The organism is Aliiglaciecola sp. LCG003, assembly GCF_030316135.1.
Lineage (GTDB): Bacteria > Pseudomonadota > Gammaproteobacteria > Enterobacterales > Alteromonadaceae > Aliiglaciecola.
Genome location: NZ_CP128185.1, coordinates 2,364,530 through 2,479,872, shown reverse-complemented (window position 1 = coordinate 2,479,872; position 115,343 = coordinate 2,364,530). Strand labels below are relative to the sequence as shown.

Below are 115,343 nucleotides of genomic sequence, written 5' to 3'. Positions count from 1 at the left end.
CTCCAAAAAAAAGCTCGCAGAAAATGCGAGCTTTAGATTATTTGACTTCTTCACCAGCGGCTTGTTTATCGGCATGGTAACTGGAGCGTACCATGGGGCCACAGGCTGCGTGGGTAAACCCTATGCTATGTGCATAATCACCCAGCTCATCAAACTCGGTAGGGTGGACATAACGCTTCAACGGGAAGTGATGTTTACTCGGTTGTAGGTATTGCCCAAGGGTGAGCATATCCACATTGTGTGCTCGTAAATCATCCAACACTTTGGATATTTCGTGCTTGTCTTCACCCATGCCCATCATCAAGCCAGACTTAGTGGGGATTTCAGGGTGTTGTTGTTTAAATTTACGCAATAAGTCTAGAGACCATTGATAATTAGCACCAGGGCGACATTCGCGATACAAGCGCGGAATGGTTTCCAAATTGTGATTGAACACATCAGGTACGCCTTGCTTGAAGATTTCTAGGGCTTTGTCCATACGACCACGAAAATCTGGTACTAACACTTCTATTTTTGTGGTTGGGCTGTGCTCGCGAATAGCATTAATACAATCCACAAAGTGCTGCGCTCCGCCGTCTCTTAAATCATCACGGTCAACAGAGGTAATCACCACATACTTGAGGTTCATCTCTGCTATAGTTTTTGCCAATTTAACCGGCTCTTCTGCACTTGGCGGTAAAGGCTTACCATGAGCGACATCACAAAATGGGCAACGACGTGTACAGATATCACCCAAAATCATAAAGGTAGCGGTACCGTGATTAAAGCATTCTGCTAAATTTGGGCAACTGGCTTCTTCACACACCGAAAAAAGATTATTTTTGCGTAAGGTTTTTTTGATGTGTTCAATCTTGTCTGTAGTGCGCGGCAGTTTGATTTTGATCCACTCTGGCTTGCGCAACATCTGTTCTTTTTCAGTGGGGATAATGGTGATAGGTATATGTTTTACTTTCTCATCATCACGAAGTTTAACTCCAGCTTGCGGACGTGCGTTACTCATCAAAACCTTCTTTATATTCTCTATTGTCGATACTTAGCAAGGTGCATAAGTCTTCGACTAATTGTTTGCCTGCTACGGTAACATTAGATGGACCGCCAATACTGGCGCAATTTATCATTTCGAGCCCCGCATAGCCACAAGGATTAATCCGTTGAAAAGGCGATAAATCCATATTCACGTTTAACGCCAGTCCATGGAATGAGCAGCCTTTGCGGATCCGCAGGCCAACCGAACAGACTTTTTTATCGTCTACGTAAACACCAGGTGCATCGGCCTTGGGATAGGCGTTAATGTCATAGCGCCCTAAGGTGTTAACCACACAAGATTCCAACGCGGTTACCAATTGGCGCACGCCGATTTTACGACGTTTAATATTCAACAACACATATAAGGTCTGTTGACCGGGGCCGTGATAGGTTACTTGTCCACCACGGTCGACCTGTACTACTGGAATATCACCGGCGGCTAAAATATGCTCGGCCTTGCCTGCTTGACCTTGGGTGAAAACAGGCTGATGTTCAACCAGCCATATTTCATCTACTACTGACTCGTCTCTCTCGTCCGTAAAGCGTTGCATCTCTTGCCAAACTGGCTCGTATGCTTGTACCCCTAACTGCCGAACTATAAGTGAATTACCTTGCGACAATGTCTTCTACCTGCAAGTGGATTTAGAGTACAACGCGGACCAACTCTAACGAGGACAACTCGGTATATATGGTTTCCATATGTTCTTTACTCACCACCTTGACGCTGATCGAGATGGAGTGATATGTCCCTTTTGAACTGGGTTTTATGGTTGGGTTGTAATCACCTGGAGCATGCTCCTGTAAGCAAGCAACCACGTCATCAGGCAGGCGCTCATGGGCGACGCCCATTACCTTAAAGGTTTGGAATGTTGGAAAATCCAACAATTGGTCAAAATTTGTTTCCATCTCGCTCTCTACCAAGAATAATTGTTAATTAGCTATCAAAACCTAATTGTAGCTTAATATAATCCCAGGCTTGATCAATCAGGCCGCCTTCTTGAACTTCTTGCAAGGTTACCAGTGGATATTCTGCAATATCTTCACCTTCAAGTTGCAAATATAACTTTCCGACCACTTCGCCTTTGGCAATAGGGGCTTCCAATTTTTTATCGAGTTCAAAATTGGCCTTCAGATTCTTCACCTGTCCACGGGGAATAGTAATGGGGGTGTCTTGGTTAATTCCCAAGTCTACCTGCTCTTTATCACCCATAAAAATACGATGAGAGACAAAAGAATGACCGGCTTTGTAAGGTGTTACAGTTTCAAAAAAGCGAAAACCGTATTTTAAAAGCTTTTTATTCTCATTTTTACGTGCCCGTTCGCTGTCAGCGCCCATCACCACAGCAACCAAACGCATATCGCCTTGGGTAGCGGATGTCACTAAGCTATAACCGGCATCAGAAGTATGCCCGGTTTTGATACCGTCAACATTTAGGCTTTTGTCCCACAATAAACTATTACGGTTGTATTGTTTGATGTCGTTATAGGTGAATTCTTTTTCTTTATACAAAGCGTACTCATCTGGTACGTCTGTAATCAAGGCATTGCCTAGAGTCGCCATGTCACGAGGCGTCGTATAATGATCTGCATCGTGCAAACCGTGACTATTCACAAAGTGTGTAGAGCTCATACCAATCTTTTCGGCATGAGCATTCATCATACTAACAAAGGCATCTTCGCTGCCAGCAATGTGTTCTGCTATGGCTACGCAAGCGTCATTACCAGATTGAACTATGATGCCGCGGTTTAGGTCGCCTACAGAGACTTGCTTACCCACTTCGATAAACATTTTTGACGAATCTGGGAAGTTCTTCGCCCAAGCAGTTTCGGATATAGTTACCACGTCACTTTCTTTAATATTTCCGAGCTTAATTTCATTGCCAATAACATAGCTTGTCATCATTTTGGTTAAGCTTGCGGGCGCCATTTGAATATCGGCATTCATCTCGGCTATCACGTGGCCGGTGTTATGGTCGAGCAGGATATAGCCTTTGGCTGCCACCGATGGAGGAGGAGGAATTACCACAGCAGCACTTACACTGACGGTGAAAACTGTTAGTGCTGCACAAGTAAAGATATTTAGAAAACGTGATTTGATTTTGCCCATTGACCTACCGTAAATATTTGGTTTAAAAATGAATTAAATTAACGCCGCGTAATATACCATTTTCGGACACGCGATGCTGTGTAATTATCGTGCGTGACTATCAGACTATCGTATTTGCGATAAGTTTTACTCTATTGCAGAAAAGTTAAGGGGCAGTAAACACACGAAATGCGTTGTTGAAGCCATCAAGTTTAAGCTTTTCGAGTAATTGATTCGCATGGAACTCGTCATCTAATGGGCCCAAATGTAATCTGAACAAGCCATTTTCATTGGGGGTGTTGATTGCGACTTGATACGCATTTTTCAGCCCTAGCGCCATTTTTTCAATTTGAGACTGATCTTGCAGGGCGGCAACTTGCACGAACCAACGTTTTTGCTGGGTAGAAGGGGACTCAAGCAGAGAAGCAGGAGGCGCTGGTTGAATTAAGCCAACGGTTAACTCTCCCGCTTCATCAACATGCATCACCTCAACTTTGACGCGGGCGGTGCCAGTGTCCAAGACATTTAATTTCATTGCCGCTGCGTAGGATAAATCAATAATACGATTTTCGTGAAAGGGTCCGCGATCATTAACTCTTACAATGGCTTGTTTGTCGTTATCAAGGTTGGTCACCAATACGAATGAGGGCAGGGGCAAGGTTTTGTGGGCTGCGCTCATGGCAAACATATCGTAAGTTTCACCATTAGCGGTTAAATGGCCATGAAATTTTTGCCCATACCATGAGGCAATACCAGACTTGGCATAACCTTTACCAGTTTTGAGCGGGATGTAATGTTTACCTAGTACTCGATATGGGCGCATTGAAGCGCGTAAATAGGGTTCATAACGTGGGACAACATCTTTAAAGTCAATGTCAGCGCTAATGCGCTTGGGTTTAGAGTCGGAATGCTGCGAATAACGGCCGCTGCTGGCACAGGAAACCAGTAAAATACAGCATAGAGTAATGCATAGTATTCTCATTTTTCAGCCATAGCCTGTTTTAATTGTTGACTAAACTGGTACACCGCCATGGCATACAAGGGGCTGTGATTGTAGCGCGTAATGACATAAAAATTGGGCAATCCGACCCAATATTCAGCGCCATTATCTAATTCAAACTCCAGTAGCTTGACACTTTGCTGAGGCTCGATAGTAGTCGAAGCATCTATTGCCACGCCGGCGTCGATAAGTTGCTGCCATTGATGTTTATATTTGAGATCTTTGCTGACCAAGCCAGAGATAGCCGGGTTTTTATCTTCGATGCTAGCTTTGTATGCTATAGGCTGATTGGCTTGCCAATGATGTAATTTGAAGTAGTTCGCGACACTGCCAATGGCATCTTCAGGATTGTTAAATAAATCCCGAACGCCGTCGCCATCAAAATCTACTGCATAATGGCGATAACTAGATGAAATGAATTGCCCCCATCCCATAGCACCAGCGTAAGAGCCTTGTAGTTGGGACATATCGAACCCTTCTTCCCGGGCCAGTAGAAAAAATTGTTCTAATTCACTGCTAAAAAAGCTAGCGCGTGGTGGGTAGTGAAATCCAAGAGTATAAAGGGCATCTAATACCGAATATTTGCCTTTATAGTTGCCGTAAAAGGTCTCAACTCCAATAATAGCAACAATAATTTCAGCTGGAACCCCGGATTTCTGTTGCGCTCTTTCCAGCGCATGCCGATGTTGTTGCCAAAATTCCACGCCTTTATTCAGCCGTTTTTGAGTCAAAAATATGGGATGATATTGATACCAGGGTTTAGCCTCCCAAGGCTTAGCAATGGCGTCAAGAATGGTTTGATTTTTGTTGGCTTTGGCCAGTGTTTGCTTGATTGACTGCGCATCGAACTGATGCTTTTGCGCCATCATCTGTGCAAACTCGTCAATTTTTGCTTGTTGTGATACCGCTATGACTGGAAGCAAAGCTAAGCTCAGCCCTGCCATTAATATCGCCTTGGATAGTTTACGCATTATCTCTCCATTGACATTTACGCCTTTGAGTCGCGCACTGCCGATTTATTATTGTCTGGAAAGCAGACGCTTTTGAGTACTGATAGCCATTAGAATGCCAAATCCAGCCAATAATGTCACCATTGATGTGCCACCATAACTAACTAAAGGCAGTGGAACACCCACCACTGGCAACAAGCCAGATACCATGCCGATATTGACAAATACATACACAAAGAAGGTCAGAGTAATACTGCCGGCCAGTAATTTTGCAAATGCGTCTTGCGCGCGCATCGCAATAAGTAACCCAACGACTATGATATAACTATAGATGGCTAGCAGCCCTATAATACCAAATAAGCCAAATTCCTCACTAAATACCGCAAAGATAAAATCTGTATGTCGTTCCGGCAAAAACTCTAGCTGGGATTGAGTGCCGTGCAACCAACCTTTGCCTTCCAAGCCACCAGAGCCAATGGCAATTTTAGATTGAATAATATGATATCCAGATCCTAAGGGGTCACTCTCAGGATTTAAGAAAGTGAGAACCCTTTGCTTTTGGTATTCTTTCATTAAGAAAAACCACATGACAGGGGCAAACCCAGAGGCCAGTGCAGTTACCACTAAAATCAAACTCCAACTCATACCGGCTAAAAACAATACAAATAGGCCAGAGCTGGCAATCAATAATGACGTGCCTAAATCAGGTTGCTTGGCGATTAGCAAAGTAGGTACCGCTACGAATATAAAGCCCCAAAATACATGCCAGATTCTCGGTGGAAGGTTAAATTTACTGATGTACCAGGCAATCATCATTGGCACGGCTAATTTCAAAATTTCAGACGGCTGAAATCGCATAAACCCTAAGTCAAGCCAACGCTGTGCACCTTTTCCACTTACGCCGAAAAATAATACTGCCACCAACATCAGTACACCAACGATATAAAAATAAATCGATATGCGTTGATATGCTAGAACGGGCACTTGGGCTAGGGCGAACATCACCACCATGGCCACACAAAGTCTGGTGACTTGCCGTTGGATCAAATCTAAATCTTGGCCCCCTGCTGAGTAAATGGTAAAAATACCCACGGCCATAAGTACGAGTAAGCCGAGTAGCAGTGCACCGTCTATATGCAGTGTGGCCAAGATGGACTTTTTGTTGGGTTCAAGCTTAGTTCGTAACATTAATGTGCATCTTGTTCTGTGTCATATTCGTCAAGAAAATCGAAAACCGGCGGTTCAAACTCTCTGTCTCTAAAATAGTAGTCCATAATTTGTCGTGCAATAGGCCCGGCTTGACTACTTCCGCCTCCAGCATTTTCAAGCGCCACAGCCACACTAATTTCTGGGTTGTTAAAGGGAGCAAAACTAATAAACATTGCATTGTCACGGTGCTTTTCAGACAGTTTCTCCGCATCATATTTACCATCCTGCGCAATACTGACAACCTGCGCCGTACCACTTTTACCACCGGCTATATATCGACTATTTGCGAATGCACTGCGCGCAGTTCCATGGGGAGAGTGCACCACGCCACGCATCGCTTTTAGTGACAGATTCCAGTTTTTTATATCTTTAATAACTATGGGTTGTAGTTCTTTAATCGGCTCTTGGATAATATTTCCGTCGTGCATTTTACCCCGCAGTACTTGCGGCACTATGCGTTTGCCTTTGTTAACTAAAGTACTCAAAGACCGAGCAAGCTGCAGCGGGGTGGCTGTCCAGTAACTCTGGCCAATGCCAACGGAAATTGTGTCACCAATATACCAAGGCTCGTTATAACGAGCTCGCTTCCAGCCGCGACTGGGCATATTACCATCCGATTCTTCATACAAGTCGATACCGCTGTATTCGCCAAAACCAAACTTTGTCATAGATTCATTAATACGATCAATCCCTAGGTAATAGGCAAGATCGTAAAAATAGAAATCACAGGATACTTCAATTGATTTTTGTGCGTCTACCCAACCATGTCCCCAAGGGATCCAGTCACGCCAAACATGACTAACATTTTTCAGTTGATAGCGACCGTTATCAAACATCCGAGTTTCGGGTGTGACTACGCCTTCTTCTAAACCCGCTAAGGCCAGATGAGGTTTTATGGTTGAAGCCGGCGGATATTGACCTTGAGTCGCGCGGTTAATCAATGGACGGTCGGTAGATTGCAACAAATAAGAATAGCGTTTGCTGCTAATGCCATGCACGAAATAATTGGGATCGTAACTTGGGTTACTGTATAGCGCTAGCACGCCACCATCCCTATTGTCTAACACCACCACTGACGCTCTGGCTTTATCCAATAACCGCTGAACTTCAAGTTGCAATTTAATGTCGATGTTTAAGACTAAATCTTGCCCTGGCACGGGAGGTTGAAAGTTAAGAGTGCGGATCACCCGACCCTTGCTATTAATCTCAACTTCTTGGTAACCGACCTCGCCATGTAGTAAAGCCTCATGGAATTTTTCTATGCCTAATTTACCAATATCATGGGTGGCAGCATAGTTAGCTTCTTGTCCCGCTTCAGATAGATTTTGCAGATCCTTTTTGTTTATGCGAGCCACATAGCCTAATACATGAGTTAGAGCACTACCGTAGGGATAATGTCGTGCGAGTCTGGCTTCGATGGAAACACCTGGGAATTTGTGTTGGTTGGCAGAAAATAATGCAACGTCACGAGCGTTTAAGCGATTGCGCAAAGAAACTGGCTTGAAGCGCCGCTTACGCTGCATATTTTTTTTAAAATCGTCAATTTCATCTTGTTCGATGCTTAACAAATCGGCCAATTCACTCAGGGTTTGTTCTAAATCATCTAACTCCTCAGGAATCACATCTAAGGAGAAAACCGGACGATTTTCAGCTAATAAAATACCATTGCGATCGTAAATTAGTCCACGATTAGGCGCTACTGGCAATACTTTGATGCGATTACCATTAGACCGGGTTCGATAATCATCAAAACGTTCAACTTGCAAATAATAGAGATTACTGATCAGTAATAGCATCATTACCAAAACCAATATCATGGCGATGAAGGTGCGGCGGGTAAAAAGGTTTGCCTCGGCCGAATGATCTTTGATAGTAATCCGTTTAGGCGCCAAGATTATTCTCGATGGTAAGGATGGTTAGCATTCAATGACCATGCGCGGTAAAGACTTTCGGCAACGATAATACGAACTAATGGATGGGGAAGGGTAAGCGCAGACAGCGACCATTTCTGCTCACTGGCCGCGATACAATCTGGGGACAAGCCTTCAGGTCCACCAATCAATAGACTGATGTCTCGCCCGTCCATTTGCCATTTGGCTAAATTTTGTGCTAATTGAGGGGTGGTCAAGGGTTTACCTGTAACTTCAAGGGTGACAATCTTATTCCCTTTGGGTACAGCATCGAGGGTAAGTTCCCCTTCTTTGTGTAAAACTCTTTTAATATCAGCATTTTTGCCGCGTTTCCCAGCGGATATTTCGGTTAAACTAAGGCTGACATCAGCGCCAAATCTGCGCTCATACTCCCGATAGCCCGTTTCTACCCACTGCGGCATTTTGGTGCCTACGGCAATAATTTGAATTCGCATGCAGTAAAAGGTCTAACTCCAAAGCTTCTCTAATTGGTAAAAGTCACGTACTTCGTCTTGCATTACATGGACGATCACGTCACCTAAATCAACCAATACCCATTCACCTTCGGATTGGCCTTCAATACTGAGTGCTGGATGACCTGCTTGCTTGGTTTCATATACAACGTTTTGAGCGATTGAAGCCACATGGCGTTTTGAATTACCGGAGCAGATTAACATGGTATCGGTAACGGTTGATTTTCCCGATACGTCAATTTCTATAATATCTCTGGCCTTTAAATCTTCCATCTTTTCGATGACGAATTGCTTAAATTCTTTACTATCCAATTTGGATCCTCTTGATGAACACTAGTCTATGCTTACAACCATATATTGTACCAGACTTAGGGGTTAACGCGCACGAGTATTGCAAAAATAGTTGCGCCTTCACTAAGCATAAATGAAATGTTTGAGTAGGAAATTTAGCCTCAGAGGGTTATAACGTTAAATTATTGCCAATCTGATTCAGGGGCAACCGCTGGCAAGGTGATGTTTTTTGCGCAAATTGGGGCTTTAATCCATAGGGAGGGATTGCAGATCATAGGGTATAAATAACAAACAAATATGGCACAACTCTACATAGGGTCTTATCACTTGAGTCTGTTTAATCCGTTGGTCAAAAATTTGTAATTTTGCTTGGATAGCGTCTAGCATAGCTTGGTTCAGTCGACGTAACGCTGATATATAGAAACCTTGGCGATTTTTCCAAATTCTGTGTTGGTTCCAGTTGATAGCCTGGCCAGTTTTTTGTGCGGCCATCAAATGATTTAATGTTTGCCATTCCCTTACCAGTGCCCAAGCTACTATGGTGGGTTCAATGCCTTCTGCTTCGAGTCGATATAGCATTTTAACGACTTTGTGGCCGTCACCTTCCAAAATGACATCTATCAATTGAAATACGGTAAAGCGGGATTGGTCTACTACTGCTTTTTCGACAATGCTTTCGTCTATCTGGCCATCAGGGTAGAGCAGCAATAATTTATCTACTTCTTGTTTAGCGGCCAGCAGGTTACCTTCGCAATAGTCACTAAGCAACTTGCTGGCACCAGGGGTGGCGTGAATGCCAGTGTCGCGCATGTAATTCAAAATCCATTGCTGGAGGTTGTTACCTTCCAATGGAAAACAAGGAACATATATCCCTTGTTTGTCTAATGCTTTAAACCACTTGGCATTTTGTACATCTTTGCCAATTTTTTGGCCATGCAAAACAATAATAGTATCTTGGTTGGCATGTTCAGCCAGCGCGGTTAAAATCTTGCTACCTTCTGCACCTGGTTTGCCCGTAGGCAATTCAATTTCAATAAACTGTTTAGACGAAAACAAGGAGAGTGTCTGCGTCGCCTCTACCAAGCTGTTCCAGTTGAACTGATTGTCTACGCTTAGTTGTTGTCGCTCATCAAACCCTAGGGTCAAAGCCTCTCGCCTGATATGCTCAATGGTGAGTAATTTTTGCAATGGCTCATCACCAAAAACCAGATAAAAAGGACTTATTGATTTACTGATGTGGGCGGCGAAGCGATTTGGATAAATCTGCATTAGAGGTTGCTGCTTCCCTGACTGGGTAACATCCGAATAATGCGATCCGCTGCTTGTTGACGCAACTCACTTAATACCAATTCTAACTCCCGCGATTTGGCGAGGATGGCATCAGGGTCATCTTGGTATTCTCTGGTAACATCAAATTCAATAAATTGAGCTTCTTTGCCTGGGAAGATTACTTGGTAGCGAATGGATAATACCAGCTCGTATTCAGCGACCTGTCCGGTGGGATACAAGGACAGCAATCTGCGGTCAAGGGTATCTGGCATTAAGTAAATCGCCACCGTGCTATAAGGGTGGGTTTGTGGTTCGGATAACACAAATGGAATTTCATAGCGGTTTAAATATTCTTCCATCGAGCGTTTCAATGGCGAGAAATCTTGTGTTCCACTAAGGTAAATCTGATTATAGCCTGCCGGTAAGGCTTGGCCTGAACGCAGCTTGAAGCCGCATCCAGTGAGCATTATCGCCGCAATAATCATTAAACTCCAGTTGGTTAGTTTCAAGGTTTTCATCCGCTTAATTGGCAACAATGTTAACTAATTTACCCGCAACATATATCACTTTGCGAATGGTTTTGCCTTCAATGAACTGACTAACATTGTGCTGATCTACGGCAATTTGCTTGATAGTAGCTTCATCGATATCAGCATCCACTGTGATTTTTGCTCGAACTTTGCCGTTAACCTGCACAATGATTAGCTTCTCATCTTCTACCAAAGCTGCTTGATCAACCTTTGGCCAATCTTGGCTGGCAATTTCACTGTCATGGCCTAATTGCTGCCACAGTACATGGCAAATATGCGGTGTGATTGGGTTTAGCATTAGTACCATAGCATGCACAGCTTCAGACATAAGCGCATTGTCTTGAGCCGCTTGTTGTGGGGCTTTTTGCAACGCATTCAATAGTTCCATTATGGCTGCTATAGCGGTGTTAAAGGTTTGTCTGCGACCTAGGTCATCAGTTACTTTATCAATGGTTTTATGCAAAGTGCGGCGCAAATCTTTCTGCGCAGGAGTGAGCTGGCTAAGATCTAGGGCTGTTGTCTCACCTGTAGCCATATGCTCCTGTGCCAGTTTCCAAAAACGTCTTAGGAAACGGTTGGCTCCTTCAACGCCAGAATCTATCCATTCCAATGTTTGCTCTGGTGGCGCAGCAAACATTGTGAAGAGGCGGATGGTATCTGCGCCATAAATATCAATAACCTGCTGCGGATCGATACCGTTATTTTTAGACTTGGACATTTTTGTCATGCCACCAAATTCAACTGGCTGACCATCTGCTGCCAAGGTTGCACTGACTACTCTACCTTTATCATCTTTTTCGGTGGTGACGTCTGCTGGCGAGAACCATTCCTTTTTCCCTTTATCATCTTCTCGGTAAAAAGAATCGGCCAATACCATGCCTTGACATAGCAAGCGCTTATAGGGCTCACTTGATTCTACTAAGCCTTCGTCACGTAATAATTTGTGGAAGAAACGCGAATACAATAAATGCAAAATAGCGTGTTCAATCCCGCCGACATATTGATCAACCGGCAACCAGTAATTAGCCTTTTCGGGGTCCAACATTGCCTGATCATTAGGGGCACAGGTATATCGAGCGTAATACCACGACGATTCCATAAAGGTATCGAAGGTGTCAGTTTCACGCAGAGCAGGCTGACCCTTATATTCGGTTTTAGCCCATTGGGGGTCAGCTTTGATCGGCGATACAACACCATTCATAACAACATCTTCAGGCAACACCACCGGCAGTTGATCCGCAGGCACAGGAACCGACTCTCCGCTTTCCAAGTTAAGCATAGGGATAGGTGTACCCCAGTAACGCTGTCGTGACACCCCCCAATCCCGCAGACGATAATTTACTTTGCGTTTACCCTTACCTTGTACTTCCAAATCCTGAGAAATTTGCTCAAATGCCTGTTCTGAGGTCAAGCCGTCAAATTGACCAGAATTTACTAAGATGCCTTTCTCTGTGAAAGCTTGCTCAGACAAGTCACAGACTTGGTCGCAATCTTCCAAGGGTTTGATAACTTGGGTAATACTCAAATGGTATTTTTTGGCAAACTCGAAGTCACGTTGGTCATGTCCAGGAACAGCCATGACAGCGCCGGAGCCGTAGTTCATTAGCACAAAGTTGGCTGCCCATACGGGCACTTTGATACCAGAGATCGGGTGAATGGCGTAAAGGCCCGTTGCACAGCCTTTTTTCTCCATGGTGGCCATGTCCGCTTCAGCCACTTTGGTGTTTTTACATTCTTCGATGAAGGCGGCTAATTGGGGATTAGTGCGCGCAGCTTCGATGGCCAACGGGTGGCTGGCGGCAATACCTACATAAGTCACACCTAAAAGCGTATCTGGTCGTGTGGTATACACATCAAAACTACCAATATTGGCGATGGCTTGGGCTAATTGAAAGGTAATTTCAACACCCTCGGAGCGACCAATCCAATTCCGCTGCATGGTCCGAACCTGTTCAGGCCAGTCATCTAGTTGATCTAAGTCTTGTAATAATTCTTCCGCATAATCAGTGATTTTAATGAACCACTGGGGGATTTCTTTTTGTTCAACTAGAGCGCCTGAACGCCATCCTCTGCCATCAATTACCTGCTCGTTAGCTAACACTGTGTGATCTACTGGATCCCAATTAACCGTGGCATTCTTTTTATAAACCAAGCCTTTTTCGTACAAACGGGTAAAGAACCATTGTTCCCAGCGGTAATAATCTTGTTTGCAAGTGGCGACCTCACGGTTCCAGTCGTAGCCAAATCCCAAAGTTTTCAATTGGCGCTTCATATATTCAATATTTGAATAGGTCCAATTGGCCGGAGCAGTATTGTTATTTAGTGCGGCATTTTCAGCGGGTAAACCAAAGGCATCCCACCCCATGGGTTGGAGTACGTTTTTACCTTGCATGCGCTGGAAACGGCTAATCACATCACCGATGGTGTAGTTACGCACGTGGCCCATGTGTAGTCGACCGCTAGGATAAGGAAACATTGAAAGACAGTAGAATTTCTCCTTGGAAGGGTCTTCTACTGCGGTGAAAACATTATTTTTTTCCCAATGCGCTTGTACCTGAGATTCAATTTTTTGCGGGTCGTACTGATTTTCGGCCATTAAAACGGACTTCCAAAAGATAAAAAGGTTAATTCATAAAACTGCGCTGAAGCAAATGTACACTTCAATCTGAATTTTAAATTATTATTCGGGGAAGAATACCTTAGCAAGCTATAGGCTAACAATAGCTAATGCGCTTTTAGACTAGGAATTTGACCTTTGTGGATAATATTTAGCCGAATAATATACATCGATGTAGAGTAGCGGTTGACACACATGCGCATAAAGGTTTCACTGTTGCAAAATACACTCCACACTTTAGGTTATGTCTCAATATCTTGCTCTGTCCGCTAAACAATTGACCGCAATTCCCAGTAGACGTTTGATCAATCAAGCGTTGAAGGATGACTCTACCTTACTCGCTACTTTCATCGGTCAAGAGAGAGCACGTGAAGCCTTGACATTCGGTTTGGGGATCCAAGCCAAAGGTTACAACCTTTATGTGATGGGGGAACATGCTACGGGTCGTTATACCTTGGTACATGAGCATATTGCCAAGTCGGTGGATACGGTAGAAACACCAGATGAGTGGTGTTACATCAATAATTTCGAAGAGGAGCGCGAGCCCATCGCGTTACGCTTACGTCCGGGTGAAAGCAAAAAGTTGCACAAGGAGGTCGAAAGCTTAATCGATGAGTTGATGGATACGTTTCCTGCAGCCTATGACAATCCTGGCTATCAGCGCAAACAAGCTGCAATTGCTCGAGAATTCGATCAGCGCTATGACAAAGCGATTGACCAACTTGAGCAAGAAGCCCAAGGACAAAATGTGGCTTTATATGAAGAAACTGGAACGATTAGTTTTGCACCTATAGTTGATGGTAAACCTCTAACCGATGCAGATTTTGCCAAACTCGATGATAGTCAACGTCAACACTACTACCAACTTATAGATAAATTGGAAGACCGACTCAGTGAAGCCTTAATCGAACTGCCACAATGGAAGCGGCATTCCTCTGAACAATTACGCCAACTGAAGCGTGACACCGCAGAGCAGGGGATTAAGCCCCTACTTAAAGGCCTTGAACATAAATATGCCACCGAGTTGGGCGTACTCAAGTTTTTGCGTCAACTGCGACCTCACCTAATTGATACCATTATTGAAATATTGGTACCTGATAACAAAGAAGACAAACAAGACGAATACGACAAACGGGAAATACTAGAAGAGCAATATTTGCCCAATATTTTGGTGTCTTACGGTGTGGGCGATAGTGCACCTGTGGTGTACGAGCCCAATCCAACTCATCAAAACTTATTCGGAAAAGTTGAATACACTAACCTGCAAGGCTCCATGTTTACCAATTATCGGATGATAAGAACTGGCGCTTTACATAAGGCCAATGGCGGTTATCTGCTATTAGATGCTGACAAGATGATCGATCAACCTTTCGTCTGGGATACCTTAAAATTGGCCTTAAAGTTCGGTGAATTAAAAATGGAGCTGCCGCAAACTGATGTGGGTATGGTCAATTCTATGACACTGATCCCCCAGCGTATTCCACTTAATGTCAAAGTCATATTATTAGGCTCCAGAGATTTATATTATCTGCTGCAAGACTATGATGAAGAATTCGATGAGTTGTTTCGCGTTTTGGTCGATTTTGATCATGAAATCAGTCTGAATAAACAGACTTTGTACGATTTTGTCGGCAGAGTTCGCCACCATGTGCAAGATTTAGGCTTGTCTGGCATAAATGCCAAGGCGATGTATCGCTTAGTAGAATACAGTTTGCGTTTGGCCGAACATCAGCAGAACTTATCAGCACGTTTTTCTGATGTAATAGAACTGATTAATGAAGCCCATTACTTTTGTGTAAAAGATCAAAAAGCAGAAATGGACGTTGCTCACATAGAGATAGCGTTAAATGCTAAAACTATTCGCACTGGCAGGGTGAGCCAAGCTTTGTTAGAAGACATTAAGCAAGGGCAAATTTTGATTGCCACCCAGGGTAAAGCCGTGGGCCAAGTTAATGGTTTAACGGTATTAGAGGTTGGTGACAGTGTGTTTGGAACCCCCGCGCGGATTACCTCAACCGTGTACGCAGGTGCAAATGGAGTGGTCGATATTGAACGGGAAGTGGAGTTAGGTCAACCTATCCATTCCAAGGGAGTCATGTTGTTAACGGGGTACCTCGGCCACAAATATGCACAATATTTCCCGCTGACGTTATCCGCTAATATCGCGCTAGAGCAGTCCTACGGGCATATCGATGGCGATAGTGCCTCGTTAGGGGAGTTGGTCGCTTTGATTTCGGGTCTTACCGATGTGCCTGCAAGACAAGACTTAGCGATTACCGGTTCAATAAACCAATATGGTGAGGTTCAAGCAGTCGGCGGTGTAAATGAAAAGATTGAAGGTTTTTTCACCCTTTGCCAACATCGTGGGTTGAGCGGTACTCAAGGGGTGGTGATCCCCCAATCTAATCAGATTAATTTAATGCTCAATCGGGCAGTGATCGACGCGGTGGAAAAAGGCCTGTTCCATATTTATACTGTTGCGACTGTTGATCAAGCGTTAGAATTATTAACCGAAAAAGATGCTGGACAATTAAATAGTAAAGGTCGTTATCCAAAAGGCAGTATGAATTACTTAGCCGTTAATCGGTTGTATAATATCGCCAACATTGTAAATGGCTCAGACGAATAATTAAATTTTTAAAGCTTAGAGAAACATAAAATGACAATTAGCAAAGATAAAGTAGTTCAATTTCATTATCGTATCAATGACCTAGAAAACCATGAATTAGAGAGTAGTTTTAAGCATGATCCAGCAGCCTATCTGCACGGACATAATAATATGATGGTAGGGATTGAGAAAGCCCTGGAAGGGAAACAGCAAGGTGATGAATTTAGCGTTGAGTTACCAGCTGCTGATACCTTTGGTGAATTTAAAGAAAATGCCCAACAGCGAATTTCGATTAAGCACCTGCAAGGCTCTGACAAATGGGCTCCAGGTATGACCGCTGTGTTACAAACTGAAAATGGCGCAATGGAAGTTACCATTGTCAAGGTTGGCAAATTTATGGCTACTGTAGATACCAATCATCCTTTAGCTGGCAGAGCTTTAAAGTTTGATTTGAAGGTTGTCGATGTGCGTAATGCCACTGAAGAAGAAATTGCTCATGGTCATGCCCACGGTGTAGGTGGACATCACCACTAATTATCTAGTTATAATAAATAGGATTTATCCAAAGGGCGTTAAACCACTAGTTGGTTTTAACGCCATTTTTTTGCCGAAGAACTGAAACACTTTATTCCGTCCACAATCTTTCGAATGATACAGAGCCGCGTCAGCCCCGCCAAACAGTTTTTCCAACGAATAGCCACAGGTCTGTGAATCAGACACACCAAAGCTTGCAGTAATTTTGAACTCAAAATTTGTTTCTGATGAATCAATATGTTCAATCGCTTGTCGGCAGATATCAGCGATTTTCAATGCCTCGTCAATGTCACAGGATGGCAGCAATATGGCAAATTCTTCGCCCCCCATACGGCCAATCAAATCGTTATTGCGACAAATGTTCTTGGCTACAGAGACAGCCTTGCATAGCGCCCAATCACCAATTTGATGACCATAATTATCGTTAACTCTTTTAAAGTGGTCGAGGTCAAACAATATGAAACTGACGGGCTGATAATGTCGCTCTGCGTGATGAATTTGTTGGATAGCTTTGTCATTGAAATTATGCCGGTTACTAATACCGGTTAAATCGTCGGTTTCGGCTAAATAGCGTAATTTCACTTGAATTTTGCGACTACGATATAACCAGGCAAATAGTAAAATCAGTAATGCTGAAGACAGCGCCAATGCCATGCGGTTATTTTGTGAATGCTGTTGTGCAAGTTCCGCTTTGGCTACTAGTAGGGCGTTTTGTTTATCCAGCAAGAATATTTTATTGAGCTGTTCACTGTACTCATATTTTGCTTGCTGTATCGCTAAATTCCTAGCTTTAGTTTCGTCCAAATAGGCTTTATCTGATTCATTAAACTCTTTCAAATAAGCAATTGTTTGTATGTAATTGTCTTGTTCTTCAGCTGCTCGGTAAAGTACATCCAATGCTTTAACTAATGCTTTTGTTAACCCAAAATTCTCGATATGGCTTTTAGCTTCTAGAGCATATTCAGTGGCTTTGGCTGGTTGCTCAAGTAATAAATAGTTGTTGGCCATTAAAGCGTAATGCATGCCAATCAGGGGAGGATACTTTGAATCTAAGGTTTTCTGCAGATTATCAGATAATAGCTTCTGTGATTCGATTACTCTATTTTCGTTTGTGAGAGATTCGGCAATGTGGGTCTTGATGATATTGGCAACCAGTAATTCATTGTTGTCCATGCAAAACTCAGCACTTTGATTAGCATAATCATAACTGGACAAAATCACCGACAATTCAAACTCGGATTCTATTTTAATTTGTCGGGCAAAACACTCAATTCGAGGCGAAATATCTCGCGCTAAAAGGCGATTGGCAATATTAAGTCCAAGCTCAAATTGGCGGGCTTGGTTATAAAAAATACTAACCACCAAGAAGCTACTATCGATGATGTCTTTGTCAGTGACTTTTTCACGTTGTTCGAATAAGCGATTGACGGCTTTAGCACCGAGGTAAAAATCTCGTTTGACGGCATAGTTATTTACTAATGAGCCTAGCGCTCTTAGTTTTAAATCTTCAGATGCATCACTTTCTTGCAAAGCGTTGTAAATAGCATTGGCTTCTTCTAATTTGCCTTTAAAGGTATTTTGGTAACCCGTTAAATACTGATAAAAATGCTTCTGTTGGGGAGTTAACGCGCTGCTATTTTGTTGGATCTCCGCCATAATAACTTCGAAGTGAGCGAAGTCAGAACTTCTGACTTGCTCGGCTTCTTCAATTAGTAATTGAACGTCTACTTTGCTGCTTTGTGCATTAATATTAAAAGCAATGATTAAGCACAATACAAGGGTGAATCGCATCATTAGCTATCTGTAGTCTTTGTCGGATTGACTTCAGTAGGTTTATTTTCCTTGTCATCCTCTTCTGGTGCGTCGTCTTCATTTTGGCCACCATCTGGATCTTTCTCTTCTTCCTCATTTGGAAATAGAGCGCACCAAATCTTACCTTGTTCCGCTATACGATTTTCAATCTCCGATTCCGCTCTCGTTGCTAGCTGTTGAGCGTTTTCGTTTTCAGATAAAAGATCAAGCTTAAATGAAGGATTGATAGCGATTTCTTCCAGTAACTGAGTTGTCGACATAGTGAATTCCATTTTTAATAAAAGTACCTGAACATTATTAACCACTTATGAGCTTGGTGAAAAGCGATATCGATTAATTTATCGCTAGTTTGGTGAATTTAGGTCATTTAATTTGGCTAAAGTCGCTAAATCATACTTTTTCTTAACTATCGGCGGTATCACCAAGGTGGAGTGGTGATAGACAGTGGCGTGATTCAAATCAGCTAAATTCACCCACTCAATTCTGCATTTTTGGGTGGGTAGAGTGGGGCATTCGTAAATGGCAACTTGATGCTGCAGCGGAATAGATTCTGCTAAAACATCGATTAGCAACTGGCGATGATGGTGACCGGTTTTATATTGAGAGCGGCTTAGGTCCCCCACGAATCCCAACTGCCACAATATCAAATATGCTGTTGGGTCGAGGTGTCGTTGATACATCATGAATTGACTGGCTTCATAATGTTGTATTCCAAAGGTACCGGGATCGATAGACATATCAGCATACATGCAATCTTCTGCCGAAATACCTGGTTCCATATGGGCATGAAATCCTTGTTGTTTAGCAGTGGCAATGACTTGGTGGGGTGCCCATGCAAACACACCTGGGTGACCATAGAAAGCACCAACAACCTTATGCCCTTTGCGGATCTCATTCATCATCGCATCGACCATTTGTTGATAACTCACTTTGCGGTCTTTGTTTTCGGCATAAAAAGACTGTAGGCTGATGGTATTCCCGTTCATTTGCATGACCCAATTTTCCACCAAAGCATCAGATGCCCCAACGAATACCACATCGGCTTGTTCAATGAAATTTCGGGTAAGTTGGCTGATATGCGCGCCTAAGGTCATCCCTAATCCAACACAAACTATGCTACCTGCGAGGGCTTTGTCATGTAATTCAGTCAAGGTAAACCTCAGGGTTATATGCCAAAAAATCTGCAGATGATATGCTGCAATAGCATTCTATTGGACTGCGAGGGGAAGTGTTAACCTTGAAGTTTAGCCGCTTAGCAATTTTCTCAATAGCGATATTGTGCCTATCAAAATACGCATACGCCTTAGTCAAGCTCATTCGTTGGAAACCAAATGCCAGCATACGGCTAACAGATTCAAATGCAATTCCTTTACCAAAAGCAGCAGGGTCAAGCAGAATTCCAAACTCTCTGTTTGACTCAGGTAGCCCTTTAGTTTCGGGAAGAAACCCCTGCACCCCTAAGAATGAGAGGTCCGACTGGAGATATATTCCCCAAAACGTAATTGGCTTATGACGATATAAACGCTCAAATAGCTTGGCTGCTTGATCAGTTGATAAGCAGGGCATGATTTTACTCATCACAATCTCGTTTCGATATAGTGCGGTAAAATGCTGCTGCATAGTTGGATTGAGGGCGATAAACTTTAATCGCCGTGATTGATAATCTTGTTGCACACTAGACATGCGTAAATATTGTGTCCTTATTATTCAAAGTAAGTTTCTAATTCAGAGGCGTTGTCGTGTATTTCTGTTTTAAGTTTATGAAGATAGAGTACTTTAGCAGCAAATTCAATCAGTCCAAACCGAACAGCATCTCGCGCTAATATACGATTGAATAGTGTCTGGCTTAAAACGATTTGGTCGGGGAAAGGGAGATTGTTACACAATTCTGTGCTCGAATGGAAATCTCAAATGCAGCATAAAGTCCCTCGAAGACTAAGTCTAGACTGCCATCGGCATTAAAGGGTGCGCATTGAAAACGGGTTTGCGCACTAGATACGTCAAGATTTGGCACAGTATGCGAATTTTGGTTGAAAGGGCTGTTTTGAGCAATATAAAGTGGCCCATCCCAAGGAACCTTTAGAGTAGGAAAAACTCTGGGCATACGCAGTTGCAGTCCATCTGTGTGGACACTGAATTTTCCATCTAATACTAAGGCGATGCTGCCTGGATCACCGATTAGGTTTATTATTCTGTCTAACCCATTTAAGGCAATTGAGCGGTTAACTCTCCGCTCGCATAGAGGTTACTCAAAGGGATGACCACAGATTTCATATTATGAAAATACGAGTTAAACCTTGGGGATGCTGATTTTTTTCTCATCACTTTGACGGAACATGACCATTACATGCCCAATGGTTTGTAACTTTTCTGCTTTTGTTTCACGGATAATCGCATCCATGATCAAAGCTTTTTCGTCACGGTCGTCGGTAGGCACTTTCACTTTAATTAACTCGTGATGGGCCAGTGCGTTTTCAATTTCAGCTAACACACCTTCAGTCAAACCATTATTACCGAGTTGCACTACGGGTTTGATAGGGTGGGCGAGTCCTTTAAGGTATTGTTTTTGTTTATTAGATAGCTTCATTTAGATTAATTCTTACAATTTAATTGATATAGGATGGTTGAAAAGCGTTATTCTAACGCCATCTTGCTTTTATACCTAATTAGAAACGCGGCCGATGACAAAAAATCCTTAATCAGTCAGTTCAACATGCTAATTAAAAGGATGGCAAAATGAACTATATGCTGGCGAGGCGAAAAAACAAGGTTGCTGTTTTCGTGGGATAATTAAATTGTGACAGCGCAATCTGGATATCAGCATTTCACAAATGCTTGGCTTTTTAGATGGAGATTTTCGTACTGAGCATCTTGTCACAATAGTTTTAGTATGTGGTAACTGATAGCCGTAGGGCAGTTAAACAACAGTGGTAATAGTTTGTGACACTTTACTTAAGCTAACTAGCATCGCAAAGGATTTGTCGCAAGAATAGTTTAAAAAGACACATAAGGTTACACATTTGTGAGCTTAATAGGTGGAACCATCGTATAGATGAGGTGGTCTTTGGACTAAGCACGTTAAAGGTTTATCGGCGATATAAGCCAGCTACAAACCCTTAAAACTGTGTTCAGAATAAAATGGCTTGTAGTGAAAGTATTGAAAGTTGTAGCCCGACGAATTGTTTAGCTATTTGAGGTAATAGCTAAAAATAGTGAACATTCGTCAACCAGATTCGTTTAGAGCGCTTGTCAGATAAGTTTATCTGGTGGCGACTGGATATAAACTGTAGTACCCTGAGGTCACTACAACGGGGCATATGTCCTTAGTAACAGATTCTTACTTATAGAGGTTAAAAGCGTTGAGCGATATGGCAAAAAATCTAATCTTATGGTTGGTCATCGCAGTAGTGTTGATGTCCGTGTTTAATAGTTTTTCTCCGGGAGAATCGAAAAAGGCACAGACCGACTACACCACTTTCATGCGTAATGTAGATCAAAAGTCAGTGCGAGAAGTCACTATCAACCGCAGTACGGGTGAGATTACTGGTGTAACAACTAATAACGAACCTTTTTCTACCTACATTCCTTATCCTGATGATGAACTGGTAAACGTGCTTCTAAATAATGGTGTTGTGTTAAGAGGCGAGCCCCCTGAACAGCAATCGTTTTTGTCGCAAATTTTCATTTCCTGGTTCCCCATGTTGTTGCTGATTGGTGTGTGGATTTTCTTCATGCGTCAGATGCAAGGTGGCGGTGGTCGTGGAGCCATGTCATTTGGTAAAAGTAAGGCGCGCCTGTTAGGCGAAGACCAAATTAAAACAACCTTTGCTGATGTGGCAGGTTGTGATGAAGCAAAAGAAGATGTTTCTGAATTGGTAGACTTTTTACGAGACCCGACTAAATTTCAAAAGTTAGGTGGTAAGATCCCCAAAGGCGTATTGATGGTTGGTCCTCCTGGGACGGGTAAAACATTGCTTGCTAAGGCTATTGCCGGAGAAGCAAAAGTACCATTCTTCACCATTTCAGGCTCTGATTTCGTTGAAATGTTCGTCGGTGTAGGCGCATCTCGTGTGCGCGACATGTTTGAGCAAGCGAAGAAGTCGGCACCTTGTATTATCTTTATTGATGAAATAGATGCTGTTGGTCGCCAACGTGGCGCTGGTTTAGGTGGTGGTCATGACGAGCGTGAACAGACGTTAAACCAAATGTTGGTTGAAATGGATGGTTTCGAAGGTCATGAAGGTATCATAGTGATCGCAGCGACTAACCGTCCTGACGTGCTTGACCCAGCCTTATTGCGTCCGGGTCGTTTTGACCGTCAAGTTGTTGTTGGTTTGCCGGATATCCGTGGCCGTGAGCAGATCCTTAAAGTACACATGCGTAAAGTGCCAATTTCCGACAACGTTGAGCCATCTCTTATTGCCCGTGGTACACCAGGATTCTCTGGAGCAGATTTAGCTAACTTGGTCAATGAAGCGGCATTGTTTGCTGCCAGATCCGACAAGCGTACTGTGTCGATGGAAGAGTTTGATAAAGCCAAAGATAAAATCATGATGGGTGCTGAGCGCAAATCTATGGTGATGTCTGAAGAAGAAAAAACTAATACGGCGTACCATGAAGCGGGTCACGCTATTGTTGGCCGAATGGTGCCAGAGCACGACCCGGTTTATAAAGTGTCGATCATTCCTAGGGGACGAGCGCTAGGGGTAACCATGTATTTGCCAGAGCAGGATAAATACAGTCATAGTAAACAGCATCTTGAAAGTATGATTTCCAGTTTGTTTGGTGGTCGTATTGCCGAAGCGCTGACTCTAGGTGAAGATGGTGTTACTACAGGCGCATCTAATGACATTGAGCGGGCAACAGACATCGCCCGTAAAATGGTTACCCAGTGGGGCTTGTCGACCAAAATGGGTCCAATGCTATATTCTGAAGAAGAAGGGGAAGTATTTTTAGGCCGCAGTATGTCCAAAGCTAAGAATATGTCAGATGATACCGCTCGGGCGATAGATGCTGAAATTAAAGCTATCATTGACCGTAACTATGAACGTGCTGAACATATTCTAAAAGATAATTTGGATATTTTGGACGCAATGAAAGATGCGTTGATGAAATATGAAACTATTGACGCCAAACAAATTGATGATCTAATGGCTCGTCAGCCTGTTCGTCAGCCAGCAGATTGGGAAACTCGTGATTCAAACTCTAACGATAAACCAACCGGTGGCGCATCAGTTAAAGTTGAACCAGATGAGCCAGTCAGCCCTCCAACAGTTGGCAAGCCAGGCGATTTACCACATTAAATTGTTTCGCCAGTTATATTAGGTCGAGTCAGCATGTCTGACTCGACCTTTTTATTATTCATTGCCAAGTTAATTTGGGTTAGAACTACCAACAGAAGTTATTATGTATTTCAAAGCTAAATTCCTCGATTTGACCTCACCAAAGGTGATGGGCATTTTGAATGTCACTCCGGATTCTTTTTCAGATGGGGGTCAGTTCAATTCTTTTGATAATGCCATGTACCAAGCTGAAAAAATGATCCAGGACGGTGCTGATTTTATTGATGTAGGGGGCGAGTCAACCCGGCCTGGCGCAGCCGCAGTTTCATTGGATTTAGAGCTTGAACGCACTATTCCCATTGTTGAAGCACTCCATCAACGCTTTGATAGCGTTATCTCCATTGATACCAACAAAGCAGCGGTTATGCTCGAAGCGGTCAAAGCCGGCGCAGGACTGATAAACGATGTCTGTGCGCTACAAGAAGAGGGCGCGTTGCATGCTGCTTACATCAGCGGAGCTGCGGTTTGCTTAATGCACATGCAAGGTCAACCGAGAACTATGCAGCAGACGCCTCAATATTCAGATGTGGTCACCGAGGTGAGTTCGTTTTTACAGGTTAGAGCAAAGGCCTGTATAGAGCAGGGCATAGATAAAGATATAATATTGATAGATCCTGGGTTTGGCTTTGGTAAAACCTTGCAGCATAATTATCAATTGCTTGATAAGCTAGAGCAATTGCAGGCTTTAGCATTTCCCATGTTAATCGGTATGTCACGCAAATCGATGATTGGTGACATATTAAATAAAGCTGTTGAAGATAGATTGTCTGGCAGCATAGCTGCAGCAACTATTGCGTTATTAAAAGGTGCACGAATTTTACGTGTACATGATGTTAAAGAAACCGTTGACGCAGTGAAAATTGTTTCAGCACTGAGTGCTTAGAAGGATAAAAAAGTGAGCTCAAGAAAATATTTTGGTACTGACGGCATCCGTGGAAAAGTGGGTGAAAGCGTGATTAATCCCGAATTCGTCACTAAACTCGGTTGGGCTGCAGGCAAGGTACTTGCTGGTCAAGGTACCAATAAAGTGATGATTGGCAAAGATACTCGTATATCAGGCTATATGCTTGAATCTTGCTTGGAAGCTGGGTTGTCGGCTGCCGGTATCAATATTGGTTTACTAGGCCCTATGCCAACACCTGCCATTGCGTATTTAACCAAAACCTTCCGTTCTGAAGCCGGAATCGTGATCAGCGCATCACACAATCCATTCTACGACAACGGAATCAAATTTTTCTCTGCTGATGGTTATAAACTAGATGATGACATCGAATTGGCTATAGAAGCTGAGATGGAAAAACCTATGGTCTGTGTCGCATCCGATAAACTTGGTAAAGCCTACCGAATTGAAGACGCTGCCGGTCGCTATATTGAGTTTTGTAAAGGTACCTTCCCATCAGAGCTATCGCTAAAAAGTCTGAAAATTGTAGTGGATTGTGCTCATGGTGCGACCTACCACATCGCACCTAATGTTTTGTCTGAACTGGGTGCCGAAGTCATTGAAATTGGTACTAAGCCAGACGGTTTGAATATCAACCATCAAGTGGGTGCTACGGCGATGAAAGCCGTCCGTGAGGCTGTTTTAGAGCATCAAGCCGATTTAGGTTTTGCCCTTGATGGTGATGGTGATCGCATCATGATGGTTGATCACAAAGGCAATATTGTCGATGGTGATCAACTGATTTATATCATTGCTCGCGATTCACTCAAATCAGGTCGCCTGAATGGTGGTGTGGTAGGTACACTAATGAGTAATCTTGGTCTTGAAATTGCCTTGAATAAACTCGGTGTGGCCTTTTTACGCAGTAAAGTGGGTGATCGCTATGTAATGGAAATGCTGCTAGAGCGTGGTTGGGCTATCGGTGGCGAAAATTCGGGCCACGTACTGAATCTAAATGTAACGTCTACCGGTGATGGCATAGTGGCTGGTTTGCAAGTTCTTACCGCAATGTTGCGGGCGGATATGTCTTTGTTTGAGCTGTGTCAGGGTATGGACATGTATCCTCAAACATTAATTAATGTGCGCTTTACTGAAGGTGCAGATCCTATAGAGCATCCTGAAGTAAAAGCCGCTGTGGTTGAGGCTGAAAAACAGCTCGGAAAAACAGGTCGAGTGTTGTTACGTAAAAGCGGAACCGAACCCTTGATTAGGGTCATGGTTGAAGCTGAAAATAATGAAGATTCAACTAAATGGGCAGAATATATTGCCGATGTCGTGCGTAAATTAACCAAGTAGGCTATTGATTGCGATAATTTACGTCAAGCCTACTTGTATATTAGTTGCGGGTTAGTTAATATCACGCCCGCTTTTTCACCCAGTTAAGGAAGAACAAAGTGCAGAATAATCGTCGTCCTCTGGTAGCAGGGAATTGGAAGATGAACGGCAGTCTTGAACTGGCCGCAGAACTCCAGCAAACGTTTCAACAAGCGTCACTGCAAAATATTGATGTGTTAGTCTGTCCACCTTTTCCTTATCTACAAGGGTTTGATGTAAGCGTTTCTGCCTTAGGTGGTCAAAACCTTAGTCAGTATAACTCTGGCGCGCATACTGGTGAAGTATCTGCACAGATGCTTAAATCGGTTGGGTGCAGTTATGTGCTAGTTGGACATTCTGAACGCCGTAGTGATAACGCAGAAAGCAATGAGTTAGTCGCTTCTAAAGTTAAAGTAGCACTTGAACAAGGCTTAACCCCTGTTTTATGTGTTGGTGAGGCAGAAGATATTCGAGATAGCGGTGAGTTTTTTGATTTTATCGCGGCGCAACTCGATGCGGTGTTAAACCTAGTTGGAATTGCTGAGTTTGCCCACATAGTAGTAGCTTACGAACCCGTTTGGGCTATAGGTACTGGAAAAACAGCCAGTCCAGAACAAGCACAAGAAGTTCACGCATTTATCCGTGGATATTTAGCTAATTTAGATAGCGAAGTCGCTAGCAAACTCCGTATACTATACGGCGGTAGCGTGAAAGCGGTTAATGCAAAAGAATTATTTTCACAACCTGACGTTGATGGTGGGTTGATAGGTGGAGCCAGTTTGGATCCGCAAGAATTTTTAAATATTTGCTTAGCAGCAAAGGGTTAGAGAAATAACATGACGTATTTTTACGAAATTTTGATAGTAGTTTACCTAGTTGTTGCACTTATGTTGATTGGTATGGTGTTGATCCAGCAAGGTAAGGGTGCTGATATGGGCGCTTCTTTTGGCGGTGGAGGCTCAAATACAGTCTTCGGTTCCACTGGGTCGGGCAACTTTATGACTCGAACTACTGCAGTGCTTGCCACTTTGTTTTTTGTGATCAGTCTGATTTTGGGTAACCAAACAGCGGATAAAGAAAAAGACATCGATGAACTTGAATTGTTAGGCGTGCCAGGAATCGAACAGCCGGTATCTGATATTCCGGCAGCCGATAAGCAACAGCCAAAAAGCGATATCCCTAACTAATCAGATTTAACAAATCACGCGGAAGTGGTGGAATTGGTAGACACGCCATCTTGAGGGGGTGGTGAGCGTAGCTCGTGCGGGTTCAAGTCCCGCTTTCCGCACCATATAAATAAAGGGCTGTAGCGTTTTACGTTACAGCCCTTTTTTTGTGAGTTGTAAAACTGTTGTAAAACTGTTGTAAAACTATACCCATATTTTTATCTTTATTTGCATTGTAAATTTTATCTATTTCTAGATATTTATTTAGTTATTCATTATTTGAGAAAAAATATCCAAATTTTATTGTGTTATCTCATTCTAATTTAAATTATGTTCGCTAACCTGGCGTTTATTAAATTGGTATAAAAAAATTCAGCAAGTAGAGCCTCTAAGCAATGATGTCACCATCATTGCTCGCAATTTGTTATTAATTGAATGCTTGATCCCACAATTAATAAATTCTTGTTGGCTATCAGTCGTTTCGATGTTGAGATTAAATCGCAGCATTGGGTACAAATCGGGACCGCTATAACTCGACAGAAGAAATAGAATAATGTGCAGGAATCGAATCAGTCATATAGCACAGAGGTAAAATAGGTCGGATACATTGGCGATATTCATGCACCAAATTATTAAGATATACCTTTGTTTAATAGGCAGCAGCGTTGCCTATCAGATATCCGTTTTGGGCAAAGCTTATTACAAACAACAATAATCCAAAGGAAAGCTGCACGAAACTATATTCATATCACTCGCTTTTAAATGGATCCGTGTACTATTTCGGGGCTGGAAATGGAGTGGGCATATTACGGTTCGACCTACTTCCAAGCGTAGAAAAGTCGGGGGGCGCCATGAAATTTGCGGTATGGATGGTAAGTGAGGCTGTAACGCTTGCTGTCCACCTCACCTAAAGGTATGTTGTTAGGTGTTGATTACGTGCACTCCAGAGAGCATGTTGAATTTCACACACGTAAAAAATCGTTCGATTTGTCTACACTTAACGCAGAAATCACTTGCTTTTTTGGCCGTCAGGGAAAGGTATTCATCATGCGGATTGGCTATGTAAGAACATCTACAAATAAGCAGCATACAGATAGATAAATGAGCTAAAGACTTGTTGTGACAAGGTGGTAATCGAAAAAGGAAAGTCCGCACGAAGCAAAAATCGCCCAAGCTAAAGGCAAATAACTAAAGAACTAACAAACGGAGAATCGCTCGTTGTATTCGCTTTTGATCGTGCATTCCGCTCTGTTATTGACTGTTAATTTGCACTTAAAACTGATCCACGATTTGCATCTAAAACTGATCCACCCAAGTAGTCTTATATGACCATAATCATGTTTTAGATTCTAGCGCTTTTTATCCTTTGATTTTTTCGTAGATTCTTTAAATCTGTAGCTGTCATTACCCGTTTCGATGATGTGGCAATGATGGGTTAATCTGTCTAGCAAGGCCGTTGTCAGTTTTGCATCACCAAACACGTTTGACCATTCAGTGAAGTTCAGATTGGTGGTGATAAGTACGCTGGTTGTTTCGTAGAGTTTACTTAATAAGTGAAACAGTAAGGTGCCGCCTGCCTGACTAAAGGGCACGTAGCCTAATTCATCCAACACGACTAGATCACAATTAGCTAAAAGATTTGCCATGCGGCCAACGTGGCCCGCTTGTTTCTCTAGCTCAAGCGTATTGACCAGTTCAATGGTGGATAAGAAGCGTACGCGGTATTGATGGTGTTGAATGGCTTGCACACCAAGTGCTGTCGCCAAATGGGTTTTTCCTGTGCCAGGGCCACCAACGAACACCGCATTTTGACAATCTTCAATGAACTCGCAACGATGTAAACCTCTGATGAGGTATTCATCGACTTCACTTTCGCTGAAGTCGAAGCCATAAATTATTCGGTAAACAGGGAATCTGGCCGTCTTCATTTGATAGGCGATGCTGCGCACTTCTCTATCGGCCACCTCTGCTTTTACGAGGGTGTCGAGTATCGGTAAGGCTTGTTTATAGGCGGGTGAATCTTGCGAGGTTAACTCTGCAACACTGCTTGCCATGCCGTGTAGTTTAAGTATCTTAAGGGTGTGTAATAAGGCTTCAGTGTGCATGACGTTTTCCTCTTAATGTGTCGTAGCGTGATGTGTCGCTGGTCGGCTCGGTGACTAATTGCAGGCCGTTAATAATGGGGACTGGCGCAGGGGCTGAAGGGGCAAGTAGCCGACTCAGGCAATTCATAACATGTTGTTTGGAAGGACATCCCACATCTAAGGCCATTTCAACCGCCTTCACGACATCGGCTTCATCGTGATGTAATATCAGCGATAACACCTCAACCATCTCCTTATCTCCACGCTCACGTTGCAATAGAATGGATTGCAGGTGTTTAAAGCTATCGGGCATGGTGTTGAACGGTGCGCCATTGCGAAGTGCGCCCGGTTTACGCTGCGCGACGAGCAAGTAGTGCTGCCAGTCATACACGACTTTACCCGGTATATCATGACTGCTCATGAACACGCGGTTGTGCTCCGCTATTTTCTGGCCCTGTGCAATGAAGGCAAGTCGGCCTGGATAAACTTGCAGGCTGATACGCCGGTTAGCGAAGCTAGCGGGCACAGAGTATTTATTGCGGTCGAAGTTGACTAGGCAGGTGGAAGATACCTTTTTCGTGTGCTCAATGAAGCCATCAAATGGAGCATTCACCTTCATCAGCTGCCGCTACTCCTGATACCACACATCCTCAATGGTGCTATCTCTAAACTGCGGGTGCTTACGTGTTTGCCAGTCTTTTATACACGCATTCTCCAGCCAATCATTAAGCTCAGTGAGTGAACTAACACGAGGCAGGCGTTGCCAGATAACCGAGCGAGCATCACGTACATTCTTTTCTACTTGGCCTTTTTCCCACCCCGCAGCCGGATTGCAGAAGTCAGCTTCAAACAGATAATGACTAACCATGGTCAGGAAGCGGCGATTAACAATGCGCTCTTTCCCCTTTTGCACCTTATCAACCGCTGTTTTCATGTTGTCGTAAATACCACGCTCGGGCACGCCATTGAACACCCTAAACGCATGATTATGGGCATCAAACAGCATTTCATGGCTTTGGGTAAGATAGGCTCGCAGGATAAAGGCTCGGCTGTGACTGAGTTTGAAATGAGCGACTTGCAGCTTGGTTTTACGGCCATCGATGAAGGCATAGTTTTCACCCCAATCGAATTGAAAGGCTTCACCTGCGGCAAACTCTAATGGCACGTAAACCTGATTAGATGCAGCTAGTCGCTGCTCTTCACGCCACTTGCGTGCAAACGCAGCAACCCTGTCATATGAGCCTGAATAGCCAAGCGGCAATAAGTCCTCATAAAGGTTTTTAACGGTTTTGCGCTCTTTCCTGCGCCGCCTGGCTTCACGTTTAAGCCAGCTAATAAGCAGTTCTTCGAACTCGTCGACTTTGCCCAAGGTCTGCCGCTTAGTGTAAACAGGCTCAGCAATGTCCTTTTTGAGATAACGACGTACTGTATTGCGAGACAATCCAGTGCGTTTAGTAATTTCTCGTTGGGACAAACCGTCACGAAAATACCATCGACGCATAACACTTAATAATGACACATCTATCACTCCACATTCTCCTGCTTAGAGGCGGCAGGAGGTATTAAATATGTGGATCAGTTTTAGATGCAAATTAGGGGGTAAAGTGGATCAGTTTTGGATGCAAATTAACAAATTATAAATGCATTACCCAATAACCTACCTGCTGCATACACATTTGACATAAACGTAAATGAGCAAGTGTGGACACTTTATTTTTACCCTAATAATCAGCAACAATACCAAGTCGGTACTGTGTATAAGGTTTTGTTGACTTTAGGCATACTATTGTCCTTAGGAATTGGTTTTATTGCACGTCTGCTGCTTTTGCAAAAAAGTCAATTGAAGAAGCAGGTGAATGAACAGACTAAAGAATTGAATAGTATGATTAGGCGACTTACCATCAATAACCAACAATTGGGCGTTGCGATAAAAGGTGCTGAGTCAAGTGCTGTAGCCAAGCAGCAATTCATGGCAAATATGAGCCATGAAATTCGTACTCCTATTAACGGCATTATTGGCATGACCCAGCTTTGTCTCAAAACTGATTTAAACCCCAAACAAGCTGATTATCTTAGGAAAATTGAATTATCTGCTAATCACTTAGCGACTATTATTAATGATATTTTGGATTACGCTAAGGTCAATTCAGGTTCGCTAACCCTTGAACAGAGACCCTTTTCACTATTAAGTATCATTGACAATTTACGTGCAATGTTGAGCAAAGATGCTCAAGATAAAGGGATAAAATTTGAGCTTAGCTTGGGCAAAGACATACCTGCAGATATTATCGGTGATAAAGTTAGGCTTAGTCAAATATTACTAAATTTATGCTCCAACGCGATAAAATTTACTGAGCATGGGGAAGTGTTGCTCAAGGTTGAAGCCCAGCGAAAATCGTCGCATGGTGTTGTGCCTACTGTTTATCGATTCAAATTCAAAGTGATTGATAGCGGTATTGGGATTGCGTCTGAATATATTCAATTTTTATTTGATAACTTCACCCAAGCCGACACGTCAACTACCCGCCGCTACGGTGGCACCGGACTCGGTTTAACCATCAGTCAGCAGTTATGTCAATTGATGGGTGGTGAAATTAGTGTCACTAGCGAGTTAGGTAAAGGTAGTTCTTTTACTGCTGAGCTCGACCTGCAATTAAACGACGCCATCATCGAGGGTGATACACAGAACCTTACTCTGAGTTACACACCCAACATTCTATTACTAGATGATAATGCTGAAACTTTGCGCTCAGTGGCTGATGAGCTGCGCAATATGGGCGCTCAAGTTAGCTGTTTTCAGAGCGCAGAGGCCGCGCTAGGGTGTTTATTAGTCGCACCCTCCAATTTTGATTTTGTGTTACTGGATTGGTTGTTACCAGAGTGCAATGGCTATGAATTTTTAACTAGAGTAAAGCAGGCTAATTTATCCTTTACACCTAGGATAATCGTCATTACTGCTTATGAACTCGAAAGTGTAAAGCAAGAAAGCAGCAAGTTATCCATAGAAAAAGTTATCACCAAACCTTGTTACCCTATTGATTTATATAATTTACTTGAGCGAAGAAAACAGCTGGTTGAGTTTAATGAACCCCAGCTAGAGCTGCAGGGCTTGAGCATCCTTGTCGCTGAAGATAATGAGATAAATAGAGAGATTATTTATGAAATGTTGGCCCATAACGGGGCTAAAGTGATTCTTAGTGAAGATGGACAAGACTGTATAAATCAACTGCATAAAAATCCGCAAGTTGATTTGATTTTAATGGATATTCAAATGCCAGTGATGGACGGTATCGCTGCATTTAAAGCCATACGACAGGAGTCTGCGTTTAACCATGTACCTATTGTTGCCCTCACCGCTAATGTGCTAGCTGAAGATAAGCAAAAATATAGTGATCTAGGGATGAGTGCCCATTTGGCTAAACCCCTAGATACCCGCAAAATCATAGCCTGCATTTTGCGCCTTACTAAAGGAGCGCCGAATTAACAGTTGCCATTCTCGAGATTCTATATCAAGCCAATTCAAGCCTGATAAATCGTTTATTCATTGCCGATGCAGTTGTCAAACCATCCTATTAGTTTGTTGAAGATGCAATTAATTCTCGGTAAACCTTTAGTTTTGCTATTGCTGGTTTGGCTGCCTTGCGCATCCTGTTCAGTACTTTTAATTTATCCAATTGATAAAACCTTACTTCGCTTACCAATTTTGCAAAGCCATCCAAACGCTGCTTAAGCATCCATTCTTTGAGTCCAGGTTCTTTAGACCAGAAAAACTGATTCATCATATTGCGATAAGTCATCTCAATCCAATCTTCCACAGTGTTTGGTAGCGGCACAACTTTACTCAGTTGATTCTTTTTCTCATTGTCAGGATAGGTTATCTCTAGATGGGCGATAAACGCCGCGCTAAACGTCGGCTGGTAAGCTCTAACCGTTTGCAGTTTTATGTTGTCTCCCTGAAACACTGGCTCGATGGCTAAATTAGTGATCGCACTTGCGGTGCAATCAATATAGAGGCTGTTCGCGATAGGTGTCTCGGTACCTTGGGTACAGATTACTTCGCTCGGAGTGAGCTTGGTTATACGACCTCTGCGGATAATATGTTTGACCCGTTTTATTTGGGCTAATTCAGCTTTAGAGATGGTCGCTCCGTGAAACATTCTCGGCATAATATTGCCGTCAAGGCGCAATAACACTCCAGACTTCTCTAACCTTAAAAACAAATCTTCAATTGATGTAGATTCAGCAAGTGACTCTAGTTGTGCTGCCTGTGCGCCAATAGAATCAGTGAAGAAATCTGCCGTTGGCTGAGTATTTTTACGGTCAAGAAACCATGCATCTCTTGGCATGTACCAACTGATGTTTTCAGGGGCTACTTGATTTTGCAGTAACCATAAACAGGTATCTATGGCTGTTTTTCCACCTCCTAACAAGGTGAAGTGCTTAAATCCGTGGTTAGCTTTGCTAAGGGTACTAGGTAATGTATTTGGCGGTATCATTGTCAATGACGAATCAATTTCAAATTGAGGAGTGTGAGTAGCGGAGATGCTGGTTTTATAATAGGTGCTATCGACTAATTTTTGTTTGTATTGCACACTAAATTCGTGCCCCGTTATCAGGTGTTTCACCCGCCCATTACCTAAATATTCACACAAAGGAAAATACTTTACCCTGCCACTAGGCAGTAAGGTGTCACGCATCACATTGTCATAATAAGCTTGAACTTCCGCACCTGTGGCTAATTCATTTAGCCCCTGATTCAAGCCTGCATCATCGATTCGACCATTACTGAGCTCCTTCGAATTAACGCCATAAAACGAGGATGGCTGATGGAGTGTTACGAATGAGTAACTGTCTACCCAATGTCCGCCAGGCTTGTGTCGATTATCAATAATAATAACGGTGGCATCGGATTCACTTACCAAAGTATCCACAAAAGCTAAGCCGCTAGCGCCAGCTCCGATAACTAGATAATCGGTACAATACTTCTCAGAAAGGTCTGCCTTCATTGTTTATTAGACTATTAAATTCAACAAGTTATAAACCTTAACCGGAAATATATAAAATTGATACTGGGTTCTAGAGTTTTTTCACCATAGTCTTATCAGGGCGCACAGCGGTGTGATTAAATGTTCAGCACAGCTAAGTAAGCAAAGTGTGAATATAATTACTTTAGGCTAGGGGATTGAAAGTGATATATACATTCAACAAATGATTTTAGGAATATCTGCCCATTTTGTGGTGTATTGGGGTGACAAGAATGCACGGCGCATAGCAAACTTTTGCTCAATCCCTTTTGCCGCAACATGGACTGTTGATCGACCGAATCTGGCGTTGATACTATCCATGCATGTCATCAATTTGGGGTTATCCTTCGATGGGTTGAATAAGTCGTACTGGAAAAGTTGTTCTCGATGCAAATCTAGTAATCCCACTCCACAGCGATAATAGCGTACACCCTGTTGAAAAAGTTTTGGAATTGCGGCTTGCGCTGCACTGATGATATTGCACGTGTCATTGGTTGGTACCATGAATCGATGAAAAAACGACTCGCTAAAATAACCGTCATTATCATGGGGCGAGCTAGATGCAAAGATAGTCATTGCACTGGCTAAGCTTTTTTGTTTTCTTAGTTTTGCGGCTACGACTTCAGCGTGTGATGCGATGGCAAATTTCAGTTGCTCAAGCTCTGTAATACGCTGCCCGAAGCTTCGGGTGCTATATATTTCCTTTTTTGCAGCTCTGGCATCATCCCAGCTATGACGAACTTCGCCGTTTAGCTCCCGAACTGTACTTTCCACTAAAATAGAAAAGTCTTTTCTGATCTTTGTTGGATCCTGATTGGCTAGATCCAGCGCAGTATCGATTCCCATTACCTTGAGTCGTCTGCCCAGTCTCTGGCCAATTCCCCAAATATCAGTTACCGCCATTTGGGAAAGGATCAGCTTTCGCTTAGCATCATCATCAATAACCGCTATACCGCTAAAACCATCGATTCTTTTTGAAGCATGATTTGCTGCCTTGGCCAGCGTGGGGGTTTCTCCCATGCCAATACCTATGGGTAATCTGACCTCACGCCACACCGTTTTTCTTATACTTGATGCAAGTTCCTGCCATCCTTGGGGTGGGGCAGATTTGTTTTTGCCGTAATACAGAAAACACTCATCAATTGAATAAACATTAATTTCAGGAGCAAAGCGAGCGCAGGTGTCCATGAGTCGCTTACTTAAATCGGCATAAAGCTCGTAATTGCTAGAGCGTACTATCGCCCCAGCCGCTTTAAGCTCTTTTTTCATTTGAAAATAGGGCACAAACTTTTTGCCAATTCCCAGACTTTTTGCAATACCGCATGCAGCACATATACAACCATCGTTATTGGTTAATACAACTACAGGCTTTTTCCGTATAGATGGGTCAAACACTTTTTCACAGCTGGCATACATGCTGTTCACGTCACATAACGCGTACATCAAAGTCTCTTTTTAAACGGACGGTGCAATCTTACAGAGCGTGTAACGACGCCTTCGATTTGAAACTCATCACCTTCACGTAAAAAATACGGTGCGAAGCCAATACTAGATGACACTAAACACCTTTGTATCTTATCTATTTTTTTGCAGACAAACACACCATTGAGATTAGCGACCACTACATCTTGATCTTTTATAGACTGAGCACGATCGACGATCAGTAAGTCACCTGAAAAAATACCATCACCTTTCATTGATTCACCATCAGCAATACCAATGTAGGTTGCGGATGGATGATCAATAAGGAGTTGGTCTAAATCAAGTCCAAGCTGGGTATATTCAGCTGCAGGAGACTCAAAACCGATGATGCCCGCATGGGCTTTAATAGGAATAAACTTCAACATACACTGTTATTATATACAGTATTATTTTCTAGTCACTAAATATTTAACCATTGCATTGTTATTTCGAGAAGGCAGCACAGGATTCGAAAGCACTATCAAGACATATATGTCTTGGTAATTGTTAGTAATTCTTTAACATAGGTGTCATGGTAATTCACCAAGCTTGAGTAGCGCATGGCTGTACCTCATCTCTTAGATGAGGCTGGAAAAATAAGGCTGTAATTCATAGGATTGAGTTTTGTTTGGAGTCTTTGTGATTTATATAATTGGCAGTAATTAATGCTGACACCATTGTTTGCTGGCAAACCGCTAATGGTCTATTAATAGAAAACAGGTAAGTTATTTAGTCTACAATATATGAAGTGCGGATAATCTGTTATATTTTATCCAACCATTTTTGTATTTTTCGTCATTTACAGGCTTAATAAATTTTGATTTTTATTTTTTTAAATCAACCATTAAAGAACTTTCAAAAATGCTTGCTAAATACTGGGCTATTGCTAATAGCAAGTCTTTTGCTAGGGTGTGAACCTGAATCAACACCCATCTATAAGCCAACCTTTTCGGATATCTCAGTCAGTGCAGATACACAATATGTATTCGGAGTACATCCATTACACAATCCACAACTGCTGTTTGAAGTGTTTTCACCTTTAATGGAATATTTGTCAAAAAATATCGACGGAGTCAATTTTAAGCTTGAGGCTTCGCGCAATTATGAATCTTACAACGAAAAATTATATACGCATAAATTCGATTTCTCATTGCCAAATCCTTACCAAACTATCAATGCAATTGACCGGGGATATAATGTTTTTGCCAAAATGGGTGATGATGAAAACTTTAAAGGTATTATTTTAGTTAGACGAGACAGTGATATTAAAAATATTACTGATCTTAAAGGAAAGTCGATTAGTTATCCTGCCCCTAGTGCCTTGGCGGCCACTATGTTGCCACAATATTTCTTGCAAAAAAATGGTGTTAATGTTTTGACTGAATTGGACAACCGTTACGTTGGTTCACAGGAATCATCAATAATGAGTGTTTTTTTAGGACAAACTAGTGCCGCGGCAACCTGGCCTCCTCCCTGGAAAGCGCTAATCAAAGAACGTCCGGAACTCGCAGACCAATTATTCATTAAATGGCAAACAGAGCCATTGCTAAATAATGCTCTGGTAGTATTGCCTAGTGTACCGGAAGAATTAGTACAAAAAGTTAGGTTCTTATTAATAAACTTGCACAAAACTGAAGAAGGAAAAAATGTTTTAGCGCGAATGGAATTGTCTAGGTTCGAGGGCGCGGATAATGATACTTATCAGTCAATTCGTGACTTTATTAAAATATTTAATAAAGAAGTGAGAACCCAATAAAAATTTTATCTTGGATAAATCAGTTTTTTAGCAAATCAATAACTAGACAATTGATCCTGGGAATCACTCTTGTGCATGCCATTTTAATGACTATCTTTATTTTTGATCTGGTCAATCGGCAAAAACTGTTTTTAACCGAGCAAAATAAACAAGAAGCGATAGCATTAGCAAAAGTGTTCGCTGCCAATGGCAGCTACTGGATACTCTCCAATGATTATATGGGGATGGAAGAACTCATCACCTCTCAAAGTGATTTTCCAAAATTGAAATATGCTCTTTTCCTCGATATGAATAATAAGGTACTAGGCTATACTCAGCGAGACAAAGTCGGAAAATATTTAACCGATGACGTCAGTCTGACATTGCTTAATGCGCAATCAGGTATTCAAATATTAGCTGAGAATCCAATACTTATAGATGTTGCGGCCCCCGTCTTTGTAAATGATTCTCAAATTGGTTGGGCCAGAGTGGGGATTGGTCGCAAAGAGATTGTTGATAATTTAGAAGTTGCTACTTGGCATGGACTTGGTTATACCCTTATTGCCATTTTTATAGGTATCATCTTTGCGATCTTTACGGCCCGAAGGCTAACATCATCCATTCGTTTTTTAGCCCATGTAGCACATAAAGTCGGTCAGGGTAAAAGGGATGTTTCTTTTCGCATAACACGAAATGACGAACTGGGAAGCCTCAGTAGAGATCTGGATTCGACACTCAGTATTTTGACAAAGAATGAAATTGCGATCAAAAATCATCAGCAGCATCTCGAAATTTCAGTTAAAGAAAGAACTAAGGAGCTAGAGGAAGCTAACCAAGAAATAATCAGTAATAGCATTAAAATTCAAAAGGATAAAAGTGAACTGGAAAATTCTTATCAACAACTCCAACAATTGCAAACTCAGTTAGTTGAACAAGAGAAGTTTGCAGCATTAGGTCAGCTCATTGCTGGCGTGGCACATGAATTAAATACGCCATTGGGTATCGCAATCACCAGCGCATCCTTTATTCAGTCTAAATCCAAAGAATTGTCAGAGAATATCCTTCGCGATAGCATTAAAAAGAGTGAACTGGTCAGTTTTTTAAAAGAACTGGATCAAGCGCAAGAATTGGCGACAAGAAATCTGCAACGTTGCGTGGATTTAATTGCAAGCTTTAAACAAGTTTCTACGGATCAAACTTTAAGTCAAAGGCGTAATGTCGATGTTCATCAGTATCTAAATGAAGTTATGCTGACCATGGCCGTAATGCTTAAAAAGAATAAAATTAGCTGGCGCATTCAGGGGGAAAAAACTAATACATTTATTGACCCGGGATTTCTGGCTCAAGTGATTAATAATATTATTAATAATGCGGTTTTGCATGCTTTCGAAGGAATCGAAAACAAAAATATATTGTTATCTCTCACACAAAATGAGATGTGGACGATCATAGAAATTGTCGATAACGGCGTAGGTATGACGGTAGATACTTTGAAGCATTTATTCGATCCGTTTTTCACGACTAAGCGAAATAATGGTGGAACCGGCTTAGGGATGAATATTGTCTATAATCTCGTGACACAAAATATGGAAGGAAAAATCACTGCTGAATCCAATATCAATATGGGCACAAAAATTACACTGTACGTTCCGAACATTGCTAGATAACTAAAAGCACTCTCGACTTATACGATTTCCAAAAGCTAACCAACAAGCGGTCTTCTCCAATTATTTGGAAAACACTGGAAAACTATCCTTTTTGAAAAATATTTATCAGCATTATTTATCAAGACATCCACGATTATTTTATGCGTTTAACATGGGTGTCTCGTTAATTTTCGTTAATTCGTTAATTGTTTGTCGAGAAGGCGGTATAGAATTCGACAGGTATATAAGATTTATTAAGTCACCCATAATTATTTTCTTTGAGGGGTAATTGTTGCTATGGCTAATTTGCACAAGTGTAGTAATGTCGAATAACAACTTTATCCAATTAAGCTATCAGGAATAATATGAGATCAATTTATAGTCTTTTTTTGTTCAGTTATTTTATTGCGTCCTCGACAATTGCAACACCAGCTAATTCTCAGGCTGCCGTTGCCATGCCTGACAAATATAGTGCTGAGGTAGCCAAGCAAGTAATGCTTGACGGGGGCAATGCCATTGATGCTGCAATAGCCGCACAGTTTGTTCTGGCGGTTACCTTGCCTGAGGCGGGCAATATTGGTGGTGGTGGTTTTATGTTGGTCTATAAAGATAAGCTGGCTGACTTTCTGGATTATAGGGAAGTCGCGCCTAGCAAAGCGCATCGCGATATGTACTTAGATAAAAAGGGCAATGTAATAGAGAATTTATCGTTGTACGGGATCCTATCTGCAGGTGTCCCTGGAACGGTTGATGGCATGTGGCAAGCTCACAAAAAATATGCTACCAAACCTTGGGAAACCTTATTAGCGCCGGCAATAAAATTAGCCGAGCAGGGCTTCGTTGTGCATCAAAATTTGGTTGATAATATTGAATGGAGACTTAACAGTTTCGAGCAAGACCAAGTAAAGGTCAATTTTGCTGACTATTTTGGCAAGCTAAAAACTGGCAGTGTGTTTAAGCAACCGGAGTTGGCTGCTACTTTAAGGCGTATTTCGGAGCATGGTAGAGAGGGTTTTTATAGTGGTGAAACTGCCAACATAATCACTAAATTTATGGCTGACAAAGGCGGTATCATTGATTTACAGGATCTGGCTGATTACCGCTCTAAATGGCGTGCACCGATTCAAAAATCCTGGCGGGAATATCAGATTTTAACCGCCCCTCCGCCAAGTTCGGGTGGTATTGCAGTACTACAATGGCTCACCATGTTTGACCTGCGTAAAACCCCACAGATGAGCCACAATTCAGGCGCGTATATTCATCTACTGGCTGAGATTGGAAAACGTGTGTTTGCAGACCGAGCAGAGTATTTAGGTGATCCCGATTTTGTTGAAGTACCGCAACAACAACTTCTTGACCATGACTATTTAGTGCAACGTAGCAAAGAGGTGTCATTGAGTGAAATATCGGTAACTGCCAATATCCAACGCGGTTTACAGGAAAGTCGCGACACCACCCATTTTTCAATTGTCGACCAATGGGGCAATGCAGTGTCCAACACCACTACAATTAATTATACCTTTGGCAGCGGGGTAATTGTAGAGGGCGCTGGTTTTATCCTAAATGATGAAATGGATGATTTCAGCGTCAAACCAGGTAGCGCCAACGTGTATGGTGCAATTGGTGGTTCAGCCAATGAAATACAAGCAGGCAAGCGGATGTTGTCCTCCATGTCACCTACGATAGTGCTGCACAATGAACAGATTAAATTGGTAACAGGCTCACCGGGCGGCACCACAATCATCAGCTCAGTTTACCAATCTATTCTCAATGCGTTGGAATTTGGTATGAATGCACAGGATGCTGCAAATGCACCTCGTACCCACCACCAGTTGTGGCCTAAAAATCAAATTGAATATTATGGTGGTATTTCCATGGATACGATTTCAGGTCTCGAAAAGTTAGGCTATGGCATGCTCAAAAAAAGATTTGGTGAGGTTCAGATGATTATACGAAATGAACAAGGTTTAGATGCAGGCTCAGAGCAGGGGGGGCGTGCCGAGGCATTGGTTTTTTGATTAAATTACTATGACGTTGGTTGCAACAGGAATGAATTTATTTATATAAGACGACCGGAAACGCTGTAGTCAGCTTGTTTCCGGTCAATCAGGAATAAGATTAAAACGAAGTGCCTAACCAGAAACGAAACACATCATCACGGGCTCCGTCGGAGACTCCTTTTAAATAACCAAACATATATTTCATATTGGCGGCTTTACCTGAAATAGTGGGTCCAATTGCATGGTTTTGATCGTTGAAACTACCAAAGTCACCGATTTTTCCAAAACTGTTAAACATATCCATACCTAGCGTAAGCTTTGATTCGGTTTTATAACTGATCTGCGCTCTTGTGCTGAAACTTGTGCCTGTGGCCGCTTTGTCGCTACCAAATTGCCATGCAAGGGAACCTACTGCTCTGGCTGACCAGCTATCGGCGAGCTTCCATTGGTTAGTCCAATTAACACCAACACTTTCGGCACGATCACCTCTGCGAGTGCGAAAATCAAAGCGCAGTGCACTATCCCAATCCCCTTGCTGACGATGTTGAAACTGCCATAACAACTCTACAGCGGCGCTATCATATTGAAAATCATTACTAATGTCCCGCCCTTGGGCTAGCAACCTAAGCCTGAAGTCTGTATTCAGTGCTTGTTGATAATGCAAGCGGGTGGCTATAGCATCTTCTCCGCCATTTTCCCCTGGTGAGGTGGCATAGCGAAACATCAAAGACTTATCGGTCGGATTTATCACCGGACCAAAGACCCCGCCAACGTTGTTTGCAGAAGCCGTCATGGGGATTAATAGCAGACTGACGCTGGTTACTAGTAAACTGGAGATTTTTAACATTCTAGGTACTCGTAGTGTCAAAATAATCCCTAATTATAGCAGTAAACTTTTTATCAACAAAAATATGTAGTTAAAAGGGATGTTGAAGGTCTAATCGATTGAAACCACTATGGCGTTTAAGCTAATTATTTAAAAATCTTTTATCAGAACAAGGCCTATTCTTGGCAGCACCTTTAACTTGAGTATCAGATATGCGCTAGTTTACTGTAAATAACCGATAAATAGGCGAAAATTTCCTGTCGATTCTGCTTACTTACCGCTATACTATGCGCCGCAATTAAAAGCGATTAGAAATCAAAGAAAGGATAAATAGTGACTCCTATTACTAAAACATTTCAGTATGGTCAGCATACTGTAACTCTCGAAACGGGCGTTATTGCTCGTCAAGCAACTGCAGCTGTAATGGCAAGTATGGACGATACATCGGTATTAGTTTCTGTAGTTGGTAAAAAGGAAGTTAAGAATGATCAAGACTTCTTCCCTCTAACAGTAAATTACCAAGAAAAAGCTTACGCTGCAGGTAAAATTCCTGGTGGCTTTTTCAAGCGTGAAGGTCGTCCTTCTGAAAGTGAGACGTTAACGGCGCGTTTAATCGACCGCCCAATCCGTCCATTGTTTCCAGATGGCTTCATGAATGAAGTTCAAATAATTATTACTGTGGTCTCGGCTAATCCTGAAATCCCAACGGATATCATTTCTTTAATTGGTACCTCAGCAGCATTAGCCATTTCTGGCATGCCATTTAATGGTCCTGTTGGCGCAGCTCGTGTGGGCTATAAAGACGGTGGATACATTCTTAATACACTAAACTCTGAACTTGAAACAAGTGAATTGGATTTAGTTGTTGCCGGTACCCAAAGTGCAGTATTGATGGTTGAATCTGAAGCCAGCGTATTGTCTGAAGAAGTGATGTTAGGTGCGGTTATGTTCGGTCACGAGCAAAGCCAAACTGTTGTTAATGCTATCTCAGAGTTTGCCAGTGAAGTTGGTACTGAGAAATGGGATTGGCAGCCAGTTGCAGAAAATACTGCACTGAAAACAAAAATTAAAGAGCTTGCTGAAGCGGGTATGACTCAGGCTTATCAGATTTCTGATAAGATGGAGCGTAAAGACGCTGTTGTTGCTGTGACTGAAAAAGCCACTGCTGAAATCTTAGCTGCTGATCCAGAGCAAGATGCTAAAGAAGTGTCCGAGTTACTGCATGACTTAGAAAGTGACGTTGTACGTTCACGCATCTTAGCTGGCGAGCCGCGTATTGATGGTCGTGACCCGGACATGATCCGTGCACTTCACGTAAATACAGGTGTGTTACCGCGTACCCATGGTTCTGCTTTGTTCACCCGTGGTGAAACTCAAGCTTTAGTTGCCGCTACATTGGGTACAGAGCGTGATGCACAAATGATAGACGGTCTTAATGGTAAAACTGATAGCCGCTTTATGTTGCATTACAACTTCCCTCCATACTGTGTAGGCGAAACTGGTTTTGTTGGTTCTCCTAAGCGTCGTGAAATTGGTCATGGTCGTTTAGCTAAACGTGGTATTCAAGCTGTTATGCCATCTGAAGCTGAATTCCCGTATGTGGTTCGTGTCGTGTCTGAAATCACTGAATCTAATGGTTCGTCTTCAATGGCATCTGTCTGTGGTACCTCTTTGGCGCTTATGGATGCAGGTGTTCCAATCAAGGCTTCTGTTGCTGGTATAGCAATGGGCTTGGTGAAGAGTGATGACAACTTCGTAGTACTTTCAGATATCTTGGGTGATGAAGATCATCTAGGTGATATGGACTTTAAAGTAGCGGGAACAACCGAAGGTATTACCGCACTTCAAATGGATATCAAAATTGAAGGTATCACGCAAGAAATCATGCAGAAGGCGCTTAAGCAAGCTAAAGAAGCTCGTTTGCATATTCTTGGTGTTATGGATCAGGCTCTTGGCGGTCACCGTGATGAGATGTCTGAATTTGCTCCACGTATCTACACTCTTAAGATTGATCAGGACAAAATCCGTGATGTAATCGGTAAAGGTGGTGCAATGATCCGCTCAATAACTGAAGAATCTGATACCAACATCGAAATCGAAGACGATGGTACGATTAAGATTTTTGCTACTGAATTAGCTAAAGCTGAAATCGCTATTGCTAAGATTGAGCAAGTAACAGCAGAAGTTGAAGCTGGCAAAACTTATCACGGTAAAGTGACTCGTATTGTTGATTTTGGTGCTTTCGTTGAAATCTTGCCTGGTAAAGAAGGTTTGGTGCATATTTCACAAATCGCTCATGAGCGTGTGAATAAAACATCTGATTACTTAACTGAAGGTCAAATGGTTGACGTTAAGGTAATGGAAATTGACCGTCAAAACCGTGTTCGTTTAAGTATCAAAGAGTTGTTAGAAAAACCTGCTACTGAAGCGCCTGCTGACGAGTAAGTTTTCTAGAAATACAAAGAAAGGAGCCTAGGCTCCTTTTTTTTATGCTATATAATTGATGAATAGAATGATTAAGGTAATAAATTATGGACTCAAATACTCAAACTGAAATAGAAGCAGCTACGTTTAGACGACTATTAAAACATCTGGATGATAATAAAGATGTGCAGAACATTGATTTGATGATCCTTGCTGATTTTTGTCGTAATTGTTTGGGTAAGTGGTACAAAGCCGCGGCTGATGATAAAGGTGTAGAAATAGATTTCGAAGAGGCTCGTGCGAGAATCTACGGTATGCCCTATAGCCAATGGAAAGAAAAGTATCAAGCCAAGGCTACCCCAGAACAGTTAGCCGCGTATGACGCACGTCAGGCACAAAAAGGCGGATGCAGCTAAATTAACTCTTCCCCGGAGTAATCTTTGTATGGGCAAAGTACTGGAGACAAATAAGATGCTGAACACCTGTGCTGATTAACAGTGAGCAGATCCTCCAATCTTATCAAACTAGCAAGGTAGCAGGGTTAGATAAACCGCAAATTGTGCACGCTGATATTGAGAGTAGCTTGCAACAACTAGCTGGTAATTTTAATTCCTCAATGCAATTAGATATCATCGGCTTTTCACATAACCGAAAAGAGATATACAAGTGGACTATGGGTTCCGGCCCTTTACATATATTATGCTGGTCGCAGATGCATGGCGACGAGCCTACAGCGACCGCTGCGCTACTGGATGTTATCAATTATTTCAGCAGTGGTTGTGATCCCGAATCCTGTCGGGCGCTAGCACAAAAAGTCACCCTGCATTTTGTACCTATGCTGAATCCCGATGGCGCGGATGAGAGTACTCGGGAAAACGCTCAAGGTATTGATATCAATCGTGATGCTGATGCTTTGCAGTCACCTGAGGGGCAATTACTCAATCAACTAATCTGTCAGATAAAACCGCAATTCGCGTTTAATTTACATGATCAAAGTCGCTATTATGCTCAGGGCAACACACGTCATGGAGTCAGTTTGGCTTGGTTGGCGCCATCAGGAGATAAAGGGGAGTCTATTACGGACAGCAGACGCTTAGCGATGCAACTTATCGGTAGCCTGATTGAAGATCTAAACACCCTCGGCAACGCCAACTTTGCTCGCTATGAAGACGGTTTCTCGGTCCGCGCTTTCGGTGACTTTGCAGCTCAACAAGGCAGTGCTTGTATATTAATTGAATCGGGTTTTGTCGCTGATGATATGAACCGCCAGTGCGCTAGAGAATTAAATTATGTGGCTTTGCTTCAGGCGTTTTATCGGATCGCCCAGGGGAGGTTTGCTGTTCAGGCAGAAGCACAATATCATGCACTGGCCAAAAACAAGGCGGAGGGTATGACAGATGTACTAATCAGGAATTTGAATATTCAGACTCATTCTAAGCAGTATCAAATAGATGTTAGTATCAAGCGTGATAATCTCGGAGTAGCCTCGGTCGATGAAGTAGGCGACCTGCACCATTTAGGTGGCTACAATACCTTTGATGCCAAAGGAATGCTGTTCGAGGCGGGCTTGGCCTATCCAGTAACACATCCTTTAGAGTTAACTAACAACCGTTACGACTTTTTGCTAAGACAAGGCTATTGCCGATTCACTGGTGATTTATCGTTAATAAATAATTTAACCCGTCGGCCCATTGTTAGAGCGATAGGGGAGTCTTGCCCGGCTCAATATCGGCGCAAAGGCTTGTCACCAAGTTGGTTGATCCGCGATGCTGATGGGATTCAGGCCGCCGTGTTAGAGGGGCAATTGGTGATTTTGGACAACTAGCTTTGTAGATGTTATTAATAGTTACAACTGTTTGCTTATATTTTCGATTTCTTCGCCTCAAACCATAATAAATCATCGCCAAATGCGCTAAGCTAGCCATTCGGGATTGTGACCAAATGGATACATAATGAATTTACGTAACACTTTACTATCCGTTTCGCTGCTAGTAATGACCTCTAATGGGCAAGCAACTGAAGCCACAGACGTACTGAAATCACAAAATATATTCGATATCGAGTATGCGGCTGATTTGGCTATTAGCCAGGACGGTAAAAAAGTCTATTTTGTACGGCAATTCATGGATATACAAAGCGATCGAAAGTTAGGCAATATTTGGTCGGTAGATACCCAATCAAAAAATTTATTGCCGGTGACCACCGGTGATCATGCTGATTATAACCCAGTACTTTCACCCGACGGTAAAACCCTGGCCTTCATTTCCACCCGCACGGGTAAAGCACAAATCTATATGAAGTGGCTGCAAACTGGTCAAGTCGCTAAGCTAACCAACCTGAGCGCTGCACCTTCAGGATTATCCTGGTCACCTAATGGTAGGTATTTGGCATTTTCGATGTTCGTGGAAGGCCAAGCAAAAACGCCGGTTAGCTTGACAGGAAAGCCAAAGGGCGCAAACTGGGCAGATCCGGCGGTGTATATCGATGATGTGTATTATCGCTTCGATGGCGGTGGTTATGCTACCAAAGGCAAGACGCAAATTTTTATACTTTCTGCTCAAGGGGGAACGCCCCGCCAAATCACTAACGATGAATATGATAACGGCGGTCCATTAGCATGGGGAGCCGACAGCAAGGCTATCTACTTTTCCGCTAACCGAAGTGAAAACCGTGATTTTGCACCGTTAAACTCAGATATTTTTAAGGTTTCCATCCCATCTTCAAAGATTGTCCAACTCACCCAACGAGACGGACCTGATAGCAACCCCAGTGTATCGCCTGATGGCAAACATATAGCCTATTTAGGTTTTGATGATAAACGCAGTAATTATGAAAATGCACAACTATATGTAATGAACACTGACGGAAGCAAGTCAAGACAAGTCAGCAAAGGTTTAGATCGCAGTATTAATGCCATTGCCTGGGATAAAAAAGGCAAGAATATTTATATTCAGTATGATGACCAAGGTAAAACATTGTTGGCATTACAATCACTCAATAATGCCGAAAAGCGCACTATACTGAGTGATAAGCTTGGCGGGCAGTCTTACGGACGTCCATACACCAGCGCTGAGTTTTCAGCTAGTGACGCCGGGAATGTGGCAATTACTTTTTCCAATCCTCTTCGCCCTGCAGACGTGGCAGTCATATCCAACAACAAGGTAGATCAGTTAACCAATTTAAATGAAGATGCGTTAGCTCACAAATCTCTCGCTAATATCGAGGAAATTTGGTTTAAATCCTCTGCCGATGGTCACGATATTCAAGGTTGGATAGCATACCCACCTGGGTTTGTTAAAAATAAAAAATACCCTCTGATATTAGAAATACATGGTGGGCCAGTGACGGCTTATGGCCCGCATTTTTCTATGGAGATTCAACTGTTCGCTGCTGCCGGTAATGTTGTGCTGTATACCAATCCAAGGGGCAGCTCTAGTTATGGTAAAGCTTTCGCCAATAGCATTGATAAAAACTATCCAAGTCAAGATTATGATGATCTGATGTCAGGGGTTGATGCGCTGCTGGCTAAAGGTTTCATCGATGATAAGCAACTGTTCGTGACTGGAGGCTCTGGAGGGGGAGTGTTGACTGCCTGGACAATAGGGCACACCAACAGATTTGCCGCTGCAGTTGTGGCTAAACCGGTAATTAACTGGTACAGCTTTGTGTTAACCGCTGATTTTTATCCGTATTTTTATCAATATTGGTTTTCTAAAAAACCGTGGGAAGATCCACAAGGATATATGAAATATTCACCCATTAGTTATGTTGGCAATGTTACCACACCGACTATGTTATTAGCCGGCGAGTCGGACTATAGAACGCCCATCTCTGAAACGGAACAGTATTATCAAGCACTAAAAATTGAGGGTGTCAAAACAGCTATGGTTAGGATCCCTGATGCATCACACAGTATCTACCGCAAACCCAGTAACCTGATGACAAAAGTCGAGTATATTTTATGGTGGTTTGAGCAAAATAAACCTGATAGTCAACAACAAGAAAAGCCATAGCCGATGTTACTACTTTTTATATATGTTTTTATTGCACTTGGATTTTCATTTTTATGCTCTGTGGCTGAAGCGGTGATACTCAGTATATCTTCGGCGCATATTTCTGTGTCGATGAAAAAAGGCGAAAAATCCGGCCAAATTTTGCATGATCTTACCGCTGATATTAATAAACCGTTATCGGCGATTTTGACCTTGAATACTATAGCCCATACCATGGGAGCAGCGGGTGCAGGGGCGCAAGCTGCTGTGGTGTTTGGCGATGCATATTTAGGCGTAGCATCAGCTATTTTAACCTTCTTGATATTGGTGTTTTCTGAGATTATTCCGAAAACACTGGGTGCGACATTCTGGCGTCAGTTGGCCCCGGCTACGGCTTATTTCCTAAAGTATTTGGTGATTGTTTTGTATCCGTTCGTCAAGATGTCTAATAAGCTGACCAGTGGATTTACTGAAGATAGTCCGTTGAAGGGACTTAGTCGGGGGGAATTGCATGCTATGGCTGAGCTTTCTCAACAGGAAGGTCAACTTGATCATCAACAAGCCAATATCTTACAAAGTTTGCTAAGTCTCGATGACTTGCGGGTGAAAGATGCCATGACACACCGGACCGTGGTGTTTAAAGTGTCTGAGAATATGACCGTTGAGGCCTTCTATCATAAATATGCCAGTGAAGTTTTTTCACGCATACCCATCTATGAAGATAATGAATCTGAAAAAATTAGCGGTTTTGTCATGAAGTCAGATTTATTGTTGGCGCAAGCCAGAGGCAATGGTGATAAGCCATTATCAGCTTATCGCAAAGATATGATTGCGTTATTAGCCAGCACACCTCTATCTGAAACCATTAGTCATTTCATTACCACCAGAGCGCATATGTTGTTGGTAATTGACGAATATGGGGGGATGGAAGGGATTTTAACAATGGAAGACCTGCTCGAGAGTCTGCTAGGATTTGAAATTGTCGATGAGAAAGACAAAAATATCAGTATGAAAAAAGTAGCAAAATTGATGTGGAAACGCCGGGAAAGAATGTTGTTCAATCAACAAAAAGATAATTAGAATTAAGCTTAATAAGCACTGGTAGGACTGAGGTAGTAGGCGTGTATGTCTGAATTGTTAAAATGTATTAATGTGAGTAAATCCTATCAAGATAATGATACGGATGTAACAGTGCTAGACAAGGTTAACTTTCAAGTTAATAAAGCAGAGCAAATTGCAATTTTGGGCAGTTCAGGCTCCGGCAAGAGTACACTGCTGCATATTCTTGGCGCACTGGATACGCCCAGTTCGGGTCAAGTGTTGTTCAATGGAGAGGATATTTTCACCTTCAATGATGCTCAACAAGCGCAATTTCGTAACCGCTCACTAGGTTTTGTCTACCAATTCCATCATTTGTTGCCTGAATTTGATGCGGTTGAAAATGTCGCCATGCCGTTACTTATCGGCAAAGTAAACAGCAGTACAGCAAAGCATCGTGCCAGTGAGATGTTAGAGCGAGTTGGTTTGGCCCATCGTTTAACTCACAAGCCTTCTGAAATGTCTGGCGGAGAGCGCCAACGGGTGGCCATCGCCCGAGCCTTAGTAACTGAACCGGCGTTAGTGTTGGCTGATGAGCCTACTGGCAACTTGGATCATAAAAGCGGCCAAAGTATTTACGCTTTGTTGAATGATTTACGAGACCAAATGTCGACTAGCTTCATCGTAGTTACCCATGACATTGAACTTGCCAGCAAACTTGACCGCACGCTAAATATTATTGATGGACATTTGTCTGAACAAGGGCAAGTTTTGTGAATTTAGTGGCTCAATTAGCTTGGCGATTTCGCTCAGGCAAACGCCAAAATGGCTTCATATCATTTGTCTCCGCATCCTCTACATTTGGTATAGCACTTGGGTGTTTAGTGCTTATTTTGCTGCTATCGGTTATGAACGGCTTCGAACGTGAGCTTAAAGATAAACTATTAAGTGTCATTCCACATGGCGAAATCTATGCTTATGATAGTGGTGGCTTGGTGGATTGGCAGGGTGAAATCAAGCGTTTGAAAAATGATAAACGCATTATTGATATTGAACCCTATACCAAGGCGTCAGTGTTGTTGCAAAAAGGCAATCAAATGAAGGCTATTCCCCAATTGGTTGGCTTAGATACGCATTTTTCTGCCCAGAACTCAGTGATACAAAGAATAGAGCGAAGCAGCTGGCAGCGTTTTGTTGAGGACCCTAATGCCTTGATATTGGGCAGAGCTATAATGGAAAAGTTGGATTTGAAAGTGGGCGATAAAGTACAGCTGTTATTGCCACAAATTTCCGATGATATGTCCTTTCAAGCACCGAAAAATCTTTGGTTAAATGTTGCAGGTGAAGTCAGCATAGGTGGAGAATTAGATGCGCAAATTGGGTTCATGCACATGCAGCGCGCCGCCGAGACCCTGGGCACTGCCAGTGGGGCACAAGGACTACGTTTTCGTTTCGATGATGCCTTCATTGCGCCAGAGGTGATGAGACAAATAGGCTATAGTTTTGCCCAACATGTTTATATGTCCGATTGGACCCGCACTCAGGGCCATTTATATCAAGATATTCAGTTAGTCCGCACCGTTGTCTATATAGCTCTTAGTTTAGTGATCGCGGTGGCGTGCTTTAATATTATTTCGACCTTGGTGATGGCTGTAAATGAGAAACAAGCAGAAATTGCTATGCTCAAAACCTTAGGTGCAAGAGATAGCATGATCATTAAAATATTCGTTTTGCAAGGTGCTGTGAATGGCTTAATTGGGACTACGGTGGGGGTTGCGCTTGGGGTCTTGTTGGCATTAAATCTGACAGCTATCGCGCAGTTTATTGAAAACCTTACTGGCAGCAAATTCCTCTCCGGGGATGTCTACTTTATTAATTTTCTGCCCTCGGAATTGGCGTGGCAAGAAGTGGCTATGACAGCCGCTATCGCTATTTTATTGAGTCTATTGGCGACCATCTATCCAGCCATAAAAGCCACCAAGATCAATCCAGCGGTTGCCCTCGGCCAGCATTAAGCATCCAATAAAAAACCCCAGCACGTTTCCGCTTCTGGGGTTTCTCCGCATTAATAAATTGACTAGATTTGTGATTAGTCAGCCTTGTGATGAATTGAGGTAGACTCGAAATCATCAAGGTCCACTTCTTCATCGGCCACTCCTGCCTCAGGATCATAATACACTGCAGAATTAAATTCGTTTTCACTTTTACCGACGATACAAGCCACCATACAATCCCCTGTAACGTTCACAGCAGTGCGGGTCATATCCAACAAACGATCAACCCCAATGATCAAGGCGATTCCTTCAACAGGCAAGCCAACTTGAGCAAGCACCATGGCCAGCATTAGCAGGCCAACTCCGGGCACACCGGCCGTACCTATAGATGCCAGGGTAGCGGTTAGGACCACCATCATCATGTCTGATAAAGTCAAATCTATACCAAACACTTGGGCGATAAATACCGTGGCAACACCCTGCATAATGGCCGTACCATCCATGTTGATAGTCGAACCAAGGGGAATAGTGAAAGATGCTACTGAATTACTCACGCCAAGTTTTTTGGTCGCTGTTTCTAAAGTGATAGGTAAGGTTGCGCTGCTGCTTGCGGTACTAAATGCAAACACCACAGTTTCGCGCATTTTAAGAAATAGCGGCATAGGGTTTAAGCCACTTAAGAGTTTTAAAATCAGCGAATAATTGACAAAAGCATGGAACAGTAACACGCCAAAAACTAACGCAAAGTATTTGCCTAATGCAAATATGGTGGAAACCTCGATTTGTGCAAAAAGTTTAGCTAGCAAGGCAAAAACACCATAGGGGGCCAAGTTCATCAGGATAGTGACCAGCTTCATAACAATTGTGTTTAAATCATCAAATAAGGTTGCAACGCGCTTACCTGGCTCACCGGACATGGCCATAGCCACACCGAATAATACTGCGAAAGTAATTACCTGGAGCATTTTACCGTTAGTGAAGGCAGCAAAGGGATTGGACGGGAAAATATCAATAATAACTTGTGACAATGCAGGAGCCGTCGCGGCGGCATAGGTAGCATCGCTTGGGATATCCACCCCAGCGCCAGGTTGAAATATAATCGCTGCAACCATAGCTACGGTAATCGCTAGTGCTGTTGTAGCTACGTATAGCGCAACAGATTTTCCGCCTAAGCGTCCCAATTTACTTGGATCAGATAGATTAGCAATACCGCATACTAAAGAGATAAAAACTAAAGGAACAATCAGCATTTTCAAGCTGTTAATGAATATCTGTCCTAAAACGTGAAATATACCTTCGACTAAAACAGCATACGTAGAAACTTCTATGCCGAATACACTAAATTGTAAATCTCCGCTATCATCAAACAAGAATTGTAGAAAAGCACCGGTAATAATTCCGGCTATCATGCCGATAAAGATTTTAGCGGTGAGACCTAGCTTTTTTGGGGACTGCTGCATAATTGTCCTAAAATTTATAATTATTTTGGATAGCGTAGCAAGTTTACAGCGCAAGCAAAACCATAAAAGCAACAACAACGAGATCTTGAATTGAATAATCTACTTTGTGGGAAAAGAAACATGACTTCACGCTTTCGAATATTGATCACTTGTTTTCTGCTGTTAGCAGTCGCAGCATGTGGCGGCGGTGGCTCAGTAGAACGGGACTCTACGGGTGGCGGTACTGGTGGAGGAACCACGGATCCTACCTATAATGTTTCTTTGAGTATTGCCGGTCAAAATGGCGAGGCAACTAACTTATTAAGCTCGACCTCTCCATTATCAGTGACAGCTACTGTTTCCAGCACAGATGGGGGCAATGTGGCCGACCAACTGGTTACCTTTAGCTTTAGTCAAACGGGATTAGCCACCTTCTCCAATGATACGGGTACTGCTTTAACCAATGCAGACGGTATCGCCACTATAGGTTTACTTGTAGGGGCTAGCTCAGGTGATAGCTTGGTCCTAGGCGCTCTTGACTCAGGGGTACAAGGTCAGGTTGGGTTTAGCTCGGCGGGCTCAACGAATACTGGCAGTACGCCCGCCTCCCTTGAGTTGTTTGCTAACTCTACGCAGTTAGCTTCTAGCGGCTCGGATGAAATCGAATTGATTGCAGTGGTAAAAAACGCCCAGAATATTTTACTCGAGGGCGTTGATGTGTCCTTTGCCGCTAATAACGCAGCTGAACTGCAAATCGTCCAAGGTACGTCCGCAGCTGATGGTACCGCACGAGCATTACTGACCAGCCGTAACAACCCTGAAAACCGTGTTGTTACCGCGACCGTGTCGTCAGGTACATTTAGTCAGACCGTAGATATACAAATAGTCGGTACTGAAGTGAATGTGGACGGTCCCTCATCTGTCGTGTTAGGCGATACGATAGATGTCACCATTAAAGTGGCTGATTCCGATGGTAATGGTTTAGCAAACCGTGAGGTCAGCTTGACTACATCGCAGGGCACTATTGATTCTAGCGCTACCACAGACGCAGAAGGGCAGGTTACAGTCCAATATCAAGCCTCGCAAACCGGTAGCAACACTATTACCGCGAGTGCCCTTAATGCGCAAGGAAGTTTAGTCTTTACCGTGCAAGAAGATAGTTTTAGCTTTACCACTATACCTGTCCAAGATGTGCCCCTTAGCACTAACACAACCTTGCAGGTAACTTGGTTAAAAGACAATGTCGCCTTCGTCGGTGGCACAGTTACCTTAAGCTCATCCAGAGGGACTATTGTTGCGCCAACCACAGTTACCGATGCAAATGGTGTTGCGTCTTTTACGATTCAATCAAACAACGCGGGTTTGACATCCATTACCGCCGAAGGGGTTGATGGTAACGGACAAACGGTTAGCTCTAGAACTCAATTTGAATTTATCGCCATTACACCAGCTACTATTCTTGTCGATGCGTCACCGGATCTAATCGGCCCCGAAGGGCAAACCTCGACGATTTCAGCAATAGTGCGAGATGCCTCTGGGAATTTGGTTAAAGGGCAAGTAGTGAATTTCCGGGTTGACGATGTCAGCGGTGGATTTGTGTTACCCAACTCTTCCACCACGGATAGCAATGGTATTGCTTCTACTGTGTATACCTCAAATGCTGTTAGCAGTGAAGACGCGGTAATGGTCCACGCCGATGTTGCTAATAACACTAGTGTCAGTAATTTTACCACGCTTACCGTTGGTGATCGTGCCTTTGATATCTCCTTAGGCACCGGTAACAGCCTTGAAGCTCCAGATGAGTCAAGTTATCTCAAGCAGTTCTCAGTATTTGTCAGTGATGCAGCAGGTCGGCCGGTTAGCAATGTGCAACTGACAGCCTCTTCAACACCAATAAAACGCGCCGTTGGAGGTGTTTATCGTAAAGGATTTTGGAGCTACAATATTGACCTTGATGTGTGGGTGGGTAACATTACAGCCACTTGCCCCAACGAAGACATTAACGCTAATGGCTCCTTAGATGCTGGCGAAGATACCAATGGTGATGGACGCTTGACCCCTGGGATTGTCGGAACCATCAGTTTCGAAGATGATGTGAATAGCACAGATGTAAATGGTCAGGCTAAGTTAGAGATACGATATCCAAAGTCCTACGCTTTTTGGACAGATGTGGAAATTAGCGTGTTTGGACAATCTTCAGGCAGCGAATCACTAGAATCACAATCCTTTAGATTATCCGCTGCGGTAGCTGATCTAGATGATGAAGCTTCAGAGCCTCCATCTAACCCTTTCGGTAGCAGCTCATTTTGTACTGATCCGGACTAGAATTGTAAAATAGAATTTAAAAATGCGCTCATATGAGCGCATTTTTTTTATCTTTGGAAGGGATAGATAGAACCCAGATTGAGTAGCTGGGTGAGCTCATCTAGTGCAGCCCGGGTTTCCAGCAACAGGGCAGGGTCACGCAAATCATCGACACTAAGTTGTTCACGGTAGTGTTTATTAACCCACTGGTTTAACCGCTTGAAAACGGCATCAGACATTAATGTTTGTTGATTAACCGCGGCTACTTCTTGATCGGTCATGGCCACCCGTAAGCGCAAACAAGCGGGTCCGCCACCATTTCGCATACTTTGCTTAACATCAAAATAATGCACCGCTTTGATGGGCGTATTAAGGGTGATTAGGTGACTTAAATAGTCGGCTACTCTTTCATTTTCCTGACACTCTGTCGGAGCAATAATAGCCATCTCGCCATTGGGGAGAGTAATGATCTGAGTATTGAATAGATAGGTTTTAATAGCATCCTGTACTGGCACAATATCAGTATCGACTCGAATGAAATGTACTTGCTGTTGACCAAATTTACGCTGAATTTCATCGAGTGCGTTTTGCGTATCATGAAACGCTTCTTGATGGTAAAACAATACGTTTTGGTTCCCCACAGAAATAACATCATTATGGAATACACCTTGATCAATCACATCTGGATTCTGCTGAATAAAAACCGTTGTCTCATCGCTTAACCCATGCAATCTGGCAATGGCCTGTGAGGCTTCAAGGGTTTGACGGGCAGGGTATTTCTTCGGTGCAGGCTTACTGCCATCAAAAGCGTGGCGACCGTAAACGAATATTTCTACTCCGGCATGACCATAATCGGTACAAAGTCGAGTATGGTTAGCCGCGCCTTCGTCACCAAAATGTTCATTATCAGGTAGGTGTGCATGGTGATTAAAGTACTTTTCATTACTAAAAGTCGCCTGCAGAATTCGCCCAGTAACTTCTGGTTCCAATGAGCGGTGAAACTTATTGGTCAAATTGGCCGGGGTGAAATGAATTTTCCCATCTGCGGTATCAGCGCTAGGAGACACTGTGGCAGCATTTGCAGTCCACATGCTAGAAGCGGAGCAGCAAGCTCTGAAAACCTCAGGAGCGCGCTTAGAGGCTTGTTCAAGTACGGTTTGATCTGAACCAGTGAACCCCAGACGACGCAGAGTATCTAAATCAGGACGAGCTTGAGGAGCAAGCACACCCTGAGTCATGCCCATATCGTGTAGCGCTTTCATTTTTTGTAAGCCTTGCAAGGCAGCTTGCTTCGGACTACTGAATGCCTTGGCATTGCTTAACGACGCCACGTTGCCAAATGATAATCCGGCGTAATTATGGGTAGGTCCGACAAGACCGTCGAAATTAACTTCTACTTGCTTCATTTATAACCTCAGAAATAGACAACGTGTACTGTGATAAAAGATAAGTGTGATGATGTTGTAACATCTGCTTCTGGTCAGTTTAAGACACAGTCACTTATTTGTATTCGAATGATTATACGTCTTTTATGTGTCTTGCCAATCTAGTTGGTCATTATGTATACAGTTTTGCTGTTGGTAAATTGTACTAAAGTAGATAAGTATGAATAAGAACTTGTTTTCTATTCACTTTGCCGATATATGTTAAAAAAGGATTATGGGAGGAGAACGTAGGTGCCGCTCCTTTAAAAATCAATTAAACCCATATAAATCAAAGGTTAATGTGTAATTTATGGCAAAATCACTGGTTATTGTCGAATCGCCAGCAAAGGCAAAAACAATAAATAAATATCTCGGCAAAAATTTTATTGTGAAATCGAGTGTTGGGCACGTTCGAGATCTCCCAACTAAGGCTTTGGGGCATGTTGCGCCCAAAAAACCAGCCAAAGAACTAAATCAATGGCCTGAGAAAAAACGCGAAACTTACCTGCGAGAGTTTGAATATCAAAAACTCGTGGACCGGATGGGAATCGACCCAAAAAATGATTGGGAAGCCCATTATGATATTTTGGCAGGTAAAGAAAAAGTCGTTGCTGAACTGAAAAAACTGGCTAAAGATGCCGACACTATCTATCTCGCGACGGATTTGGATAGAGAAGGAGAAGCGATTGCATGGCATTTGCAGGAGCTATTAGGCAGCGAAGGTAAAACTTATCAACGGGTGGTGTTCAACGAGATCACTAAAAATGCCATTCAAGAGGCTTTTTCCGACCCCGGCGTGGTCAATGTGGCCCGAGTAAACGCTCAGCAAGCTCGACGTTTCCTTGATCGGGTAGTGGGCTTTATGGTCTCACCACTGTTGTGGAAAAAAGTCGCCAGGGGCCTTTCAGCGGGCCGCGTTCAATCCGTAGCAGTTCGATTGGTGGTTGAGCGGGAACGCGAAATAAAAGCTTTCGTACCCGAAGAGTTTTGGGATATCCATGCAGACTTGACTGCTCAACAGACAGCGCTGCGGATGCTAGTGTCAAAATACGCAGACAAAGCCTTTAAACCGGTCAATCAAGCCCAAGCTGATAAAGCCACTAAGGACTTGGAAAACGCTGACTATCAAGTAATAAGTCGTGAATCAAAGCCAACTCAGAGTCGTCCTTCAGCGCCCTTTATCACCTCAACCTTGCAGCAAGCCGCCAGCACCCGTTTAGGGTTTGGCGTGAAGAAAACCATGATGATGGCCCAGCGACTCTATGAAGCGGGGCACATCACTTATATGCGTACAGATTCAACCAATCTAAGCAAAGATGCGGTTGAGGCTTGTCGTGGATTTATCGAAGATAGTTTTGGTGCCAAATATCTCCCTAACGGACCGGTTTCCTACGGCAGTAAAGAGGGGGCTCAAGAAGCTCACGAAGCGATTCGTCCTTCAAATGTAGCGATTAAGTCTGAATCACTAAGCGATATGGAACGTGATGCTCAGCGTCTATATGAGCTTATATGGCGTCAATTTGTTGCTTGTCAGATGGTACCTGCCAAGTACGATGCGAGTACTATTCGCGTTAAAGCAGCGGATTACGAGCTTGTAGCTAAAGGTCGAGTTTTAAAATTTGATGGTTGGACTCGGGTCCAAACCCAAGTGAAGAAAAAAGGCGAAGACGAGCTAACCTTGCCAGATGTGAAAGAAGGTCAAAAACTTGATCTTAAAGCACTGGATCCTAAGCAACACTTTACCAAGCCTGTTGCTCGTTTTAATGAAGCATCTTTAGTTAAAGAACTTGAAAAACGTGGAATTGGTCGTCCATCAACTTATGCCAGTATCATTTCAACCATTCAGGATCGCGGTTATGTCAAATTGGACAATAAACGTTTCTATGCTGAAAAAATGGGCGAAATTGTCAATGATAGATTGGTCGATAATTTTACCGACCTGATCAGTTTTGATTTTACCGCAAACATGGAACAGCAGTTGGATGACGTTGCTAATGGCAAACGCAACTGGAAAGAAGTGTTGAATGAATTTTATGATGATTTTTATCAACGTTTGTTGAAAGCAGAATTACCTCCAGAAGAAGGTGGTATGCGTCTCAACCAAGCGATAGAGACAGGTATAAAGTGTCACATATGTGGTCGCCCAATGAATGTTCGAACCGCTTCGACTGGCGTGTTTTTGGGCTGTTCAGGTTATAATCTACCACCTAAAGAGCGCTGTACTGGTACTAAGAATCTCACCCCTGGTGATGAAGTTCTTAAAGTTGAAGATGAGGAGGAGTTGGAAACTGAAGCATTACGCTCAAAACGTCGCTGTGATATTTGCGGTACGGCAATGGATAGCTATCTTGTCGACGAGCAGCATAAATTGCATGTTTGCGGTAACACACCTACTTGTCCAGGCACCTTCATTGAAAAGGGCACCTTTAAAATAAAAGGTTATGATGGGCCGATTATTGAGTGTGATAAATGCGGCTCTAACATGGAACTGAAAACCGGTCGATTTGGCAAGTATTTCGGATGTACCAATGAAGAGTGTAAGAATACCCGCAAGCTGTTGAAGAGCGGTGAAGCTGCGCCTCCGAAGGAAGATCCGGTGGACTTACCTGAGCTTGACTGTGAAAAATCAGATGCGCATTTTGTCTTACGAGATGGCGCGGCTGGGATTTTTCTGGCGGCGCACAATTTCCCTAAATCCCGTGAAACACGTGCCCCTATGGTGCATGAGCTCGCCCGATTCAGAGATAGGATTTCGTCGAAGTTTTACTACTTAGCTGATGCACCAGCCAAGGATCCTGATGGTAATCCGACTATGGTAAGATTTAGCCGTAAAACCAAACAACAGTATGTGACTTCAGAAAATGCTGAGGGCAAGGCTACAGGCTGGTCTGCATGGTATGCAGGCGGTAAGTGGGTCGCGGAGGATAAACGCAAGAAATCTAAATAATCGCAATTAGCTGGTCGGCAAATTGACCAGCATATTTCGTTCCGTCAACGGCAGTGTTAAACTGCCGTTTTCAGTTTACAATTGCTGAACAGTTTTCAGTTTCACTAACAATGCGGATTTTTCATGGCACTCTCACTTCAAGACCAATTACTGCAAGCCGGCTTAACTAATAAAAAGAAAGCGAATCAAGCCAAAAAAGAACAACATAAAAAAGCAAGACATCAGCAAAAACATAAAGTTGCTAATGTTGATGAAGCAAAAATAGCCGCTGAAAAAGCTCAAACAGATAAACGGGAAAAAGATCGTTTGCTGAATCTAGAAACCAAAAAAGTAGCAGAACAAAAATCTATAGCGGCACAAATTAAACAGCTTATTGAAATAAATAAACAGCCTAAAGACAATGGTGATATTCCCTGTAATTTCACCCATGACAATATCATTAAACGTATTTACGTAGATCAGAAAACCCGTAATCGTATTAGTCAGGGTAAATTAGCAATTGCTACCTTTGGCAGTGGTTATGAGATCGTGCCCATGCCAGTGGCGGAAAAAATTGCATTGAGAAATGAATCGGCAGTGGTTTATCGTGCCGATGCCGCCGAGCAACAAGAAGCCCAGAAAACCAGTACAACCGAAGAAGATGAATGGTACGCAGAGTATCAAATTCCTGATGATATGGTTTGGTAGGCTGGGTTAGCAATAATCCTATAGCATAAGGTAAGTCGATGAAAATTTGGGTTGACGCAGATGCGTGTCCAAACGTAGTTAAAGACATTTTATTCAAAGCGGCCCAGCGAACAGGCATCGAAATGACTTTGGTGGCGAACCAATTTGTTCGCGTACCGGCGAATAAAAATATCACTTCTTTGCAGGTTGCGGCTGGTTTTGATGTGGCAGACGATGAAATCGTTAAACGCAGTCAAGCAGGGGATTTGGTTATCACTAGTGATATACCATTGGCGGCTGAGATCATCGAGCAAGGCGGTATGGCATTGAGCCCGCGGGGTGAATTGTTCGATAAAGAAAATATTCGTTCACGATTAAATATTCGTGATTTTATGGACACCATGCGTGCCAGTGGCGTTAATACCGGTGGTCCTCCGGCCTTAAATCAAAGTGATCGACAAAATTTTGCCAATCACCTTGATCGCCTACTTACCCAACATCATCCATGACGCAGAGCTGACTATCCGTTGGCTCTCGGAGCTTGTGAACGTGATTGCGGGCTTCTAGGCTTTTTGGCTTTCTTCGGCTTAATAGGTCGACTATCAAGTTTTGATTCAGGTACGACTTCTTGTGGCTCAAAACCTGGAATAATTTTGCGTTCAATGACCTGTCTTATCACTCTTTCAATATCTTTGAGTAATTTGTATTCCTCTTGAGTGACCAAAGAGATGGCAAGACCGGTTGCGCCTGCACGGCCAGTACGTCCAATTCTGTGCACGTAGTCTTCCGCGACATGGGGTAAATCATAGTTTATTACGTTGGGTAGTTGGCTGATATCCAAGCCCCTAGCGGCAATATCCGTAGCAACTAAAACTCTTATTTTTGATGATTTAAAATCAGCTAAGGCTTTGGTACGTGCACCCTGACTCTTGTTGCCATGTATGGCCGCTGACATTAAACCGCGAGCTGTTAGTTGCTTAGCGAGACGATTAGCGCCATGTTTAGTGCGGCTAAACACTAAAACTTGCTGCATGTCCTGCTGTTTGATAATTTGGGTTAACAAATTAGACTTTTTACTTTTGTCGACAGGGTAAACCCACTGTTCAACTGCGTCTGCGGTTTTATTCGCTGGTGCGACCGAAATTTCAACCGGATTATTGACCATCCCTTTGGCCAATTGGCGAATGTCATCTGAAAATGTCGCAGAAAACAGCAGGTTCTGACGCTCTTTGGGTAACAGTTTAATAATACGTTTGATGTCATGGATAAAACCCATATCCAACATACGATCCGCTTCATCTAAAACCAGTACTTCAAGTTGCTCAAATTTCACTGCATTTTGACTATATAAATCTAATAATCGACCAGGTGTTGCCACTAAAATATCTACACCTTTACGAAGCGCTAACATTTGTGGGTTGATACTTACTCCACCAAATACAACAGCATGCTTACAATTAAGGTTTTTACTGTATTGCAGCACGTTTTCAGCTACTTGGGCAGCCAATTCGCGGGTAGGGGTCAATACTAGTGCTTTAACATGATTGCTTTTGGGCTTAGCACCATGTTCTAGTCGATGTAACATCGGCAATACGAATCCAGCGGTTTTTCCTGTGCCGGTTTGTGCGGCAGCCATCACATCCTTGCCCTCAATGATTGCAGGTATAGCTTGCGCTTGGATGGGAGAAGGGGTGTCGTAACCTTTTTCTATGACTGCGTTAACAATATTTTGGCTAAGGCCAAGTGAAGCAAAACTCATTTATGGTGTCCTGTGCAAGGAAAATTAAAAAACTATCCGCTGGCAATTTACTCTAAACCGTTAGGGTTAAATATAGATAAACGCCTGCTTATTAAGCTATTCGAGGAGGATAATGGGAGATAACGCGAACGCAATCAATCCGACAGCCGAGAATACAACGGGGTAGTATAAAGGAAAAGCTCGGCTAGGCCGAGCTTTAGCAGCAACAATATGAAATTTGTTGCGGTATTTACAGAACATCAACTAAGGCAGTGGCTAAGGCGTCTACATTGTTTTGACTGATGCCAGCGATATTTACTCTACTAGAATCAACGAAGTAGACACTGTGTTTAGTTCTGATAGCTTGTACTTGTTCGGGCGAGATACACAAATATGAAAACATCCCTTTTTGTTTATTTACAAAGTTAAAATCACGGTCTGCACCCTTTTCTGCCAATTTATCCACTAATAAGTGGCGTAAAGACTGCATACGTACACGCATTTGTTCAACTTCAGCTTTCCATTCAGCCTTTAATTCGTCGTCATGTAAAATAATATCAACTAGGGCTCCACCATATGATGGCGGCATGGAGTAAATCCCTCTGGCAATAGATTGTATTTGCGTCTGAATGCTTTTACGTATTGTTGGTGTTGCTGTCACCATTACCGCTAAACCGACGCGCTCACGATATAATCCGAAGTTTTTTGAACAAGACGCGGCAACAATCACTTCTGGTAAATTTGCGCTGAGCAAACGAACGCCATAAGCATCTTGTTCTAAGCCATCGCCAAAGCCTTGATAGGCAACATCAATGAAAGGTACAAACCCTTGTTTTTGAGCAAGTTCGAGCACGACTTGCCACTGCTGCTCGGTTAAATCTGCGCCTGTTGGGTTATGACAGCAGCCGTGTAATAACACCACGTCGCCTTTCTTAACTTGTTTTAGACAATCGACCATTTGATCGAATTTAATGCTTGCTGAGGCCTTATCGAAATAGGGGTAGGTTTCGATTTTCAAACCGGCATTGCCAATCAATGGAATATGATTAGCCCAGGTAGGATCGCTGACCCAAACCGTGAGTTCTGAATCACAGCGTTTCAGCAATTCAGATAAAATTCTTAATGCACCGCATCCACCAGGTGCCTGAACCGCAGCTACACGGTCCTCCAGTAATGTTGGATGCCCTTTACCCAGCAGAAGCTCTAGCATACCGTCGATGTAACCTTGAACACCCTGAGGGGTAATATAGGTTTTAGAATCTTCTGTTTGCAAAAGTATGCGTTGTGCTTTTGCGACCGAACTCAAAATCGGAGTTTTACCCTGTTCATCCTTATATACACCCACGCCTAAATCAATTTTTAGTGGATTAGGATCTTCACGATAAGCAGTAGACAGGCCTAAAATAGGATCAGCAGGCAGTAGGGGCAAAACTTCAAACACAGGATTTCCTCAAAGAGTATGGCTAACATATAGATGCTCATTATGCCATTTATTGGCTGGAATTCGAGGATTAAATACAGTTTAAATTGGACTAATTTAGACTGAATGTGAACCTTTGTTGCTGGGTATTCTCACCCGCAGGGTTGAAGCTATGCTCTAACCAAATGACTTGGTGTGAACGGTCTACTAATAGCAATGTAGCAGAACGGGTGCCGTAGTCGGATGAAGTGATGAAAATAGACGATAACTTTCGCTCCCATTCAATTGGAATACCCGTTTCAGGCAGCAGATCGTCACTTGCTTGGTTTTGATTGAGTAATATATCGAATAGGGTATCTGGGTGAATCGGTCCGGTTTGCTGACAATGCTGTTTGAGTTGTTTGACCCCTTGATTGATTTTCGGCCAAGGACTATTCAAGTCTGCGTTAGATAATCCGTATACTCCAGGAGTGAGCTGCGCGACTGTGTCGCTATGGTTGTTATACACCCATAAATTCTGCCATTCGCCAAACAATAAGTTATACCCATTATAGGCCGCTTTGTGGGCTCGTAATGTTGTAAGGTATTGAGCTTGTTCAACCTCAGTTGATAGATATTGAGTGACTAATTCGCCACGGGAAATAGCATCAGGATTAATTGTTTGTGGATCACGTACGTTGGTCAAAGCTGATAATCGACCGGCTCGAGTGATCCCCATCCAACTGCCGCCGGCTTGCAGATCTTTGCCGGCTAACATTTGTGGATGGGTCGGCCAGAAATGTGACGGAGCGGTTGGCCGTTGATGAAATTCATCGCGATTAGCTGCAATTATCAATGGATATTGAGGATGCTGCTTAACCGCAATAAATAATATACACATAATTGGCTACTTTTCTTGCTCAATATCGCTGCTAAGGCGTTTAAATAATTTGTCGGAACTTTCAACAAAAGATTCAGTACTTGTGGTGTCAGCGATTCTCAAAGTAGGGGTTAACACCGTCGCCACATAGCTAGGATTTTGGTTGAAATCTTTGTTTGTGAATAAATAGGGTGATAAGACATATATGCTAATGATAACCGTTCCCACGGCGGCAATCGCGTTGCGAACAGGTTTAGATTGATGAAAGGCTAAGAATAACGCAAACCACAGTAGAGCAAAAAATAATATCCCTTTTGCTGTTAAAATAGACCAATAGACAATTTGAGTGGCACTACTATTAAACTGTAAAAACGCCTCAATATAATCAAGTAGCTCTGAGCTGATTAGGAAAATCCAAAGCAGACTAAATTGACTAATAATATGCGAATCTTGCTTAGCTAATTTAGACAACAGGGCGAATGCTAAGGGCCAAATACTGGCAGTGGCCGCCACTGTCATGGCAACCTTTATGACTACCGCAAGGTCAATTTGATTGATGGAATTCAAAAAGTATTTCATTGAAATTAAACCAATGAACAAGGTAAATAAGCCAGCACAAACCCGCCTAAGGCTCAACCATTCGATATTCTCTTCCAATTCACTAAGCGGTAGAGCGGCCGGGACATCTTGATGATGTGAAAATATTCTTAATCTTGTGCGACCTAAGGTAATGACATCTGAATAACCAATTTGCCCGTCTTCCACTTCAATGCCGTTTACTTTTACGCCATTGAGTGAGCCGTTGCTGTCGATTCGTAATTGTTGGCTTTGTAGTTGTTCGTTGAAACTCACGTGGTGCGGGCAAACATAGGGATCATCGATCCGCACGTCGTTATCGTAGGCTCGGCCTATGGCTACTGTCGGTTTATCAATGTAATAATGTTGTATGACTTTTCCGTCACGAGATAATATTTCTACTACTATTGCCATGACACTGCGTCCATAAATTGTTTTGTAAATGCATTCATCGATTCGCGACTAACAGCGGACAAGGTGAAATGGCTTATCAAACTACTGGTTTCAAAATTATTACTTGCGGAGATGTAGAGTACGTCATACAAATCGTCGAAATCCTTGTAAGCTCTGGCGCATAAGATACTTTTTTGGACCACGCCATGAGCATTGGTGACCAAATCTTGATTACAACGATAATTGCTCACGTCATTTTCACCCGCTACGTTGCCAGGTCGTGTGAAGGCGATTTTTTTCGACAAGAAATTATGAAATTGAAAGGCATTTAATTCTTCGCTGGTAAGCCACTCAAATTCGATTTCCACTTCGCCGATTTGTAATTTATTGTTTAAATAAAGTTGCTCCCCAATCCGGCAACGATTAGATACGGATAAAAAGCGTACATTTTTTTCACTGGCATTGGAGCCACCCCAGCAGGAAATAAAGTCAGAAATTTTTTCCGGTACCCTAGCTTTGCCTAATACACCATACTGCCATGGGGAGGATAATAGCTGTTCAACCATATCTTGTTGGTTATTGTGAAGCTGTTTTTGCAACTGTTGCTTGTATTGGCTTACGGCTAATTCCGTATGGTTCTGATATAAAGCCAATATTTTCGGAAGGGGAATCAAAAATCCAATTTGGTTGCCTGCTGTGGCAACATTCACGCCGACGATCTGACCTAGACTGTTCACTGCTGGTCCGCCACTCATGCCGGGGTTTATCGAGCCGGTGAAATGAATGCGCTGGTAAAAACTATTTTTTTTCAAACCATTAAAGGTACCAGGTACGACTATCATTCCTAAGTCGTGGGGGTTGCCTAATGAAAAGACTAATGAGCCTTGTTGCGGGAGCTTTTCAGCTAAGTCGAAGTAGAGTCCTGAGGTATTAGCCGGATCAATTTTCAACAGTGACAAGTCGTTAATGACGTCGAAGTTTTTCAACGTTAACTCACCGGTATTCCCGTTAGCGTCGAGAAATTGGATGCGGTATTTATCTGGAAAGTACACATAGTCAGAAATGACATGATAATTGGATATAATATCGCCTTGATCGCTGATCCGAAATCCGGATCCAATGGATGATTTGTTGCCAGACTCCTTGTCTATCATCTGAATTTGATAGAGTGCATTCCGATATTGACTGAACAAGTTTTGTGCGGTCTCTTGGCTATGGGCAAGCTGGCTTAGTAAAAAGGTCATTCCTATTATTATTCTTAGCACGTATATCCTACTACTGAATTTATTCAAATTAAGTTGGTTTGCTCGACAAAGACTGCATGATAAGAGAATATCGCAGCAATTAACATTTTATTGTTTGTATTTACATGTCATATACATTTAATTGTCCAAAAGTTAGTCAAAATATACCTCGATTAGGTAATCGATTCAGTAGATGGTTAGGGAAAACAGTTTTAAAAAGTAAAGGTTGGCGATTTGAGGGCGAATTTCCTGACAACCCGAAACTGGTAGTTTGTGTTGCCCCCCATACTTCCAATTGGGATTTTGTAATAGGGTTGGCCGTTGCTTTTTGTCTGAAATTGAAAATTTCATTTTTCGGTAAACACAGTATTTTTATACCGCCTTTTAGTTGGTTGTTAAAACGTTGGGGGGGGATCCCTATTGAGCGCTCAAAAAGTCATGGGGTAGTCACTCAAATGATTGAAACCGTCAAAAGCACTGATAAAATTCTACTCTGTTTAGCTCCAGAAGGAACCCGCAGTCAGGTCTATCCTTGGAAAAGCGGATTTTTACATATTGCTCATCATGCAAATGTTCCAGTGTTGTTAATTGGTTTGGATTATCAGCGTAAAACCATAGTGCTGGGACCGGTATTTGTGCCAACAGAAGACACCGCTGCAGAAATGCAAAAAGTCTATGATTTTTATGCTAAAGTGCATCCAAAATATCCCTCTAAAGTAGCCTTTCTAGCGGAGAACTCGTTTGAAAATTAAAGGTATTACAACACGATTAGTTCATGCCGATCGAAACTTGAATCAGCCTCAAGACGGCGCAGTTCATTTTCCCACCAGTAATTCGGTTTTGTTTGAATATAAAGACGTTAATGATCTTGTTGATGTGTTTCAAGGCAAGAAAATGGGTCATGTGTATTCGCGTTCATCTTCATCTTCTAATTCTGCACTGCAAAAAATTCTGGCTGAGTTGGAAGGGGGCGTAGACGCTGCGACCTTCGCAACTGGTATGGCAGCTATCAGTGCAGCCTTATTGTCACTTTTAAAATGTAATGATCATATTGTGGTTAGCCAGTTTTTATTTGGCAATACGCGCAGTTTCATGAATACATTGGAAAATTTTGGAATTGAGATTAGTTACGTTGACGTGACTGATGTTAATGCCGTTGCTAGGGCGGTCCGAGCTAACACACGTTTAGTCTTTACAGAAACGATTGCCAATCCAGTTACTCAAGTGGCCGATTTAGCGGCTGTTGGTCAACTTTGTGCCGAGCATAAGCTTGTCTACATGATAGACAATACTATGACCCCTGGTCATATGTTTGATGCCAAAGGGGTACAGGCTTCTCTTACAGTCATGTCATTGACTAAATATTTTGCCGGACATGGTAATGTGCTCGGCGGCGCTATAGTGGATACTGGGCTATTCGATTGGTCAGACTATCCAAATATTTTTGCCTTATATCGAGTGGGGGATCCGCGGAATTGGGGTTTGACTCAAATACGTAAAAAGGGATTGCGGGATATGGGCGCGACACTACCACCACATTCCGCTCAGCAAATATCCATCGGTTTAGAAACCTTGGCATTAAGATTAGAGCGTTGTTGCAATAATGCTCTTCGCTTGGCTACCTATCTGCATGGTCACGCTAAAGTTGCACAGGTGTATTACCCAGGTTTATCTGATCACCCTCAGCATTATATCGCCAGAGAAATGTTCAAAGGTAGTTACGGTGGTATATTCAGTATGGACTTGGTCGAAGGCGCTGACATACTTGCTTTTTTGAATCATCTCGATTTGGTTATCACCGCGACTCACCTAGGGGATACAAGAACCTTAGCTCTTCCTGTCGCATCGACTATTTTCTATGAAAGTGGCGCACAGGAGCGAGCAAAGATGGGCATTAATGACAACATGATACGCTTCTCGGTAGGCATTGAAGATATCGACGATATAGTCGCAGACTTCGAACAAGCGTTTAATAAGATTTAATTAGGCTTCTCAGAATAGATCAATCGCCAAGAGTCATTCTCTTTGGCGATTGGTGGAGTGGCAGTCCCCTTAAATCGTCCCCTTAAATCCGTCCTTATTTCCCAGAGACGCCCACAATCTTTCTTACAAAGACACCCATCGTAAAACCACAGTTTTTTTACATGGACACCCATCCTAAAATCATTTCATTAGGGGGGATTCAATAGCTTCTAAAGGTGGCTGTCCACATAATGGCGCCATGGCGCTCTTTCATTCCTATGGAGTCAGCACTCTTTCTTACACAGACATCCACCGTAACTCCCCATGACAGTTGACGTAAAGTAGTCTAAAGGTGGCTGTCCATATAATGCAGTTGACGTAAAGTAGTCTAAAGGTGGCTGTCCATATAATGCATATAAGAGTTTGTAATTTGAGTATGGGTAGAAATCCGGTGTGGCTAAGCAATCTGTGTGTTCGTAACAGGGTGACTGATAGTAGTGGGAGAAATAATTTAAATATTTTTCGCAAGGAGTGAACTTTCAGGTTTTATCTTGGACTAACTTTACAGTAGTAAGGATATTGAGGCTTACTGATTCAATATCAACATTGTGTGTTCCAAGTGAAGTGTGTTTATGCCCCGCCTATAGCGGGGCTTTTTTTGTCTGCAAGTTGTTTACTTAAGCGCTAAGGTTTTTTCAATATCTTGGATGAAATCTTTGTCCGTAGGCTTTGTGTAGGACGAGTAGGAGTCAACCATGTTGCCATTTTTATCAATAAGATATTTATAGAAATTCCATATAGGTGTGGTACCTGATTTTTTTGCTAGCATTTTATAAAGGGGATCCGCATCGTCTCCACGAACATGAGTCGCTTCGAACATGGGAAATTTAACCCCATAAGTCAGTTCACACAATTCAGCCGTTTTACCTTCATCGTCATCTTCTTGATTGAAATCGTGGGATGGGAACCCCAGCACGACCAATCCTTTGTCTTTATAATTGCTATACAAGGCTTCTAACCCCTCGAACTGTGGGGTGAATCCACAATAACTGGCGGTATTGACAATCAGCAAAGTTTTACCTTGGTATTCACTACACATATTGACTGTTTCTTGTGAATTGAGTTTACGTTTCATAAATTTCAACACATCGGGACATTCATTAGCCGAGCTATAAAATGGTGAAGCTAATAAAATTAGCAAAAATATATATTTTTTCATGGAAACTCCAAAGGTAAAATTAAAAATGGCAGATATTCGTTACTAATCAAAATACACGAATTAAGATCACTTGTTTACCTGTCAACCAGCATGCGTTTTAATAATGCTTTACTTCGACACTAAATAAAACCAATAAACTGAGATTTAAAAATGCATAAACGTCTAAGACTGTTTTTGGTAACTTCGATGGCAACGGGCCTTTTAGCTTGTAGCGCCACGGAAACTCAAATTCAACCGCAAAGTACTAACGCTGCGATAATGCCAAGCGTACCAGCCCAAACATTTGTTAAATCTGCTGAGCAAAATCAACCATTGATTGATGGTCAGTTGAGTTTAGAGCAAATTATGGCTGATCCCGATTGGATGGGCCGACAACCAGAACAACCATTTCTGTCCCTAGACGGTAGCCAAGTATTTTACGCCCAAAAACGACAAGGTTCTGAAGTTAGGGATTTGTTTCAACAACCCTTGAGCGCAGGCAGTGTGGCAACTAAAGTGCCACTTAATCGGTTGCATCAAGTGTCCTACCGCAATCATGTCAAGAATACTGATGATAGTGTTCGCGCCTGGGTTTTTCAAAACAACATTTTTGTCAAATCTAACCATGATTCACAGGTCAAGCAACTCACTCGGGATAGTCAGCGGGTTGCTAATTTAGTTTTTCTCAATGATGGTCGATTGTCTTATCAAGTTCATAATGCCGTTTTTGCCATTAATGTAACAACAGGTATGACAGAACAATTGGTTAGCTGGAAATTCGATGATGCTCCCAAAGCTGTAGAAGAACCTAAGGATTATATTGCTGAACAACAATTAGCCCTGATGAGCGTATTGCAAAAGCGCCGCCAAGATACTGTTGACCGCTTTGACTACAACCAACAATTAGAACAACAAAATCAGACGGTAACAGCTGACGCTTTTTATTTGCCAGCTAAACACCGGACGGTGGAAGCAAGTGTGTCACCTGACGGTAGATTTGTCATTTTAGCGATTGAAAAAGATGAATCCAGTCGTGATGACTCAGATATCATGCCGAATTATGTGGTGGAAACTGGACGGATAAAAGCCGAGTCTGTGCGCGCTAGAGTGGCTGATGCCAAGCCGCAAAATCAGCCTTTGTGGTTACTTGATTTAACCAGCGGCAAGCAGCATGAATTATCTTATACATCACTGCCAGGCTATAACGACGACGTGTTAGCCGCAGTAAAAAAAGAGAATGCAGAAGCTAAAGGTAAGACCTATCAGGGTAATCGACTTCCTCGAGATATTGGTTTATTAGTAGATTGGGGATGGAGCCAAAGTGCAATTACTTGGCACCAAAGCGGCCTGCAGGTCGGTATAATGTTGGAAGCTTGGGATAATAAAGATCGTTGGTTGGCGACGGTTGATTTGGCTAAGAAAACCTTGGTTAACCAGCACCGTTTGCACGACGATGCATGGATCAATTACAACTTTAACAGCTTCGGCTGGTTGAAATCTTCACAGACCTTGTATTATTTGTCTGAGCAAAGTGGCTATTCGCATCTTTATACTAAACCTATCAATGGTAAAGAAAAGGCTATAACAAGTGGTCGTTATGAGGTGGATAATATAACTCTGAGCAGTGATGACAATTTTATCTATTTTAAGGCTAACAAGAAACATCCTGGAATATATGAAATCTATCGGGCAAATCTTGCAAACGGTGAAATCGAAGCATTGACTGATTTAAATGGCATGACTGACTACCAGCTTAATGAACAGCAAAATAGTCTATTGTTATCCCATTCAAAGCTAACGTCTCCCCCTGAGTTATTTGTCCAACCAATTGGCGCAAAAAAAGACCCTGTACAGTTGACCCATACTGCCAGCGAAGCATTTAATAATATCAACTGGACCCTGCCTGAAATTGTACCTATTAAGTCCTCCCATGTGCAGCAACCTGTTTATTCCCGTTTATATCTGCCGGCTAATCATGACAGTGGCGAAAAGCGACGTGCTGTAGTGTTTAATCATGGAGCAGGATATTTACAGAATTCACATCTAGGTTGGTCAGGGTATTTCAGAGAATTTATGTTCCATAACCTATTAGTCCAAAAAGGCTATGTTGTATTGGATATGGATTACCGTGCATCGGCAGGTTATGGGCGTGATTGGCGTACTGCGATTTATCGACATATGGGAAAACCCGAAACCGAAGATTTAGTTGATGGGGTCAATTGGATGGTAGAGAACGTAAATGTTGATCGCCAAAGAATTGGTACTTATGGTGGCTCTTACGGAGGCTTCATGACTTTCATGGCTTTGTTTACCGAGCCTGATTTGTTTCAAGCTGGGGCAGCCTTAAGACCCGTTTCTGATTGGGCTCACTATAATCACGGCTACACATCGAATATATTGAATATGCCAGATGTGGATCCAATTGCCTATGAGCGCAGTTCGCCAATTTACTTCGCCCAAGGCCTTGAAAAACCGCTGTTAATCAATGCGCCTATGGTAGACTCAAATGTCTTTTTTGTGGATGTGGTGCGCTTAGTACAACGTCTGATTGAATTGGAGAAGCAAGACTTTGAGACTGCTATTTATCCGGTAGAATCTCACGGATTTCTCGAGCCAAGCTCTTGGTTAGATGAATATCGCCGGATCTTTAAATTGTTCGAACAAAACTTATAGGCCAGCTAAGGTTTTGAAATTGTCTTGCAAGTAAATGATAAAACGCCCAGATTATATATTTTTCTGGGCATTTTTTTGGCGAACAAAGAAACATCCCAATAACCAGATTACCGCTGCTATAGCGCCATATAAATGCGCATCAACGGCAACATTTGCTTCAATTAATTGTGCCACCATTTGATCTTGGCCAAAAACTTGTTCATAAATTATTTTAAGCCAAAGACCTGACATGATTAACCATCCTAGTTTTACCTTATTTATCACATCCTGATAAGCGCCATAGACAAAAATACCATGCAATGTACCTGAAAGTCCTGCGTACCAGAGTAAGTCAGTGGAAAACATCCAAATCCCCAGAGTGACACAAACTGAAAAAAACAAGCACATTGCCAAAAATTGCCAAAATCGATAGTACAGACCATGGATTGCCCACAATAGCCCCAGAGCTGCCAAATTAAGCACAGTATGGGTTGTGTTGGTATGTATCAGGTTAGCGGTGATAAATTGATACAACTGCACTTGGCCCAGTGGGTCAATTTGGTAGGCAAAATATTGGCTGGAAAGCGGCTCCAATCCCCAAGCAAGTAATACCAATAGTGCTATCACCAATGGGCCTGAATAATGTTGGGGTGATACAGGTAGGTTAAGTTTAATTTGTGACTTCCTATTAGCGACTCGTTGGGCAGAACATTATAGTCAAATTCAGTCTATGGCAAAAGTTTCCTGCACTTTGGGTATAAGTGATGGTAGAACACTACTAAAATACTATTGCATCCGCTATCTTGCATGGTTATCTTGTGCGCCATAACAGCTATTAGTCATAAAATGAGTGTAATTTTGAAGTATATCGTTAAATCATGGTTTAGAGTCACTGTGGTCAGCGCGCTATTATCGGCCTCTGCATACAGTGCTGGCGAGCAAGGTAAGCGTGAAGACCGTGAGCCAGAAGCCGCTACCGGAGTTGTGCAAAAGAAAGCTCGGATCGCCGAAGAATATATGGTTGTGGCGGCTAATCCATATGCATCTTGGGCGGGTAAAAATGTGTTGAAAAAAGGCGGTAGTGCAATTGATGCAGCTATTGCCGTGCAAGCCATGTTGACACTGGTTGAACCTCAATCGTCGGGGTTAGGCGGGGGCAATTTTATTCTATATTGGGATAACAAAGGGAAAAAATTGCATACCTTTGATGGTCGTGAGACCGCTCCTTCCAAAGCCAATGCATATCTGTTTATGCAAGACGGCAAACCACTACCTTGGATTGATGCGGTAGTAGGTGGGCGTTCTGTCGGTGTGCCAGGGGCGCTGAAAGCGCTGGATATGGCACATCAGCAGTTTGGCAAGTTAGCATGGAGTGAGTTGTTTAGCGACGCTGCGGAAACCGCTGAAAAGGGTTTCACCGTGTCACCAAGATTGGAAAAACTATTAAGTTTGAAAATTCATCCTGGACTGGAAAAATTTCTAACCACTAAGATCTATTTCTATCCTGATGGTGAAGCGTTACAGCATGGAACTACAAAAACGAATCGTAAGTTGGCACGCACACTGCGCAGCATCGCAGAACAGGGGGCTGACTATTTCTATACAGGGGAATTAGCCGACAAAGTGGTCAATGCCGTGCAAATGGCAACCATAAATCCGGGATTATTAAGCAAAGAAGATATCAAAGACTACCGAGCCATAAAACGTGAACCTATTTGTGGCATTTATCGCACTTACAAAATTTGCGGTATGGCACCGCCAAGCTCTGGGGGCATAAATGTTTTCCAAATCCTTAAGATGCTCGAAGGCTTCGATATGAAAAAATATGGTGCCAATTCTATCGAATCGACTCACCTATTTACCCAAGCATCTAAATTAGCCTATGCCGATAGAGAACTATATATAGCTGATAGTGACTTCACTCAACTGCCATTTGCCTCCTTAATTAATAGCACTTACCTGAGCAATCGTGCAGATCAGATCAAGTTAAATAAAGACATACCTTATGCCAGAGCTGGCGCTCCATTCATTACCGCAGCCTTGGCAGCGGACAATTCATTTGAGCTACCCAACACCAGCCATGTGTCTATTGTTGATAAAGAAGGCAATGCGGTGTCCATGACCACCAGCATTGAATTTGCTTTCGGTTCAGGACTTATGGTTGAAGGTTTTCTGTTGAATAATCAGTTAACGGATTTTTCACTTCATCCGAGTCCCAATAATATCCCAGTCTTGAATCGAGTTGAGCCGAAAAAGCGGCCCCGCAGTGCCATGAGCCCCACAATGGTATTTGATCAAAATGATCAGCTAGTATTGGTAATTGGTTCTCCTGGAGGAAGTCGCATACTCAGCTATGTTGCCCAGACAATAATGGCTGTAATCGATTGGGATCTTGATGTGCAACAAGCTATCAATTTACCCCGGTTCACTAACCGAAATGATTACACAGCATTAGAGAAAGGGACCCAAGCCGAAAACTGGCAAGGCCAATTGGAGGCCATGGGGCATAGAGTCAAAATAGTTGATTTGAATAGTGGGTTACATGGCATCCAAATTAAGGATGGTAAACTAATCGGAGGCGCGGATCCTCGCCGTGAGGGAATCGCAGTAGGGGATTAATCCCCTACAACTGAAATTAACTCTCAGGCTTACTGCGTTTTTAAATATAAACATTGGCTTTGGAGTCTCTTCGCCATGCAACAGTCGATCATAGGCTATCATCAAGATGATGAAAATCACTGGGTAGCCCAATTGGAGTGTGGACACAACCAACACGTCAGGCACTCTCCGCCCTGGACTAATCGTCCTTGGGTAGTTACCATCGAAGGTCGGACTGCGAAGCTAGGTTATCGGTTAGAATGTATAAAATGCGACCGAAGTGAGCCTGCAGACAATTGATTGCTTATAGGACGAATCCCGCAGCAGTGGTGGCAGTGATAGACATCACTGCCCATTGTCGATTGAGCCAAAACTACACTTTATTTGCTGCCTACCAAGATGATTTCCTGTTGGGGCGGGATAAGATATTCAGCCCCATCTGCCGTGATTACGGCCATTTCTTCCACTGAAATTGTTTTCAAATCCTGTTCATTTAACTTCCAACTGTGAAAACCGTCGAACGCAAATACCATTCCTTGCTTGAGGGTTTTTTGAGAGGAGGGGCGTACAGTAGGGCTTCTCGAACCGCCTAAATTGGGACCGGTATCATGCGCCACGTAACCTACCGGATGCCCGGTACTCCAGATTACCGGTTCAGACTTGTTTTTATTCATCAGGACGCTTTGCGCCGCATCTACATCAATGCCTCTCACCCCAGGCCGCATTGCGCTGAATGCTGCATGACCGCCATCTCGCCCACTGTTCCAATAGTGTTGAATGTCAGATGGTGCTTTGCTCTCACCGGGTTTTAAAACGTAACCAAATCGCTGAATATCGCTCACCCAACGATCAAATAAACGAATGCCAAAGTCAATTTGAATTACATCTCCAGGCATAATGATTTTATTGGTTGGATGGGAATGACCGCGATCCGGACCCGAATTTACATTTGGGTTTTGCTCAGGCGCCCAACCGTCCGTAACACCATGCTCAGCCATTTTGCGTTTTAAGAATTTGGCTACTTCGGCATCGGTGGTTTTGCCCGGCTGAATAATTTGGTAAGCCTCTAGTTGCCACTGAGCGGATAGCTCGGCAGCTTTACGTAAAATGTCCACTTCTTGGGGTAATTTGACTGACAACCAATGATATACAATTTCTTCAGAAGTGACTAGACGCTTTACAAATGTATCGTCAAGGTATGAGATAAGTTGCTTATATTGAGTTGCAGACAAACCATCCGCTTGAGCATTCGTTTGAGAGCTGTTGATAGCAATTGAGCTAAAATCAGCCTGTTTAATAAATTCGCTTGCCTGTTTAAGGGTTGATTGGCCACGCGGCACCGCAATGACTTTGTCATGGATATCCAAATCATCCAATGCGGTTGCTTCACTGCTGGGTGAAAAAACTAGCGAATGAAAGCCTTGATCGTCGGTATAAAATAAGAAGGCTGCGGGAGAGCCAGCGTTTTCACAGCCAATATGTTCAGCAAGGGGATCATTGTTGTTCTCACGACACAGGATCAGCCAAGAATCAACCTTGGCGGCCTGCATGGCCAAAGGTAACAATTGACTGATACGCTGCTTTCTAATTTCTGGCCATGGTGATGGGCCATTTATATCCATAGACTCGGCAAAACAACTAATACTGCAAAAGATAAGGCTGCTGCAGAATCCGATGTTGCGCGCAATTGATTTTAAAATGTGCATAAAAATCCCTTTAACAATTTGACTTGGTACAACGGTATCAAGATAGTCAATCAATTACATCAGATTTTTATTGACTTAGCTAAGGTGTTTTAGGTCAAAATGGCAGGAGAAAAACCGCTAAGCTACTACCGATTTACTATTTAAATTCCGGGTCACTCGATAAGGGTCTGCTGGGTATTTCCCAAATGAAATTGCATGGCGTCATTGATGTCGCGAACTATGGTTCGGCCCGTTGATAGCGGGGGCAAATGATTAAGCGGGAAAAAGTCGGCTCCGCAAGTTTCCATGCCTGGAGTGGGTTTAACATGCTGCGGTGTTTCACATAAAAAAATCAATTTATAGAACTCTCGAATATCTAGATCATAGTCCCCAGAGGCTTTATGTCTTAATGCGATTAACTGGCACTGAGAAATCGCTATCCCGGCTTCTTCTAACATTTCTTTTTTTAAGTTTTCTACTGCGCTTAGTCCTACATCTGCGTAACCCCCGGGTAAGGTCCATTTGAGGTCTGATTTTTCTTGGACTAATAAGATCTTATTTTTCTGGAACACAGCCCCGCGCACTTCTATTTGCGGTGTCACGTAACGTCGATGAAACGGTGTGACTAAGTCCGTGATCGGCTCTATAGGCAGATTGGCTAAATCAGCCAACATTTCACGGCTGATGAGTGATATTTCGCGAAAACGTTGTTGATCAAATTCCTCCGGTGAAAATGCCAGACCTGTTTCGGCAATCGCGTGTAAGCGCTTGATTCGATTTAGCCACAGAGTTTGATTTAGTGAAGACGCTTTCACAGATATTTGTCAGCCAGTACTTTATCAACCAGCCACTTCCCATCCGTCCTGACCATTTCTACAATGCGAATATCTTCAATTCGATTATCATGCAGGGTACCGGTAAAAAATAAGGTTACTACCGCTGTACGGGCAAATTCATTCCGACCCACTGAATTACCAGTGTCAGGTTGAATATCGACCTCATCATAACGTAAATCAAATACATGCCGCTGCACGTTGCGGTTGGTATGATACGACTGCATCAGCTTTGCCATGCGTGGTGTGCTCATGGCGATTGCAGCGTTAAGATTTTCATCATTGTAAACATGTTGAAAAAACGCCACGGCGGCATAATCTGGCGTGTTGGTGTCCATCATTCCATACTTACCCGCGCCTTTGGCGGATTTTGAGCCGCTGTCACAGGCTTGAAGCGTTAACATGATGGTTGTAAATAGTAATAGGGTAGAAAGCTTATTGAACATTTTTTTACGTCGCTGATGAATAACATACTTAGTCTGCTTTTTCTGGCTTCAAAAGTAAAGAGGAGGCAATCGCCTCCTCTTGGTCAGACTAATTTACTCTAGACTACTGAACTTCTTCTAAATCAGTAAACTCACCGGCAAACAAAGCACTGCTTAAATAACGTTCTGTTGAACTGGCGAATATCACAACGATATTCTTACCTGCGTGTTCTGGTTTTGCCGCCAAACGGGCTGCTGCGACCGCTGCTGCACCACTTGAGATACCAGCTAATATACCTTCTTCCTTAAGTAGACGGTGACACATGGCGATACATTCTTCGTTGCTTACTTGTTCAACTTCATCAACCAAATCAAGATCCAGATTACCAGGAATGAAACCAGCACCAATTCCTTGAATTTTATGTGGACCAGGTGTGAGTTCCTGTCCCGCTTTTGCTTGAGTAATAACAGGAGAATCAGTCGGCTCAACGGCAACTGTCAGAACATCTTTTCCTTGAATTTGCTTCAGATAACGACTGACACCAGTGATAGTGCCACCTGTACCTACACCAGCGACGAATATATCCACTTTACCATCGGTATCGTTCCAGATTTCAGGACCTGTGGTTTTGACGTGAATTTCAGGGTTAGCTGGGTTATCAAATTGCTGCAATAAAACATATTTAGAAGGGTCAGTGGCCACTATTTCTTGAGCCTTAGCGACTGCGCCTTTCATGCCTTTGGCGGCCTCAGTTAACACCACGTTGGCACCTAAGGCTTTGAGTAATTTGCGACGCTCCAAACTCATACTGCTTGGCATGGTTAAGGTCAGTTTATAGCCACGTGAAGCGGCAACAAACGCCAAGGCAATACCGGTATTACCACTAGTTGGTTCTACCAATTCTTTGTCTTGGGTCAATATTCCGCGTTTTTCAGCGTCCCAAATCATATTGGCACCGATACGGCATTTCACGCTGAAACTTGGATTACGGGCTTCCATCTTGGCATATACATGGGCCCCTTTAGGCACCACTCGGTTTAATTTAACCAACGGGGTGTTGCCGATCGCTAGAGAATTGTCATCATAAACTTGCATAGCATGTCCTTGAATAAGTTAAGGTCACTATTAGTGATACCTTTCAATGTATATTTGTAATTTGAATAAGCAAACAACGGTGTTTATGTTAGATTAAACAAGCACTTGTTCTCATACAAATAGACTAAAAATTGAATATTGTCATATAAAGCACTCAGTTATGATTGAGCCGCGCGGTGATTTTTCAAAGTGCTTTTTGCTATATCATATTTTGTTATTAAAATTTTTTCATATTTTGAGGTTAATCATGTCGTTCAATGGAACAGGAAACTATATCGCGAGTCAGGAATTACAACTAGCTGTAAATGCGGCTATTACGTTGCAACGACCGCTATTAATTAAGGGTGAGCCAGGAACCGGTAAGACCATGCTAGCTGAAGAACTAGCCGGCAGTTTAGGTACAGAATTAATTCAGTGGCATATTAAATCTACCACTAAAGCTCAACAAGGATTATATGAATACGATGCAGTGTCCCGTTTACGGGATTCGCAACTAGGGGATGAAAAAGTCAAAGACATAGGTAACTATATTGTTAAGGGTAAACTGTGGCAAGCCTTCGATGCTGACAGACCTCCGGTTTTGCTGATTGATGAAATCGATAAAGCAGACATCGAGTTTCCCAATGATTTACTTTTGGAACTCGATAAAATGGAATTTTTTGTGTATGAAACTAAACAGACGATTAAGGCTGTCAAACGTCCGATAGTGATTATCACATCCAATAATGAGAAAGAGTTACCGGATGCCTTCTTGCGCCGTTGTTTTTTTCACTACATTAAATTTCCTGATGCTGAGCAAATGCGTGACATCGTTAAAGTCCATTTCCCGGATCTAAAGAAAGAGCTGTTGAATCAAGCGCTGGAATCCTTTTTCGATTTACGGGATGTGCCCGGATTAAAGAAAAAGCCCTCTACCTCAGAATTGATTGATTGGCTTAAATTACTTGTGGCCGAAGACATTCCGCCAGAGGCGTTGCAAAATAAAGACGGCAAAACGTCGATCCCACCACTTTACGGCGCGCTATTAAAAAATGAACAAGATATTCATTTGTTTGAAAAATTGGTCTTTATGGCGAGACGCTAATGTTAGTCGATTTCTTCTTTAAACTGCGTGAATATAAAGTACCGGCGACACTTAGAGAGTTGCTGGATTTACTTAGTGCCCTGCAGCAAGGCGTGATTTTTGCCGACACCGAGGGGTTTTATTATCTGTCTCGCTTATGTCTGGTCAAAGATGAAAGTCACTTTGATAAATTCGATCGGGCCTTTGCGGATTATTTTGAAGGTGTCCAATCGATTGATTTGTTCGGTAAAGATATCCCCGAGGAATGGTTACGCAAACAATTAGAGCGAAATTTCAGTGAGCAGGAAAAGGCTGAAATTGAGGCCATGGGCGGGTTAGATAAGCTAATGGAGACCTTGAAAAAACGTTTGGAAGAACAGCAGAAACGCCATCAAGGCGGTAATAAATGGATTGGTACCGGCGGGACTTCACCATTTGGTGCCCATGGATTTAATCCAGAAGGAATACGGATTGGACAGCCGGGCAACGGGCAGTTTTCAGCGGTTAAGGTCTGGGATAAGCGTGAATTTAAAAATCTAGCGACAGACGTTGAACTCGGTACCCGCAATATTAAACTAGCGCTGCGTAAGTTACGCCAATTTGCGCGCACCGGTGCCAGTGAGGAGTTAGATTTACCTACTACCATTGGCAAAACTGCGAAAAATGCAGGTTGGCTTGATATTCACATGGTGCCCGAGCGCCACAATGCGATTAAAGTGCTGATGTTTTTCGATGTGGGTGGCTCGATGGACGCGCATATACGCTCCTGCGAAGAGCTATTTTCTGCCGTGCATACAGAGTTTAAACATCTGGAGTACTTTTATTTTCACAATTGTGTCTACGAAGGGGTCTGGAAAGACAATCAGCGCAGAGACCAAGAAGTCATCTCAATTTTTGACATCATTCATAAATATGGTGGGGATTATAAATTGATATTTGTTGGGGACGCCACTATGGGTCCTTATGAAATAACTTATCCTGGTGGCAGTGTGGAACATTGGAATGAAGAGCCTGGTGCAGTGTGGATGAAGCGTTTGTTAGATCATTTTGATCATGCAATTTGGTTGAATCCGCAGATGGACCAATACTGGAACTACTATGCATCGATTCAAATTATGAAAGACATTATGAATAACAAAATGTTTCCCTTGACTATTGAAGGTCTAGGAAACGCCATAAAAGCGCTGACCAAGAGATAAGCTAATGCAACCGACCGATTTGTCTGTGTCAAAAAACGCTTCAACGGGAGATGTTAGTTCTTCCGAACAAAGCCGCCATGTAAGTAAGAAGCAACAACAAAAAGAAACCAGAGAAGTCGTTACTCCTTATGCGTTTGAAGTATCCCCTAGTTTGTTTGGTACGCCTTTAGCATCACCTTTTCGGCGTGCTACTGCGCTGTTAATTGATTTAGCTTTGGTTGCTTTGATATCTGATCTTACCGGTAATGTGTTGGCCATATTTGTGGCGCTGTTATTTTGGGTATGGGCAAAACGATTAGAACAACGTAAAAATAAGCCCAAAGCAGTCAAAACGCTAAGGGTAGCTGCAGTGGTGTTTATTATTGGTGGAGTAATAGGTATTTACCAGCAAGGAGGTTTTAGCCCCTCAAGCCAAGATGGTCGCAAAAAAAACGATAATGCTACAAACATCACACAGGGCAGTGCACAGTTAGCCACTGCTGCGGTATTACTTAGCGGTAAATATCTATTGGCAGTGAATAAACTCGAGCAAAATCTAGATGATGGAAAATGCGACTCTAGATTGGCTTGTTGGCAAGCTTTAGGCACAGAATTTGTCGACGACATCATCGCAATAGGACTCGAGCCTGAGGCCACTACTGAAATAATCAGTCAATTTGTTGAGTTCTCTGAAGATCAGCTGGACAAACAAGAGCAGGCCGCATTAACTAAATTTATTCTCGGTTATTATGAACAAGTTTTACCACTGGAGTCGGTCAGTGAAGCGGATAGCCCGCAGGGCAAGCCTCTACCAGCTGAGGAACTACCCATTGATAAATCTGTGAGTAGCTTAGAACAAAAGGGTTACAGTCTGGTGAAGTGGGCAAAAGGTATTATAGCGGATTTGGGTCTAGGCTTTGGTTGGGCTGCATTTTATTTCACCGCCGTGATGGGATTGTTTAAAGGCCAAACCTTTGGCAAGAAATTGCTAGGCATCAAAGTCATTAAACTCGATGGTAGCGAGCCAACCTTATGGGAAAGTTTTGGTCGCTATGGCGGTTATGGAGCTGGGATCGCTACAGGCTTGATGGGCTTTTTACAGATATTTTGGGATCCTAACCGCCAGGCTATTCAAGACAAAATTGCTGAAACCTTAGTTATACGTGTGGGTGGAAAAGAGGTCCAACGAAAAGACAGCGGTGCTGCTGGTGTCTAATCATGTGCAGGCTATATTACAAAACTGGTGGCTAAACCGTGATAGTCAACGTTGGGTACTGACAACTATTGTAGGAACCCAAGGTTCGTCTTATCGTAAAACCGGGGCCTATATGATGATCAATGATCTTGGTCAGTATTTCGGCTTGCTCAGTGGTGGCTGTTTGGAGTCTGACATTATGCTCCAAGCCCGTAAATGTTGGCACGACGGAAAGAACCGAATTATCCAATATGATATGCGCGAAGAGGAGGACTTAGCTTGGCAGTTGGGGATTGGCTGTGGCGGCTTGGTAAAAATTTTATTGCAACCTGTGTCGCAGGCGAATCACTACCTAGGGTTAGATGCTGTGCTTAACACCCTAGAGACCAATCAATTTTGCCAGTATGTGCAAAAGGTGGATGAAACAGAGCCTGACAACCAATGCCTATTGCTCGACCATCGTAAACCTATCAAGCCAACTATATTTATTCGAGATGAGGTTAAGTATCTTCATCAGGTCGTCTCGCCGCCTAATCAGTTGGTGGTGTTTGGCGCTGGCGTTGACGCACGGCCGGTGGTTGCGATTGCGGCTAGACTAGGTTGGAAGGTAACTTTGGTCGACCCCCGAGTGAGCTATGCACGCCAGCAGTACTTTGCCGATGCAACATTAATTATACGCCAAGACATGAACCAATTATTATCTCAAACTGCCCCTATAACCTGGTTAGAAACTACAGATGCAATATTGATTATGACCCACAACATTGGCTTAGATGCTAAAGCTTTGCAGTTGGCTTTGCGCAGTCAGTCACGCTATGTTGGTGTGTTAGGGCCGGAGCATAGAACTGAGAGGGTGTTTAAATATGCTGATATGCAGCGACAAAACTATCCGTTACCTTTAGCTAATCCAGCCGGCTTACGTTTGGGCGGCGAGCTGCCAGAATCTATTGCTTTATCGATGCTGGCGGAGATTCACAGCGTATTAGAACAAGCTGATGGCAAAAGCATTAGCGGTATTATCGCCTAATGAAAATAGGCTGCGTAATACTTGCCGCTGGCAGTGCGAGTCGTTTTGGTCAACTCAAACAACTTTATGATGTGGACGGACGAACATTACTCAATCGGGTAGTGGATTGTTATGTTAATAGTTCATTATCGTCGATTTGTGTCGTGTTAGGGGCCGATGCTGTTAAAATCGCCGAATATTTGCCTGAAGGCATTGAAGCGGTAATTTGTGAAGATTGGCATAAGGGCATGACAGCCAGTCTATCCTGTGGCTTAGTCGCCCTGTTAAAAAAGTCGAGTCAAACGGAAATAATAAGTCATGTGTTAATTGGTTTGGGTGATCATTTAGGCATAACTGAAAAGAGTCTCGCTAACCTTGTGGATGCTGCGCAACATAATCCGTCAAAAATAATCGCCACTGACTATAATAAAATACTAGGTGCGCCGGCGATTTTTCCGTTTGACTATATAGCGCCATTAATGACTCTCTCTGCAACACAAAACAAGGGTGCGCAAGCGTATATCATGAGTCATCTTCAGCATGTTGTAAAAGTGAGCTTACCTGAAGCACAGTTTGACATTGATACGCCAAAGGATTTACTAGCCTGGAAAAACAGTTTAACCGAGATCTAATGAGGCACTTGGTACATTCCGATGCCCGCTAATTGTAAGGAACATTTATGATTCGTTTCACGATAAATGGTGTGAGCAGACAAGTTGAGGCCGATCCGCAAATGCCACTTCTTTGGGTGTTGCGAGATTTGCTCGATCTGACCGGCAGTAAGTATGGTTGTGGTATTGCCCAATGTGGTGCCTGTACAGTACATATAGACGGCCAACCAGTGCGTTCATGCGTAATGCCAATATCTGCAGTCGCAGATAAAGAGGTTACTACTATTGAAGGTTTATCGAGCTTAGACGAGCATCCTGTTCAACAGGCCTGGAAAGAGTATAACGTGCCCCAATGTGGTTATTGCCAATCTGGTCAAATCATGAGTGCGGTTGCCTTATTATCTCAAAATACTCAGCCTAGTGATGAAGATATTGATAATTATATGCAAGGCAATATTTGCCGCTGTGGCACCTATCCAAGGATCAAAGCTGCCATAAAAGCGGCCTCTAAGAGTATGGCAACTGCAGCTCAATTTGACTTAGCTAACAATGTGGGAGATGACGCATGAGTGCTCCCATATCTAATGTCAGTCGTCGAAGCTTTTTGAAAGCATCAGGTATAGGTGCCAGTAGTTTAGTCTTAGGTGGAGTCATTCCAACTTTCACGCCTGTTTGGGCAACGCCACCGGCAGAATCATCAGCATTAAATCTGTTCGTCAGTATCAATACGGACAATTCAGTTAACATAGTGTGTCATCGCAGCGAAATGGGGCAGGGGATCCGCACAGGGCTAGCACAAGTGGTTGCCGAAGAGCTTTGCGTTGCGTGGGACAAAGTTAGTGTGATTCAAGGCTTAGCCAATGAAGAATATGGCAGTCAAAATACCGATGGTTCACGCTCCATTCGTCGTTTTTATAGCATTTTACGTGAGATGGGAGCTTCGGCACGGGGGATGTTAGAGCAAGCCGCAGCCCAATTGTGGCAGGTTCCGCTAGCTAGTGTGTATGCTAAAGATAGTTTCATTCACCATAGTGACTCTCAACGAAAGGTTAGTTTTGGTTATTTAGCCCAGACAGCAGCTAGACTGACTCCGTCAGCCAAAAAGGACTTAACCTTTAAATCTCCGAAAGACTTTAAACTTATCGGAAAGCCGATTGCTGGTGTAGATTTGGCTGAAATGGTATCTGGCAAGGCTAAGTTTGGGCAAGACATTAAGCTGGAGGGAATGTTGTATGCAAGTATTGAGCGTTCGCCGGTAGTTGGGGCAAGGGTTAAATCATTTGATGCAGCCGCCGCCGAGAACACCAGTGGTGTGGTAGCGACCTATCAAATGCCAACTCAACCTTCACCTGTGGTATTTCACCCGTTAAATGGCGTGGCGGTATTGGCTAGCAACACTTGGTCGGCGATGCAAGGTCGTCAAGCTCTCAACATCCAATGGGAGCTTGGTGATAACGCAAAACATAACTCGGAAATTTTCTTGGCAGAGCTTAAATCAAACATTGTTAGTAAGGGCAAGACGATACGTCATTCTGGCGATGCTTATCATTCCATGGCACAAGCTGCTTCAAGCCATTCTGCAACCTACTCTATGCCATACTTAGTTCACGCTCCCATGGAGCCACCGGCAGCTACGGCGTCATTTACCCATGATCAGTGTGAGATTTGGGCGTGTACACAAACACCGCAAAGTACTCAGGCCAATGTAGCGGAAGCTTTGGGCATCGAAAAATCTAAGGTTAAAGTAAATGTGACTTTTTTGGGCGGCGGCTTTGGCAGGAAATCCAAGCCTGACTTTTCAGTAGAAGCCGCATTATTATCAAAACAAATGGGCAAGCCAGTTAAGGTAGTGTGGAGCCGCGAAGATGATATTCAGCATGGCTACTATCATGCCATTAGTGCGCAACATTTTCAGGCAGGTTTTGACCAAGATAAACAACTGATTAGTTGGGTACAACGCACCGCATTTCCGAGTATTAGTTGGACCTTTAATGCTACTACTGATGAAGCGGATACAGGTGAATTATCGCTGGGATTCGGTGATATGCCTTTTGCAGTAAAAGATCTGTCCTGTGAGACTCATAAGGCAACTGGACACATTAGAATCGGTTGGATGCGCTCGGTTAGTAATATCCATCATGCTTTTGCGCAAGGTTCATTTGTGGATGAATTAGCCGTAGAGACCGGTCAGACCACCCGAAAAATGTGGCACCAATTGTTGGGCACTAACCGATTGGTCGACCCTAAAACCCAGGGATTTGACTATCAAAATTATGGTGAACCTTTGGATGTCTTTCCAATAGATATCGGGCGAATTAAACGAGTACTAGATTTGGTTGTAGAAAAATCGGCAGCGGAACAGCCCTGTGCGGAAAATGAGGCTTGGGGGATTAGTGCGCAAAGAAGTTTTGTGAGTTACGTGGCCGTGGCTACCAAAGTCCGTGTGATTAACAATACTGTCAAAGTTCTGGAAATGCATTCTGCCATAGATGCTGGCACTGTGGTTAATCCTGATCGGGTCCGTTCTCAGCAAGAAGGTTCAATGATTTTTGGTTTATCCTTAGCCCTTCTTGGCGAAATATCCATTAAGGATGGCGCAGTGGAACAGTCTAACTATCACGACTACCAAGTGCTGCGGATGCATCAATGCCCCAAAATTGAAACTTATATTATTGAGTCGGACGCCCCTCCAGGAGGTGTAGGAGAGCCGGGCACGCCACCTGTTGCAGCAAGTCTGGCTAATGCTATTTTTCATGCCAGTGGTAAACGGATCAGAGATTTACCCGTATCGAAACATTTGTCAGTCTAACTGCTCAAAGGGGTCAAGCTTACTCGGCCCCTTTAAATTTGCTTAGTACAATTCCCCTCCCATTGGCACACTTGAGGAATATCAATGGGATCTTCCACCTATGCACTACTGATTTGCTGGGCCTAACCTTTTGTTTTGGAAGATTGGCCTCATCTAGATTTAATGAAAATAATCACTTTAAAACAAAGTATTGTATTTACTTCATTGATCGTAGGATTGATATGGTGCATCAAGTCTTTTGAATTGCTTACCCATACCGATTTAAGCTGGTTAGGTGTCTACCCACATCGGCTTAGTAGTCTATTGGGCATTATTACTGCGCCAGTTATCCATGGTTCGGTCGAACACCTGTTCAATAATACATTAGCTATGCTACTTCCGGGCTCGTTTTTAATGTATGGCTATCCGAAGTCTCGATGGCGAGTATTGGGGTTTATTTGGTTGTTCTCCGGATTGGGGGTATGGTTATTTGCCCGCGATGCATATCACATTGGGGCCAGTGGTTTGACCCATGGGGTATTTTTCTATCTATTTGTGATAAGTATCTTAAGACGAGACAAAAGCTCTGTGGCACTAATGATGGGGGCGTTTCTATTGTATGGAGGCATGACCATGACTATCTTCCCACGAGAGCCAGGGATTTCTTTTGAGTATCACTTTTTTGGCGCATTGGCTGGTAGTATTGCCGCATTGATATGGCGCAAGTTGGATCCCAAACCAATTGAAAAACATTATGACTGGGAGAAAGCCGAAAATGCCGACGACTCTGTGATTGGAGATGATTGGCAGGTTGACGTAAATAGTCATAAAGACCACACTAGAAAGGCTCACGTTAAAGAGCATAAACCAACACATAGAACTCACCACTGCAACAAGGATATTCACTGATGCCAAGCCCTTTTTCACTGTTCATTCGCGTGCGCTATGCCGAATGCGATCCTCAGCAAGTTGTCTTTAATGCGCGCTACGCAGAATACGCCGACCTGGCTGCCACAGAATATATGCGTGCTGTAATTGGTGGATACCATCAACTAATTGAAAAAGGCTATGATAATCAGGTTGTTAATCTAAATATTAGCTGGAGCAGTTCAGCCAAGTTTGACGATGTGTTAAAGATAACGGTAGAAGTTGGCAATATGGGAAATACCTCCTTTTCGCTAAAAATTGAAATAAGTGATGTAGGTACCCAGCGTCACATTGCTAGTGCAGAACTCGTTTATGTGATGGTTGACTCCCAGACATTTGAGAAAATTGTGATCCCAGAAGAAATTAAACTGCAACTGATTGATGGTGCACGTAACAAGAGTGTCAATTTATCTGGAACAGAGTGTCCAGACTAACCTTGGCGGTTTTTTGATGTAAGGTTCATGCCAACAATACTCAGTGAGATACAATATATTTCATCTTAAAGATAAAAATTTTTTGTTTCACAGTTGGGTAGGAAATTGCCAAGATAAAGCATCTATCAACGAGTGAAAGAAAAATGAGCAAAGACTACAGACGCGAAAAAGAAGACTTGGATAATTTAGATTGGTTGTCATCAGGTTCGGCTAATTCGCGTAAAGACAAGCAGTACAACGATGTTGCCAAACGTAAACGAGACAGTAAAAGGATCAGTCGTTCGAGAGAAAGGCACCCTGAGTTTCATTAAAATTAGCAACTGGAAATGTAATTTCCTTGCCTTAAGGTTTTAAATCACGTATTAAACGGGTAACCCAACTATATGTGTGTGTTATTGTGGATATCCGTTTTCTATCGACTTTTTTAGAAGTCGCTCAAACTCGGCACTTTGGTAAAGCTGCTGATAATCTCTATTTGACCCAATCTGCGGTCAGTGCTCGGATTAAATTATTAGAAGAGTACTTCAATACCAGCCTTTTTATTCGTAATCGAAATAGTATTCAGTTGAGCCCTGCGGGGGAAAAATTGGTGCCTTACGCTCAAGAGCTGTCATCAAAATTGGCAGATGCCAAAAAGGCATTGAATCAGGAGTCTGTGCAATTTCTATGTTGCGCGTGCACTCCCAATGCCTTTCATGCGTCTTTGCAGCAACCCTTTGCCCAGATAAGTGCGAGTTTCCCAGATTTATCCTTACGCACTGAATTGACCAATATTGAAAATTTATCAAGACAGTTAAGCGAGCGCACAATGGATCTGGCGTTTACTACAGAGCCGGTTAAATTAGATAACATAGAAAGTGTGATCTTAACCCAAGTGCCTTTAAAATTATTCTGTCACCAAGATGATAAGGGCTGGGATAATTACGTGCATATTGAATGGGGCCACAAGATAACCGATCAACTGTTCCAGCAATATCCTCAATGCAAACAAGCCCGTTTGAAAACCAGTTCATTACAGATTGGTTTGTCGCAACTCAATCAGGCCGAAAGCGGCTTTGCTTTGTTGCCGGATAACCAGTACTATCCAACACTAAAACAACTGCCAATGGAAATCGCACTTTCAGTCCCATTATATATGCACAGCGTGAACAACAATGATGCTGTTGGACTCAAAGAAGTAAAAGATTATTTTGTTGAAAAAGGCCAGTCAGCGGGTTAAATGGCATATCGCAATACAAATTTTAAAATACGGATGTCAACCCAATAGTTTGGGTTGACTTATTGAATATACTTAAGCTTTTGGTAACTTAGTGACTGGGCTAAAGCCTTCAGATTTAAGTTCTTCGTTAACACATTTGAGTAAAAAGTCTTGCATAGTAAGACCACCGGTTCCATCCTCATCTGCGACTTCTTGGCAAAACTGCACCATGTCCATAACTGTTTCTGCGTCTGCAGTCTCTTGGGCGAATAAGTTGAAACAAAGAATTGATAAACTCGTAACGCCAACTAACCTTATAAAATTTTTCATAATATCCTCAAATAGACACCATTTTGGTGATGGTATTGTTCAAATATTTTAATCTTTAAGCTAGACAATTAATTTGCTCGTCAGGACAATTATTTTTCATTCTATTAACACTATAAAGTGATTGAAATAGAACAGAAAAGGCCTATATTTCGCTCACTTTTGCAACCTCTACCCCGCAATGTTCTATGCTTAGTCTATTGCTCTGTAGTTGTATATATTTTAAACCTTATAAATTGGAGTGACGGATAAATGTTTAAAACCATCGTTGTCGTAGACAACTTGGACGGGTTACCTGAATTAGGCGGCACAGTTGTGGATTTCGCACAATATCTTGCTCAATATCCAAAAGCAGGCGAGCCCAAAACACGCGTCATTAATTTGTGTAAAACCGATTTGTATTTAAGTGAAGGCTACTATTGTTCTTTGTTAGCCGAAGCCCGCCAGCATAAAGTATTGCCAAGTGTAAATTGCATTAACGATTTAGCTGCAGTAAATAAAGCGGAATCTTTGGATATGCAGAAGTCTACGCTACCTAAAAGTTTAGTGTCTTCTCAATTCACTTCCAGTGAAGTTAATATGCTGGTGTTTTTCGGTTGGACTGAAAATGAAGCACTGAAGAAAATTGCCAAACATATGTTTGAGCGATTCCCCGCGCCTATTTTGCACTTGCATGTGGTGATCACGGACAATGCAGTTGAAGTTCGCACCAAAATACTAGGCTGTAGTGATTTGTCTGCTGAAACGTGGCCGCTGTTTACACAGCGCTTAGATAATTTTACCCAAACCACGTGGCGTAGTCGTACGAGTAAGAAAAAGTTTCGTTGGGATATGGCTATTTTGGCTAATGACCAAGAAAAAACACCGCCGAGTGATGCTAAAGCCTTGAAAAATTTTGTTAAGGCGGCTGAACAGTTAGGTATTCATGCGGAAATAATTTCGCCAAAACAAGCGGCTGCGATTAGTCAATATGATGCTTTGTTTATTCGTGAAACTACAGCAATTGACCACCATACCTACCGACTTGCTCGCAAAGCGGAACAGGAAGGTTTGGTAGTGATTGATGATGCACAATCGATTTTACGCTGTTGCAACAAAGTGTTTTTACATGATGCTTTTAGTTACAACAATGTTCCCTCGCCTAAAAGTGCATTTGTAAATGACTCGACTCAGCAAACATGCGAAAAATTAGAGGCAGATTTCGGCTATCCAATGGTACTTAAGTTGCCTGAAAGTTCATTCTCAATGGGCGTGTTTAAAGTCGATAATAGTGAAGAATTAAAGGTAAAACTAGTGGATATGTTGGCGCGGTCAGCGTTGGTGCTAGTTCAGGAATTTATTTTCACTGATTTTGATTGGCGTATAGGCGTTCTGAATGGCAGAGCTATCTATGCATGTCGCTATTTTATGGCGCGTAACCACTGGCAAATATATAACCATAGTTCTAAGAAACATTTTTCTGGTGATTTTGAAACCTTACCTACTTTCGAAGTACCAAGACAGGTACTAGAAGCGGCGATTAAAGCCAGTAATGTGGTAGGCAGAGGATTATATGGTGTGGATATTAAGCAGTCGAATAATCAGGTTTATGTAATTGAAGTAAATGATAATCCTAGTTTGGAATCTAAAGTAGAGGATCTCTACTTAGGTAAAGAACTATACATGATTATTATGCAAGAATTTGCCAATCGCCTTGAAGCAAGGGGCCGCTAAATGTCTCAGCCGTTAGTTAAGCTCAGTTCGGTTGACATAAGAGCCGCATTGGAAACTGATTTGGATGCATTGCTTGTGCTGGAGCAAGCCAGTTTTGAAACGGACAGATTAAGCCGCCGCAGTTTTAAGCATTGGCTTAAATCTAAACGCTGTGTGTTTCTGATTGCACAGGACCAAAGTGGCTTGCTTGGATATGGCTTGGTTTTGATGCGTAAAGGTACTCGCTTAGGGCGCTTATACTCCATTGCTGTCGCACAACAAAGCAAAGGTTTAGGAGTTGGCCGAAAACTGTTACAAGCGCTGGAAGAGCAGACAGTAGAGCAGGGCAAGTTATTCATGCGTTTAGAGGTTGCTTGCAACAATGAGGCTGCAATCAAACTATACGAGTCTGTTGGTTATCGCTCATTTGGTGTGTATAAAAATTACTATCATAATTCCATTGATGCGTTAAGGATGCAAAAGCCTATTCATCAGCGATTAACCCAGCGTAAGTGGCCTGAATACCCTTGGTATCAGCAAACCACAGAGTTTACCTGCGGGCCATCCTCGTTGATGATGGCAATGGCTGAACTTAAGCCTGAACTTGACATGTCTCAAGCGCTGGAACTAGATATATGGCGCCAAGCTACCACCATATTCATGACATCGGGCCATGGTGGCTGTCACCCAATAGGATTGGGCTTAGCTGCCCATGATTTAGGTTTTACTGCCAAAGTGTACGTGAATACAGATAAGGCCTTGTTTATTGATGGTGTGCGCAGTGAGCATAAAAAGACCATCATGCGAGCTGTAGATGAACGTTTTAAACAGTTAGCAGAACAGCGAGGTTTGGTGATTGATTATAGTGAGCCGTCATTGGATCAAATTCAGCAAGCGTTGGAAAGTGGATCGTCGGTAATATGTTTGATCAGTACCTACCAGTTGGATGGCAAGAAGATCCCTCACTGGGTAGCAGTGACACACATAGATGATGATTGTTTATATTTTCATGATCCAGATCCTGATGAAGCTAGCGTCGAACTAGACAATCAACAAGTAACCGATTGTCAGCACGTTCCGCTAGCTAGGGAAGATTTTCATAATATGTCAGCGTTTGGCAAAAATAAGCTTAGAACAGCAGTAATTATAAGCAAACGCTAATTTAATGTTATTAACTATTGAGTAAGTTTGTATGACCAGTAATTTTTCGTCACCTACAGTAGATGTAGTATGTATTGCAGATACAATCGATATTAAGTATTTAGAAAATCACTTTGCAAAGACGTTTGTTTCCACACGTTACCGTGATGCGTTACACATCGATTTACCTAAGGGGCAGGTAGTTATTTTTGACTACGGCGTCATTGTCACTTGGGGTATTAGCGACAGTAAAAAACAATTCATTATGGATGAGATGGCTAGTGTAGTTAAACTTAAAACCAATCTTGACTGGGATATGTATGGGTTTGAAGTAAAAACTGACGAAGCGTTTTCTATAAGCAATGATAAACTGATTTTGCCTTCCAGCAAAACGCTGACGCTGTTAGCGATCAGTCATGCATTTGCCCAATCCCATAAGCTTGAAATATTTGAGGCCAGGGCGCAAAAAACCATTGATGATAATAGCCATTTGACTGATGAGTTAGCCAAAACAGGTAAAATACCTCTAACTCGCAAACAGTTAGCCAAGTTGCGCGGTGCATTATTTCAAACTAAGAGCGATATTACATTGCACTTTAGTCTATTGGATACACCGGAGTTTTTCTGGGATTACCCAGCCACCCAGGAGTTCTATTCAACTACGGTTAACTATATGGAATTAGCCCAGCGGATTGAATTACTCAATTTGAAACTACAAACTATTCATGAATTGTTTGATATGTTTGCCGCGGAGCAGAACCACAAACATTCATCATTTTTAGAATGGATTATTATCATTCTAATTGCGGTGGAAATCGTTCTGTTTTTCGTTCATTAAGCTGCCATTTTTAATTGATGACCTATAGAATGTTTTAGGTCATCAATTTATCATCACACCGCTTTTCTTAGCAAGACACCCATCTTAGCTCCAATAACAAAGTCCATACATGACATCCAACCGTTATTAGAAAATTGATATATTTAAAGATTGCACTAAGCTTTAGTTAGGTTGTTTGAAAGGAGTCATTCATGCCTAGATCTCGTTCATCTCAAATTAGTCTAGTCGATACCCCCTATTATCATTGTGTCTCACGCTGTGTGCGCCGTAGCTTTTTATGTGGTGTAGACAGTTATTCTGGTCGAAGCTTCGAGCATAGGCGCGATTGGGTGGAAAAACGTTTACTGCATTTAGCTTCAGTCTACGCAATAGATATTTGTGCTTATGCGGTAATGAACAACCATGTTCATGTAGTCTTATGTGTAGATAATTGCCTTGCTGATAGTTGGTCCTTAGATGAAGTTTTACAGCATTGGCATCTGGTTCATAAAGGCACTTTGTTAAGTCAGAAATATTTTAGTAATGATGATATTAGTGAAACTGAGATGATTAGTTTGAGCGAAACTGCAGAAGTCTATCGCCAACGGTTATACGACATTAGTTGGTTTATGCGCGACTTAAATGAATATATTGCTCGTGAAGCTAATAAAGAAGACGAATGTTCTGGACGGTTTTGGGAAGGTAGGTTTAAGTCCCAAGCCTTACTAGATGAAGCAGCAGTGCTAAGCTGCATGGCTTATGTTGACTTAAATCCTATACGAGCAAATATCAACAAGACAATAATAACCTCTAGACATACAAGTATTTTCTATCGCACTCAAGCTTTTATTAGAAGCAAAATACAACCAAGTTTGCTAATGCCTTTTGTCGGCAGTTTTAAAGAGAGCAAAATAAGGGGGCTTGCCTATGAGCTTAGAGATTATTGTGAATTATTGGAGTCGACCCGGCGATACATTCGAAAAGATAGAGCCGAGAATAAAGGGATTCTGAGTAGTTCGATATTAAAAAGCTTGGGGCTGTCGCAGAAGCAATGGATGACCTTGACCACTGAGTTTGAAAAACACTTTTGTTATGCTGCGGGGGGCGAAAAAATGATGCAGCGATTTAAACATCATACCCAACATAAACGCATAAGGGGTATGTGTAACGCAAAAAGGTTACTTGAAACAGGCTAATGCGAAAACTATAAAATATTGTGGATATCATCTTATGGTGAGGATTAAGCTAGTTTGTTAAATAATAATTCTTTATTCAAAGTACAGTTAACCGTCCAATTGTAAACTATCAATTCAAATACATTTTTCATTATTTACTAAATTCTGTGTTTTAGCTCAATTGGGTTAATTACTTATGATGGATGTCACCTTTATACTTGTCTTTATTTTGGGTGTCTAGATAGGGGAGGTGTTACACCGGATATTTAGAATGGGTGTCTTGATAATGTTAGAATGGGTGTCTTGATAATGTTGATAATGGAGGAAAAAAACGCCTGCATGAAGCAGGCGTTTTTGGCTGTTATAGACTAAACATTAAACCGACTAAGAAACCGAACCTGGTTTAGTCGGAGCAGATGTAGAGCTGCTTGCGGTATTGGCTAAAGACGCGGTTTTACCGGACTTCTTAACAGTAGCGCGTTTTTCATCGGATATCGGTTTGATATCGATGGCTGCGAAGTCATCACTCAACGCTTTTGGTTTGGCCATTGGATGACTCACCGGCGCTAAAGTTACTTTGTCAGCTTTTTTAGCGATAGGTTTAACCGCTCTTTTAGGCTTGACGGGTTTTTCAGCTGCAACAGATTGACTATCAACAGCTTCTACAGTGGCAGGCGTTTTCTCTACCGGCTTATCTACAACCACTGAACTGGATTCGCTGGAAGCTTGAGAGGCTGTTTTAGGCGCGTCTAATTCTATTTCAACTTGCTTAGGAGCTGATTTAGGTTGCTCTACTTTGGTTTCCGCTTTTGCAGTAACTTCAGGATCCGCTTTAACCGCATCAGAACTTTTTTGTGCAGGTACCGTTTGGGTCTCGTTAGCAACCACATTTTGCTCAGTATCAACAGACTCTGAAGGACTAGTTTGTTCTGCTGGCTTTCTAGTGCGCTTTCTTGGGCGAGGTTTAGGCTTAGTCGCTTTTGCATCAACAGCATCCTCTTCAACTGGCGCTGTTACAGTATCTTGAGCAGGTGAATCAAACTTCAATTCATCTTGGGATACTTCTGCAGCGTCCGAATTAGCGTTGTTTGATGCGTCTTCAGATGCTTCGCCTTCACTATCTTTTTTACGCTTTTGACCCGCTGCACGAATATGACGTGGAGAACGACGGCTTCGGCTGCGTTCAGTTGAAGTACTATCTTTGTCTTCTTCAATCGAGTTTTCAGTCGTTGCAGCGATCTCAGTCACTACTTTTACATCTTCAATTTCAATCGATGCTTGCCCATGGGCGTTAGGTCTTGGTGAATGCTCAACTTTAACCGCTGCTGCTTCTGCTGCAACTTCGTTTTGTTGACTACTATCACCGCGAACATTGCGACGACTATCACGACGTTTTCTGCGCTCTGCGACTTGCTCTTTTTTGCGTTCATTCGGAGCGTTGTTCTCAGCAACCTTGTCGAGAGGTTTATCTATGGCTTTATTTTCTTGCTTGTTACGGTTTTCTCTACGTGGCTTGGTATTCTTCTGCTCTCGTTTATCTTGTTGAGCATTAGCATTACCGTTTGAGTTGTTTTTGTTATTGCCATCTGCGTCTTTACGCTCAATTTGCTCAGTACCTTTACCTTTGCGGGTATTCGGGCGTTCGTTACGATTACGATTATTGCGCGGATTGGTATTACGACTGCGCTGAGGCTTTTTCGATTCGGGCTTAACTTCTTCTTTGCTTTCAAATAAACCAGAAATCCATTTTGATAATTTCTCTACCACACCAGGCTCAACAGCTTTAGTTGCTGAAGGAGCTTGTTGTGGAGACGCTAGCCCTTGTAGTACAGGCATTTCACGAGGCTTGACTTCTTGGGTCGGTCTACCTACTTCCGAAGATTGCACGTCCATTAAATCAATGGCATAACTCGCCTCTGTAACTGTGTCATCTGGACGACGACGGGTAACTTGGTAGTGTGGCGTTTGTAGATTTGGATTAGGAATAACCAAAAGCGGCACACCGTGACGTTGTTCGATACTTTGTATCGAGCGACGTTTTTCATTTAACAGATAGGTCGCCACATTAACCGGTAACTGAGCTTCTATTTGTCCAGTGTTGTCTTTAATGCTCTCTTCTTCCATGATGCGCAAGACTGATAGTGCCAATGACTCGGTTCCACGAATATTTCCGTGGCCACTGCAGCGAGGACAAACAATATGTGCAGACTCACCTAACGATGGACGTAAGCGTTGACGAGACATCTCTAACAATCCAAAACGAGAAATACGACCTAATTGAATTCGTGCACGGTCATGTCGTACCGCATCTTTCAAGCGATTTTCAACTTCGCGTTGATGGCGAACAGGGGTCATATCAATGAAATCAATCACTACTAAGCCACCGGCATCGCGCAAGCGAAGTTGACGAGCAATCTCATCCGCTGCTTCTAGATTGGTATTAAAGGCTGTTTCTTCGATATCTCCACCCTTTGTCGCGCGGGCGGAGTTGATATCAATCGAAATCATTGCTTCAGTTGGATCGATAACAATAGAGCCGCCAGACGGCAAGCGAACTTCACGTTGGAAGGCCGACTCAATCTGGCTTTCGATTTGGTAATGACTAAACAAAGGCACGTCGCCTTGGTAAAGTTTTACACGGCTTGCAAAATCAGGACGCACCAATTGAATATGTTGCAATGCCTTTTCGTAAATATCAGGCTTATCAATCAGGATTTCACCTACATCGCGACGCAGGTAATCGCGAATTGCGCGAACAATCACGTTGCTTTCCTGATGTATAAGGAAAGGGGCAGGTTTGGTCTCAGAGGCTTCAAAAATTGCTCGCCAATGGGTAATAAGTACACTTAAATCCCAGGCTAATTCTTCGTAAGATTTTCCAACTCCAGCCGTTCTAACAATCAAACCCATACCATTTGGTAATTCGAGTTTGCTTAATGATTGCTTTAACTCAGTGCGCTCATCCCCTTCGATACGACGAGATATACCGCCGGCTCTTGGGTTATTGGGCATTAAAACTAGGTAACTTCCAGCCAAACTAACAAAAGTAGTTAACGCAGCACCTTTTTGGCCACGCTCTTCTTTATCAATTTGGACAATGACTTCTTGACCTTCTTTAATCACGTCCTTAATGCTAGGACGTCCGTCAAATCGGTAACCTTCAGGGAAGTAAGTTTTGGCAATTTCTTTTAGAGGAAGGAACCCATGGCGATCAGCGCCATAATCAACAAATGCAGCTTCAAGGCTAGGTTCTACGCGGGTAATGGTACCTTTGTAAATATTGGCTTTCTTTTGTTCATGTCCGGGGCTTTCTATATCTAAGTCGTATAGTTTCTGACCATCGACTAATGCAACACGCAACTCTTCTTGCTGAGTCGCGTTGATTAACATTCTTTTCATGTATTAATAACTCGGTTTTATGGCACCGAGCGCGGGGCATAAAGAATTGCAATTTACCGGCATATGATCTGTTGGTGATATACAATCTCACGACTGGATAACAGGTCGAAATCGCGTCGGATACTCACAACAGCATGAATGGTGGTGTGATTTCATCGAGGATTTTGCGAATTACCTTATTCATTCGGTAATGCACCCCTCAGGCGTAACGCAGCGCCTTAAAATAACGTGTGTTCTATTTTTACAAACGGACCCATTTTTTCAATGTGGCCAGTTTGTTGCCAAATTCAATTCTTTTTAACCTGCGATCGGTACATTTTATTGTCTATCGCATGATGATTTTGGGGATTTGCTTGCTCAACGTTTCGAAAAAATACTCACTTCGAACGCAGCATTGCACCTTTGTGTTAAACGAAAATTTGTTTCGCTGGTGCTTGATCAAATCCAATCTTTCATCGCATTGTTTTATGACCAATTTGTTGGTCTCACTAAAACGCGCGGATTATCTCACTAAAGGCGGTTGTCTGGCAAGTAATTAAAATTCTAGCGCATATTTAACGAAATACGTTAGAATACGCGCATTATGACTGATAAATCTTTCGACAAAGTACAATTTATATCCATAGAACCCGACCTTGATGGGCAAAGAATTGATAATTTTTTGCGCACCTTGTTAAAAGGTGTACCCAAAAGCCTTATTTACCGTATTTTACGTAAAGGGGAGGTGAGGGTAAACAAGAAGAGAGTCAAGCCGGAATATAAACTCCAAGGTGGCGATGAAATACGTCTTCCGCCTATTCGTGTTTCCGAACCTCAAGCAGGGCCTTCTGTTAAGTTAGATAAAGTGGCAACACTTGAATCGCACATTTTGTTTGAAGATGATGTGTTAATTGTCGTCAACAAACCTTCAGGCATGGCCGTGCATGGGGGAAGCGGTTTAAGTTTTGGTGTTATCGAAGCCTTGCGCGCCTTGCGCCCTCAAGCAAAATTTCTGGAACTGGTTCATCGCTTAGACCGCGATACATCGGGTTGTTTGTTGATTGCAAAAAAACGTTCTGCGTTGAAGCATCTGCATGAACAATTGCGTAATAAAACTGTAGATAAACGCTATCATGCCCTTGTTGCTGGTAACTGGCCTGATAATCGATTCAAAGTCAAAGCGCCACTCATGAAGAATATTCTTAAATCGGGTGAGCGCTTAGTATCTGTCTCACCCGAAGGGAAAGAATCAGAAACCCGATATCGGGTATTGGAGCATTTTGAACAGGCATCTTTAGTGGAAGCCTCACCAATAACTGGACGTACTCACCAAATACGTGTGCATTGCCTACATGCTGGTCATCCAATCGCGTGCGATGATAAATATGGTGATGATGATTTTGCCCGCAGCATGCATGCCGTTGGATTATCTCGACTTTTTCTACATGCCTATACATTAGCTTATATACATCCTGTCAGCGAACAACGTATGACGCATACCGCGCCTTTGGATAAACGCCTTACGCAAACTTTAAAACGCTTAAGACAAGATTAATTCTTTTATTTTCACACTTCTACTCGTTACAGTCAGTTGCTTCTGACTGTAACGAGTAATAATTTCATATCCATGCTGTAATTTATTCCTATCCCCATTTATGGTAATTTGCACAAACCCTTATAATTATTCAATTAATCCTTTTTATACAATTACTTAGGCTTATTTTAAAAAGTTGGCACAAGTTTAGCTTTATTCTAATCATACGCAGGTCGCAGTCTTATAAAATTCAATAACGAATTTCATAAGTATCTTTTAAAAACTAAGGAGATCATTATGTTAGGTTGGGCATTAACATTTTTTATTATCGCAATTGTAGCAGCATTGTTTGGTTTTGGTGGCATCGCAGGTGCCAGTGCTGGAATAGCAAAAATCTTGTTCTTTGTATTTTTAGCATTACTCATTCTGTCTCTAGTGGTCAACGCTATCAGAGGTAGAGGACCAACGGTCTAGATTAAATCTTCGTAACATCAGTTAAGTGTTCCTTAAGCTTCTCCCAGAAGCAAACTCTTTGGGGGGCGTCAAGCCCCTCTTTTTTCTCTCCGACACCTTTACAAAACATCGATGCCAAACTCATTGAGTAAATCACACAGTGCTATCAGTGGCATTCCGATTAGACTATTTGGATCTCGTCCCTGTAAATCTGAGAACAAGCAAATTCCCATTCCTTCACTTTTAAAACTGCCAGCACAATCGTAAGGTTGTTCTTTATGTAAATAATTTTCTATTTGATGCAGCGTTAGGTGCTTAAATGTCACTTTGAACTCTTCCACGACTGAACGTTGTCTACCAGTTTGCGCATCGATGACACAAAGCCCAGTATAAAAAATCACTGTTTTGCCACTGCTGCGCACTAATTGTTGCACTGCGTTGGTATGGTTCTCAGGTTTTCCTAATATTTCATTGCCTAGTGCAGCGGTTTGATCTGAACCAATTATAATGCCACTAGTATGATGTCTTGCTACGGCGCTAGCTTTTTCTACGGCCAGCCGTTGCGACATTGCTCTGGCAGTTTCGTTTAAAAGAGAATATTCTGCTATCTGAGGGGACTGACAAGAAAATGGCAGTCCTAATTTTTCGAGCAATATTTTACGATAGGGTGAAGTTGATGCGAGAATAATTCCCATGGGCGTCCTTTTTCTTAACTTACAGCTAAAGTTAAGCATAATTGACTCCCCAACGACAACATTTTCCTTTGACTAACGATGCGACAATCTATATTATGCGCGCCCTATGCAGAAAGTGAAATTACCAAAGTTAATTGATCCCGTTCAAAGCGCAACAAAACGCTCTGATTATAAGGGTGTTATGATGTCTTCCGAAATGGATAGATTGACTGGGGTAGTGGCCAGCATTGCTGACACTATTGATGTTGAAATGAGATTCGATAAAGACGCGCAGGGTCTGAACTTTTTTCAAGGTCATATGTCAACAGAGGTGGAGCTGATCTGTCAAAGATGTGGCGATACATTCGCTCATTCGATTCAGGCAACATTTTGTTATAGCCCAATTAAAGGCGATGAACAGGATGCTGCTAATGAATTACCGGAGGTTTACGAACCGGTAGAGGTCAATGACCATGGAGAAATCAATCTACTTCAATTATTAGAAGACGAATTGATATTATCTTTGCCCATTGTAGCCCTTCATGCAGAGGAGGATTGCAAAGTTAAGCGAGATGAAATGCAATTTGGTGAGATTGAACCGGCCGATGAACGTCCAAACCCTTTCGCGGTTTTGAAAGAACTTAAGCGAGACTAGGAGTAAAGTAATGGCTGTACAGAAGAACAAGAAAACTCGTTCAAAGCGTGGCATGCGTCGTTCACATGATGCACTAGGTAGCGCGTCTTTGTCTGTAGATTCAACATCAGGTGAGACGCATCTTCGTCATCACGTGACTGCTGACGGTTACTACAAAGGCAAAAAAGTTATCGCTGATTAATTAGCAATGACTTTGAGTCGTCTAACGATTGCGTTAGATATTATGGGGGGCGACAACGGCCCCCATGTTACCCTTCCTGCTGCCATAAAAGCACTGCAAGAAAATCCCAACTTATTTTTAATTCTATGTGGCGATGAAAAAATCATCGGTGATGTAGTTTCTCCCTTAGCGCACAACTTACAAAATCGAATTCAAGTCCAACACTGCTCAGAGCAAGTTTCTATGGACGAACGCCCCACATCTGCTCTACGTAATAAAAAAGATTCCTCAATGCGTCGTGCCCTTGAATGGGTAGAAAGAGGCGATGCCGATGCTTGCGTCAGTGCTGGGAATACTGGTGCGCTGCTTGCAATGGCTTATTACGTATTAAAAACCTTACCTGGAATTGACCGTCCGGCTCTGATCTCTACCTTGCCTACTAACACGGACCATAAGGTGTTTTTTTTAGATTTAGGCGCTAATGTCACTTGTGATTCCGAAACACTTTTTCAGTACGCTGTAATGGGTTCGGTGCTGGCTGAGCAAGTTGCAGGCATTGATAACCCCAGAGTGGCACTGCTGAATGTGGGTGAAGAACAAATCAAAGGTAACGATCAGGTTAAGTTTACCGCACAACTCTTAGAAAAAGCCGCGGGAATAAACTACACCGGCTTTGTTGAGGGCAATGATTTATTTACCAACTGTGCAGATGTAGTGGTGACAGATGGCTTTGTAGGCAATATTGCGCTCAAGTCTTGTGAAGGCTTGGCCAAGTTAGTGCTAGAAGAAGCGAAACGGATTTCTAATCAAAATATTTTTACTAAAATTTTGGCCAAAATAGCCTTACCCTTGCTTCGTAAGGTGAATTTAAGGGTGAACCCCGACCAGTACAATGGAGCTAGTCTGATAGGATTGCGCGGAATTGTCGTTAAGAGCCATGGAAATGCGTCAGTAGATGCCTTTTTGTACGCAATAAGAGAAGCGGTACAAGAAGTCCAACGGCAAGTACCAAATAAAATAAAAGACAAAATAGAATCCGTATTAATGGAGCGTTCCTAAAACATGTACTCAAAAATTATCGGCACCGGTAGTTATTACCCCAGTGATATTAGAAGCAATGAAGATCTTGAACTCATGGTGGATACCACCGATGAATGGATAACCGATAGAACTGGGATCAAAGAAAGACGTATTATAGGTGCTAATGAAACTGCTGCTACTATGGGGTTCGAGGCCAGTTTAAAGGCAATCGAAGCGGCAGGCATAGACAAGCGATCCTTAGATATGATCGTTTGCGCGACGACAAGTGGTCGTTATGCGCTTCCAAGCACAGCTTGTGAAATTCAAAAAGCCTTAGATATCGATGGTATTCCGGCTTTCGATGTCGCAGCCGCATGCGCGGGATATTGCTATGCCTTAAGTGTAGCCGATCAGTATATTAAATCTGGTATGGCAAAGCGTATTTTAGTGGTCGGCACAGATTGTCTGTCCCGTTCTATCAATCCGGCTGACCGTTCTATGGTTATATTATTTGGTGACGCGGCTGGAGCGACGATTATCGAAGCAAGTGAAGAGCCAGGCATATTGTCAACTCACATCAATGCTGCGGGCTCATATGGTGACTTACTGCAAATTGGCCATGTTCAGCATGGTGATGAGCAGTCTGTACACGAGAATTGGGGCTCGATGAAGGGCAATGAAGTGTTCAAAGTCGCGGTTACCAAATTAAGTGAAGTAGTTGAACAAACTCTAAAAGCTAATAATATGCAAAAATCTGATTTGGATTGGCTGGTACCTCATCAAGCTAATTTCCGGATTATTAAGGCCACGGCAAAGAAACTGGACATGTCCCTTGATCAAGTTGTATTAACCTTAGAGAACTACGGTAATACCTCTGCAGCGACTGTACCTACAGCTTTAGATACGGCTATTCGTGATGGCCGCATCAAGCGTGGTCAAAATCTTTTACTTGAAGCGTTCGGTGGCGGTTTTGCTTGGGCATCGGCACTAGTCAAGTATTGATTTTCAATCATTTATTTATTCAAGGTATGATTTATGTCTAAACAAGCTTTTGTGTTTCCTGGACAGGGCTCACAATCGGTAGGGATGTTAGCCGAACTGGCTGATCACTATCCACAAATACAACAAACATTCGCTAATGCCTCACAGGTGTTAGATTATGATCTGTGGGATTTGGTGCAACGGGATCCTGACGCTCAACTTAACCAAACCCATATTACTCAGCCCGCTTTGTTAACCGCCAGTGTTGCAATTTATCGTTTGCTGATAGAGTTAGGTGTAAAGTCGCCAGCATATATGGCTGGACACAGTTTAGGTGAGTATTCAGCATTAGTCTGTGCTGGGGTATTAAGCTTACAAGATGCGGTCAAATTGGTAGAAGCTAGAGGACGATTCATGCAGCAGGCTGTCCCTGATGGTCAAGGTGCGATGTACGCAATTATTGGCCTAGAAGATGCTATTATCCAGCAAATTTGTCAGCAAGTGCAGCAAGATACAGATTTGGTGATTGCTCCAGTCAATTATAACTCACCAGGACAAGTGGTCATTGCCGGCAGTAAAGAGGCGGCAGACAAAGCTGCTCAGCTATGCAAAGATGCTGGAGCTAAAAGGGCATTACCATTGTCAGTGAGCGTCCCTTCTCATTGTGCTTTAATGCAACCCGCAGCAGATATGTTACGTGCAATGATTAATGATATGCCTTTTTCAGCGCCTAGTGTTCCTGTAGTGAACAATGTGGATGTGGCCGTCAGTCAAAATGCTGACACAATTAAAGACGCTCTGGTCAGACAATTATATTGTCCCGTACGCTGGACTGAATCAGTTCAATACCTGGCGTCTGAGGGAGTAACTCATATATTTGAAATTGGGCCAGGAAAAGTGTTGGCCGGATTGATTAAACGAATTGATAAATCAATTGAAGTAGACGCTATTAATACCCCTAGTGGTGTTGAAGAATTGCTAAGTTAAGGATTGAATATGGATCAGTTAGCCGGAAAAGTGGCATTAGTAACAGGTGCAAGTCGCGGAATTGGCCGTGCAATTGCAGAAAGTTTGGCCAAACAAGGTGCCCGTGTTGTTGGCACAGCAACCTCTCAGAGCGGAGCTGATGGGATCAGTGATTACTTGTCAAAATATAATGGCAAGGGATTGGTGCTGAATGTTTCAGAACAATCATCATTAGATGCTACACTTGCAGATATTAAAGCTCAGATGGGTGATATTGATATTTTAATCAATAATGCTGGCATCACACGTGATAATTTGTTGATGCGTATGAAGGATAATGAGTGGGATGATATTATCAATACTAACCTCACACCCATATTTAAGCTTACTAAAGCAGTTTTACGTGGCATGATGAAAAAACGCTATGGTAGAATCGTTAATATAGGCTCAGTGGTGGGGAGTACAGGTAATCCTGGACAAGCCAATTATGCCGCTGCCAAAGCAGGTGTAATCGGCTTTAGTAAATCCACGGCAAGAGAAGTGGCATCTAGAGGGATCACAGTTAATGTGGTTGCACCAGGCTTTATTGATACAGATATGACCAAGTCTTTAACCGCCGATCAAAAAGACGCCATATTTAAGGACATTCCAGCCAATAGGTTGGGGAGTCCAGAAGAAGTAGCTGCAACCGTGAGCTTTTTAGTAAGTGACAGTGCAGCGTACATTACAGGTGAAACCATTCATGTGAATGGTGGAATGTATATGGGATAATCAATTCGTTTTAACAACGGCTTTAAAAGCTTGATTGTTAAAATATTGTTGATTAGACTGAAATCCTTCGGTGGTTTGACCAGAAAAAAAGTCTTTAGTCATGCTTGCAAGGTGAGGACTAGCTGAATAAACTACCGGAAATTAAAAATCTAGCGACTTAATAGGGAAAACTAGAATCATGAGTAACATCGAAGAACGCGTTAAAAAAATCGTCGTCGAGCAATTGGGCGTTAAAGAAGAAGAAGTAAAACCTGAAGCCTCATTTGTTGATGATTTAGGTGCGGACTCATTAGACACAGTAGAACTAGTAATGGCTTTGGAAGAAGAATTTGATACTGAAATTCCTGATGAAGAAGCAGAAAAAATTACCACTGTGCAATCTGCGATCGACTACGTTAACGCGAATAAAGACGCGTAAGACATTCCAAAAGGCGGCTCTATTCTGAGCCGTTTTCTCTATCTTAATCATTTATTCCGACTGTGCGGAGGCCTATGTGTCAAAACGTCGCGTTGTAGTAACCGGTCTTGGCATGCTAACACCATTAGGTAGTGATACACGCACTACATGGGAAGGGATCCTTAGCGGTAAAAGCGGTATTGGTCCTATCACTTCATTTGATGCAAGTGAATTTACCACCCATTTTGCTGGCGAAATTCCTAACTTTGATGTTGAAAGCTATATTCCAAAAAAAGAAACAAAAAAAATGGATCGCTTTATCCAACTCGGGATCGCGGCCGGTAAGCAAGCATTAGCGGATTCTAAACTTGAAATTACTGAACAAAATGCTGGCCGTGTTGGCGTTGCTATAGGTTCAGGGATTGGTGGTTTAGGTCTCATTGAAGAAAATCATCAGAAAATGTTAGCCGGTGGACCCAGAAAGTTAACACCTTTTTTTGTTCCTGCAACCATTACTAATATGATTTCAGGTTTTTTATCCATTTTCGAAGGATTGAAAGGACCGAATCTAAATATTGTTACAGCTTGTACAACAGGGGTACATAATATTGGCGTCGCAGCACGCACCATTGCCTATGGCGATGCTGATGCTATGTTAGCCGGTGGAGCTGAATCTTCCATATGTGGTTTAGGATTAGGCGGCTTTGCTGCAGCCCGTGCATTGTCGACTCGAAATGATGATCCTACCCGAGCAAGCCGCCCCTGGGACAAAGACCGCGATGGCTTTGTGATGGGTGAAGGTGCTGGCGTGGTCATGTTAGAAGAATATGAACAAGCCAAAGCCCGAGGTGCGCATATATATGCAGAGCTAGTTGGTTTTGGTATGAGTGGTGATGCATATCACATGACGTCACCCCCACCAGATGGTGAAGGCGCTGCTGCGGCAATGCAACACGCCATTGACGATGCAGGTATCGACGTAACCCAAATTGGCTATATCAACGCCCATGGTACTTCTACTCCAGCGGGTGATGTGGCTGAAGTTGCTGCGGTTAAACGTATATTTGGTGATCATGCTAAGCAGGTTTTAGTTAGCTCCACCAAGTCTATGACTGGACATTTATTGGGTGCAGCTGGTGCTGTAGAGGGGATTTTTACGATTCTTGCACTGCGGGATCAAATCGCCCCACCTACGATAAACTTAGACAATCCTGGTGAAGGTTGTGATTTGGATTTTGTCGCCCACAAAGCCCGTCCCGTCACCATGGAGTATGCGCTATGTAACTCGTTTGGTTTTGGCGGCACAAATGGCTCATTACTATTTAAAAAAATGTGATACTAGCCAAGTAGCTCGTTGCCAAACCAGTTTAATAGTTTTAGATTTAGCCCAGTAGTTACTGGGCTTTTTTATGGTGATGGATGATTATTCAGCTCGAACGTGGCGATACCCTGCCAGCCAATGACAGAATTGCACTTTACGGTGATGGTTGTTTTACCACCATGGCCGTTGAGTCAAATCGCATCGAATTATTAAATTGCCATATGCAAAGGTTGCAACAGAGTTGCAGGCGTTTACAAATTGATTTTTCGGACTGGACACAACTTCAAGCTACTTTAGTAAAGCTCGCCAGCCAATATGAAGGTGGCGTATTAAAAGCAGTTATATCACGAGGTCAAGGAGGGCGTGGATACGATACGCAAGGTGTAATAAATTCTTGCTGTTATCTATCCTATTCAACCATGCCTGAACACTATCCGTCTTTGCGCGCTGAGGGCCTCAAATTAGGGCTGAGCACTGTCCAATTAGCCAAACAACCTCTACTTGCAGGTATCAAACACTTGAACCGTCTTGAGCAAGTTCTAGTTAAATTGGCTATGCATGAAACAGGTTGTGACGATATGGTAGTTTGTGACACCGATGGATATGTCATTGAAACCTCCTCAGGTAATCTCTTTTGGCGATTAGGAAAGGACTGGTTTACCGCTGATTTGACTAATAGTGGTGTAAAAGGTGTTATGCGTAACCATGTAATAGATGTAATGCGTACGAATCAATTAAATATTGTCGAAATAACCAGCAAACCAGAAGCAATACTAAAAAGTGATGAAATGTTCGTTTGTAATAGTTTAATGAAAATAATTCCCGTTTCGCAGCTTGATTTTGAATCCCACGGCAAGACCTTCGAACAAACTCAAGGTTCATTTATAAATTGGTTCGTCAATCATCAATCAGAGGTTAATCTGCATGTTTAAAATGCTCAAGTGGTTAAGCGCTCTAGTACTGATAGCTGCAATTTGCGTGATAGTGGTGCATCAACAAGTTAGTCAAGCGTTTAATCAATCTATCCGATTAGAGGGGCCGCAATTGCTCATTATTAAACGTGGTCAATATGCGCATTTTGTGATCAATCGTCTTGCTGAACAATCCTTGTTAGAAAAGCCGCTGCTAGTCAAAATGGCGCTAAAATTACACCCGGAGTTATCTCATATAAAATCCGGCACCTATGAAATTAGTCCAGGCATGAGTGTCAAAAGCGTATTTCAAATGCTGCAACAGGGTAAAGAAAAAACATACCAAATCAGTCTAGTTGAGGGTTTGCGCTGGCGAGATTGGTTGAGTCAATTAAATACACATTCAGCTCTTAAAACATCGATGCTAGAGCAGCAAGAATGGTTAGATTTGTTCAACGACGATTTAGCAGGCAATGCTTTGGAGGGCTGGTTGTTACCCGACACTTATCAATTTACCCACAACACCAAAGTCGAAGATATTGTATTGCGCGCCCATCAGGCGATGAATAATTATTTACAGCAGGCTTGGCAACAACGAGCTAGCGACCTTCCATATGACGATCCTTATCAAGCTCTGATAATGGCATCAATAATAGAGAAGGAAACAGGCGTTGCATCTGAACGGCCACGTATAGCAGGTGTCTTTGTGAATCGGCTACGGAAAAATATGCGTTTACAAACGGATCCTACGGTGATTTATGGTATTGGAGATGAGTTTGATGGTAACATTCGCCGACGGGATCTTAAGCAAGCAACTCCTTACAATACATACGTAATTAAAGGGTTACCGCCCACACCGATAGCGATGCCGAGCAAGTTAAGTATAGATGCAGCACTGCATCCTTTGGACACTCAAGAGCTTTATTTTGTCTCCAAAGGGGATGGTACTCATCAATTCTCTCGCACGTTAACAGAGCACAATCAGGCTGTTCGGATCTATCAATTAAAAAATAAGTAGTATACAAAATCTATGTCAGGAAAATTTATTGTCATCGAAGGCCTTGAAGGCGCATTATATTCGGAAAGTTAAAAGTGTAAACTAGTTGATTGTATATTTGTTTTGTGTATAGTGTAAACAAGATTTAAGTGATTTATAAATATGGTAAGGGTTGTATGAGAGGTAAGTTAATAGTCTGTGATGGCTCAAATGGGGCAGGAAAGTCAACAGTATTAAAGCATTTGAAAGAACATCTAGACGCAAACAAGATCGAATATATTTCAACTCGTGAACCCGGTGGTACTGAAATCGGTGAAAAAATTAGGGACATACTTTTAGATAATTCCAATTCCGAAATGTGTAGCACTACCGAATTAATGCTATTTGCCGCTGCACGTGCCCAACATATCCATGAAAAGATTATCCCTGCTTTAGAAAAAGGTATTCATGTCATTTCGGACAGATTTGAATCAGCCACTGTAAGTTTTCAACAGTATGGTAGAGGTTTACCTAAGGAAATAGTAGATCAATTAAATGATTTGGCTTTAGGCGATTTTAGACCTGATATGACAATTGTTTTAGATTTGGAACCATTGGTCGGACTTGAAAGAGTTAAAAGTAGAGGTGAAGGTTTAGATAGAATGGAAAATGTTGACATTGCCTTTTTAGAAAGAGCAAGACAAGGATATCTGGAACAAGCGAAGGAATTTCCCAATCGTTTCACAGTGATAGATGCTCTGCAACCATTAGAATCTGTTGTTCGAGATGCGATAAGCACATTAGATAAAATAATTAATTAGCTCTATGTATAAAGAACTTCATAGAGATACGACAAAAGTTGAGTGTCGTGATGGCAGGATTGTTCCATGTAATTACCTCGAACGCTCAGATTTTACTTTTGATAATGACCTATATGCAGATCTTCACTACGCTTTTGTAAGCTATGGTGCTGTCATTAGCTATGCACGAGCATATTCATTCAGAACAGGCATTAACCTTTTTTTAGATTTTAAGGCATCTTATGAAAATGGGATGCCTAAAAGTGCTCATTTAACATCAATAACAGATGTCATACCTGAAGTAATGGGGAAATTTGAGCAATATGTAAAATCCAATAAATGCCCTAAAGATACTCATTCTCGTTTCTTCAGCGTACTGCGAAAAGTTGCTAATGAAAATGATGATGGATTTCCGCTTATTTCAGAAAAGACATTTAAATCCGCTAGTAGAAACAGGGTAACTGAACCGTTATCTAAAGAGGCATTTAATTCTTTATCAAGCTTATTTGTTAGTAAGGTAGATAAGCTTTATAAGAAAATTGAGTTTATAGATGAAGTTGAAAAGTTAGAACCCTACACAATAGAAGAAATAAAAAAACAAATCATTAAACAGCAAGCTAAATTTAATATAAAAGGGAATTGGTACTGGATTCCAAATGAAAAAAGAGTTCTAAAAACGCTTCTATCTATAAATCATCCTTTTGGGATATCTCTTGACGATTTTTTAATTTTTCATGAAACTTTAAATGACAAAGTTCAAACAGCGTCAGTTAACCTATTGAAACTAAATACGTTAGAAGATTTGATTTATGCTACTTACCGTCACGCGCAGCATCGACGTATACGAAAAATAGAAGAAAAGCTTGTCGCATTACCAACACTAAACGAGCTGCTAGGCAAATATTTTCCTCAACCTGAAGAACAAGCAGTTTTAGCACTATTTTTATGCTTACAAACTGGTTGGAACAAAGAAACTGTTTTTGCAATAGATCCAAATAATTATGAACATGTGTTATCTGGTTCAATTGATTCCGATCATTTATTGATAACAGCAGAAAAAGAAAAATCTCAGAGTGGCAACTTACCGTACTTTAATCCTAAACAGTTTTTGGCAGCATCTGATAAGTCAAATAAGTACTCCGCATTTAATTTGATTCGTTTGGCTAAAAAATTATCTAAACCTTTATCAAAGTTGAGTAGAGAGTCTTTTAATTCAAGTGATTTATATTACAGTGAGTTGTTTTTGGTAATGAGAGGTGTTAATCATATGACTGCGAAGTCATCCATTAACAAAAAAGAGCCTGTTGGCAGATTTACTTCAATATCCTCAAAGAGTATATACACAGCAGCAATCAATAAATTACTAAGTGAAACAGTTATACTTGATACTAAAGGTCGAATAACTAGCGTAAAAGAATTAACTCCTAAGTTACGACCAACTTGGATTAGATATGTTCGGGATGAAAGTAATAGTCCACTAACGTTAGTCTCGTTGCAACAAGGCCATGAAAGTATTGATACCACTGATATCCATTACGATAACTCATCTATTGCTCAGCAAAAAAGATTGGAAAGACTTTCTGAAGAATTAAAAGAAATTACACAAAGATTACGCAAAAAGAATTTTAAAGGTCTCGTACATAAACATAAAGCTACTAAAAAATTAATTGGCTCATTAAGAATGTTTTATTTACCTTCACATGACCGAGCTTTATGGGGGTGTGGGAACTCTTTTAGTCCTGATTTTCCAAACGCTGAAAAAATTATAAAAGATGGGGCAAAATGTAACGAAATATCACTTTGTTTGTTTTGTAGTCAAGTCCGTATCTTTGAGGACTCGTTACCTTTCATCATGGATAGAGATGAGACACTGGTGCGCTTACTAGACTCTTCAGATGGATTTAAATCAACGGAGTTGGAAAATGAACTTCAAGTAATTAGATATATTATCAATGAATGGAAAGATGAAAAAGCATTAAAACAAGCGGCAAGATATAAGCGGAAGTTTGATTCATTACTGCCTGTTGATATGGGATCATTAAGAGTGATTTTTGAGGATGACTAATGCAAGTATATAGCCTAGAGACTTTAATCGAAAAGGAACTAAATCAGCTAGAGGAAGATTCTTTAGAGTATGCACAGTCGAGTCTCGAAGACACATTAAATATTTCTAAATCAAAGAACAAGAAAGTATCAAAAGTACCTTTGCTATCACTGTTAAATGAGAGACCTGATGGAAATTTTCCTGTAACAGATAAATCGAAATTTGGTGATGAAAGGTGGGATTCTGATGTGTTGCAAAGATTAGGGCGAAATCAGTTTATCATGTCAAGCTCAGTATTAGGAGGGGAACTTTTTGCTAAATGTTATACGTATTATTTGCTACCGGGTAACAACCCGTATGGAAAAATAACGAGTTGGTTGTCCACTGATACATATTTTTATTCTTGGTTGAAAGCAATAAGGGAATATGTTCTGGAACCTAATGGACTTGATTTTACTGAAGATTCCATACAAGCAATTTCAGCTAAAATGTTAAATAAAGCTTTAGACATGGCAGAAGCAAGTAATGTTAAAAGACACTATGAGTTCCTTTTTCACGGAATAATTTTTTGGTTATCCCTATCACTAGATGGGTATTTACCAAAAGAGTTATCTTTATCAGACGTTACTCTTAGTAAAATTGATACAAAGGATAGAAGAAAGTCAGTAACAGTTAATTCTTCTAAAAATGTAAATAGTTGGAAGCCATTATCTGAGATAGAGCTTGCGAATTTAATGACATATTCAATCGACTGGATTGAGGTGGGACTACCAGAGTTAGATATAATCCAAAAGAAATTAAAAAAGTTAAAGCTTTGGAATTCTTCAGTAATAGTAGGGAATACAGAACAACGATTAAGCAAGATTAGTGATATTTTCTCTTCAACGCTTAATGATAAGCCAATTGTTTCTATTATTCTAAATCATACGGAAACGACCCAAAAAGGGCGAACATACCAAGGATGGAGGGTTAACTGGAGAAAAGGATTTAGATTAGCACTTAACGAAGTCAAAAATTCTTTATTGGTAACTTTAGGGGTTATCACAGGTATGAGATTAAGAGAGTTATCTAGCCTTAAATTTTCAGATTTTGAGTATATAGAGGATGTTGATAAATGGTTTCTGGATATTACGAGATTCAAAACAACAGATGATCCTAATTTTTTTGGCGAAACAGATACAATAGAAATTCCTAATTTCTTTGGTAAAAATGTAGAAGAATATAAATTAATCCGCAGTGAAATAGTTGAAAGAGATAGTGAGTTCATATTTGATAATAATTTATCGAGAGAAGCTAAGAAAATTAAGCGCTCAGTTGGAAAAGTCTTTAAAAAACTAGGTGAGCAACTGGGTATTGATGATCTGCACCCGCATCGTCTTCGCAAAACAACTGCTGATATATTAATAAAGCGTTCAGAGAAGAATATAGATATCATTAGAATGCTTTTCGGTCATAAGAGCTACACAATGACATTAAGGTATATTGCCAGAAATCCTTACATGATTGGTAGCGTAGCTTCAACACTAGAAGTTCACTTTGCCGAAAACTTTTCTGAAATTATTACCGCTGTGGTAGATGGTAAAGCATCTGGTAAATTTGCAGAGAGTTTCGGCGAAAAGTTTAAAGAGGAAAAAAATAAGGTTTTCAGAGGCAAGTTAATTAGAATGCGAGTTTTTGAATACATTATCTACCTAATGCAATCGGGAGTTCCTCTTCATGTTGAACGAACGACACTGGGCAATTTCTGCTTATTCTCAGGTACTATTTCACGAGAGGCAATGCCTCCTTGCTTGCAGGGCAGAGACTACTATGAAGGTATAGCCCCAGAACTTACTAATTGTGATGTTGCATGTGAAAATGCAGTTGTTCTTGAAGAAACAGCAGAGTTGATTCAAAAAGATATTTTATTTTATGAATCTTTAGTGGAAAACACTATTGGTCAAATCTCCGCTAAGGCAAAAAGCTCCCTTATTAAAAAAATTGCGGCTAAAAAGCAGCATTTGGAAAAGCTACAAAAAAATCATAACTTTCAGGATAAAGAGAAACTAGCGTGAGTACTCGACAAAAACTTATCCAAGTAATCATCGAGCATTATTCTGGAACAGACACCAAAAAATTAAATATTACATCTGCGGCTAAAAAAATTGGCAAATCACGGCAGTATATTTATCAAGATTTAGACGATTTAGTTCCATATATTAAAGGCGAGAATCCATATACTGACTTATTGGACAATGAAAGTGAAGATGATGAAACAGTAGCGCTTTTACTCCAAAATTCTTACACCACTATTGAAAACTTAAAGGAACAGCTACGACAGCAGCTCGTATTTCACCAAAAAGAAATTAAGGATGTAGAAGCCAGAGTTTTCACGACAATGATGAACAATGATATTGCATTGCATGAAGCTGATGAAGTTCGTATAGCGATGGAAAAGCAAGCATTGCACTTTAGTAAACTAGTTAAAGATAATAAAAAATTGAAAAATGATTTAGTGACACTAGAAGCTAAAATGTTATCAATAAATATAGAAACTTATGTTGAAAGTAACGTTATCCATATTGAGCCAGAGTTGTTAGCCGTTTTTAAAAATTTTTTGAAAACAAAAGATATGGATGTTTTTGAAGAAGAAAAAGATTTAGCTATCGAGAAAGTGATACTAAAAGTTCAGGCTTTACCTGAAAACAAAAAAGTTAGAATTGTTATTTTTATTGAACGGTATCTGAGTCAGGTCTCAACCTTTTTATCAAGAGTTAAACAAAATTTTGGCGGGGATGTAATCGTCATTAGTCTACCTGTTTATTCTACGATTGAGCTTAGACTTTACCTAAATAAAATTAAAAGCAAAGGTCATATTTCTATATGGGTTCCTGTAACTGAGAGCGATATAGTTGCAAAGGCGCAAAGAAAGTTTCACTTTTCACATGTGCCTCAAGAGGAATTTGAGATGGCAGATAAAATGCAATTGCCTAAGTTAACAGATGGTTTTGATGAAGTGACTCACTTTAAAGTTCAACAGGGGGAGTAATTTGTTAAATTTATATAGGAGAGTAGAGAATTACATTCACCTTGAAACAGGAAAGCCAATTTCTCACCATTTGATTATTGAAAAGTCAAAGAACCGAGAAACGTTACTTAGCCATCCAAATTTATTTTTAAGTTATAGTTGCAATAACTCAATTCAAACTTCTAATCGCTATTCTTCTGTCATTACCAAGTTCTATACCTTTCTTTCAACGTTAGATAAGTTTAAAGGTAAAGATTTATCTGAATATCATGTTTTAGCTTCGAATATCGACATCAAAAGGTGGCAAATTCACAGACAAATAGAACGAGTGAAATCTCAGTCTGTTAAGCCGACTTCAAAATCAATTTATGAAGATGCCCAAGCACTTTTGGTATTTTTTAACTGGCTTAATGAGTCAGGTTATCCAACATGTGTTCAGGTAAAAAAGAAGCAGTGGAAAGCGAACTTTAGAAACGACAGCTTATTAAATTATATATCGAAAAAAGCAAAAGTATCTATTGATGCCAAGAATGTAACGGTATTAGACAAAGAAAGTAGGCAGAAAAAAAACAAGACTTTGATCTCGCAAAATGAAATTAACTGGTTTAGGGAGTCATTTAACGATCCAGTTTACGATGCAATATTTATGCTGTGTTTAGGGACTGCGATGAGACCCATAGATTTATGTAGATTTCCTTACATTGGAACGGGTTCTAACAGTCATATAATGCCTTATTCCGATATGGACCAATCCACGAAAACAATTGAATACCACGTTTCTAACAGCAAGGGGGGCAAATCGAGGGATATTGTCATCAATATTAAGGATCTTGAAAGATTAGAAAATAACTATATCAATAAGCATTTCTATGAAAGAAAAGAAAAATATACAAAACGATATGGTAAGGAATGTCCTCCTCATATTTTATTTTTAAATAAATTTGGAAAGCCAGTTACTCCGACTATGGTTTCTTCTAGAGGAAG

98 protein-coding genes, 1 tRNA gene and 1 pseudogene (1 of these 100 cut by a window edge) are annotated in these 115,343 nt (G+C 42.2%); 60 read left to right on the top strand and 40 right to left on the bottom strand.

The features are described from left to right. Positions 1-37: 37 nt before the first annotated feature. The 13 genes from lipA to leuS form a co-directional block, all read right to left on the bottom strand. Entirely contained in the window at positions 38-1,000 is a 963-nt protein-coding gene (lipA, locus tag QR722_RS10675; RefSeq protein WP_286282828.1) for a lipoyl synthase, read from the bottom strand. After that, positions 993-1,646 carry a lipoyl(octanoyl) transferase LipB gene (gene lipB, locus QR722_RS10670; RefSeq protein ID WP_286282827.1) on the bottom strand — a complete coding sequence of 218 codons (654 nt, stop codon included), beginning with the start codon at positions 1,644-1,646 and terminating at the stop codon, positions 993-995. The genes lipA and lipB overlap by 8 nt, the downstream gene beginning before the upstream one ends. Before the next feature lie 22 nt (positions 1,647-1,668). Continuing rightward, a complete protein-coding gene (gene ybeD, locus QR722_RS10665; protein WP_286282824.1) occupies positions 1,669-1,932 on the bottom strand; it encodes a DUF493 family protein YbeD in 264 nt (87 codons plus the stop codon). A 28-nt stretch (positions 1,933-1,960) separates the two neighbouring features. After that, a complete protein-coding gene (locus QR722_RS10660) occupies positions 1,961-3,133 on the bottom strand; it encodes a serine hydrolase (RefSeq protein ID WP_286282823.1) in 1,173 nt (390 codons plus the stop codon). A gap of 145 nt (positions 3,134-3,278) precedes the next feature. Further along, on the bottom strand, positions 3,279-4,094 hold the full coding sequence (locus QR722_RS10655) for a septal ring lytic transglycosylase RlpA family protein (RefSeq protein ID WP_286282822.1): 816 nt from the start codon (positions 4,092-4,094) through the stop codon (positions 3,279-3,281). Further along, positions 4,091-5,083, bottom strand: a complete 993-nt coding sequence (gene mltB / locus QR722_RS10650; RefSeq protein ID WP_286282821.1) for a lytic murein transglycosylase B — start codon at positions 5,081-5,083, stop codon at positions 4,091-4,093. The genes QR722_RS10655 and mltB overlap by 4 nt, the downstream gene beginning before the upstream one ends. 48 nt (positions 5,084-5,131) lie before the next feature. Further along, complete coding sequence (rodA, locus tag QR722_RS10645) at positions 5,132-6,250, bottom strand: rod shape-determining protein RodA (RefSeq protein WP_286282820.1); 1,119 nt, start codon at positions 6,248-6,250, stop codon at positions 5,132-5,134. After that, positions 6,250-8,163 (bottom strand): penicillin-binding protein 2, encoded by a 1,914-nt coding sequence (gene mrdA / locus QR722_RS10640; protein WP_286282819.1) that lies wholly within the window; start codon positions 8,161-8,163, stop codon positions 6,250-6,252. Before mrdA ends, rodA begins: the two co-directional genes overlap by 1 nt. Before the next feature lie 2 nt (positions 8,164-8,165). Continuing rightward, positions 8,166-8,636, bottom strand: coding sequence for a 23S rRNA (pseudouridine(1915)-N(3))-methyltransferase RlmH (rlmH, locus tag QR722_RS10635; protein ID WP_286282818.1), 471 nt, complete (start codon positions 8,634-8,636; stop codon positions 8,166-8,168). Between the two features lie 12 nt (positions 8,637-8,648). Continuing rightward, on the bottom strand, positions 8,649-8,966 hold the full coding sequence (gene rsfS, locus QR722_RS10630; protein ID WP_286282817.1) for a ribosome silencing factor: 318 nt from the start codon (positions 8,964-8,966) through the stop codon (positions 8,649-8,651). 225 nt (positions 8,967-9,191) lie between these two features. Next, positions 9,192-10,214, bottom strand: coding sequence for a DNA polymerase III subunit delta (gene holA, locus QR722_RS10625; RefSeq protein ID WP_286282816.1), 1,023 nt, complete (start codon positions 10,212-10,214; stop codon positions 9,192-9,194). Then, positions 10,214-10,723: an LPS-assembly lipoprotein LptE gene (locus QR722_RS10620; protein ID WP_502872432.1), complete on the bottom strand. Its 510-nt coding sequence runs from the start codon at positions 10,721-10,723 to the stop codon at positions 10,214-10,216. The genes holA and QR722_RS10620 overlap by 1 nt, the downstream gene beginning before the upstream one ends. A 13-nt stretch (positions 10,724-10,736) precedes the next feature. Beyond that, a complete protein-coding gene (gene leuS, locus QR722_RS10615) occupies positions 10,737-13,340 on the bottom strand; it encodes a leucine--tRNA ligase (protein ID WP_286282814.1) in 2,604 nt (867 codons plus the stop codon). 265 nt (positions 13,341-13,605) lie between these two features. Here leuS and QR722_RS10610 point away from each other — a divergent pair, with 265 nt between their 5' ends. Together QR722_RS10610 and QR722_RS10605 are read left to right on the top strand one after the other, a co-directional pair. Continuing rightward, positions 13,606-15,990, top strand: coding sequence for a Lon protease family protein (locus QR722_RS10610; protein WP_286282813.1), 2,385 nt, complete (start codon positions 13,606-13,608; stop codon positions 15,988-15,990). A 30-nt stretch (positions 15,991-16,020) separates the two neighbouring features. Continuing rightward, positions 16,021-16,503, top strand: a complete 483-nt coding sequence (locus tag QR722_RS10605) for an FKBP-type peptidyl-prolyl cis-trans isomerase (RefSeq protein ID WP_286282812.1) — start codon at positions 16,021-16,023, stop codon at positions 16,501-16,503. A gap of 24 nt (positions 16,504-16,527) precedes the next feature. On the opposite strand, the gene QR722_RS10600 is transcribed toward QR722_RS10605, so the two are convergent. The 5 genes from QR722_RS10600 to yhbY all read right to left on the bottom strand — a co-directional run bounded on the left by QR722_RS10600 (position 16,528) and on the right by yhbY (position 20,902). After that, entirely contained in the window at positions 16,528-18,297 is a 1,770-nt protein-coding gene (locus QR722_RS10600; protein ID WP_286282811.1) for a GGDEF domain-containing protein, read from the bottom strand. Then, positions 18,297-18,575, bottom strand: coding sequence for a hypothetical protein (locus QR722_RS10595; RefSeq protein WP_286282810.1), 279 nt, complete (start codon positions 18,573-18,575; stop codon positions 18,297-18,299). Before QR722_RS10595 ends, QR722_RS10600 begins: the two co-directional genes overlap by 1 nt. A gap of 84 nt (positions 18,576-18,659) precedes the next feature. Continuing rightward, positions 18,660-19,466 (bottom strand): SAM-dependent methyltransferase, encoded by an 807-nt coding sequence (locus tag QR722_RS10590; protein WP_286282809.1) that lies wholly within the window; start codon positions 19,464-19,466, stop codon positions 18,660-18,662. Further along, entirely contained in the window at positions 19,459-19,998 is a 540-nt protein-coding gene (locus QR722_RS10585; RefSeq protein ID WP_286282808.1) for a GNAT family N-acetyltransferase, read from the bottom strand. The genes QR722_RS10590 and QR722_RS10585 overlap by 8 nt, the downstream gene beginning before the upstream one ends. Before the next feature lie 607 nt (positions 19,999-20,605). Further along, the gene (gene yhbY, locus QR722_RS10580; RefSeq protein ID WP_286282807.1) at positions 20,606-20,902 is read right to left on the bottom strand and encodes a ribosome assembly RNA-binding protein YhbY; all 297 of its coding nucleotides are present in this window, start codon (positions 20,900-20,902) and stop codon (positions 20,606-20,608) included. Between the two features lie 772 nt (positions 20,903-21,674). On the opposite strand from yhbY, the gene ftsH reads away from it, so the two are divergent. The 6 genes from ftsH (at position 21,675) to QR722_RS10550 (ending at position 27,202) form a co-directional block, all read left to right on the top strand. Then, entirely contained in the window at positions 21,675-23,618 is a 1,944-nt protein-coding gene (gene ftsH / locus QR722_RS10575; protein WP_286282806.1) for an ATP-dependent zinc metalloprotease FtsH, read from the top strand. A gap of 103 nt (positions 23,619-23,721) precedes the next feature. Beyond that, on the top strand, positions 23,722-24,540 hold the full coding sequence (gene folP / locus QR722_RS10570) for a dihydropteroate synthase (RefSeq protein WP_286282805.1): 819 nt from the start codon (positions 23,722-23,724) through the stop codon (positions 24,538-24,540). A 12-nt stretch (positions 24,541-24,552) separates the two neighbouring features. After that, positions 24,553-25,893, top strand: coding sequence for a phosphoglucosamine mutase (gene glmM / locus QR722_RS10565; protein ID WP_286282804.1), 1,341 nt, complete (start codon positions 24,553-24,555; stop codon positions 25,891-25,893). Between the two features lie 98 nt (positions 25,894-25,991). Continuing rightward, on the top strand, positions 25,992-26,738 hold the full coding sequence (tpiA, locus tag QR722_RS10560) for a triose-phosphate isomerase (protein WP_286282803.1): 747 nt from the start codon (positions 25,992-25,994) through the stop codon (positions 26,736-26,738). A gap of 9 nt (positions 26,739-26,747) precedes the next feature. Beyond that, the gene (gene secG, locus QR722_RS10555) at positions 26,748-27,098 is read left to right on the top strand and encodes a preprotein translocase subunit SecG (protein WP_286282802.1); all 351 of its coding nucleotides are present in this window, start codon (positions 26,748-26,750) and stop codon (positions 27,096-27,098) included. Between the two features lie 18 nt (positions 27,099-27,116). Next, positions 27,117-27,202, top strand: a tRNA-Leu gene (locus QR722_RS10550). A 1,224-nt stretch (positions 27,203-28,426) separates the two neighbouring features. Here the strand turns inward: QR722_RS10550 and istB are convergent. Further along, complete coding sequence (gene istB / locus QR722_RS10545; RefSeq protein WP_286282801.1) at positions 28,427-29,182, bottom strand: IS21-like element helper ATPase IstB; 756 nt, start codon at positions 29,180-29,182, stop codon at positions 28,427-28,429. Further along, positions 29,172-30,680 (bottom strand): annotated as a pseudogene (istA, locus tag QR722_RS10540) (IS21 family transposase). The gene istB and the pseudogene istA overlap by 11 nt, the downstream one beginning before the upstream one ends. Positions 30,681-30,947: 267 nt before the next feature. Here istA and QR722_RS10535 point away from each other — a divergent pair. Further along, entirely contained in the window at positions 30,948-32,645 is a 1,698-nt protein-coding gene (locus tag QR722_RS10535) for a response regulator (protein WP_286282800.1), read from the top strand. 88 nt (positions 32,646-32,733) lie between these two features. Here the strand turns inward: QR722_RS10535 and QR722_RS10530 are convergent, their stop codons facing one another. The 3 genes from QR722_RS10530 to QR722_RS10520 all read right to left on the bottom strand — a co-directional run bounded on the left by QR722_RS10530 (position 32,734) and on the right by QR722_RS10520 (position 36,032). Next, positions 32,734-34,167, bottom strand: a complete 1,434-nt coding sequence (locus QR722_RS10530; RefSeq protein WP_286282799.1) for an NAD(P)-binding protein — start codon at positions 34,165-34,167, stop codon at positions 32,734-32,736. Positions 34,168-34,362: 195 nt separating this feature from the next. Next, positions 34,363-35,628, bottom strand: coding sequence for a Y-family DNA polymerase (locus QR722_RS10525; RefSeq protein WP_286282798.1), 1,266 nt, complete (start codon positions 35,626-35,628; stop codon positions 34,363-34,365). After that, a complete protein-coding gene (locus QR722_RS10520; RefSeq protein ID WP_286282797.1) occupies positions 35,628-36,032 on the bottom strand; it encodes a S24 family peptidase in 405 nt (134 codons plus the stop codon). The genes QR722_RS10525 and QR722_RS10520 overlap by 1 nt, the downstream gene beginning before the upstream one ends. A 431-nt stretch (positions 36,033-36,463) precedes the next feature. Between QR722_RS10520 and QR722_RS10515 the strand changes: the two genes are divergently transcribed. The 3 genes from QR722_RS10515 (at position 36,464) to ggt (QR722_RS10505) (ending at position 41,045) form a co-directional block, all read left to right on the top strand. Further along, on the top strand, positions 36,464-37,402 hold the full coding sequence (locus QR722_RS10515; RefSeq protein WP_286282796.1) for a phosphate/phosphite/phosphonate ABC transporter substrate-binding protein: 939 nt from the start codon (positions 36,464-36,466) through the stop codon (positions 37,400-37,402). Positions 37,403-37,473: 71 nt separating this feature from the next. Continuing rightward, the gene (locus QR722_RS10510; RefSeq protein WP_286282795.1) at positions 37,474-39,048 is read left to right on the top strand and encodes an ATP-binding protein; all 1,575 of its coding nucleotides are present in this window, start codon (positions 37,474-37,476) and stop codon (positions 39,046-39,048) included. A gap of 344 nt (positions 39,049-39,392) precedes the next feature. Further along, positions 39,393-41,045 carry a gamma-glutamyltransferase gene (gene ggt, locus QR722_RS10505; RefSeq protein ID WP_286282794.1) on the top strand — a complete coding sequence of 551 codons (1,653 nt, stop codon included), beginning with the start codon at positions 39,393-39,395 and terminating at the stop codon, positions 41,043-41,045. A gap of 100 nt (positions 41,046-41,145) precedes the next feature. Here the strand turns inward: ggt (QR722_RS10505) and QR722_RS10500 are convergent, their stop codons facing one another. Further along, positions 41,146-41,895: a hypothetical protein gene (locus QR722_RS10500; protein ID WP_286282793.1), complete on the bottom strand. Its 750-nt coding sequence runs from the start codon at positions 41,893-41,895 to the stop codon at positions 41,146-41,148. Positions 41,896-42,186: 291 nt separating this feature from the next. On the opposite strand from QR722_RS10500, the gene pnp reads away from it, so the two are divergent. The 7 genes from pnp (at position 42,187) to QR722_RS10465 (ending at position 51,322) form a co-directional block, all read left to right on the top strand. Next, positions 42,187-44,298 (top strand): polyribonucleotide nucleotidyltransferase, encoded by a 2,112-nt coding sequence (gene pnp, locus QR722_RS10495; protein ID WP_286282792.1) that lies wholly within the window; start codon positions 42,187-42,189, stop codon positions 44,296-44,298. Between the two features lie 86 nt (positions 44,299-44,384). Next, positions 44,385-44,693 carry a DUF1244 domain-containing protein gene (locus tag QR722_RS10490; protein ID WP_286282791.1) on the top strand — a complete coding sequence of 103 codons (309 nt, stop codon included), beginning with the start codon at positions 44,385-44,387 and terminating at the stop codon, positions 44,691-44,693. Positions 44,694-44,761: 68 nt separating this feature from the next. Then, positions 44,762-46,102 (top strand): M14 family zinc carboxypeptidase, encoded by a 1,341-nt coding sequence (locus tag QR722_RS10485; protein WP_286282790.1) that lies wholly within the window; start codon positions 44,762-44,764, stop codon positions 46,100-46,102. Positions 46,103-46,229: 127 nt separating this feature from the next. Continuing rightward, entirely contained in the window at positions 46,230-48,290 is a 2,061-nt protein-coding gene (locus tag QR722_RS10480) for a S9 family peptidase (RefSeq protein WP_286282789.1), read from the top strand. Positions 48,291-48,293: 3 nt separating this feature from the next. Beyond that, positions 48,294-49,349, top strand: a complete 1,056-nt coding sequence (locus QR722_RS10475; protein WP_286282788.1) for a CNNM domain-containing protein — start codon at positions 48,294-48,296, stop codon at positions 49,347-49,349. A 45-nt stretch (positions 49,350-49,394) separates the two neighbouring features. Further along, positions 49,395-50,084 (top strand): lipoprotein-releasing ABC transporter ATP-binding protein LolD, encoded by a 690-nt coding sequence (gene lolD / locus QR722_RS10470; protein WP_286282787.1) that lies wholly within the window; start codon positions 49,395-49,397, stop codon positions 50,082-50,084. Further along, a complete protein-coding gene (locus tag QR722_RS10465) occupies positions 50,081-51,322 on the top strand; it encodes a lipoprotein-releasing ABC transporter permease subunit (RefSeq protein ID WP_286282786.1) in 1,242 nt (413 codons plus the stop codon). Before lolD ends, QR722_RS10465 begins: the two co-directional genes overlap by 4 nt. Before the next feature lie 74 nt (positions 51,323-51,396). Here the strand turns inward: QR722_RS10465 and QR722_RS10460 are convergent, their stop codons facing one another. Then, positions 51,397-52,761, bottom strand: coding sequence for a dicarboxylate/amino acid:cation symporter (locus QR722_RS10460; RefSeq protein ID WP_286282785.1), 1,365 nt, complete (start codon positions 52,759-52,761; stop codon positions 51,397-51,399). A 120-nt stretch (positions 52,762-52,881) separates the two neighbouring features. Between QR722_RS10460 and QR722_RS10455 the strand changes: the two genes are divergently transcribed. After that, a complete protein-coding gene (locus tag QR722_RS10455) occupies positions 52,882-55,065 on the top strand; it encodes an Ig-like domain-containing protein (RefSeq protein WP_286282783.1) in 2,184 nt (727 codons plus the stop codon). Between the two features lie 47 nt (positions 55,066-55,112). Here the strand turns inward: QR722_RS10455 and astB are convergent, their stop codons facing one another. Then, complete coding sequence (gene astB / locus QR722_RS10450; RefSeq protein ID WP_286282782.1) at positions 55,113-56,450, bottom strand: N-succinylarginine dihydrolase; 1,338 nt, start codon at positions 56,448-56,450, stop codon at positions 55,113-55,115. 328 nt (positions 56,451-56,778) lie between these two features. On the opposite strand from astB, the gene topA reads away from it, so the two are divergent. From topA to QR722_RS10435, 3 genes are all read left to right on the top strand, one after another. Next, positions 56,779-59,415: a type I DNA topoisomerase gene (topA, locus tag QR722_RS10445; RefSeq protein ID WP_286282781.1), complete on the top strand. Its 2,637-nt coding sequence runs from the start codon at positions 56,779-56,781 to the stop codon at positions 59,413-59,415. 123 nt (positions 59,416-59,538) lie between these two features. Then, the gene (locus tag QR722_RS10440) at positions 59,539-60,102 is read left to right on the top strand and encodes a DUF2058 domain-containing protein (protein WP_286282780.1); all 564 of its coding nucleotides are present in this window, start codon (positions 59,539-59,541) and stop codon (positions 60,100-60,102) included. A gap of 38 nt (positions 60,103-60,140) precedes the next feature. After that, positions 60,141-60,590, top strand: a complete 450-nt coding sequence (locus QR722_RS10435; RefSeq protein ID WP_286282779.1) for a YaiI/YqxD family protein — start codon at positions 60,141-60,143, stop codon at positions 60,588-60,590. Between the two features lie 11 nt (positions 60,591-60,601). Here QR722_RS10435 and QR722_RS10430 read toward each other — a convergent pair whose 3' ends face one another. The 5 genes from QR722_RS10430 to QR722_RS10410 form a co-directional block, all read right to left on the bottom strand. Continuing rightward, positions 60,602-61,840 (bottom strand): DEAD/DEAH box helicase, encoded by a 1,239-nt coding sequence (locus tag QR722_RS10430; RefSeq protein WP_286282778.1) that lies wholly within the window; start codon positions 61,838-61,840, stop codon positions 60,602-60,604. 229 nt (positions 61,841-62,069) lie between these two features. Continuing rightward, positions 62,070-63,260: an amino acid aminotransferase gene (locus QR722_RS10425; RefSeq protein ID WP_286282777.1), complete on the bottom strand. Its 1,191-nt coding sequence runs from the start codon at positions 63,258-63,260 to the stop codon at positions 62,070-62,072. A gap of 91 nt (positions 63,261-63,351) precedes the next feature. After that, complete coding sequence (locus tag QR722_RS10420) at positions 63,352-64,119, bottom strand: NRDE family protein (RefSeq protein WP_286282776.1); 768 nt, start codon at positions 64,117-64,119, stop codon at positions 63,352-63,354. 6 nt (positions 64,120-64,125) lie between these two features. After that, positions 64,126-65,088, bottom strand: a complete 963-nt coding sequence (locus QR722_RS10415) for an FHA domain-containing protein (RefSeq protein WP_286282775.1) — start codon at positions 65,086-65,088, stop codon at positions 64,126-64,128. After that, positions 65,079-66,311 carry a S1C family serine protease gene (locus QR722_RS10410; RefSeq protein ID WP_286282774.1) on the bottom strand — a complete coding sequence of 411 codons (1,233 nt, stop codon included), beginning with the start codon at positions 66,309-66,311 and terminating at the stop codon, positions 65,079-65,081. The genes QR722_RS10415 and QR722_RS10410 overlap by 10 nt, the downstream gene beginning before the upstream one ends. Positions 66,312-66,436: 125 nt before the next feature. On the opposite strand from QR722_RS10410, the gene QR722_RS10405 reads away from it, so the two are divergent. Both QR722_RS10405 and QR722_RS10400 read left to right on the top strand, forming a co-directional pair. Beyond that, the gene (locus QR722_RS10405) at positions 66,437-67,063 is read left to right on the top strand and encodes a lysophospholipid acyltransferase family protein (protein WP_286282773.1); all 627 of its coding nucleotides are present in this window, start codon (positions 66,437-66,439) and stop codon (positions 67,061-67,063) included. Continuing rightward, on the top strand, positions 67,053-68,294 hold the full coding sequence (locus tag QR722_RS10400; RefSeq protein WP_286282772.1) for a cystathionine gamma-synthase family protein: 1,242 nt from the start codon (positions 67,053-67,055) through the stop codon (positions 68,292-68,294). The genes QR722_RS10405 and QR722_RS10400 overlap by 11 nt, the downstream gene beginning before the upstream one ends. Before the next feature lie 652 nt (positions 68,295-68,946). On the opposite strand, the gene QR722_RS10395 is transcribed toward QR722_RS10400, so the two are convergent. Continuing rightward, positions 68,947-69,492, bottom strand: coding sequence for a glutathione peroxidase (locus QR722_RS10395; protein WP_286282770.1), 546 nt, complete (start codon positions 69,490-69,492; stop codon positions 68,947-68,949). Positions 69,493-69,642: 150 nt separating this feature from the next. Between QR722_RS10395 and QR722_RS10390 the strand changes: the two genes are divergently transcribed. Then, positions 69,643-72,144, top strand: coding sequence for a S9 family peptidase (locus QR722_RS10390; RefSeq protein WP_286282769.1), 2,502 nt, complete (start codon positions 69,643-69,645; stop codon positions 72,142-72,144). A gap of 51 nt (positions 72,145-72,195) precedes the next feature. Here QR722_RS10390 and rrtA read toward each other — a convergent pair whose 3' ends face one another. Further along, on the bottom strand, positions 72,196-72,750 hold the full coding sequence (rrtA, locus tag QR722_RS10385) for a rhombosortase (protein ID WP_286282768.1): 555 nt from the start codon (positions 72,748-72,750) through the stop codon (positions 72,196-72,198). 231 nt (positions 72,751-72,981) lie between these two features. On the opposite strand from rrtA, the gene ggt (QR722_RS10380) reads away from it, so the two are divergent. After that, a complete protein-coding gene (ggt, locus tag QR722_RS10380; RefSeq protein WP_286282767.1) occupies positions 72,982-74,742 on the top strand; it encodes a gamma-glutamyltransferase in 1,761 nt (586 codons plus the stop codon). Between the two features lie 75 nt (positions 74,743-74,817). Continuing rightward, complete coding sequence (locus QR722_RS10375; protein ID WP_286282765.1) at positions 74,818-75,021, top strand: DUF3565 domain-containing protein; 204 nt, start codon at positions 74,818-74,820, stop codon at positions 75,019-75,021. Positions 75,022-75,101: 80 nt separating this feature from the next. Here QR722_RS10375 and QR722_RS10370 read toward each other — a convergent pair whose 3' ends face one another. The 4 genes from QR722_RS10370 to cysK form a co-directional block, all read right to left on the bottom strand. Continuing rightward, positions 75,102-76,427 (bottom strand): M24 family metallopeptidase, encoded by a 1,326-nt coding sequence (locus QR722_RS10370; RefSeq protein ID WP_286282764.1) that lies wholly within the window; start codon positions 76,425-76,427, stop codon positions 75,102-75,104. Between the two features lie 152 nt (positions 76,428-76,579). After that, positions 76,580-77,221 (bottom strand): NUDIX hydrolase, encoded by a 642-nt coding sequence (locus QR722_RS10365; protein ID WP_286282763.1) that lies wholly within the window; start codon positions 77,219-77,221, stop codon positions 76,580-76,582. Continuing rightward, positions 77,218-77,685: a hypothetical protein gene (locus QR722_RS10360; RefSeq protein ID WP_286282762.1), complete on the bottom strand. Its 468-nt coding sequence runs from the start codon at positions 77,683-77,685 to the stop codon at positions 77,218-77,220. The genes QR722_RS10365 and QR722_RS10360 overlap by 4 nt, the downstream gene beginning before the upstream one ends. A 103-nt stretch (positions 77,686-77,788) precedes the next feature. After that, a complete protein-coding gene (cysK, locus tag QR722_RS10355; RefSeq protein WP_286282761.1) occupies positions 77,789-78,760 on the bottom strand; it encodes a cysteine synthase A in 972 nt (323 codons plus the stop codon). 247 nt (positions 78,761-79,007) lie between these two features. Here cysK and QR722_RS10350 point away from each other — a divergent pair, with 247 nt between their 5' ends. The 11 genes from QR722_RS10350 (at position 79,008) to QR722_RS10300 (ending at position 89,181) form a co-directional block, all read left to right on the top strand. After that, positions 79,008-79,844, top strand: a complete 837-nt coding sequence (locus QR722_RS10350) for an AAA family ATPase (protein WP_286282760.1) — start codon at positions 79,008-79,010, stop codon at positions 79,842-79,844. Further along, positions 79,844-81,022, top strand: a complete 1,179-nt coding sequence (locus QR722_RS10345) for a vWA domain-containing protein (RefSeq protein ID WP_286282759.1) — start codon at positions 79,844-79,846, stop codon at positions 81,020-81,022. Before QR722_RS10350 ends, QR722_RS10345 begins: the two co-directional genes overlap by 1 nt. 4 nt (positions 81,023-81,026) lie before the next feature. Next, positions 81,027-82,217, top strand: a complete 1,191-nt coding sequence (locus QR722_RS10340; RefSeq protein WP_286282758.1) for an RDD family protein — start codon at positions 81,027-81,029, stop codon at positions 82,215-82,217. After that, positions 82,210-83,223 carry an XdhC family protein gene (locus QR722_RS10335; RefSeq protein WP_286282757.1) on the top strand — a complete coding sequence of 338 codons (1,014 nt, stop codon included), beginning with the start codon at positions 82,210-82,212 and terminating at the stop codon, positions 83,221-83,223. The genes QR722_RS10340 and QR722_RS10335 overlap by 8 nt, the downstream gene beginning before the upstream one ends. After that, entirely contained in the window at positions 83,223-83,834 is a 612-nt protein-coding gene (locus tag QR722_RS10330) for a nucleotidyltransferase family protein (protein ID WP_286282756.1), read from the top strand. The genes QR722_RS10335 and QR722_RS10330 overlap by 1 nt, the downstream gene beginning before the upstream one ends. Before the next feature lie 47 nt (positions 83,835-83,881). Then, positions 83,882-84,382, top strand: coding sequence for a (2Fe-2S)-binding protein (locus QR722_RS10325; RefSeq protein ID WP_286282755.1), 501 nt, complete (start codon positions 83,882-83,884; stop codon positions 84,380-84,382). Further along, positions 84,379-86,622: a xanthine dehydrogenase family protein molybdopterin-binding subunit gene (locus QR722_RS10320; protein WP_286282754.1), complete on the top strand. Its 2,244-nt coding sequence runs from the start codon at positions 84,379-84,381 to the stop codon at positions 86,620-86,622. The genes QR722_RS10325 and QR722_RS10320 overlap by 4 nt, the downstream gene beginning before the upstream one ends. 162 nt (positions 86,623-86,784) lie before the next feature. Further along, entirely contained in the window at positions 86,785-87,510 is a 726-nt protein-coding gene (locus QR722_RS10315; RefSeq protein WP_286282753.1) for a rhomboid family intramembrane serine protease, read from the top strand. Continuing rightward, complete coding sequence (locus QR722_RS10310) at positions 87,510-87,962, top strand: acyl-CoA thioesterase (RefSeq protein ID WP_286282752.1); 453 nt, start codon at positions 87,510-87,512, stop codon at positions 87,960-87,962. The genes QR722_RS10315 and QR722_RS10310 overlap by 1 nt, the downstream gene beginning before the upstream one ends. A gap of 143 nt (positions 87,963-88,105) precedes the next feature. Continuing rightward, positions 88,106-88,273: a hypothetical protein gene (locus tag QR722_RS10305; RefSeq protein WP_286282751.1), complete on the top strand. Its 168-nt coding sequence runs from the start codon at positions 88,106-88,108 to the stop codon at positions 88,271-88,273. An 86-nt stretch (positions 88,274-88,359) separates the two neighbouring features. Continuing rightward, positions 88,360-89,181 (top strand): LysR family transcriptional regulator, encoded by an 822-nt coding sequence (locus QR722_RS10300; protein ID WP_286282749.1) that lies wholly within the window; start codon positions 88,360-88,362, stop codon positions 89,179-89,181. 72 nt (positions 89,182-89,253) lie between these two features. Here the strand turns inward: QR722_RS10300 and QR722_RS10295 are convergent, their stop codons facing one another. Then, on the bottom strand, positions 89,254-89,490 hold the full coding sequence (locus tag QR722_RS10295; RefSeq protein WP_286282748.1) for a hypothetical protein: 237 nt from the start codon (positions 89,488-89,490) through the stop codon (positions 89,254-89,256). 249 nt (positions 89,491-89,739) lie between these two features. On the opposite strand from QR722_RS10295, the gene QR722_RS10290 reads away from it, so the two are divergent. From QR722_RS10290 to QR722_RS10275, 4 genes are all read left to right on the top strand, one after another. After that, positions 89,740-91,200 (top strand): RimK family ATP-grasp domain-containing protein, encoded by a 1,461-nt coding sequence (locus tag QR722_RS10290; protein WP_286282747.1) that lies wholly within the window; start codon positions 89,740-89,742, stop codon positions 91,198-91,200. Next, complete coding sequence (locus QR722_RS10285) at positions 91,201-92,340, top strand: peptidase C39 family protein (RefSeq protein WP_286282746.1); 1,140 nt, start codon at positions 91,201-91,203, stop codon at positions 92,338-92,340. 31 nt (positions 92,341-92,371) lie between these two features. Then, on the top strand, positions 92,372-93,157 hold the full coding sequence (locus tag QR722_RS10280; protein WP_286282745.1) for an RMD1 family protein: 786 nt from the start codon (positions 92,372-92,374) through the stop codon (positions 93,155-93,157). A 191-nt stretch (positions 93,158-93,348) separates the two neighbouring features. Beyond that, the gene (locus QR722_RS10275; RefSeq protein ID WP_286282743.1) at positions 93,349-94,332 is read left to right on the top strand and encodes a transposase; all 984 of its coding nucleotides are present in this window, start codon (positions 93,349-93,351) and stop codon (positions 94,330-94,332) included. Positions 94,333-94,695: 363 nt separating this feature from the next. Here the strand turns inward: QR722_RS10275 and rne are convergent, their stop codons facing one another. After that, positions 94,696-97,701, bottom strand: coding sequence for a ribonuclease E (gene rne / locus QR722_RS10270; protein WP_286287644.1), 3,006 nt, complete (start codon positions 97,699-97,701; stop codon positions 94,696-94,698). Between the two features lie 592 nt (positions 97,702-98,293). Here rne and rluC point away from each other — a divergent pair. After that, positions 98,294-99,244, top strand: a complete 951-nt coding sequence (gene rluC / locus QR722_RS10265) for a 23S rRNA pseudouridine(955/2504/2580) synthase RluC (protein ID WP_286282742.1) — start codon at positions 98,294-98,296, stop codon at positions 99,242-99,244. 276 nt (positions 99,245-99,520) lie between these two features. Then, the gene (locus QR722_RS10260) at positions 99,521-99,697 is read left to right on the top strand and encodes a DUF1328 domain-containing protein (RefSeq protein WP_286282741.1); all 177 of its coding nucleotides are present in this window, start codon (positions 99,521-99,523) and stop codon (positions 99,695-99,697) included. Between the two features lie 98 nt (positions 99,698-99,795). On the opposite strand, the gene QR722_RS10255 is transcribed toward QR722_RS10260, so the two are convergent. Beyond that, a complete protein-coding gene (locus tag QR722_RS10255; RefSeq protein ID WP_286282740.1) occupies positions 99,796-100,371 on the bottom strand; it encodes a Maf family protein in 576 nt (191 codons plus the stop codon). Positions 100,372-100,477: 106 nt separating this feature from the next. Here QR722_RS10255 and yceD point away from each other — a divergent pair, with 106 nt between their 5' ends. The 15 genes from yceD to QR722_RS10180 all read left to right on the top strand — a co-directional run. Then, on the top strand, positions 100,478-101,005 hold the full coding sequence (gene yceD / locus QR722_RS10250; protein ID WP_286282739.1) for a 23S rRNA accumulation protein YceD: 528 nt from the start codon (positions 100,478-100,480) through the stop codon (positions 101,003-101,005). A gap of 10 nt (positions 101,006-101,015) precedes the next feature. Next, positions 101,016-101,186, top strand: coding sequence for a 50S ribosomal protein L32 (gene rpmF, locus QR722_RS10245; protein ID WP_286282738.1), 171 nt, complete (start codon positions 101,016-101,018; stop codon positions 101,184-101,186). Between the two features lie 12 nt (positions 101,187-101,198). After that, positions 101,199-102,224: a phosphate acyltransferase PlsX gene (plsX, locus tag QR722_RS10240; protein ID WP_286282737.1), complete on the top strand. Its 1,026-nt coding sequence runs from the start codon at positions 101,199-101,201 to the stop codon at positions 102,222-102,224. A 3-nt stretch (positions 102,225-102,227) separates the two neighbouring features. After that, positions 102,228-103,187: a beta-ketoacyl-ACP synthase III gene (locus QR722_RS10235; protein WP_286282736.1), complete on the top strand. Its 960-nt coding sequence runs from the start codon at positions 102,228-102,230 to the stop codon at positions 103,185-103,187. Positions 103,188-103,220: 33 nt separating this feature from the next. Beyond that, positions 103,221-104,153 carry an ACP S-malonyltransferase gene (gene fabD / locus QR722_RS10230; protein ID WP_286282735.1) on the top strand — a complete coding sequence of 311 codons (933 nt, stop codon included), beginning with the start codon at positions 103,221-103,223 and terminating at the stop codon, positions 104,151-104,153. Between the two features lie 9 nt (positions 104,154-104,162). Further along, a complete protein-coding gene (fabG, locus tag QR722_RS10225) occupies positions 104,163-104,903 on the top strand; it encodes a 3-oxoacyl-ACP reductase FabG (protein WP_286282733.1) in 741 nt (246 codons plus the stop codon). A gap of 178 nt (positions 104,904-105,081) precedes the next feature. Further along, positions 105,082-105,321 (top strand): acyl carrier protein, encoded by a 240-nt coding sequence (gene acpP, locus QR722_RS10220; RefSeq protein ID WP_286282732.1) that lies wholly within the window; start codon positions 105,082-105,084, stop codon positions 105,319-105,321. A 76-nt stretch (positions 105,322-105,397) separates the two neighbouring features. Continuing rightward, on the top strand, positions 105,398-106,636 hold the full coding sequence (gene fabF / locus QR722_RS10215; protein ID WP_286282731.1) for a beta-ketoacyl-ACP synthase II: 1,239 nt from the start codon (positions 105,398-105,400) through the stop codon (positions 106,634-106,636). 83 nt (positions 106,637-106,719) lie between these two features. After that, entirely contained in the window at positions 106,720-107,553 is an 834-nt protein-coding gene (gene pabC / locus QR722_RS10210; RefSeq protein ID WP_286282729.1) for an aminodeoxychorismate lyase, read from the top strand. Between the two features lies 1 nt (position 107,554). Further along, positions 107,555-108,550 (top strand): endolytic transglycosylase MltG, encoded by a 996-nt coding sequence (mltG, locus tag QR722_RS10205; RefSeq protein ID WP_502872467.1) that lies wholly within the window; start codon positions 107,555-107,557, stop codon positions 108,548-108,550. 155 nt (positions 108,551-108,705) lie between these two features. Next, on the top strand, positions 108,706-109,329 hold the full coding sequence (gene tmk / locus QR722_RS10200) for a dTMP kinase (protein WP_286282727.1): 624 nt from the start codon (positions 108,706-108,708) through the stop codon (positions 109,327-109,329). Positions 109,330-109,333: 4 nt separating this feature from the next. Further along, complete coding sequence (locus QR722_RS10195; protein ID WP_286282726.1) at positions 109,334-111,373, top strand: hypothetical protein; 2,040 nt, start codon at positions 109,334-109,336, stop codon at positions 111,371-111,373. Continuing rightward, a complete protein-coding gene (locus tag QR722_RS10190; protein WP_286282725.1) occupies positions 111,373-113,406 on the top strand; it encodes a site-specific integrase in 2,034 nt (677 codons plus the stop codon). Before QR722_RS10195 ends, QR722_RS10190 begins: the two co-directional genes overlap by 1 nt. Continuing rightward, positions 113,403-114,380 (top strand): hypothetical protein, encoded by a 978-nt coding sequence (locus QR722_RS10185; protein ID WP_286282724.1) that lies wholly within the window; start codon positions 113,403-113,405, stop codon positions 114,378-114,380. Before QR722_RS10190 ends, QR722_RS10185 begins: the two co-directional genes overlap by 4 nt. Position 114,381: 1 nt before the next feature. Beyond that, positions 114,382-115,343, top strand: partial view of a site-specific integrase gene (locus QR722_RS10180; RefSeq protein WP_286282723.1) — the 5' portion only. 337 nt of this gene lie beyond the right edge of the window; the window shows 962 of its 1,299 coding nt (coding positions 1-962); the start codon lies at positions 114,382-114,384; the stop codon falls past the right edge of the window.

Coding starts and splice junctions, on each gene's coding strand:
- lipA (WP_286282828.1), bottom strand. CDS start 1,000: ATGAGTAACGCACGTCCGCAAGCTGGAGTTAAACTTCGTGATGATGAG.
- ybeD (WP_286282824.1), bottom strand. CDS start 1,932: ATGGAAACAAATTTTGACCAATTGTTGGATTTTCCAACATTCCAAACC.
- QR722_RS10660 (WP_286282823.1), bottom strand. CDS start 3,133: ATGGGCAAAATCAAATCACGTTTTCTAAATATCTTTACTTGTGCAGCA.
- QR722_RS10655 (WP_286282822.1), bottom strand. CDS start 4,094: ATGAGAATACTATGCATTACTCTATGCTGTATTTTACTGGTTTCCTGT.
- mltB (WP_286282821.1), bottom strand. CDS start 5,083: ATGCGTAAACTATCCAAGGCGATATTAATGGCAGGGCTGAGCTTAGCT.
- rodA (WP_286282820.1), bottom strand. CDS start 6,250: ATGTTACGAACTAAGCTTGAACCCAACAAAAAGTCCATCTTGGCCACA.
- rlmH (WP_286282818.1), bottom strand. CDS start 8,636: ATGCGAATTCAAATTATTGCCGTAGGCACCAAAATGCCGCAGTGGGTA.
- holA (WP_286282816.1), bottom strand. CDS start 10,214: ATGCAGATTTATCCAAATCGCTTCGCCGCCCACATCAGTAAATCAATA.
- leuS (WP_286282814.1), bottom strand. CDS start 13,340: ATGGCCGAAAATCAGTACGACCCGCAAAAAATTGAATCTCAGGTACAA.
- QR722_RS10610 (WP_286282813.1), top strand. CDS start 13,606: ATGTCTCAATATCTTGCTCTGTCCGCTAAACAATTGACCGCAATTCCC.
- QR722_RS10605 (WP_286282812.1), top strand. CDS start 16,021: ATGACAATTAGCAAAGATAAAGTAGTTCAATTTCATTATCGTATCAAT.
- QR722_RS10600 (WP_286282811.1), bottom strand. CDS start 18,297: ATGATGCGATTCACCCTTGTATTGTGCTTAATCATTGCTTTTAATATT.
- QR722_RS10595 (WP_286282810.1), bottom strand. CDS start 18,575: ATGTCGACAACTCAGTTACTGGAAGAAATCGCTATCAATCCTTCATTT.
- QR722_RS10585 (WP_286282808.1), bottom strand. CDS start 19,998: ATGTCTAGTGTGCAACAAGATTATCAATCACGGCGATTAAAGTTTATC.
- yhbY (WP_286282807.1), bottom strand. CDS start 20,902: ATGAAGCTATCTAATAAACAAAAACAATACCTTAAAGGACTCGCCCAC.
- folP (WP_286282805.1), top strand. CDS start 23,722: ATGTATTTCAAAGCTAAATTCCTCGATTTGACCTCACCAAAGGTGATG.
- secG (WP_286282802.1), top strand. CDS start 26,748: ATGACGTATTTTTACGAAATTTTGATAGTAGTTTACCTAGTTGTTGCA.
- istB (WP_286282801.1), bottom strand. CDS start 29,182: ATGCACACTGAAGCCTTATTACACACCCTTAAGATACTTAAACTACAC.
- QR722_RS10530 (WP_286282799.1), bottom strand. CDS start 34,167: ATGAAGGCAGACCTTTCTGAGAAGTATTGTACCGATTATCTAGTTATC.
- QR722_RS10525 (WP_286282798.1), bottom strand. CDS start 35,628: ATGTACGCGTTATGTGACGTGAACAGCATGTATGCCAGCTGTGAAAAA.
- QR722_RS10520 (WP_286282797.1), bottom strand. CDS start 36,032: ATGTTGAAGTTTATTCCTATTAAAGCCCATGCGGGCATCATCGGTTTT.
- ggt (WP_286282794.1), top strand. CDS start 39,393: ATGAGATCAATTTATAGTCTTTTTTTGTTCAGTTATTTTATTGCGTCC.
- QR722_RS10490 (WP_286282791.1), top strand. CDS start 44,385: ATGGACTCAAATACTCAAACTGAAATAGAAGCAGCTACGTTTAGACGA.
- QR722_RS10480 (WP_286282789.1), top strand. CDS start 46,230: ATGAATTTACGTAACACTTTACTATCCGTTTCGCTGCTAGTAATGACC.
- QR722_RS10475 (WP_286282788.1), top strand. CDS start 48,294: ATGTTACTACTTTTTATATATGTTTTTATTGCACTTGGATTTTCATTT.
- lolD (WP_286282787.1), top strand. CDS start 49,395: ATGTCTGAATTGTTAAAATGTATTAATGTGAGTAAATCCTATCAAGAT.
- QR722_RS10460 (WP_286282785.1), bottom strand. CDS start 52,761: ATGCAGCAGTCCCCAAAAAAGCTAGGTCTCACCGCTAAAATCTTTATC.
- QR722_RS10455 (WP_286282783.1), top strand. CDS start 52,882: ATGACTTCACGCTTTCGAATATTGATCACTTGTTTTCTGCTGTTAGCA.
- astB (WP_286282782.1), bottom strand. CDS start 56,450: ATGAAGCAAGTAGAAGTTAATTTCGACGGTCTTGTCGGACCTACCCAT.
- topA (WP_286282781.1), top strand. CDS start 56,779: ATGGCAAAATCACTGGTTATTGTCGAATCGCCAGCAAAGGCAAAAACA.
- QR722_RS10440 (WP_286282780.1), top strand. CDS start 59,539: ATGGCACTCTCACTTCAAGACCAATTACTGCAAGCCGGCTTAACTAAT.
- QR722_RS10435 (WP_286282779.1), top strand. CDS start 60,141: ATGAAAATTTGGGTTGACGCAGATGCGTGTCCAAACGTAGTTAAAGAC.
- QR722_RS10430 (WP_286282778.1), bottom strand. CDS start 61,840: ATGAGTTTTGCTTCACTTGGCCTTAGCCAAAATATTGTTAACGCAGTC.
- QR722_RS10420 (WP_286282776.1), bottom strand. CDS start 64,119: ATGTGTATATTATTTATTGCGGTTAAGCAGCATCCTCAATATCCATTG.
- QR722_RS10415 (WP_286282775.1), bottom strand. CDS start 65,088: ATGGCAATAGTAGTAGAAATATTATCTCGTGACGGAAAAGTCATACAA.
- QR722_RS10410 (WP_286282774.1), bottom strand. CDS start 66,311: ATGACCTTTTTACTAAGCCAGCTTGCCCATAGCCAAGAGACCGCACAA.
- QR722_RS10405 (WP_286282773.1), top strand. CDS start 66,437: ATGTCATATACATTTAATTGTCCAAAAGTTAGTCAAAATATACCTCGA.
- QR722_RS10395 (WP_286282770.1), bottom strand. CDS start 69,492: ATGAAAAAATATATATTTTTGCTAATTTTATTAGCTTCACCATTTTAT.
- QR722_RS10390 (WP_286282769.1), top strand. CDS start 69,643: ATGCATAAACGTCTAAGACTGTTTTTGGTAACTTCGATGGCAACGGGC.
- QR722_RS10375 (WP_286282765.1), top strand. CDS start 74,818: ATGCAACAGTCGATCATAGGCTATCATCAAGATGATGAAAATCACTGG.
- QR722_RS10370 (WP_286282764.1), bottom strand. CDS start 76,427: ATGCACATTTTAAAATCAATTGCGCGCAACATCGGATTCTGCAGCAGC.
- QR722_RS10360 (WP_286282762.1), bottom strand. CDS start 77,685: ATGTTCAATAAGCTTTCTACCCTATTACTATTTACAACCATCATGTTA.
- cysK (WP_286282761.1), bottom strand. CDS start 78,760: ATGCAAGTTTATGATGACAATTCTCTAGCGATCGGCAACACCCCGTTG.
- QR722_RS10350 (WP_286282760.1), top strand. CDS start 79,008: ATGTCGTTCAATGGAACAGGAAACTATATCGCGAGTCAGGAATTACAA.
- QR722_RS10345 (WP_286282759.1), top strand. CDS start 79,844: ATGTTAGTCGATTTCTTCTTTAAACTGCGTGAATATAAAGTACCGGCG.
- QR722_RS10340 (WP_286282758.1), top strand. CDS start 81,027: ATGCAACCGACCGATTTGTCTGTGTCAAAAAACGCTTCAACGGGAGAT.
- QR722_RS10330 (WP_286282756.1), top strand. CDS start 83,223: ATGAAAATAGGCTGCGTAATACTTGCCGCTGGCAGTGCGAGTCGTTTT.
- QR722_RS10325 (WP_286282755.1), top strand. CDS start 83,882: ATGATTCGTTTCACGATAAATGGTGTGAGCAGACAAGTTGAGGCCGAT.
- QR722_RS10320 (WP_286282754.1), top strand. CDS start 84,379: ATGAGTGCTCCCATATCTAATGTCAGTCGTCGAAGCTTTTTGAAAGCA.
- QR722_RS10315 (WP_286282753.1), top strand. CDS start 86,785: ATGAAAATAATCACTTTAAAACAAAGTATTGTATTTACTTCATTGATC.
- QR722_RS10310 (WP_286282752.1), top strand. CDS start 87,510: ATGCCAAGCCCTTTTTCACTGTTCATTCGCGTGCGCTATGCCGAATGC.
- QR722_RS10305 (WP_286282751.1), top strand. CDS start 88,106: ATGAGCAAAGACTACAGACGCGAAAAAGAAGACTTGGATAATTTAGAT.
- QR722_RS10295 (WP_286282748.1), bottom strand. CDS start 89,490: ATGAAAAATTTTATAAGGTTAGTTGGCGTTACGAGTTTATCAATTCTT.
- QR722_RS10290 (WP_286282747.1), top strand. CDS start 89,740: ATGTTTAAAACCATCGTTGTCGTAGACAACTTGGACGGGTTACCTGAA.
- QR722_RS10285 (WP_286282746.1), top strand. CDS start 91,201: ATGTCTCAGCCGTTAGTTAAGCTCAGTTCGGTTGACATAAGAGCCGCA.
- QR722_RS10280 (WP_286282745.1), top strand. CDS start 92,372: ATGACCAGTAATTTTTCGTCACCTACAGTAGATGTAGTATGTATTGCA.
- QR722_RS10275 (WP_286282743.1), top strand. CDS start 93,349: ATGCCTAGATCTCGTTCATCTCAAATTAGTCTAGTCGATACCCCCTAT.
- rne (WP_286287644.1), bottom strand. CDS start 97,701: ATGTTAATCAACGCGACTCAGCAAGAAGAGTTGCGTGTTGCATTAGTC.
- rluC (WP_286282742.1), top strand. CDS start 98,294: ATGACTGATAAATCTTTCGACAAAGTACAATTTATATCCATAGAACCC.
- QR722_RS10260 (WP_286282741.1), top strand. CDS start 99,521: ATGTTAGGTTGGGCATTAACATTTTTTATTATCGCAATTGTAGCAGCA.
- QR722_RS10255 (WP_286282740.1), bottom strand. CDS start 100,371: ATGGGAATTATTCTCGCATCAACTTCACCCTATCGTAAAATATTGCTC.
- yceD (WP_286282739.1), top strand. CDS start 100,478: ATGCAGAAAGTGAAATTACCAAAGTTAATTGATCCCGTTCAAAGCGCA.
- rpmF (WP_286282738.1), top strand. CDS start 101,016: ATGGCTGTACAGAAGAACAAGAAAACTCGTTCAAAGCGTGGCATGCGT.
- QR722_RS10235 (WP_286282736.1), top strand. CDS start 102,228: ATGTACTCAAAAATTATCGGCACCGGTAGTTATTACCCCAGTGATATT.
- fabD (WP_286282735.1), top strand. CDS start 103,221: ATGTCTAAACAAGCTTTTGTGTTTCCTGGACAGGGCTCACAATCGGTA.
- fabG (WP_286282733.1), top strand. CDS start 104,163: ATGGATCAGTTAGCCGGAAAAGTGGCATTAGTAACAGGTGCAAGTCGC.
- acpP (WP_286282732.1), top strand. CDS start 105,082: ATGAGTAACATCGAAGAACGCGTTAAAAAAATCGTCGTCGAGCAATTG.
- pabC (WP_286282729.1), top strand. CDS start 106,720: ATGATTATTCAGCTCGAACGTGGCGATACCCTGCCAGCCAATGACAGA.
- mltG (WP_502872467.1), top strand. CDS start 107,555: ATGCTCAAGTGGTTAAGCGCTCTAGTACTGATAGCTGCAATTTGCGTG.
- tmk (WP_286282727.1), top strand. CDS start 108,706: ATGAGAGGTAAGTTAATAGTCTGTGATGGCTCAAATGGGGCAGGAAAG.
- QR722_RS10195 (WP_286282726.1), top strand. CDS start 109,334: ATGTATAAAGAACTTCATAGAGATACGACAAAAGTTGAGTGTCGTGAT.
- QR722_RS10190 (WP_286282725.1), top strand. CDS start 111,373: ATGCAAGTATATAGCCTAGAGACTTTAATCGAAAAGGAACTAAATCAG.